Here is a 113390-nt window from a genome sequence, read left to right on the forward strand (position 1 = left end):
CCATCAGATGGCCCGCCGCCTGACGCGCGAACTGGCAGGCCAGCCGCCCAGCAGTCGCTGGGGCAGCCCGCCGCCGCTGCCGGATTTGTTCAGCCCCGACCGGCGCGGCAAGGTCCTGCAACTCCTGACCGCTCAGCCATGGCGAGCTTGGAAAGGAGCCGAACTGGCCGCCATCCTCGGCATCGAGAACGTCAACAGCTTCCGCGTCCAACTGTCGCAATGGTCCCACCAGGGCTACATCAACAAGATCGGGCCCGCCCTCTACGGCCCGATGCCCACCAGCACTTAAGTCTTTGTCAGCAGGCTCTAAGAGAGTTCATAGGAAGATGTGGGCGGAATTGTTTGGAGTGGCAAAGCAGGCTGCCAAACAATGATCGGTGCGTTACATGTGACTGGGCGGGGAGCCGAGTTGGCCCACCTCGCCGGGCCAGCGGAGGCACGCCATCGTCGGACTACTGCGACACCATCCAGCATGCAGGTCGTCGTCTTCACCCGCGTCCTGCAATCGTCAAGGAGCAACCCAACGTGTTCGTCTAGAGATGGGGACTCGACTTCGATCCAGCGGAAGGGAATTCGTCCATGACATTTAGCAGGGAACTAGCAAGGCGAGTTGCAATCGCCGCTTTTGCGGCCACCGCAGCACTCACCGCCGTACCGACCGCCGCACACGCGGTTGCTCAGTCGTCCGGAACCGCTGCTTCGGGCTCATCGGCCTTATCCATTCTGTCCCAACACGGATACGTCCACGACGGGTACAACATCTGGGGAGGGGTTTACCCTGAATTCTCTGGTCACCGGGGCTGGACGGGGGAAAACGGCGGCGTAATTGTGCCGTCAGAAGGGATCCTCGCCACCTGCAAGCGGTGGGGGGCCGATGGTAACTGGTGGTACTGGGTGAAGTTCGACTATGACGGCCTGACGGGCCACGTGCCGGGCTACGCCACCAATATCACACACTCCTTGTTGCCCAAGTGCAGCAGCAGCTGATCCCCCGTATCAGCGACCTGGTCGGTGAGCAGGGCTGAAGCGTTTTCGGCTACCGAGACCCGGGCGGGTATGACAAGACGAGCGGCTGAGAGCGCGGCGGCCGGAGCGTGGACCAGACTGCCTGCGACGTAGGACCCCGGGTACCCGGGGCCCTACGTTTGTTTCCGCCCCCCGCCGCCCAAGGGCCCGCTCGTCGAACACGCGCAGACGGCCAGTCCCGAAAATGGTCAGTATCGGGACGGTGGGCATCAACGACCGACCAGCCGTTTTACCTGGCCAGACTGGCAGGAGGCGGATTGTCCTGCCGGAACCGCTGGAGGCTGATGGCGCGCCAGGCCCGACCCACTGGTCCAGGTCGGCCTCGCAGGCGGCGACGATCGCACGGACGGCGCGCAGGGGCGGCATCCGGGCGGCCGGCGGCGCTGGTCGAAGGAGCGCTTGGCGGCGTTGCTGACGGCGTCCTTGCACCGCCGGGAGCAGTGTGCGCGCGGGCGGCCGGTGGCGGCCTGCTCCAGCGGCCGGGGCCGGCCGTCCGGGGTCTCCCACAGCCAGACCATCACGGGAAGCCGCGTTCCGCCGGCGTCGCGCGGCATGGTGACGTTGAGGAAAAGGCAGTCCTCGCCGGTCGGAGGCACGCCAGGGAGCGCGGCCTGAGGACACGCGGCGCCCGGCTTCGTGGCGTCGGCCACGCCACCCCACGGCCGCGCGGCCACGGTGGGCGCCCAGCGCAGGCGGCCGACCGGGGCTCGGCGTAACGGATCCCGGAGAACGTCCGGACCGCGCCCTTGTCGAGGCCGCAAATCTGCCCGGAGTCCAGGCGCACGACGGGCCGGCCGGTCACCTGCGCCGATGACTACGGGCTGGGTTGCGGCGCGGACGTGGGTGAGCCGGTCGGCTGCGTGGGTGCCGCCGCGCCGAGCGTGAGCAGGACGACGGCGGAGTACACCAGCCGGTGCACGATCTGCATGAGGAATGTCTTTCGTCGATGGTGCGGGGATGCCCGCCCGGCAGGTCAGCGGCCGGCGAGCTCGGCGAAGATGTCCACCAGTTCCGGACGGTCGAACGGGCCGACGTGAGGTGCCGCGACGCTGCGGACATCGGTCGGGTTGCCGGGAGTGAGGCGGTCGGCCTCGGCGATGAACCGGTCCTGCAGCGCCGGCGGAATCAGCCGGTCGAGGGTGAGGCGCACGTACGTTCTGGGGATCCGGCCCCAGGTGTCCGCCTGGCCTCGCGCTTCGGCCAGCGGGATGCTCGCGCTCTCGTCCGGTTCGAGCAGGTTGAGCAGCCGGCTCACCCCTTCGTCGGTGAAGTCGGCGGCGAGGGCCTCCTTGACGCCCTGGAACACGGCGGGGTCGGCCGAGCGCCAGTTGAGCCGGCTCACGCCCAGGACCGCCGGGTCGGCGACCATCGCGGCGGTCACCCTGGGGAGCAGGCTGTCGGCGTTCTCCGGGGTTTGGAGGTAGGCGGTCATGTTCGGCAGGTCCACGCAGCAGTAAGCCGCGACGTAGACGACCCGATCGAGCAGCTCGGGTATGGCGTTGCCGACCCTGCTCAGGGTGACGCCGCCCTGGCTCATGCCGACCAGGATCACGGGGCCGTGGCGGCGGGCGCGGCGTACCACGTCCACGACGCGCTCGACGTAGTCGTCGATGGTGATCTTGGCGAGCGGCGACGGCTCGGTCGCCAGCGACTGGAGGTCCTGAGGTGCCTGGTACGAGCGGGGGTAGAACGCCTCGCGGCCGTGTCCCGGCAGGTCGACCGCCACGCTCCGGTGGCCGCGCAGCGTGAGTTCGGCGAGCAGGCCCGTGATCCAGGTGGAGGAGGAGTTGGTGCCGTGGATGAACACCAGGGTCGGCGGCCGCCTGTCGGTGCCTCGGGCCTCGGATGCGTGGTTCGTCGTCATGGATGTTTCCTTCCTTGGAGAACGGGTCAGCGGTGGGCGGGGCGCCACATCGGCCAGAGCGGCGGGCTGTCCGCCACGCGCACGGGTTCGCCGAGATCTGTGAAGCCGTGCCTCTGGTAGAAGGCGCGGCTGCGGGGCGTGCTCGCCTCCAGGTACGCGGGCAGACCGTCGGCGTCGGCCCGCGCGAGCCGATGCCGCAACATCGCCGAGCCGAGCCCGGTGCCCTGCCGCCCGCCGGCCACTCCCATGCAGGGGAGATAGAGGTGCGATTCGCCGAGGGGGTGCCGCGCGGCCAGTGCCGTCCCGAGAGCCGACAGCCGCGCGGAGCTGCCGCCGAAGACCGACGCCGAACCGTCCGGCGGCTCCTCCTCGTACGGTGTCCGGCCCGAGGGCAGCGCGACCCAGATCGCGGCGCCCTCGTCGCCGCCGGCCAGGTACGCCTCGGCCGCGGGGCGGGTGAGCACGGGGCGGTAGAAGTGCCGCTGGAGCAGCCCTCGTACGCCGGGGTCGGGGAAGAGCCAGCAAACGACCGGGTCGTTCATGAACGCATCGGTCAGGACGTCCAGCACCACCTGGAGGTCCGCTCGCGGGTCCGCCTGCCGCACGGATGCGTGAGGTGTATCAACGGTCATGAGTACACCGTACAGACGGAGGCGGTATATGGCGCTTTACGACGGCATATATCGGTACATACTGTACTAGGACGCTGGATATTGAACTAGTACACTTCGCTGCCGGATCACTGAGGACGGGCCGTCACGACCCTTGTCAGCAGGACCGCGAACCCTTCGAGATGGCGCGCCAGGATGTAGTCGAACATGCCGTCCAGGTCCGACACCGTCTCCTTGGGAACCATGGCCAGGAGCGGAAACCGTCCGCTGTTGAGGAGATTGTCTGCCTGCTTGTGCTGGAGCAGCCACCATCCGTCGAGCGTCACACCGGTCTCCCGCTCGGCCTCGGCCTCCTCCGCCAGCGAGAGCGCCACGGCGTGGACCATCGCGGGCAGTGTGAGAGCCTCGCGGATCCGGATGTCCATGGGGAGGCCGAGCCCGTCGAGCGCGCGTAGGGTCCACTCGGTGTGGGCCATCATGTTGGGCACCATCAGGGGACGGGTGAACGAGATGGCTCTGGGGAGCCAGGGGTGCCGCCGGCACAGCTCCCACTGTCGGCGGGAGATCAGTTCAAGCTTGGCCCGCCACCCCTCCGGCCCCGGGACGGGCAACTCCGTTTCGCCGAAGACCTCGTCGGCCATCTGCGTCACGAGCTCGTCCTTGCCCCTCACGTGCCGGTAGAGCGACATCGGGCCCGAGCCGAGTTCGACCGCGAGCCGCCGCATCGACACGGCGTCGAGCCCTTCGGAATCGGCGATCGCGATGGCGGTGCGCAGGACGTGCTCGCGGTTCAGTGAACCCTTGGGCACGCCGGCCTGGCGCCGTTTCGGCAGCGGGGGCGGATCGGCGGGCCGCTCCGCCCGGCTCGCCCCCGCGCTGACCACCGTGCCGGCGCCGACCCTCGCCTCGACCAGTCCCTCGTCGCGCAGGGCCGCCACCACCTTGGTCGCGGTCGCGACCGCGACGCCCGATCGCTGGGCGATCTGCCGGATGGACGGCACACGATCGCCCGGCCGCAGGTCGCCGGTCAGGATACGGTCGCGGAACTCCGCGAGGATGCGTCGGTAGGGCGGTTCCGGGCGTTGCGGTGCCGAGGTCATGGGTGCCTTCCGATGCTCTTGAGTACCCATCAGTGTGCTAGGACAATACATCGTACGCACCCGCGTGGCGGGCGGAGGCCGTCAGGCCGGGCCGGGCCCGCCGTCGGGGAGCACGGCGAACAGCAGGCGAGCCGGATGCTCGATGACGCGGGTGATATGAGGTCCGCCGCCAGGCCGACGTCTCCGGGCCGCAGCCGGACTGTCTCCCCGGTCGTGGCCTCGGCCTTGATGACTCCGCGCAGGACCATGAGTAACTGGCGGCCGGCACAGCGCCAGGCCGTGGAGATGGTGGCCGCCACGAGAAGGCCGGCCAGCCCAAGACCGGTCAAAAGGATCATCGCGCCTAAGGATGCGAAACCAAGCCAAGTCGGAAGCTGCTGCGAGCCTGGGCGGTCGCTGACCCGGCAGGGCAAACGTCCAGCGGCTCCGGACCTGGTGCGGCGGAAGTTCACCGCGCCCGCTGCGGACGTGCTGCGGTGCGGCGATGTGACGCAGATCGACACCGACGAGGGCAAGCTCTACCTGGCCACGGTCGAGGACCTGTTCTCCCGCCGACTGCTCGGCTACGCCCATGTCCGGACATCACGACGCCGCGCTGACCTGCGCCTCACGGCAGATGGCGGCGGCCACCCGGGGAGGTGACATGGACGGAGTGATCTTCCCCTCGGACCGCGGCTCGGAATACACGGCCGCCCGCTATCAGGAGCTGTGCCGGCGTTTGGGCGTGGTGCAGTCGATGGGCCGGGTCGGCTGCGCGCTCGACAACGCAGCGGCCGAGGCGTTCAACAGCACCCTCAAGGTCGAGTACGTCCACCGTCACCGGTTCCGCACCCGGGCCGAGGCCCGTCTGAAGATCGCGACCTGGATCGCGGACTTCTACAACACCGTCCGGCGTCATAGCGCCAACGACGGGCTGCCGCCCATCACATTCGAGCTTCACATGAACGAGAAGAGGAAAGCCTCATCGGCCCTGCTGAGGACCGCTGTGGCATAGAACCGTCTCCACGCTTCCAGGGGATTGACAATCCCTCGCCAGGCTCTGGACGCGGCCATCGCCACGCGCGGATGCCGGGAGCGTCGCGTACGCAAACTCCCCACGCATGTGGTCATCTACCTACTGATCGCGTTGTGCCTCTGCCCGGACGACGACTACGAGGAGGTCGCCGAGAAACTGACGGGCATGCTGGCCTTGGTGCCAGGGGCGCGCTGGCAGGCGCCGACCCGCGGGGCGATCGCCCAGCCCGCCAGCGCCTGGGAAGTGAGCCGGTCAAGGACGTGTTCCAGCAGGTCGCCCGGCCTGCAGCGACCGAGTCGACGCCAGGCGCGTGGCTGCACTGCCGGCGGATGATGGCGATCGATGGGTTCGTCGTGGACGTGCCCGATACCGAGGCCAACGTCGCCGAGTTCGGCCGCGACAGCGCGGGCGGGTACGAGACCGCGTTCCCGCAGGCCCGGATGGTCGCCATCAGCGAGTGCGCGAGCCACACCATCGTGGCCGCCGATGCGGCGGGCTGCTGGGCCGGCGAGCAGACGCTCGCGTTCTCCCTGTATCGGCGGTTGACCGAGGAGATGCTGCTCACCGCCGACCGCGGCTTTTACAGCTTCCCCGCTTGGAACGAGGCCCGTGACAGTGGCGCGCACCTCTCGTGTGGCGGGTCCAGGCTGGATTGCGCCCGTACTGGCTGCGTGACCTGGAGGACGGGTCCCGGCTCGCCGTCATCACCAAACCCGCTGGTCTGCGGCGGTCGCAGAAGGACCGACTGCGCAAGGCCGCCCGCCAGGGCCGAGACCTCGATCCCGACGATGCGGTGATCGTCCGGGCGGTCGACTACACCGTGCCCGACCGCAAGGGCGAGCACATTCGGCTGATCACCAGCATTCTTGACCCGGCCGACGCCACCGCCGAGGAACTGGCCCGTTGCTACCATGATCGCTGGGAGGCCGAAACCGGCATCGATCAGCTGAAGACGCACCTGCGCGGGCCGGGCCGGATCCTGCGCTCCCCCACCCCCGAACTGGCCTATCAGGAGATCTGGGCCTACCTGCTGACGCACTGGGCCTTATGCACGCTGATTTGCACCGCCGCCACCACGGCCGGGCTCGACCCCGACCGGATCAAGTTCCTGGGCACCGTCCGCATCGTGCGCCGCTCGGTCACCGACCGCGCGGCCCTTTCCCCCTGAGCCACCCCACGCGTCCTGGACGCGCGCTCTCCACCAAGTCGCGCACCGACGGAACGTCAACCCGTGCCGTCGGCACCGCTCCTATCCGCGAGCCGTCAAACGCTCGCGCCGTAGCAGCTACCGTGAACGCCGCCCTTCGGACAAGGGGATCCGGTACGCGGGGCCACCGACCGTCGCACTCTTGCCCACGCCCCTGGCCACCCAAGAACCATGATCACACTTATCTAAACGGCATTGGGCCCGGAACGCCATCAGCGGCGTCCAAGAAGTCCCAATCGTCCGAACTATTTCGCTGAGATCACCTCAGTAGTAATTGATTTTCGGACCGTTAGGTCTGCTTAAAACTAGCTTCAGAAACTGCCGCTCCAACGATACTCGGCAGCTCTCGACCCGCAGCACCGGCAGGCCGAGCTTTTTCTCTTCGTCACCGCCATTACACTCGCCTCCTTCATCAGAGCCACATTGGTCTCACGAACCAGCCTTCGCTCAACAACCGGCCATGCCGCGCCTCAGGCGGCGGAAGCCTTGCTCAACCGCAGGTCCGTCCTCGGCATGGTCGCGGAGCCGAGCTATACGGAACGTCGATAAAAGCGGCGCCGGCCTCCGGAAATGCGAGGCCTACCGTAGGCGCAGGCCCCGCTCCTTGGCTATGCCCGTTCTCCTGGGCCAAGCGCCGTATTCCAGCTCCCGTTGGTCGACGAACCGCCCAGCGGGCGAGGTCATAGGTCGAATCCGGTTTTCAGGTGGGCGACGGTGTCTTCCAATATGGCGGGCAGGTCGAATTCGCCGCCGCTACCGGCAGTGAGCCATGCCACCGTCATGGATCCGCAGAGCATTCTAGTGAGGCAAAGGATTTCCGGGTCGGTCGAGTCGCGTCCTGCCCGTTCGGCGAAAAGTTCGGACATCACCCGCATGATGGTGGTCATACCGCCCATGTTCGCGGCCCACACCTCGGGAATGGACACCACCAGCCGGGCCCTGTTCTGCATGTCCACATGCTCCTGCCGACCGGCACCGGTGTCAGCGAAAGCGGTGCGGACGGCGTTGTGCAGCGCGTCGACGACGCCCAACTCTGCCGGCTGGTCCCGAAACGGCGCAATGAACGGCCTGATCAGCGTGAGGTGATCCTCGATCACCACCAGATCATGCTTGGTGGGGAAATACCGGAAGACCGTGCTCGGCGCGAGATCCGCGGCGGCCGCGACCTGCTCCACCGTGGTCGCGTGATAACCCTGCTCACCGAACAGGCGCAGCGCGTGCTGCTGAATCGCCTGCTTGGTCCTGGCCCGCTTACGTTCCCACGGCCCACTGGACGATCCGTTCTCGGACAGTTCACTTCTCCCCACGTCTCAATCCACTCCTCAGCGGACGGGCCACAACCGCAGCGACATCGTACGTCAGCATCCCTCGACCACCGCTGACCTGGGACGACCTACCTGGGTGTCTCATCTCACCATCGATGCATACTCTCAATATGAGATAGTGCTCCTATATTGCGTCTAGACTCGCACCTCGAACGACGACACGACCAGCGAACAGAGAACAGGAGCACCTGATGGTGACCGAGATCGAAACCGACTACCTCGTCATCGGCGCGGGCGCCACGGCGATGGCCTTCGTGGACACGCTGCTGACCGAATCGGACGCGACCGTGGTGCTGGTCGACCGCTATCACCAGCCAGGCGGACACTGGACGGTCGCCTATCCCTACGTGCGACTACATCAGCCCTCGGCCATGTACGGCGTGAACTCCCGCCCACTCGGCAACGACACGATCGACCAGACCGGCGGGAACGCTGGATTCTACGAACTGGCCAGCGCAAGCGAGATCTGCAGCTATTTCGACCAGGTCATGCGGCAGACGTTCCTGCCGTCCGGGCGGGTGTCGTACTTTCCCATGGCCGAATATGACGGTGGCGGCCGATTCCACCTGACAACCTCTGGTGACGAGTACCAGGTGACCGTGCGACGGAAGATCGTGGACACCACCTATCAAGGCGTGACCGTGCCGGCCATGCAACCACCGGAGTTCCCGATCGCCGCCGGCGTTCGCGTGGTACCCCCTAACGAACTGCCGGCCATTCGCGAACCCTATGGTCAGTACGTCATCATCGGCGCCGGAAAAACCGGGATCGATGCCTGCCTCTGGCTGCTGGAACGGGGTGTCGCCCCCGCAAACCTGACGTGGATCATGCCCCGTGCACCGTGGCTCATCGACCGGGCCACCGTGCAACCACGCCCCCTCTATCGCGTCGAAGACATCGTGAAAGACTACGTCGCCAAACACGAAGCCATCATGCGAGCCGAATCCGTATCCGACCTCCTTGACCGGCTCAACGCCGCCGGTGTCTTGCTGAGAATCTCCACGGACGAGCGACCGACGGCGTTTCGCTGCGCGACCGTCTCACAGGCCGAGCTGGAACAGCTACGCAAGATCGAAAATGTCGTCCGCTTCGGCCGGGTAAAACGAATCACCGAAACAGACATCGAACTCGACGGTGGCACGATACCGGCCAGCCACCGCGCGTTGTATGTGGACTGCACCGCCGACGCCGCCAAACAACTCCCCATCGTCCCGATATTCCAAGACGGACTGATCACCCTGCAATCGGTTCGAGTATGCCAGCCGGTGTTCAGCGCGGCCCTCATCGCGCACGTGGAGGCGACCTATCCGGATGATTTCGTGAAAAACGAGCTCTGCCCCGTCACGCCGAACCCGAAAACCGACGCGGACTGGCTACGGTTCGCCCTGTCCATCAACTCAGAACAGCTGCGCTGGTCGGGCAACGACGATATCGGCACATGGATGCAGACCTCCCGGCTGCAGCCCAACATCGCCCCACCGATGCCGGACGATCCGGCAGAACGAGCCACCCTCGAACAGCAGGCATTGGCCATGGCCAGAGAACAGAACGAAAGACTCGGACAACTCCTGGCCGCGCACGACGCCCTGTAGACCCCACTCCTCGTTGATGCAGGCAGAAGGCCGGCCAACGCCGAGGAATCGTCGCCACGATCGATCTTGGCGAAAGATTGTCCCGGCTCTGTGTACCTCGACAGAACCCGGAGCAACACCCGCCGGTTAACAACCTGCGCAGGTATATATCGCTCTGCCCGGCTCCGGCCGCCGCGCCGGGCAGAGCGCTTGATGAATTCGTGCTTCGGCCATGACTGGCGACCGGAACGGCCTCACCGAACCGCAAGCGGCCTCCCTGTGGGGTGCGGAAACTCAGCCGTTGAGGTCGACCTGGGGGTTCGTGGCTCGAGCATGATGAGGTCTCGGGCGTCCTGCTGACGGTGTTGTGGTCTTCCCTCTACCTCATCCTCGGGCGTGCCTTTCAGCTCCTGGTCCTGCTGGGTCGCAGTGATCGGGCCAAGACGGCGGAGATCGTGGTGCTTCGCCACCAGGTTGCCGCCGTATTGCGCCGTCAGGTGAAGCGGCTTGATCTCCATCCGGGGGATCGGGTTGTGCTCGCGGCCTTGTCGCGGCTGCTTCCTCGCTCGTCGTGGGATGTCTTCTTCGTTACCCCTGCGCGGACATCCGGGAGGCGGTTGCGCCTGGCCCGGGAGAATCCCTCGTGGGGCTGTCAGCGCATCAGCGGTGAACTGGCCGGAGTCGGCCTTCGGATACCGCCCAGCACCGTGCGAGACATCCTCAAAAGAGCCGGGCTCGATTCCGCGCCACGTCGCACTGGACCGAGCTGGAGTCAATTCCTCCAAGCGCAGGCCAAGGGCATCTGGGCATGCGATCTGTTCCATGTCGACACGGTGTCTCTGAACCGGCTCTACGTTTTGTTCTTTATCGAGCACGCCACCCGCGTAGTTCACGTCGCGGGCGTAACGGCGCATCCGACCGGCGCCTGGGTCGCTCAGCAGGCCCGCAACCTGGTCCTGAACCTGAGAGAGCGGGCCGAGGGGATCACATGCCTCATTCGCGACCGAGACGCGAAAATCACCGTGGTCTTTGACGAGGTGTCCACCTCACTCGGCGCCCGCGTCATCATGACGCCCGTTCGTGCGCCGCGGGCCAACGCGATAGCCGAGCGTTGGGTCGGTACCGTTCGAAGGGAATGCACCGATCGGCTGCTGATCTACGGTGAAAACCATCTCCGCCGAGTCCTGCGGACATACGAGCGGCATTACAACCGGTACCGTCCTCATCGCTCACGAGACCGTCGACCGCCACAACCATCACACGCCCCGGCTGCACCCAGCGATCTCGATCAAGTTCGCCGGCAACGTCGACAGACACTCGACGGCCTGATCAACCAGTATCGGCGGGCTGCATAGACGGGGCGGATAACCGCAGGCCAGAGGTCGCATCCGGGTTTCGCACCCCACAGGCAGGGAAGTGACGATTCCTTACTGTTATTTGCCGCTGAAGATCCTTCCCTCATTCTCGTCAACGGTACCGCAAGGCGGTCAGCCCGAGCGCCCGGAGCGTAAGAGCCAGGGACTCGTCCTGTTGTGCCGCGTAGAGCTCGAAGGGATCGTGCACGGGTCGCTCGATGGTCTCGGTGAGCCATCGCGCGTCATAGTGGGCTCCGCTCACGGTGGCGTTCCAGGTGCCTTCGCCTGTGAGGTTGGATTGGAAGATCCCAGCGGCCGAGCGAGGCAAGAAGTCCTCGTAGACGATGGGGTGGGCGGTGATCCAACCGTCTGCGAAGAGTCCGGCGACGTCTGCGGGTGGTTGCCGCCGATCGCCGGGAGGTCGGGCGGCCGGCTGGTAGGTGAAGTACGCCAGGCGCTCGGTGAGCAGCCGGCGCTCGTTCCCGGGGAAGCGGGCCTGCCAGATGCTCCGGGCCAGATCCTGCCTGGTGACATGGGGATGGTCGGCGCTCCGCAGGTCGGTCTCGGTGACGAGTTCGTCGTACAGGGCGCGGCCGGCCGGGGTGAGGGCGATGCCCCGGGCCTCGACCTCACCGAAGCGGACACGCAGCGACCCGGTGGTGACGCTGCCATCGGGTTCGCGGAACTTCCTCGGTTCGGCAAGTGCGCGAAAGGAGGTCTGGCGCAGCAGGACGTCGGGGCCATCCCAGCTCGGTGGGCCCTGGACAGCATCGATCATGGCGATGCCGCGGGCCGCCATGCGCTGGTAGAGCAGGTCGATGTCGAGCACGCGCGGCGTGAGGTGGTTGATGTGCGTGCTGGAGACGCCGCCTATGTCGGCGGCGACGGCGGAGACGCGCTCCAGCTCCGCGTACCACGTACGGTCCACCGGCTCGGCGGACAGCTTGAAGGCGACCACGGCGAGGGCGAGGAAGCGTTCGGCCTGCTCGTGCGGCAGCCCCGCGTCACGTTCGGCGCGGCGGGCCAGGTCGAGGAGTTCCGCCGGGAAGAGTTCGCGGCGGGAGAGGAACCTCTCCAAGCGGTCCTGCAGGTCGGCGTCGAAGAAGCGCCGGTCGGCGGTGGTGAGCAGGGAGGTGAAGACCCGGAACGGGTTGCGGGCCAGTTCGAGGGCGTCGATGGGACGGAAAGCGGTGGAGATCACCGGTACCGCGCTGAAGGTCGCATCGCGCAGGTCGTAGAAGCCCACGGGGTACATGCCGAAGGCGGCGAAGATCTGGGCCGCCTGGCGCATCTCCAGCGGGGTGCCGACACGAATGGCACCGTGGCGTTCTGCCGTGATCCGGTCGATGCCTCCCAGGCGTTCGGCATCGGCGTTGTCACGCATCACCTCGTGGGTGACCTCGCCGGCGACGTCGAGGAGCGTGGTGTATGCGGGCACTTCGGTCCCGTACATGTCCGACAGGCGGCGGGCGAATGCGGCGCGCAGCCGCCAGGTGGGAACCATGCGAGTCTCCTGGGTGTCGTTCCACGGGCGCGGCTCGGTGGGGCCGCAGTTTCCAGCCTGGGAGCGGGGGCGGCGATTAGCCAAGACCCAGCAGGGCGGGAGCTGGTGACCGCCAGACCAAGCTACGCTTGCCCTGCGATCATTCCTCTGATACGGCGAGCCACGGGTCGTCCGTGGCGACAGCCGCTTTGATCGCCTTCAGTGCGGGTTGCAGGAGCGGGTTGACGTTGGCTGCGCGATGGGCCACGAGGACGCGGCGATGAGCCAGATGAGAGGCGATCGGCTCGGCATGGACGCGTTCGTCGGGCACATGTCCCAACGCGGGCACGACAGCCACGCCCAACCCTGCCCCGACGAGTTGGCGCACGACGTCGTAGTTGTCGCTGCGCCGCGTTATGGCGGGCGCGAAGCCGGCGGCCGCGCACAGGCGCTCCAGCGAGATCGCGCCCGCCGTGCCCTCCCGGCTGGTGATCCACTGCGCCGCCCGGAGTGCCGGCAGTCGCGCCGTCGCCTCACCGGTGTTCGCGCGCTGACGCTGCGTCAGGAGCAGCAGCGCCTCGCGCAGCAGTGGCACCGTCACCAGCTCCGTCGGCCACCGCTGAGGCACGTGCCCGTACTCGTACAGCAGGGCAGCGTCCAGCTCGCCGTTGACCAGCATCTGGGCCAGTTCGTCCGGCTCGCCCTCCTCCAGCAGGATCTCCGCCGCGGGATGGCCGGCCACCAGGTCCGTCAGCGCGTCGGGCACCAGGCGCACGCTGGCCGTGGGGAAGCTGCCCAGCCGCAGGCGGCCTACTCGCCCGGCGGCCAGGTCACGTATCTCGTCCTCGAACTCCCCGAGCATCGCCAGCACGCGGCCGGCCCGCTCCACGAGCTGGTCGGCCGCCGCGGTCGGCCGGATGCCATGGGCTTGCCGTTCGAACAGCAGGAGGCCGCATGCCCGCTCCAGGCCCGCCATCTGCTGTGACACGCCCGAGGAGGTGTAGCCGAGCTCGCGCGCCGCGATGGCGAACGAACCGGTGCGGCAGACCACCTCAAGTGTGCGGAGATGAGTCGGATTCATCATGAACCGAGCCTAGGCCAAGGAATGCTTGCTCTCACCGCTAGAAGCTACCGGGCTTCTGGCTCTTGGCTTGCCGCGCCCCCTCCCCTCACGCTGGAGGGGAACTCCTCCGTATGACTACGCCCCGGGGGCCACCATGGCATCATCGGCCGGCGAGCCGATCCTGACCGCACTGCGTCGCGTCGTCCGCGGCGAGGTGACCGCCGATCGCGGCCGCCTCGCCCAGTACGCCGCGGACGCCTCCAACTATCGCCGTGTCCCGCTGGGCGTGGTCTTCCCGCTGGACCGCGAGGACGTCATCGCGGCCGTGGCGGCGTGCCGGCGCCACGGCGTGCCGCTGACCTGTCGCGGCGCCGGAACCAGCACCTCCGGCCAGGCCATCGGCTCCGGCATCGTCCTGGACTTCTCCCGGCACTGCAACCGCATCCTGGATCTCGATCCGCGGGCGCGTACCGTCCGGGTCGAGCCGGGGCTGGTCCTGGACGACCTCCAGGCCGCAGCGGCCCCGCATGGCCTGGCCTTCGGTCCGGATCCGTCCACCCACAGCCGGTGCACCATCGGCGGCATGATCGGCAACAACGCCTGCGGGTCGCACTCCCTCGCCTGGGGGCGTACCAGCGACAACGTCATCGAACTGGAAGTCCTCACCTACGGCGGGACGGTCCTCACCGTCGGGCCGATGACAACGAGCCAACTCGAGGACGCCATCGCCGAAGGCGGCGAACGCGGCCGACTCCTGGCCGGCGCACGCGACCTCGCCATGGAGAACCTGAGCACGTTGCGCACCGAGTTCGGCCGCTTTCCTCGGCAGGTTTCCGGGTACGCGCTGGAGCACCTCCTGCCCGAAGCGCGGTTCAACCTGGCCCGCGCCCTGGTCGGCTCCGAAGGCACCTGCGCCGTGGTGCTGTCCGCCAAGCTCAGCCTGGTACGCCGCCCCCGGGCGCGGGCGCTGGCCGTGCTCGGGTACCCCGACGCGCCCGCCGCCGCGGACGCGGTGCCCGCCCTGGTGGAACGGGCGCCGATGACGCTCGAAGGACTGGACCGGGCGCTGACCCGGATGGTCACCCGCCCGGCCGCGCTGGCGGCCGTCGAGCGCCTCCCCGCCGGCGATGCCTGGCTGTTCGCCGAACTGGGGGCGGACACGCCCGACGAGGCCCGGCGCGCTGCGGCCGATCTCGCCACGGCGGCCGAGCGGACCGCCGGGTTCCTGGGCGCGTACGTCGCCACCAGCCCGGACGAGCAGCGGGCCCTGTGGGGGATCCGGGAGGACGGCGCCGGGCTGGCGACCCGGCTCCCCGACGGGTCCGAGGCGTGGCCGGGCTGGGAGGACGCCGCCGTTCCAGCCGAACGTCTCGGTGCCTACCTGCGCGACTTCAACGACCTCATGGCCCGCTACGGCTTGAAGGGGGCGGTATACGGCCACTTCGGGGAGGGCTGCCTGCACGTCCGCCTCGACTTCGACTTCGAGACCCACGAAGGCACGGAGGCGTTTCGTGCCTTCCTGGCCGACGCCGCCCGCCTGGTCGCCGAGCACGGCGGCTCGCCCTCCGGGGAGCACGGCGACGGGCAGGCCCGCTCCGAATTCCTGGACCTGGTCTACAGCAGGCAGGCGGTGGAGTTGTTCGAGCGGTTCAAGCACCTCTGGGATCCCGGCGACAAGCTCAACCCCGGGGTGATCGTCCATCCTCGTCGCTCCGACCACGACCTGCGCGTCAGCCCGCGCCGCAGCACGATCCCGCTGCACACCACGTTCTCCTACCCCGACGACGACGGCGACTTCGGCCGGGCGGTGCGCCGCTGCGTCGGCGTCGGCAAGTGCCTGACCGGAGGCTCCAACGGATCGGTGATGTGTCCCAGCTACCGGGTGACCCGCGACGAACGTGACTCCACCAGGGGCCGTGCCCGGCTGCTGTACGAGATGGCGCAAGGGGAGCTGATCGACGACGGGTGGCGCTCCCGAGAGGTCCGCGACGCGCTGGACCTGTGCCTGTCGTGCAAGGGGTGCAGCTCCGACTGCCCTGTGGGGGTCGACATGGCGACGTACAAGTCGGAGTTCCTGCACCACCACTACCGAGGCCGCCTGCGCCCGCCGTCCCACTACTCCATGGGATGGCTGCCCGTGTGGTCCCGGCTCGCCGCCCTCGCCCCTCGTCTCGCCAATTCGGTCACCCGCTCGCCACTCGCGCCGCTCGTCAAGCGGCTCGGCGGGATCGCCCCGCAGCGTGGCATCCCCGCGTTCGCGAGCGAGAGCTTCCTCCACTGGTTCCGCCGCCGCGACGGCGCGCAGGAGGGCACCCCGGTGCTGCTGTGGGTCGACTCGTTCAACAACCGCTTCAGCCCGAACGTGCTGCGGGCCGCCGTCACTGTCCTGGAGGCCGCCGGCTTCCAGGTGCACGTGCCGCCCGGCACCCAGTGCTGCGGACTGACGTGGATCAGCACCGGCCAACTCGGGGTTGCCCGCAGGGTGGCCACGCGCGCCGTCGCGGCGCTGGAGACCCGGCCCGACGTGCCGATCGTCGGCCTGGAACCGAGTTGCACCGCCGCCCTCCGCGGCGACCTGCCCAGGCTGCTGGACACCTCTGCCGCCCGCCGTACTGCCGGCCGTGTCAAGAGTTTGGCCGAGATTCTGCTCGAACACGCCCCGCACTACACCCCGCCGCGGATCGACGCCCGCTCCATCAGCCAGACACACTGCCACCAGCACGCCGAAGGCGGGTTCGACGCCGACCGCGAGATACTGCGGCGAGCGGGCGTACACAACACCGTCCTGCCATCCGGCTGTTGCGGGCTCGCCGGGAACTTCGGCTTCGAGAGCGGCCACTACGACGTCTCGGTCGCCGCCGCCGAGCAGACGCTGCTTCCCGCCGTGCGCGCCGCCGCTCCGGACATGCTGATCCTCGCCGACGGTTTCAGCTGCCGCACCCAGATCTCCCAGCTCAGCGACCGCTCCGCCATACACCTCGCCGAACTCCTCGCCATCACGACCGCCCGAAGGAAACGCACATCATGACGGACACGCTCGCGCTTATCGACGAATGGGGACCGGAGAAGGTGGTGGTCGTCTCGCACCGCCGGAGTGGGATGAAGGGCGTGCTGGTCATCGACAACACCGCCCGCGGCACCGGCAAGGGCGGCACCAGGATGAGCCCGCACGTCACCGTCGGTGAGGTCGCCCGCCTCGCCAGGGTCATGACCTGGAAGTGGGCCGCCGTTGACATGTTCCACGGCGGCGCGAAGGCGGGGATCGCCGCCGATCCCGCCTCTCCGGACAAGGAGGCGATCTTGCGCGCCTTCGTACGCGCGCTGTCCAACGAGGTCCCCCGCGAGTACGTCCTCGGCCTGGACATGGGCCTGACCGAGAGGGACGCGGCGATCATCCAGGACGAGCTCGGAGACCGAGGCGCCGCCGTCGGCACACCGCAGGAGCTGGGCGGCGTCCCGTACGACGCACTTGGCATCACCGGGTACGGCGTCGCGGAGGCCGCCGACGCGGCGGCCGGGGCGAGCGGGTTCTCCTTGGCCACTGCCAGGGTGTCCATTCAGGGCTTCGGCGCCGTCGGCGCCGCCGCCGCTCGGCGTCTGGCGGAGCTCGGCGCGACCGTCGTGGCCGTCTCCACTGCCCGCGGTGCCCTGCACGACCCAGCCGGCCTGGACGTCGAGCGTATGGTCAAACTGCGCGGGACTTACGGGGATGCCCTGGTCGACGAGTACGGCTCGGTCCCCGTCTGCGCCCCGGGTACCGAACTGCTCGTGCCGTGTGACATCCTCGTGCCCGCCGCTCTGCAGGACGTCATCGATGCCGATCTCGCCACCCGCCTGCGGGCACGGCTCGTCGTCGAGGCGGCCAACCTGCCCACGTCCCCCCAGGCGCAGCGGGTCCTGGCGGAGCGAGGCGTCGGCATCGTGCCCGACTTCATCGCGAACGCCGGCGGCGTGGTGGCCGCGGGATTCGCCATGGAAGCCCGCTACTCGCCGTTCCGGCCTGACCCGGCACGGATCTTCCCGCTCGTCTCGGCCAAGCTGCGCGACAACACCGAAGCGGTTCTGGCGACGGCCCGTACCGGCGGCATGCGGCCCCACGAGGCGGCGCGCACGCTCGCCCAGGACAGGGTCCGTGCCGCCATGCGGCTCAAGGGCCGCGTTCCCCTCGCGGAGCGGGCATGACAGCGGCGCACCACGTGGCCGGGCAGGGCTCCACATCCGAAAGCGCCGCGGTCGGAAGCAGCGCATCGCGCTGCCACTGCGGCCGGATCATGAATCACTGCGTGGGCTGCGGGAACCTACGCTGCTTTGGCTGCGACCCCTACCGTTCCGATGACTGCGACCTCCTTTCCTGAGCCCGTCTACGTCGTCATCGGCGGCGAGGCGGCCCGCGGAGTCTGCGGCTCACTGCTGGCGGCCGGCCACACCGTGCGCCACCTCGTCCAGCCCACCGACAAGGACCTGCACGAGGCGCTGGGCCAGCACGTCGCCCGCCTTCCTGGCGGCCTGCGTGGCACCCGACCTGCTTGCGGTGACGCGGACGCCCTCCGGGCACGTCGCGGTCCGCTGGGACGGGAACGCCGTCCGCCAGGAGCCCTACCGGCTGCCGCGCCCGCTGCGGCGGCGAGCGCGGATGGGAAGGATCAAGGGCCAGTTGCGGCCGCACGACGGCAGCTCTCGCATCATGCTCGCGGGCCTGGCGGGGCTGCTCGCGGTGCTCTTCGCGGACTGGGCGTGGTCCGTGGCGGTGCACCGCAGGGCACCGATCGAGGCGCTGTTCGACGCGGTGCGCACCGTGTCGACCGTCGGACCGGCGTCCGCGCACGGCTCGGACGGCTACCTGCTGTTCGCCAGCGTGGCAATGATCACCACCATGGTCTTCACCGCCGGCATGGTGGACCGGCTGTCGTGCACAGGGCATGGCTCCAGCCGATCATCTCCCGCAACGTCTGCCGGCGTGGCAGCGCGGTCCGCGAGCCGGTGGTCAGCAGTCCGAACCTGTCATCCAGCCGCTCCAGCACCTGCGCCGACGAAAGCACCCTCACCGGTCCGCCGGCTCGGCGCACTCTGAGACCAAGTGCTCGCAGTTGTCCAGGAGCAGCAGCGCCTGCTTGCCGCGCAGATTCTCGACGAGCACCTGCAGCGCGGGCCGTGCGGAACGGTCCTGGATCTCCAGTGCCTCGCCCACCGCGTGCACGAGCAGTTCCGGAGCCTCCACCGCGGTCAGGTCGACCAGCCACACGCCAGCGGGGAAGGCCCGCCGGACCTCGTCGGCGAGCCGCATGGCCAGCCGGGTCTTGCCGACACCGCCCACGCCGGTGAGCGTCACCACCCGCGCGGCCGACAGCAGCCGCCTGGCCTCGTCGTGTCGGTGTAGGGCGGTGCCCGGTGCGCTGCGCCGAATTCATCTCCTACACGATACGCAAGAAGGCATCCAAAGCCCTAGCACGACTTTAGTGATCTCGCGAGCCATGCCCTGCTCGCAAAGTTTGTCACATTAGTTCTGTTCATGTGAGCCGCAAATTTTTCGGTTGAGTGGAATCGCTGCGTCTCCCAGAATCAAATGCACCGAGACCTCGATGGAACGCAGGGAGATCTACATGACCGGGACGGCGAGTAGGGCCGCCTTCGAGATCGTCAAAGGAGTTCGTGAGATTCTCACGCTCACCGAGGCCGAGGTCGAGGAGAACCTCGATCCCCAGGAGTTGCTGGACGGCCTGGAGGACGGATTTCGGGGGCTCGAACTGGGCGAGGTCCAGTCGCCCTTTCGGCCGGAGCTGACCGTTCCGGGCAAGGGTTTCTCCTTGGCCATGTCGGCCTGGCAGCCAGGTTGGCAGATGTGCGTGAAAGTGGTGAACGTCTTCGACGGAAACCTCGATCTCGGGCTGCCCAACCACCTCGCCGTGATCAACCTTTTCGACCCGGAGACCGGGGCGACGACCTGCGTCATGGACGGGACCTACATCACCGGGATTCGCACCGCGGCCTCCGCGGTGCTGTCCGCGCGGCTGCTGGCCCGGCGCGACGCGCGGGTCGCCACCATCGTCGGCGCGGGTGTCCAGGCCCGCGAGCACCTGCGGTTGCTGTCCCTGATCCGGGAATTCGACCGCATCAACGTGTGCTCGCTCCACGTCGACGAGGCGCAGCGGCTGGCCGCTCGCGACGACATCGCTCACGCCTCGGCGGACCTGGAGGCTGCCGTGCGCGAATCGGACGTGGTCTGCCTGGCCACGCACGCGGCCACGCCGGTGATCGATCCGGACTGGCTCAAGCCCGGCGCGCATGTGTCCTCCGTCGGGTACTTCCCGCCGGAGGGCGAGCTGCCCCGCGAACTGGCGCAGCGGCATCGCCTGTTCGTGGAGTCACTCGACGCCTTCGAACCGGCGCCGATCGGGTGCTCCGAACTCTCCACCACCGATCCCGGCAACGCCACGACGCTGGGTGCGGTCGTCCTCGACCCACGAGCGGGCAGGCGGGACGACCGTGAGATCACCGTGTACAAGGCCATGGGGATCGGCATGGAGGACATGGTCGCGGCCAACCTCGTCTACCGTCGCGCGCTGCGCGACGGTGCCGGCGGGGTCATGGCGTGGTAGCGAGCGGAACCGGAGTCTGGCCGTGACATCATCATCCCCGACGTCCCTCCACTCGCGCTCCAGCGAGGACCTGCGCCATCTGGCCCGGGCATGCCTGCAGCGGTGCGGCGTCGCCATCGAAACCTTCGCTCGCAGCACTGTCACGGCCCGCACGCCGGTGACGGGGGACGAGCTGTTCGACATCCCGGCCGCGGACGCAGCGGCCGTCGGAGCCGCCGTTCAGGCCGCCCACGAAGCCTTCCTGCGGTGGCGGACCGTGCCCGCCCCAGAGCGGGGACGGCTGGTCAAGCGGTTCGGCGAGTTGGTCGAGCGGCACAGGCACGACCTAGCCGAGCTGATCATGATCGAGGTCGGCAAGATCCGCTCCGAGGCGCTCGGCGAAGTCCAGGAGATGATCGACGTTTGCGACTTCGCCGTCGGCCTCTCGCGTCGCTTGGAGGGGCGCACCATGCCCTCCGAGCGACCGGGACACCGGCTCATGGAGACCTGGCATCCGTTGGGCGTCGTCGCGGTCATCTCCGCGTTCAACTTTCCGGCCGCCGTCTGGGCGTGGAACGCCGCGATCGCGCTCGTCTGCGGTGACACGGTCGTGTGGAAGCCGTCACCGATGACGAGCCTGACCGCGCTCGCCTGCTCGGCCCTGCTGGAGCGTGCCGCCGCCGAGTGCGATATGCCCGCCGAGATCAACCGGCTGGTCATCTGTGACGTGCCGGCGGCCGGAATCCTGCTCGACAGCCCGCTGGTCCCCCTGGTGAGCGCGACCGGATCCGAGCGCATGGGCGCCGAGATCGCCCCGCGCATCGCCCGGCGCTTCGGACGCTCGATACTCGAACTCGGCGGCAACAACGCCGCGGTGGTGGCGCCGTCGGCCGATCTGGACCTCGCCGTCCGGGGTATCGCGTTCGCGGCGGCCGGGACCGCGGGCCAGCGCTGTACCACCATGCGACGGGTGATCGCCCATGAGTCGGTGGTGGACGAGCTCGTCGAGCGACTCGACGCGGCTTACGCGAAGCTGGTGGTCGGCGATCCGTTCGACCAGGCCACGCTGGTGGGGCCGCTCATCGACGGCACCGCGTTCGGCGCGATGCGCCGAGCGGTGGACCGCGCCGACCGGGACGGCGGCACCGTCGTCACGGGCGGCACCAGGGTTGACCGGGAAGGGGCTCCGCAGGCGTACTACGCCCGGCCGGCCATCGTCCGCATGCCCGGCCAGAGCGACATCGTGCGCCAGGAGACCTTCGCCCCCCTCCTGTACGTCATGACGTACGACTCCTTCGAGGAGGCCATAGGGCTGCACAACGCGGTACCCCAGGGCCTGTCGTCGTCGATCTTCACTCGGGACCAGCGCGAGGCCGAGAGCTTCCTCGCCGCCGACGGCTCCGACTGCGGCATCGTCAACGTGAACATCGGCACCTCCGGCGCGGAGATCGGCGGCGCGTTCGGCGGTGAGAAGAGCACGGGAGGCGGCAGGGAGTCCGGCTCCGATGCCTGGCGCGGCTACATGCGCCGTGCGACCAACACCATCAACTACTCCTCCGCACTGCCACTGGCACAAGGCGTCGAATTCGCCTAACAGAAGAAAGGAGGAATCGCATGCGTGCCATTCCTCTGAAGTCCATCACGACGGTCGTCGCCCTCGGCCTCCTGGCCTCCGGTTGCGGTCAGGGCCTGCTCGGCCAGGAATCCGGGGGCGAGCAGCACGGCCCCATCGTCCTGGGCATGCTCGTTCCGCAGTCGGGCAGCGAAGCCTCGATCGGGCCGTACATGAGCAACGCGGCCCGACTGGCGGTTGACGAGATCAACGCCAAGGGCGGCGTGCTGGGCCGCAAGCTGGAGCTCAAGACCGCCGACGACGCCTGCGACGCCCAGTCGGCCACGGCCGCCGCCAGCAAGCTCGTCACCGAGGGTGTGCACGTGTCAGTGGGCGGCTACTGCTCAGGGGCGACGCTGCCCACGCTGCCCATCTTCGGCAGGGCGAACATTCCAATGATCATTCCGGCGGCGAACTCGCAGGAACTGGTCGACCAGAAGCTCGAGCACGTCTTCATGATCAACGGCACCGGCTCGCAGCAGGCCGAGGCCGCGCAGAAGTGGATCGCCAAGCGAGGCGGTCAGCGTGTCGCGCTGATGCACGACAACACCAGCTACTCCAAGGACATCGCGCTGCGCACTCAGTCGAGTCTCGGCGCGGCGGCGGTCACCGTCGAGGCGGTGACGCCGAAGGAGAGCGACTACAGCGCCAACATCACGAACGTGCTGGCCAAGAAGCCCGACTTCGTCTACTGGACCGGCTACTTCCAGGAGGGCGGCTTGATCGTCCGCCAGCTGCGGCAGGCCGGCTACAAGGGTTCGATCATGGTCGGTGACGGATCGGTGTCGCCGAAGCTGGTCGAGATCGCCGGCGGCGAGGCGGCCGAGGGCGTTTACGCCACCATGACCCAGACGCCCGACACCCTGGAGGGTGCGAAGGACTGGATCGAGGCGTACAAGAAGAAGTTCAACGCCGAGCCCGGACCGTACTCCAATCAGGCCTACGACGCGGTCCGGCTGGCGGCCGAGGCGGTGGGCAGGGCGGGCGGCACCGACGGCGCGAAAGTGATCGCCGCGCTGGAGGCGATCGACGGGTTCCCCATGTTCTCCGGGCCGCTGAAGTTCACGCCGGAGCACACGCTGGCCGGCGGCGGATTCCAGATCCTCGTGGTGAAGGACGGCGCCTTCACCCTGCAGGATTCGCTGTCATGACGCAGCTCGTCTGGAACGGTCTGTTCGTCGGCTCGTTCTACGCCCTGGTGGCGTTGGGCTACAGCATGGTGTACGGGATCATCAAGCTGCTCAACTTCGCCCACGGCGACCTGTACATGCTGGGCGCGTTCACCGGTTTCGCGGTCCTCGGCGCGGTCGGGGGCGTACCCGCCTCGGGGGGGCTGGTGGCGCTGCTGGCCGTGCTGCTGGTGACCATGGTCGCCTCCGGCCTGGCCGGGGTGGCGCTGGAACGCATCGCCTACCGGCCGCTGCGCCGGGCGCCCCGGCTGTCCCTGCTGATCACCGCGGTCGGCGCGTCCTTCGCGTTGGAGTATGGGATGCGCGCGGTGGCCGGAGCCGAGCCGCAGGTGTACCCGGTGCGGCTGGGCGGCACGGCGATCGAGGTGTTCGGCGCCCGGCTCACCCTGCAGCAGCTGGTGCTGGTGGGGGCGGCCGTAGCGCTGATGGCCGGGCTGAACCTGCTGGTCACCCGCACCCGCGAGGGCCGGGCCATGCGGGCCATCGCGCTGGATCCGCGGACCAGCTCGCTGATGGGCATCGACGTGGACGCGGTGATCTCCCGCACCTTCTTCCTCGGCTCGGCGCTGGCCGGAGCGGCGGGCGTGATGGCCGGTGCCTACTACGGGAAGATCGACTTTCTGATGGGGTTTCTGATCGGGTTGAAGGCATTCACCGCCGCGGTGATCGGCGGAATCGGCAACATCCCCGGCACCATGCTGGGCGGTCTGCTGCTGGGCCTGCTGGAGTCGTTCGGCACCTTCTGGCTCGGAGGCGAGTGGCGGGACGTGTTCACGTTCGGGGTGCTGATCCTTTTTCTGACGGTGCGGCCGACCGGGCTGCTCGGTGAACGCGTCACGGAGCGAGTATGACGACGGCCGACCAGAGCAAAACCGGGACCGAGCCGCGCCTCCTGGGGGCGGGCAAGACCCCCAGCCGTGCCTCGAAGCTGCTGGGCAACAATCGGGTCGGGCTGGCCGGCCTGCTGATCGCGCTGGCGGCGCCGTTCGTGAACGCCAGCCCGTACGGGCTGGCCTTGATGACCAGCGCGGCGATCTTCGTGATGCTGGCGGCCGGGCTGAACATCGTGGTCGGCTCCTGCGGGCTGCTGGATCTGGGTTATGTCGCCTTCTTCGCCGTCGGCGCCTACACCAGCGGCGTGCTGGCCACCCGACTCGATCTGCCGCTGGTGGCCAGCGTGCCGGTGGTGTTGGTGGTCACCGTGATCGCCGGCATCGTCGTCGGCGCCCCGACACTGCGGCTGCGCAGCGACTACCTGGCCATCGTGACGCTGGGCTTCGGCGAGATCATCCGCATTTCTGCCAACAACCTCGATATCACCGGCGGCCCGTCCGGCATCTACGGTATCCCGCCGCTGACCACCAGCCCGGTGGTCTTCTACTACCTGACTGTGGCCGTGGTCGCCCTGGCCGTGCTCGGCGCGGCCCGGCTCAGCCGCTCCCGCCTGGGGCGCGCCTGGCGGTTCGTCCGCGAGGACGAGGACGCCGCCGAGGCCATGGGCGTGCACACCTACCGCGTCAAGCTGGCCGCCTACATCGTCGGCGCAGTCTGGGGCGGCCTTGCCGGCGTACTGTTCGCCTCCCAGATGTCGGCCATCTCCCCCAGCAGCTTCACCTTCCTGCAATCAGCGCTGGTGCTCATGGCCGTGGTCCTGGGCGGCATGGGCTCGATCCCAGGCGTCGTCGTCGGTGCCATCGTGATCAGCCTGCTCCCGGAGATCCTGCGCGACCTGGCCGACTACCGCTTCTTCCTGTTCGGCGTCCTGCTCATCGTCTTCATGCTGGCACGCCCCCAGGGCTTGTGGCCGGCCCGATCCAAGGAGACGCTCAAATGACCCTGCTGCGCATCGAGGATCTCCGCCTGTCCTTCGGCGGGCTGCTGGCCATCGACGGGCTGTGCTTCTCCGTCGGCCAGGCCGAGATCGTCTCGGTCATCGGCCCCAACGGAGCCGGCAAGACCTCTGCCTTCAACTGCGTCACCGGCTTCTACCGGCCTGCCAGCGGCCAGATCACGTTGCGCGGCAAGAGCCTGAGCGGTCTTCGCCCCTCGGCCATCGCCAGCCTGGGCATCGCGCGCACCTTCCAGAACCTGCGGCTGTTCGGCGAACTGTCGGTGCTGGACAACGTGCGCGCCGGCACCCACCTGTGGCTGCGGCAGAACATCTTCGACGCCCTGCTGCACACCCCCCGCTACCGCCGCTCCGAGCGCGAATGCACCCAAGCCGCCCACCACTGGCTCGACTTCGTCGGCCTGCGCGGTGACCGCTACGGCGCCGCCCGCAACCTGCCCTACGGCGAGCAGCGGCGCGCCGAGATCGCCCGAGCGCTGGCCCGCCGCCCCGACCTGCTCCTGCTGGACGAGCCCGCCGCCGGGCTCAACCACGGAGAGAAGGCCGAGATGCTCGACCTCATCCGCCGCATCCAGGCCCTGGGCGTCGCCATCATGCTCATCGAACACGACATGGGCCTGGTCATGGAGGTCTCTGAGCGCGTCGTCGTGCTCAACTTCGGCCGCGAGATCGCCGACGGCCGCCCCGAGGACATCCGGCGCGACCCAGCTGTCATCGAGGCCTACCTGGGGAGCGACGCCCATGCTTGACATCCACGGCCTCGACGTCCACTACGACGGCGTGCACGCCCTGCGGGGCCTGTCCGTGACCGTCGAGCAGGGCGAGATCGTTGCCCTGCTCGGCAACAACGGAGCGGGCAAGACCACCACCCTGTCCGCGATCTCCGGACTCGTGCGTCCCAGCGACGGCACCGTCGTCTTCGACGGCCAAGAGATCACCCGTGACAAACCCCACACCATCACCGCACGCGGGCTGGTGCACGTCCCCGAAGGCCGCCGCGTCTTCTCCACTCTCACCATCCACGAGAACCTGCAACTCGGCGGCTACCTGGTGCGCGACCAGGCCGAGATCCGCAAACGCATCGCCCACGTCTACGAGTTGCTGCCCCGTCTCGCCGAACGCCGCAACCAGCAAGGAGGCACCCTCTCAGGCGGCGAACAGCAGATGCTCGCCATCGGCCGCGCCCTCGTCACCGGCCCTCGACTACTCCTTCTCGACGAGCCCTCCATGGGACTGGCTCCACTCGCGGTCACCTCCGTCATGCGGCTCATCGCACAGATCAACGCTGGCGGCACTTCCGTCCTCCTCGTCGAGCAGAACGCCACCGCCGCCCTCGAGATCGCGCATCGCGGGTATGTCATCGAGAACGGCGTCCGCATTCTCGAGGGCCACTCCGGCGAATTGCGCGCAGACCCCAGAGTTGCCGACGCCTACCTGGGCGGCATGACACATGAGCCCAACTAACGTAGCGTTAGCCCATGGAGCTGGATTCAGGGACACTGACAAAGCTTCGAGCCTTCGAGGCGGTCGGGCGTCATCTTAGTTTCGCTAAGGCAGCTCAGGAGCTTTACGTAACCCCGGCCGCGCTCAGCCACCATGTGCGTCATCTGGAGGAGGAGCTCGGAGTTCCGCTCATCACGCGCCTGCACCGGCGCATCGAGCTCTCCCCCAGCGGGATGAAGCTCCTCCCCGAGTGCTCGCAGGCGCTCCAGATCCTCAGCCGCGCGGTTCGAGAGGTCAAACGGACCGACCAGCAGGAGACTCTCACGGTCAGCGTCGCCCCGTACTTCTCGGCGAGGTGGCTGACCCCACGGCTGGGCCGATTCTGGGCACATCACCCGGACATCGACCTGCGGCTGCACCACGCCTACCAGCCGGCCGACTTCTTCACCGACAACCTGGACGCGGGGATCAACTGGTGTCCGGGCGACTGGCCCAACGCCGAGAGCACGCTGGTGCTGCACGGCCGGCTCACGATCGTGTGCAGCCGCGCCTTCCTCAAGCAGTTGCCTCCCGACCCCTCCCCCCACGATCTGCTCGGCCACAGGCTCATGTTCGAGTTCAGCATCGAGCATCTGATCCGCTGGTTCGAAGCCTCCGGCGTAAAGCTTCCCGAACCGCCCAAAGCCGACCAGGTAGACGACTCCCACACGCTGCGCAGGCTCGCCCTGGACGGCCACGGCGCCGCCCTGTTCTTCTCTGGTCTGATTCAGGAGGACCTCCGGACCGGCCAACTCGTCCGCCCGTTCGACGTCGAGATCGATCCGGGCAGCGCGTACTACCTGACCAGGCCGAAGGACCGGCCGGTCGGGCGACGACTGAAGCTCTTCACCACATGGCTGATGAGCGAGATCGCCACGAGCCCCTACGTGTGATCGCGGCCGCGATCGCTGCTCTACAGTGTGGCAACCATGGAGGCACCTCACGTTCTTCCCCTTCGCCTGGCGCTCGCCTAGCACGCTGTAGGCAGGAGCGCGAACGCGTACGGGACTTCCGCCGTCTGCTCGCGCTGGACTGGATTCCCCATGCTCGGCCCGAGTGGGCCGTTCGCTGCCCGCAATCCCGCAGAGACTCTGGAACGGTAGGCCCGGCGGGTCCTTCACTTGCTTACCTGACGCCTACCCGGGCAGCTATGAATCGAGCCTTGCGGTGATGGCCGGCCAATGCCCACGAGAAGTCCAAACCCCAGCCCCGGTAGTCAGCCCACGCGCGCTGATCGTCACAGATCCGGGCGGTGTCCTCCACGAGTACTCACATGCCGCTTGACCTGCACGGATGGAATTTTCGGCAGGCGCAGTGCCGCAGGTGACGTTCGTTCCAGAGCAGACATCGATCCAGAGGCTCACGGCGGCACCACCGCACCCGGGGTCTGCGCCACAAACGGGCCGAGAGGATCACCGCGAGAAGCAGCGGATCCTTTATCTGCTGGTCACGGACGACCTGGCGGGCAAGGCGAGTGGACTTGGGCGAGGCTTGACCGCGCATCAGGCAACCCCTGGCCAGCGATGCCGCCCAGGCCTTCTGGCTTGATCTTCGGATGGTCATCTCCGGGGTCTGAACTGACGGCGGCCGTCTAAACGATCTACCGCGATACACAGTCCGTACACAAGAGCAATCGCCGAGCAACCGATCATGATCAACAACGAGCCCAGAGGTCGGCGAGGACCGAGAAAGCCCAGGTCGGGCGCGGTGTTGGAGAGTAGGGCGGGTGGGACTTGAACCCACGACCCACGGATTATGAGTGGGTTCGATCAATGTCACCCAGTGCCGCGGAGTGCTGTTTCCTGTCGCCTTAGCATCGATTCTTCCCACCGTCATGCCGGGAAGTGGCGATAGCTGCCGTGCCGTGTCGCGGGCACAGGAGCAACCACCGAGCAACCATGCGTGCTTGACCATCGCCACTATGTGCTATTTGTCCCCTACCTTGGCACGGCTTTACAGGGCCAGGATGTCGCGACAAAGGCCCCAGCCCCAGCGCAGACCGAATGCGTACGAGCAGCCACCGAGCAGTCATCGGCCGGCGATGTACGTCCCGAGCGATCCCCACCGGTGACCATTTCACGCCTCGGCAGCCCCTGGCGGGTGTGCCCTTCGAGGGCCTCTTGCCGGGGACTGCCACACCGATACCGGGTCGAGAGTGTTGAGCCTTTCTGAAGGTCACGCTCGAACGACCTGGCGATTTACGCAAACCCCGGTATTGTCGATGAGGGGTTTCCGGCAGGCACCGGATTGTTCGATTGTCCGGAGACCTTGAGGCATCGCTTGCGGACAAACACCAAGGTCGGTCAGGGTGAGCTCGGATAGGCCACCACAAAGTTTGGGTGGTTGATATCTCAGCCCATTCCACAGGACGGACACGTCGATCGACAGGAGAAATCGTTGAAACGTAAGCTCGCACTGACATTGGCGGCCGCCGCCGGCATGATTCTCATGTCCACGCCCTCCGCATTCGCTGAGAACAACCAATCCTCCGAGCCTCCGTCAGTAAAGGCGTCTTATGACTGCTACGGATTCCACGAGGTCAACGGCGGCCACGGATGGGAGGGTGGATGCTCGGTCGGTTCCGGAGAAATCCGTACGGTCACGTACTGCACTGATGGATCCAATCGCCTTGGCGGATGGATCTACGCGCGACCGAATCCCTGGTTCGTGCACGGCGACTGCGGCTCGGGCGCCTTCGTGAGGTGGCCTATTCACATCGAGACGAGAGGCTGACGTAACCAGAATGTGCGCACGGGCATAAGCGCACGATGATCTGCCGCACGAGGAGAGGACTGGTTCCGCCAAACGGATCAGCCTCCCTCGTGCGGCCTCCGTAAGAGGATTGCCGCCGTCAGTGAACGCCGGCAGCGCCGCAGGGCAGCCGGACGGCTACGCCGGGAAAATGTTGGCGCCACTGCTCTCGGCTGAGCGGGGGACTAGCTGTCTGGCACACCCGTCGAGCGACCTCTTGCGGATCGACCGCCCACACCAACGCGCTGCCGTCCTGGCTGCCGCTGATCAGAGTGCGGCCGTGGGGCATGAAGGAGAGGGTGTCCACCGCGTTGCGATGCCCGGTCAACGTCGCGTAGTGCTTCGGCGCCGACGGTTCGCGGAGATCCCACAGTCGCACGGTGTGATCGGCTCCGGCAGAGGCCAAGAGTTGCCCGTCCATACTGAATGCGACGGCGTAGACAGTGTTCACGTGTCCGGTCAAGGTTGCCATGCGCCTGGGTCGTACTGGATTGCTGATGTCCCACACCCACACGGTGCGGTCCGCGGAGGCTGTGGCCAACCGGCGCCCATCGAGGCTGAGAGCGACCGACTTGACGGCATCGGCGTGCCCTCCAAGGACCGCAATGAGGTGAGGCCGGCGGGGATCGGCGACATTCCAGAGCCGGGCGGTTCGATCGGCGGAAGCGGTGACGGTCAGACCCCGGTGGACAAGAGCCGCGTTGATGGCATCGGTGTGGCCGGTCAATGTAGACAGAGGGGTGGGACGGTGGATGTCGCTCGCGTCCCACAGACGAGCCACCCGATCGGTGCCGGCTGTGACAAGGAGGTCGCGTCCTCCGTCATGTTCGAACGAAGCAGCGTTGACCGCGTCGTTGTGCCGACGCAGGATCGCGCCAGGCCTGGGATGGAGCGGATCGGTGACGTCCCAAAGGCGTACCGTGCGATCGGCAGAGGCTGATGCGAGGATGGTGCCGCTGTGGTTGAAGGCCACACTGTTGACGGCATCGCTGTGCCCGGCCAGGGCCGCGATGGCGCGGTATCCGCTGGAGCGCGCCAGAGACCACAGTCGTATGGTGCGGTCATAGCTGGCCGTGGCGGCCACGCGACCATCCGGCTGCAGTGCGATCCCGTAGACGGAGTCCGAGTGCCCGCGCAGCCCGAAACCGGACAGATCCCACAGCCGTGCGGTGCTGTCGTCGCTGGAGGTGGCGACGAACCGGCCATCCGGGCTGAAGTCAACGGAAACGACCGCGTTGGTATGGCCTGTCATGACGGTGGATTCCCCGAGACGTCTCCCGTTGTCAATCGGCCACAACCGCAGGCTGCCATCCGCCCCCGCGGTGGCCAGCCGTGCTCCGTCGGGGCTGAACCGCATGGCCCGGATGGTGTCGGTGTGGCCTCGCTGAAGCGCGGCGCGGCGCGGGCGACGCGGATCGGTGACATCCCACAATCGCACCACGCGGTCCTGACCGCCGGTCGCCAGCAGATTCCCAGAGGGTGCGAAGGCCGCCGTGACCGGACCACCCGCTCGCGGCAAAACGGCGAGCGCGCGAGGCCGCGAGCGATAGCCGACGTCCCAGAGGCGCACCGTCCCTGTCCAGTCGGCCGTCACGAGATTCTGGCCGCGGGGGTCAAACACGACGGAGACGACCGTGTCACGGTGACCCCGCAGCGTCGCAATCGGCTTGGGGCGACCGATCCGGGACGGATCCCACAAGCGGATGGTGCGGTCGGTGCTGCCGGTCGCCAGAAGCCGGCCATCGGCAGAGAAGGCCGCCGTGTTGACGTCGCTGCCATGCCCTGTGAGCGTTGCCATGGAGCGAGGCGCCGTTGGTCGCGTGATGTCCCACAGCACGACCTGGTCATCCCAGCCTGTCGTGGCCAGCGTGCGACCGTTGGGTGAGAAGGCGACCGAAGCCACATTGCCGGTATGTCCCCGCAGGGTGCTCACCATACGCGGACGATGGGGGTCTGCCGTATCCCACAGCTTGGCGGTCCCGTCCCGGGACGCCGTCGCTGCCAGCGCACCACCAGGACCGAACGCGATCGTATTGACGTGATCGTGATGGTCCGTCAGTCGCACGGCGTACGGCTGCGCGAACGTACTTAGGAGACCGCTGCGGGCCTCGACTGTGGGCGCCAGGTGATACGCCGCCAGGCTCATCTGGGCGGAAAGTGCCGGGTCGGTCTCCCGCAGGGCGACCGCCTGGGCCGCGACGTTCTGCGATAGGGCCAGGTCACGCTGACGGATCACTTCTTGCTGACCGCGCACGGCGAGCACCGCGCCGATCGTCGCCAGCACGGCAAGAGCGGTCACGACCCCGACCAGGGATCGGGCCATCCATCGGCGTCGCCGATGGGCCGCCACACCTGCGGCGAGGAAGGCCATCTCCCGTTCGTTGAGGTCTTCCGGATGGCTCCGCGCCCAGGCGCGGGCCGCAGCCAACTGCCCACCGCGGTAGAGCGCGCTGCGGTCGTGGCCCGATTCGCGCCAGATTTCGACGGCCTGTGTGATACGACGGTGTGCGCGCAGACTTGCCCGATCATCAATCAACCAGCGGCGCAGCCGAGGCCAGGCGAGGATGACCGCCTCGTGCGCGATGTCGACCGTCTGCTCGTCGAGCACTACCAGGCGGGCACTGGCCAATTCTTCCAGGAGCCGGTCAATGTCACCTGTCGGCGCCAGGCCGCGCAGCTCGCTACGCCCAATGCGGCGCCGAGTGTCGTCCGTGCCTTCGCCCAGAGCGGTCAGCCGTAGAAACACCCCGCGCAGAATGCGCTGCTCGGTAGACGTGCTGTGCGCATACACCCGTTCGGCACTCTGGGCCACGGCTCCGCGCACACCTCCGATGGCGTGGTAGTCGGTCAGACGCAGTTCGTCACCGATATGCCGTAGCCACGTCTGACGCAAGGCGTGGGCCAGCAACGCCAGGCCGCCGGGCTGTTCGGCCGTATCCTGCTGCAGGGCGCCGATCAGCTCCGGTTCGACCGTGAGCCCGGCGACCTCGGGCGGACCGACGATTACGGAGCGCAGCTCGTCGTCGTCCAAGGCACCGAGGGGAATCTGGACCCCCTCACGCAACGCGGCGGCCAGGTGCGGATGCCGGGAGCAGTGACTGTAGAAGTCCGCACGGACCACGATGAGCAGCCGGACTCGGTCATCGCCCATCCTCGCGGCATCGGCGAGCAGGGTTAGGAAGGCGCCACGTACCGCCGGTGGGGCATCCATGGTGAAGACCTCTTCGAACTGGTCGATCACCAACAGCGCGCGGGTCTGCGGCGGCTGGCGAACTACCCACCTGGACAGGGCCAGGTGCAGTGCCTCCTGATCAGCCGCGAACTCATCTCTGAACGCGTCAGCGTCGGCGCCCGTCAGCGCGGCGACTGCGGCCACGAGTTCGTCCAGTGGACAGGCGCCGGGTGTGATGACCACGTGGTGCCACGCAGCGTCGAGGCGAGGCAGCAATCCCGCGTGGACGAGGGAGGACTTGCCGGTGCCAGAGGCGCCGAACAACGCGATCAGGCCGCTCGCTCCGATCCCCGTCACCAGACGCGTCAATTGCTTCACGGACTCGTCGCGGCCGAAGAAGTACGCGGCATCCTCCGTCCCGAAGGGGGTCAACCCAGGGTAGGGGCATTTGTTCGGATCCGGATGTGCCAAGGGAGCCTCTGGGTTCGCGGCTGACGTGTCCGGCTGGACGAGCTCCGCCACCGCACGCCACCGCGTTGTCCACTCTTCTCTGTCGCCTCCACACGCCCTGGCCAGTGCAACGGCGACTTCAAGGGTCGGCAGCCGGTTCCCCTTTGCCGCCTCGGCCAGGGTGCTCGGCGCGTAGTGGGCTCGTCTGGCCAAGACTCGGTAGCTGGGTGAACCCGCCTCCGCACGTAACTGCCGTAATTCCCAGGCGAATTGCGCCACTGGCCCCGAACCCGGGTCCAAAGGGCCTTCCGGTCTCCCTGCCCTGCGTTCGCGTGCGCTCCTTGCTCTCCCCGTCACGCCAAGCCTCGCCTCCCCCGCCCCAAGCAGAGTCCGGTCGAATCTCGTCTATCAGGATGCCGAACCATCGAATGTGCGCCGTCCGCCCTTCGGCGATCCTATGTCGCTGGTGTCAGCTTGCAGGAGGACTGCACGAATTGATCGATTGTCCGGAGTTCGCTTCCGAGCTTCAGGACAAACCCTGGCGCGCCCAGGCTGGAGGGGCTGCCTGCCGAGACAGAGGAGAAGACCACCACTATGCGAACGAGTGTCTCTAGAGTGCTTCTTGCCCTGGCCGCCGCACTCACCGTGCTGGGCGTGACGCTTGGAGGGCCGACTGCTGCCGCCCAGCCCTTGTCACCTGATATCTCACAGGTCTGTACCCCGGAGGCTTCGGTCTGCTATGGAATCCGGGGCGACGCCACGCAGGGCTACCGGTTCTGGTTCACCATTCAGCCACCACCGGTGGACAGAAGATTCACCTTCACGGTCAACGGCGTGCGGACTGACGGGAGCCTCCGCCTCATCTCGCAGCCAACCAGGTTGGGGGGTGAGTTCACTCCGGCCGTCGCCCTCATCGTCGGCGACAGGGTCTGCATGTACATCGGCACGGCCCAGGAGGGCTATTGCGGCACCGTCATCTGACGAATGCCGCAAATCCGCCACCGGACCATGGGGCGGGGCCTGGCTCCTCGCCCCCTGCACGATTTCCAGCGCCTCCTCACCAACTGGTCTGCCGGCCCTGCCCGGCGCGGACCGCATGCACCTCGGCAACTTCCCCGCCGTGTGGCCCGGCTGGGCCTCACCTCCGGGTCGGGTAGGACCGCCACATTGCTGCGGCGGTCCCCCTGAGAACCGTGCGTGCGATTCGTCACCGCACACGGCTCAGGCAAGCCGCGAGGGCAAGCCGGCGGATTGAAGCGAACTGAGGCTCTGGCCGTCGGGTCGAGTTCGGTCCGGCCGGCGGTGAGCGTGTATGAGACGGACTTGATGATCCAGCGTGTCGCCTTCGGCGGTTGCGATCGCGTGTTTCGTGATCGCTTTGCGGGTGGCGGCCAGCCATCGTTCCCATTCGATGGGGATGTCGGCTGGTGATCGGCGTGGAGAAGGTAGTCCCCGCAGAGTGGGCAGCGGCCCTGCTGGGCTTGAAGCAGCCGGAGCGTGGACCGCCCCATCGGGGACTGACTGGACACACCTGCTGTTTTTTCGCCGCAGACCCCCGCCAACGAGATCGATGGCGAGGGCCTCGGCTGTCGCGTCGCCTCATTCGCGCTAGTTCAGAGAAGATGGTGCCGGCGTTGACGAATCCGGTGTCGTAGGCGATGCCTTGGGCTCGTCGCCGTCGAGGCGCATCCCCGTCGTCGCCGACGTGCGCCGTGACCGCTGTGTCGTACGTGATTCAGTCGGGGATGACGACGTTGCCGTTGAGGGTCATCCCGCCGTCGACGACGAGTTCGTGACCGGTGACGTACGCGGCCTCGTCGGAGGCGAGGAAGACGGCGGCCGCGACGATGTCCTCGGGCACGCCGACCCGGCCGACGGGGATGCGCCTCTCGTAGGCACGCCGTACCGGCGGGGTGTACGCGGCGGCGCTCAGTGGTGTCTCGATGGCGCCGGGGGCGATCGCGTTGACGGTTATGCCCTCGCCTGCGACCTCGACCGCGAGGGATTTGGTGAGGGCCACCACCCCGCCCTTGGCGGTGACGTAGGCGGTCATCGTGCTGGCGGGCTGGATGTCGGTGATGGAGGAGATGTTGATGATGCGTCCGCCGCCCTGCCGCCGCATGCGTGCCACCGCGGCTCGGCAGCCGTGGTAGTAGCCGTGCAGGTTGGATTCGAGGAGCGCGCGCCAGTCGTGCACCGGCACGTCGAGGAAGGGGCCCATGATCAATCGGGCGGCGTTGTTCACCCAGATGTCGATCCCGCCCCACGCCTCCTCGACTCGGGCGGCGAACTCCTCCACCTGGCCGGGATCGGCGACGTCACCCGACAGGAACAGCGCGCGGCGGCCCGCGGCTTCGACGTCGGCCGCGCCCTCGGGCGCCGTCAGGGAGAGACCGGCGACGTCGGCGCCCGCCCGCGCCAGGCCCGCGGCGATGGCCCGGCCAATGCCGCTGGAGGCGCCGGTGACGACGGCGCGTTTGCCACTCAGGTCGAACATGCTCAGGAGACTCCTCGGATGTGCTTGACATTGACCTGGACGCCGCGGGAGGTGTCGGGTGCTTCGCCGGCCACGACGACCTTGAGCTCGTGGCGGCCTGGTGGGAGCCCGTTTGCGCGCCAGAGAAACGCCGGCAGTTCGGACCCGGCGAGCTGGGTGACCCGTTCGACGAAGCTCCCGTCGATGAACACGTCGGCGAAACCGGCGATCGGCGACCGGTAGCCGGCCCACAGCACGCCGGTGCCCTCGAATTCTGCCCGGAAGTACGCGCCGGGCGCTTCGGACGCCGCGTACGTGCGCCGCCGGGTCAGCGTGAACACCTGAGCGTCGACCTGCTCCCAGGGCCCGTCATATTCAAGATCTTGGTACGGCACGCGACCCCGCTCGTCATCGAAATGCATCGCGTAGGGAACGTCCGGCTCGACCGCGAAATAGGGCACCAACCCGACAGCGCGGCCATCCGCCGTGGTACCGGTGAACGAGAGCCCCGTCGTACGACTGAGCGAGCTCGCGACCGCGGCCACGTCCCCCAGTCCCAGCCTCGGTGAGTCCCCCGGTCGAGGCTCGACCAGCACGACCGGGCCGTAGCGCAGCGCCACCGGCCCCGCGTCGTAATCAGGCTCGACGGGCAGCACGTCAAGACACATCGGGAGGGTGAGCATGACCAGGTCACCGTCGTGCCACACACGATCGAGTACGGCCCAGCCGTCCCGAAACAGCGGCTGAACGGGATTGCCGTTGACGGTCAGGACGGCGGGTCCGGCCAGCCAGCCGGGAATCCGGAAGGCGAGGGCACCGCCGGCAGGCTTGTCGAGCGCGACGTCGAACTCCACGTTCTCGCCAGCCGGGAACGCGGTGCGCTGAGTCAACCGCAGCTCCGCGTCGCCCATCCGGCACGTCACCCGCGACGGCAGGTAGAGGCAGACGTACAATCCGTCCGGACTGGTGTAATAGATCTGGTTGACGTACTCCGCCATGTTGATCGGGTTGGTGGCCGAGCAACACGACCATTCCAGCCCCCAGGTCTTGCGCGCGCCGTCGAGACCGTAGTCGGCGAAGTACTGGTTCGCCCGGCCGTCGGCACGGGTCGGCGGAGCGGCGCCGATGCCGTTGTAGATGTTGAGCTCCATCCAGTCGCCGTACCTGGCTTCACCGGTCAGCTCGATGAGGTGTCGGACCAGGCGCATCATGGCCCATGACGGGCAGGAGACCTCGGCGTGCCCGCACTCCGAGTGCACGACCTCGGCGAGTTGCCCCGGTTTGACGAAGGATTCGAGCGGCCCGAACATTCCGGTCGCGTACGTCTGGGTGCCGCGCACGAAGTCGTACCCAGCCACGACGACGTCGAGGAATTTGCGCTCCCCCGTCACCTCGTACCGCGCCGCCGCGCTGTTGAGCGTGTTGAGGTGGCTGTGCGCCTGGTAGAACCGGTGCACCTGGTCCGCGCGGCTCATCAGGTTGTCGGCGTCGAGCAGCGCGTCGTAGAACTCGTCGTAGAAGTACACGTCGGCGAGTTCCCGATACAGCGGATCCCCCGTGACGGTGTACGCGCGCAAAAGATATTCGGGCAGCGTGTACCACTCAAGCGGGCCCATTCCGTTCCACGCGTAGCGGCGGCTGCGGTCGCCGTAGCGCCACATCCACTCGCTGATCCGCCGAAGGATCGGCAGGGCGTCGCCGTGGCCGACGTACTCGTGCAGGTCGAGCAGGCCACAGACGAGTTTGTCGTAGCTGTACTCCTTCGCCCCGGCCCAGGTGGCGTTGAAGAAGTAGCCGTTCTCGTCGATCGTCTCGGCCCAGCCGTCGAGGAGTTCCCGCGCCTTGGTCGCGAAGCGTTCGTCGCCGGTGGCGGCGTAGATTCGGGCGTACAAGGTGAAGAACTGGCCGAGATTGTTGAACAATCCCTCGCCGTACCAGCCGCGCAGGGGGGTTCCCGGCGCGGGGAAGTCGCGCCGGATCCGGAACGGGTAGAGCAGGGCATCGTTGGAGAGCGCGGCGAAGGTGTCGCGCACCTCGTCGAGTTGCGCCCGGTGCGGACTGTCGGCCAGTTCGACGCCACGGAAGTTCAGGGAGTTGAGTACTCTCACCGTCAGGCCCAGTTCAGGATGATCTTGCCCGACTCCTTGGAGACGAACTGCCGGTAGGCGTCCGCGATCCGGTCGGCGTCGAACTCGTGCGTTGTCATCAGGCCGACCGGCAAGCCGTCCTCATAGGCCTGGAACATCGCCGGGTAGTCGTCGTCGGTGTAGTACCAGGTGCCGGTGTAGGTGACCTCCCGGCTGAGCACGGTCGCCCCCGGGTTGATCTGGACCGCGGTGCACCACCCCGACTGCAGCACGGTGCCGGCCGCGTCGACCAGGTCGAAAGCCTGCTGGATGCAGGCGGGGATGCCGGTGCACTCGATGACCGTGCCGGGCGGGGTCCCGATGTCCTCACCTGGCGCGACGACCATGGTCGCGCCGAGCGCGCGCGCCAGCTCGCGGCGGTGCTCCGACGGCTCGATCGCGATCACCTCGGCCCCGGCGCGGGCGCGCACCAGGACGTGGGCCAAGCCGACCGGCCCCAACCCGAGTACCACGACGCGTTCGCCCGGCCGGTGCGGCACCTTGCGCAGCGCGCGGATCGGCACGCCCAGGCCATCCCCGGTGAGCAGCACGGCCTCACCGGCCGAAATGCCGGCGGGCAGCTTGCGCAGGGCCCGGGCCGGGACGACGACGTAGTCGGCGTGCATGCTCTCGTGCACCCTGACGTCGGCGCAGAAGATTTGTTCGCCGCGCCGGCAGAACCGGCAGTCGCCACAACCGGTGACCGCGGAGATCCCGACCCGCTCGCCGATCGCGAACCCGCAGCCGTCCGGCGCGGACTCGACGATGCCGGCGGCCTCGTGGCCCGGGTTCGCCCCGTCGGCCGCGTGCAGTTCGCTGCCGCAGATCCCGCTGGCCTCGATACGGACGAGCGCCTGGCCGGGGCCGGGTTCGGGCGTCGGGACGGTCACCAGTTCGACCGCGTCAGGACTGTGGAATACCAGTGTTCGCATGGTCATATTTTCTGTTCGAGGCGGGACATGCCCTCGGGCGCGTCGGCGATCGCCTCGACGTACCTCATCGCGGCGACGCCGTCGGCGATCGACGGCGAGACGGGGCGGCCGGTCTGCACGGCTTCGACGAAGTCGACGACCTCGCCAGCGTAGCCTTGCAGCCAGAGCGAGTCGGCCTGCTGGTAGGGGATGGCGTACTCCGGATGCCACAGCGTCACGGCGGCCGGATTGACCGGTAGCGTCTGCGCGACCTCGGCGCCCTCGGCCCACCGCCGGTACTCGGTGAGGTTGCGCACGGAGATCAGCTGGTTCGCTCCAGAAAGCTCAATCCATTCTTGTACGTGCGGGTCGTTGGCCGACATGTTCACGATCGCGCTGGCCCCGTCCTCGTACAGGAGGGTGAGCACGCAGGTGTTGCGGCCCTGCGGGTCGCTCCGTTTCAGCACGTACGCCTCGGCCGGGTCGCCGAGCAGGAAGCGGATCAGGTCGATCGCGTGCACGCTCATGATGTGGAGATGGTGGTTCCAGTCGCGTACCCGCCAGTGCGAGTAGTTGACCTTCGCCAGCCGTACACCGCCGAAGTCCGGCTTTCCCGCCTCCTCGCGCGCGAGCCGGTAGGCGGTGGCGAACCGCTTCTGGAAGCCCACCTGCACCTGCCGGTCATGCAGGTCGGCGGCGCGCTGAATCTCCAGCGCCTGCTCAAGTGAGGGTGCCGGTGGCTTCTCGACGAAAACGTGTTTGCCCGCCGCCAGCGCCCGCAGCGTGACCTCGTGCTGCATCGCCGCCGGGCCGACGACGAACACCGCGCGGACGGTGTCGTCGGCGAACACCTCGTCGAGCGAGTCGGTGGCGTTCTCCGCGCCGAAACGGCGGGCGACCGCGCGTGCCTTGTCCAGGCCGCGCGAGTAGGCGTACCCGATCTCGACGGGAGCGTAGCGCAGGCTCGGCCAGATGGCCTGGGTGGCGAACGCGCCGCAGCCGATGAACCCGATTCGCACCGAATCCGTCATGGTCAGCCCCGCGCCAGGCGGCGCGCCGCCTCGATGATGGTCCCCGCGTGGGGAAGCACGGCCGCCTGCAACGCCGGCGAGGCCGGCATCGGCACGTCCCGCGCGCCGACGCGCACCACTGGCGCGGTCAGCAGCCCGGCGTGCCGTTCGGCGATGCGCGCGGCGATCTCGGCGCCGAAGCCGCCGGTCACGGGAGCCTCGTGGGCCACCACCACGCGGCCGCCGGCGGTGGCGACCGCCTCGGCGATCGCCTCCTCGTCGAGCGGGTTGAGCCACCTCAGGTCGAGTACGGTCGCCTCGACGCCCTCCCTCGCGAGTTCGGCGGCGGCGTCCTCGGCCGTCCTGGACATGGCGCCCCAGCTGATGATCGCCACGTCTCCCCCGCGGCAACGCCAGGCCGCGCCCCCGATCGGCGGAGCTTGGTCGAGCGGACGCACCTCGCCTTTGGTGTTGTAGAGGCCGCGCGCCTCGATGATGACCGTGGGGTCGGGATCGTTGATGGCGGCGCGCAACATGCTGTAGGCGTCGTCGGCGTGCGCGGGCAGGCCGACCCGGAGACCGGGGATGTGCGCCAGCAGCGCCTCGACGCACTGCGAATGCTGGGCGCACGAGCCGGGCGTCGCGCCCTGCTGGGTACGCACGACGATGGGCACCGAGCGGGTCCCGCGCGAAATGTAGCGAATGTTGGCGGCCTGGTTCACGAGCTGGTCGAGGGCGACGAACAGGAAGTCGGCCCACATGATCTCAACCACCGGGCGAATTCCCTCGATTGCCGCGCCGACGGCCGAACCGAGGATCGCGCTCTCGGAGATGGGGGTGTCGAAGACCCGGTGCGCCCCGAACTCCTTCTGCAGCTGACGCGTGGCGCCGAATATCCCACCGGCGTGGCCGACGTCCTCGCCGTAGAGCAGCGTCTCCGGCCGAGCGGCGAGCTCGGCGCGCAGCGCCTCGTTGACCCCGCGCCAGTAGGGCATCGTGCGCGTCTCAGCGCCTTCTCGCGCGGGGGTGGCGCGCCCCGGCAGCGCCATCACGTGGTCCCGCGCGGTCGCCGGGTCCGGTTCCGGCATGGCCAGCACGCGCGCGATGACATGGTCCAGCTCGGCTTCGGCCGCGCCTTCGAGCGCGGTGATCTCGGCTTCCCCGACGCCCTCGGCCAGCAGCCGGGCGCGGAGTTTGGGCAGCGGGTCGAGCGCTCGGGACAGCTCCTTGTCACCCTCCGTGCGGTAGTGCTCGATGTCCCGGTTGTAGTGCGCCATGAGCCGTACCGTCTTGGCCTCGATGAGCGTCGGGCCACCGCCGGCGCGAGCCCGCTCGGCCGCCTCGGTGACGGCCGCGGCGACGGCGAACGGGTCGTTTCCGTCGATGGTGACGCCAGGGATGCCGTACCCGGCGGCTCGCTCGGCGAGGTTCTCCACCCGGGCCGTCAACGCGATTGGGGTCATCTCCGACCAGGCGTTGTTCTCCACCACGAAGATCACCGGAAGGTCGCGCACGGCCGCGAAGTTGATTCCTTCGTGGGTCGCGCCCTGGTTCATCGCCCCGTCGCCGACGCTCACCACGCAGACCCGCTCGTTGCCGGCAGCCTGCGCGGCCATCGCGACACCCGCCCCGATGGGGATGCCGGCGCCGACGATCGAGTTCTCGCCGATGAAGCCGCGCTCCGGATCCATCAGGTACGGACTCCCGGCCCGCCCTCCGTTGACGCCTCCGGCACGGTGCGCGACCTCGCCGAGCAGTTCCTCCAGCGGGATGCCCCACTCGATCGCCCAGCCGTGCCCCCGGTAGGTCGCGACCACGCGGTCGTCCTCGCGCAACGCGGCCCGGGCGCCGACCGGAATCGCCTCCTGCCCGCCGCAGAAGTGCATGGAACCGGCGATCGTGTCGGCGCCAAGGGCCAGACAACGCTGCTCGAACGATCGAATGACGTACATCCGGCGATAGGCGTCAAGGGTCGTGATCGCCGACAGCGGCGAGACCGATGTATCCGTCATGTGAAAGCTCCCGTCAGCGGTGATCGATAGAGACGCCTTGACACGCTCTGCACTATCCCTATCATACTTTCACATTACAAGTACAACTATCTTATTATGAAAGTAAACGATGATCAGCGAAGATCGTTCCTTCTCCCGACGCGCAGCCCTGGCCGGCACGCTCGCCACCGTCGCGATGCAGGGCGCGGTGCCCAAAGCCGCACAGGCCGCGCGTCGGCGCCCCAACCCCACGGGCCTGCGCGGGCTCGGCATCGTCTACGACACCGGCATCTTCAGCGCCGGCCGATCGGTGCGCAGCACCCACGAGCCGTTCGACGCGAAGGTCGTCAAGCGCGACATGAAGGCCATCGCCGACGATCTGCACTGCACCGCCGTCAGGATCGTCGGCGGGGACCCCGGCCGGATCGACACGGCCGCCCGGCTGGCGGCCCACCAGGGCCTCGAGGTCTGGGTCTCCCCGTTCACCGTCGATCTGACCCAGGCGGAGCAGATCGAGCTGCTCGGCGACTGCGCCGTGCGAGCGGAACGGCTGCGCCGCGACGGGGCCGACGCCGTCTTCGTCGCCGGCGCGGAGATCAGCCTGTTTACCAAGGGTTTCCTCCCCGGCGAGACGATCTTCGATCGGCTCGCGTTCATCACAACGCCTGGACCGGACTTCATCGAGGCGATCCGCGCCCTCCCCGGCAAGATCAACGCGTTCTTCGCGCAGGCCGTCCCCTCGGTACGGCGACGATTCCTCGGCCCGGTCACGTACGCGGCGATCGACAGTCTGGAGCGCGTCGACTGGGCGCCCTTCGACATGATCACCAACGACACCTACCGGGACGCCCAGTCCGCGGCCACGTTCCCCGACCAGATCCGGGCGTTCGTGGCCCGCGGCACGGCCCTCGGCAAACCGGCGGTGATCACCGAGTCCGGCTGCGTCAGCTACGACGGCGGGTCCGACCTCGGCGGGCGGGGCGACACCATCGTCGAGTACGACAACGCGGCCAACACCGCGCTGCGCCTGACGCAGACCGTGACCCGCGACGAAGCCGAACAGGCCCAGACCATCGAGGAACTGGTCAAAACTTACGACCAGACCGGCGTGCACACCGCGTTCGTCCAGACCTTCGCGATGCGGCACCTGCCGTACCGCGAGCACGCCGAGCCGACCCAGGACCTCGACCGCGCCAGCTTCGGCATCGTCCGGCCGCTGGAGCACGGGCACGGCTGGCGCGGCCACACCTGGGAACCCAAGGAGGCGTACTTCCGGCTCGGCGCGCTCTACCAGCGGCTGCGGCGGAGCTGAGCGCCTCAGAAGACGAAGGCCGGACGGCCGCTCACTCCCACGTCAACGGCGAAGACGGCCCCGGCGTGCTGGGCGTGGCGCTCCCAGAACGTGATTCCGGCGCTGGCCGAAGTGATGTACAGGGTGCCAAGGTCCGGGCCGCCGAAACAGCAGGAGGTCACCAAGTTCGCCGGGACGGTCACCACGCCGGTGAGGTCACCGTTGGGTGCGTAACGGTGCACGGCGCCGGCGTGGAACACCGCGACCCAGATCGACCCCTCCGCGTCCACGCAGAGTCCGTCCGGAAGCCCCTCCGGCACGTCGATCAGCGGACGGCGGTTGGTCGCGGTTCCGGCCTCGGGGTCGAAGTCGAACGCGTCGATGGCGTGGGTGGCGGAGTCGGTGTAGTACATCATGCGGTCGTCGGGCGACCAGCCCACGCCGTTCGAGGTGGTGACCGTGTCGATGAAGGTGGTCACCGTTCCGTCGGGGGCCAGCCGGTAGGCGCCGCCTCTGCCCGGTTCGCTGATCCGGTGCATCGATCCGCCCCAGAACGCGCCGTCCGGGCCGACTTGGCAGTCGTTCATGCGTACGCCTTCGGGCAGTTCCAGGTCCGAGAAGGCCCGTGGCCGAGCGCTTCCCGCGTCGAGCAGGCCGAAGCCGCCGGACGTGCCGAGCACATAACCGGATTCGCCGCGCAGCCCCACCGCGCCGATCATCTGGCCGAGGCCGCGTACGGTGGTGCGTCCGGCCTGATCCGCCGCGTACAACTCACCGGCGTGGATGTCGAGGAACAGCAGCTCCTGGCTACGGTAATCCCACACCGGACCCTCACCGAGTTCGAGCTGCAGGTCGAGCCAGGGCTCGGCCGCCCACCGCGCGACGCTCATCTCGCCGCCGCCAGCAGTTCCATCGAACGCCGGTCGGGAAAGTCCATGAACCAGCAGATCACCTCGTCGATGCCGAGCTCGGCGTAGGAGGCCAGCTTCCCGGCGACCTCGTCGGGAGTGCCGATGACGAACTCCTCGCGTAGCTGGTCGAACGACTTGGCCTCGCCCAGGTGCGGGTTGCCCTCCTTGACGAACTCGATGACGTCGGCCATGGCGCTGCCACTCGGATGCCGTTTGGCCAAGTCGTCGAAGCGGGCGAAGAGCGCGTCGCTCTCCGCGCGGTCCTCGTAGATCAGCACCTGCGTCTCCAGGGTCTTGCGCAGGGTCTTCGGGTCCCGCCCGCGGTCGAGGCAGGCCCGATCCACCCGCGCGATCTTTTCTCGCAGTACGTCGAGTCCCGCCGGCATCGAGTTCCAGACGTCGGCGCGGCGGGCGATCAGGTCGAGGGTGGCGTCGTCGAACGCCTCGCCGATCCAGATGCGCGGGCCCGCGGGGTCGGTCGGCTTGGGCGCGCAGATGGCGTCGTCGATCTCGAAGAACCGGTTGTGCACGGCCGGGCTGTCGCTGGTCCACATCTCCCGCATGACGTCGAGCGTGGCGTCCAGCCGGGCGACCCGCTCGGCCCGATCGGGTTCCCAGTCGAACCCGTACGCGGTGTGCTCTCGCTCACGCCAGCCCGGGTCGATGAACAGCTCGAAGCGCCCGCCGGAGAGGAAGTCGAGCGTCGCGATCATCTTGGCGGCGAGCGGGGCGTGCCGGAAGCCGTCACCGAGATGGATGGGCCCGAGCCGGATGGTCGAGGTGGCCCCGGCCAGGAAGGCCAGCGTCGTCCACCCTTCCAGGATCGCGCCGTCCCGCCCGAGGAACATGTGGTCGGCCACCCAGAGCGAGTCGTACCCGAGCCGTTCCGCCTCGCGCACGGCATCGAGCACCGGCTCCCGCGTGAGGGCCTCGAAGTTGGGGGTGCGGAAGTCGGTCACTCCAGGGTTGGCGAAGATCGGGACCGCGAAACCGAGGCGCATGGTGGTCATAGCATGAAGCTCCCGCCGTTGACGTTGATGGTCTGTCCGGTGACGTAGCTGGATCGCGGCGTCGCGAGGAACGCGACCACCGCCGCGATCTCCTCCGGCCGCGCGAAGCGTCCGAGCGGAATCGTGTCGAGCATCCGCCGCCGCTGTTCGGGCGTGTAGACCGACAACATCGGCGTCTCCGCGAGCCCGGGAGCCACGCAGTTGACGCGGATGCCGTCCTTGGCGTTCTGGTTGGCCAGCACCATGGTGAGGCCGATCACCCCGGCCTTGGAGGCGACGTAGTCGGGAGCGCTGTAGTACGACTTGGTCCGTCCCGACTGCGACGTCAGGTTGACGATCGCGCCACCCCCGCCACGGGCGAGCACGGGGATGGCGGCCTGGCAGGCGAGGAAGGTGCCTTTCAGGTTGATGTCGACGAGCTGGTCCCATTGCTGCTCGGTGATGTCGCCGATGCCGCCGAGGTGCAGGATCCCGGCGGTGTTGACCAGGACGCGGAAGTCGCCCCAGGCCTCGACGTCGGCCACGACGCGCCGCAGGCTCTCGGAGTCGGTCACGTCGGCGACACTCGTCCTGACGGCCGCGCCCCGCTCGGTCAGCTGACGACCGGCCTCGGCGAGGGCCGCCTCCTCGCGGTCGGCGAGCCAGATCCGGTAGCCCTCGTCCGCGAGGGCGTACGCGCTGGCCAGGCCGATGCCGCTGGCTCCTCCGATGATCAGAGCGGTCTCGGTCATTGGTGATCATCCTCCAGGGGGTGCCGGGCGAGCGCGCCGACCCGCACGCTCATCCAAGGGAACAACGGCAGCGACGAGATCAGGTCGTGCAGCTCGGTGGCCGACTCCGCCACCCAGACGCCGACGTTGGCGGTCTGGCCGGGTCGCCGCCAGATGCGCTGGATGCTGCCCGCCGCCCGCAGCTCGCGGGCCCGCGCCGACTCGGCGGCGACGAGCTCGGCCCGGCGTTCGGGCGGCAGGTCGGACGGCAGCGCGATGACGATGTCCACGAGGAATTCCTGGCGGCTCACGACAGCTCCAGCCCGAGTCGTGCCGCGCGCTCGGAGCTGAACTGCAGCAGTTCGATGGTGCAGCCGTCCGGATCGTGGAGGTAACAGGCCCAGCCCCCCTTGTTCGCACCGGCGGTGATCTCGACCGGAGGGTTCCGGAAGGCCACACCGGCGGCGCGCATCCGTTCGTGACGTTCGTGGATGTCGGTGACCACCAGCGCGAGATGGGCCACGCCGACCTGGTTGGTGGGCAACGACTCAGGGCTCCCGCCCCGGGCCTGGACGTACTCGATCAGTTCGAGCATGTGGGTGGAGTACGCGGGTGCCGCGCCCGGGATCTTGAGCTGGGCGACTTCGAGCACCGCGCCCTCGATGCCGACCAACATCCGCGTGTACGCGTTGTCCTGCCGCTGGCGGTGCACGAGCTCCAGCCCGAGCACCTCGGTGTACCACCGGACCGAACGCTCGATATCGCTCACGGTGAAGGAGAAATGCAGCACGTCGGCGATCATCGGTAGTCCTGTCGGTATTCGGCGGCGATCATGTCGAACTGGGCGAGGTCGCGTACCTCGACGACGACCCCGCCATCGGGGTCCTTCTCGAAGTCGAGTGGGTCACCACCCGGAAGGCGTACGACCCGATCGAAGCGATGGCCGTCGGGCACGGCGATCCGCAGCCTGATCAGCGGCATCGGCAGGTAGGGGCCGCCGGGCTGGTGGTTGAGCAGGTTCACCCGGACGCGCCGGTGCTCCGGCTCGGCGAAGGGAATCACCCAGACGTGCGGCGGAGCTTCGGCCGTGCAACTCGGCGGGCCGTCGAGCAGGCGGCGGATCAGCCCGGCGAACAGTGGCTCGGCCCCGGCCTCTAGGTCGCACGACGCGTACACGGCTCGGCCGGCGCCGAACTCGTGCTCGACCACGGTGGGGCGGCCGGTGTCCTCCCAGGGCGGGGAGGTCAGAATCGAGGACCACTGCCGGTCCTCGCGCGTACCACGGCCGAGGCCGTAGGGAAGGGTCAGCGTGGCGAGCACGGTCGCGTCCGCGGCGGCGGTCACCAGCAGGGAGGTCAGCCCGGTGTCGCTCCCGGCCGGAATGGGCCGGGTCGCGCCGTGCGGCACCAGGGCGGCCGGGGCGATGAGCCGCGCGATGGCGTCGCGCGCCGGGCGCAGGTAGGAGACGATCGCTGGTTCCACCCCGGCGAAGGAACAGCCGAACACGTCGGCGAGCGCGAAGTCGTCGAACCGCGCGCCCGCTGTGCCGACCAGCGAAGTGTGGCCGCTGGCGTACAACCGGCCGCCGCGCGCGACATACCCGCGGAACGCGGCCACTTCCTCGTCGCTCATACGCAGCACGTTGGGCAGCACGATCACCCGGAACGCGTCCAGCATGTCGAGGTCGGCGCTGGTGATCACGCCGGTCGGCAGGTGCGCCCGCTGGAGCGCCCCGACTGCCCCGGCCACGGCCCGCCCATGTGGCAGGGGCTGCAGGAATCCACACCGCTGCGGCAGGGCGGGCACGGGCGTGCCGTTGTCACGCAGGTCCACGTCGGCGTCGGGGCTGTAGTACACCGCGACGTCGGCCATCGGCGTGCCACCGAGGTAGGGCTCGTAGGGTTTTATCGCCGCGAAGACCTCGGCGAAAGTGTCGTAGGTGGGGGCGTGCACCGTGCCGTCCGACTGCACGGCGTCGATCGTCATGAACTGGCCGCCGAGCGCGGTCGCCAGCAGCGCGTGGCCGCGCTGCTCGTCCAGGCCGATCGACCGCACCGCGCCGCTCAGGTATCCCGACGGCGAGTGCATGTACTGCCAGGGCCCGGCCGACAACCGTCCGGCGAGCAGGCCGAAGGCGAGCAGCTCGTCCGGTCCGGCCTGGACGTCCCCGCCGATCAGGTCGTTGCCCAGCAGCAACCGCATCCCCGTGCCCGCGCGCCAGCCGGCCGGGATCACCGAGCTGTTGTTGAAGACCGGGATCGCGCGATGCCGTTTCACGCCCTCGGCCAGGATCTCGTACTGTTCCGCGAGCCAGCGCCGGCGAGCCTCGGCGAACCTGGGCCAGGCGGGTGTCGTCCAGTCGGCAATCTCCGGGATGGCCGCGCTGGTCTCGGTCCGGCACCGCTCCTGGCAGTTCTCACACGTGCAGATGCCCGTCCAGAACATCATGTCGAGGAAGAACGCGTCGAATTCGTAGCCGCTCGCCAGTTCCTCGATCTCGGCCCGTGCGAACTCCCGGAAGCCGGGACTGTTCGGGCAGCACAGGCCGAACCGCGACTCCTCGTCGTACGGGCCGAACGCGACGCCTAGTCGCATCCCCCGGCCGGGGTCGGAGTGGTAGGCGAGGTCGTTGAAGTTGACGCTGTAGTACGCGCAGGCGGCGATGCCCTTCGCGTGCAGCAGCCGTACCGTCTCGGCGACGATGTCGCGGCCGCGCAGGTTCGGATGCATACGCCCGGCTTTGCTCGGCCAGTAGCCCAGGCCGAGCATCGAGTTGCAGTACACCATCACGGCGTCCGCGCCCGCCCGCTCGTAGAGCTCGACCTGGGCGACCGGGTCGAACGACCGGAGAAACTTCTCGTCCCAGTCGGGCACGTGCATGTCGAGCAGGATGTGGCGCTGCCGGGTCCGGTAGTCGAAGACCGGGGCCTTGGCGTTCGTCATGGTCACGCCTGGAAGTCGAAGGAGGCGAGCAGGCCGCCGTCGACCGTCACCGCGGCGCCGTTCATGCCGCTGGACGCGTCGGAGAGCAGGAAACAGATCGTGTTCGCGACCTCCTCCGACTGGAGGATGCGGCCGGAGGGGTGGCGACCGGACTTCTCCGCCAGGAACGCGGCCGGATCCGGGGCGGCGTCCACGTGCTGCCGGAAGAACGGGGTGTCGATGGCCGTCGGGCAGACGCAGTTGGCGCGGATGCCCTGCCGCCCGTGGTCGACCGCCACACAGCGGGTGAGCTGCAACAACGCGCCCTTGGACGCGCAGTAGGCGGCGAGCCCCTGTTCGGCGACGAGGGCGTCGATGCTGGCGACGGTCACCACGCTGCCCCCGCCGTTTTCGATCATCACGGGCAGACAGGCGTGCAGGGCTTGGTACGCGCCGAGCACGTTCACCTCGAACACCGAACGCAGGTCCTCCTCGCTGACCTCGAGCACGGTGCCGACCACCAGCTTCGCCGCGTTCAGGACGAGCTTCGTCGGCGCGCCGCCGAGCTCCCTGCTTGCTTCGAGTACGGCGGCCCAGGTGGCGGGGGCGGCCACATCGCCGACGACGACCCGGTCACCGGCCTCCGCCGGCACCAGATCGACGGTGACCACGCCGACGCCGCTCGCTCGCAGAGCGGCGACGGTGGCGGAGCCCACTCCGGAGGCGGCGCCGGTGACAACGGCGATATCAGGGGTACGCATCGGCGAAAGCCCTTCATTTCGGCAAAGCTTTCATAATCAGAAAGCAGCACTTTATATGTGAAAGTATGCTAGGGACCTCGACGCCCCACGGTCAAGTCGGCCGGAAGACGTTGGCGCGCCGGCCGCGACAGCCCACATCGGCGACGAACAGCGCGCCGGCGTGCTCCCGATGCCGTACGGCCGGGGGCAGGCCCGCGCTCCCCGAGGTCATGTACAAGAGACCGAGGTCGTCGCCGCCGAAGCAGCACGAGGTCACCATGTGGGCGGGCACCCGGACCACGCCGATCAGCTCGCCGTCCGGCGAGAAACGCTGGACCTGACCCGCACCCCACGCCGCCACCCAGATGTTCCCCTCCGCATCCAGGCAGAGGCCGTCAGGGACACCCTCGTCAAGGCGCACGAAGACGCGGCGGTTCCGGATGACGCCCGCGTCGAAGTCGAAGGCGTCAATGGTGCGCCTGGCGGAATCGACGTAGTACATGACCGTCTGATCCAGGGACCACCCGATCCCGTTGGAGATGATCACATCCTGGATGACGGTGTGGACGCTGCCGTCGGCCGCCAGACGATAAACCGACCCCGGCCCAGTCCCGTCGCCCACCTCCCAGGGCATCGTCCCGCCCCAGAACGCCCCGTCGGGTCCGACCTGACAGTCATTCATGCGGAGACCGGCGGCCAGCCCGAGGTCCGCGATCTCCCGGATCGACCCATCGTCATCGATCACGGAGAATCCCCGTGAGGTGCCCAGGACATATCCGGACTCGCCGTGCAGTCCAATGGCACCCAAACCCTGCCCTATGCCGTGTACGGTCGCCCTTCCCCCCTCCATCGAATAGATCTCACCCGCGTGCAGGTCGGCGAAGAGCAACGTGTTCGTCCGGTGGTCCCACAGCGGCCCGTCACCGAGGTCGGTCTGGATGTCGAGCGCGATGTCGGCGTCCCACGACGTGCGGGTCACGTGGTCACCGCTTCGTTCGCCACGAGACCCCGGGCCTCGCGGAACGCCCGGGGCATGTTGACGCCGACGACTCCGGCGACGTGCCCATGCTCCTGGAAGCTCATCACGAACCGCCGGTCGCGAAGGTCTCCGGCGACGACGGCCGTGTCGGCGTCAACCGGGAACTCGCCGTACGCCTGGATCTTGACGTCGTACTGGTCGGACCAGAAGTAGGGCACCGGCGCGAAGGGCTCGTCGGCGCCGAGCAGATTCCGCGCGACGGCTCTGCCCTGCTCGGTGGCGTTCATGCGATGCTCCACCCGCGTCGTTCTGCCGAGACGCGGGTTGTGCCACCGCGCGACGTCGCCCGCCGCGTAGATCCCCGGCGCCGCGGCGAGGGTCTGGTCGCAGACGACGCCGTCGGCGACGGTAAGTCCGGACCCGTCGAGCCAGGTGGTCGCCGGTGTCGAGCCGATGGCGACCACGAGCACGTCGCACGGGATGATCTCCCCGTCGAGGAGTTCGACGGCACGCACTCGTTCTTCGCCGAGTACGCCCCGGACGCCGGACGAAAGCCGCATCCGCACACCGTGATCGCGGTGCAGGTCCGCCGCCCACGCGCCCAGCCGCGCTCCCAGCGAGGTCCCCATCGGCGCCCGCGCGGCGTCGATCACGGTCACCGCGCGACCGCTCGTCCGAGCCGTCGCGGCGACCTCACATCCCAGCACTCCCGCGCCGATCACCACGACCGACTCCGCCCACTCCAGATCGGCCCGCAGCGCGACCGCGTGGTCCCGGGTACGGAGCACGTGCACCCCGCCCAGCCGGTCGGCGAGTGTCCGAGGCGTGAGTCCGGTCGCGATGACCAGGCCGTCGAACCCGACCGGCTGACCACCGTCGATGAGCACGGCGCGGGACGCCAGGTCCAGCCCCGACGCGCGATGCCCCAGGCGAAGGTCGATACCGAGTTCTTCGTACCGTTCCGGCCGTCGCAACGACGTCTGCTCGGGCCCCCAGGACCCGAGTAGCACCTGCTTGGACAGTGGCGGACGGTCATAGGGCAGGTACGGCTCGTCGCCGATCAGCACCAGTTCGCCGTCGAACCCCAGCTGCCGGAGCGACTCCGCCGTGGTGACCCCCGCCGCGGACGCGCCGACGATCGCGATCCGGGCTGTCACGGCTCGCCGTCCTCGCGGATCGCGAGCGCGGAGGCCGGGCAGACCATGACCGCGTCGCGCGCGCCGACGGCGTCCTCCCCCACCGGCCGGGCGTTCAGCACGATGACGGTGCCGTCGTCCTCGTCCTGGTCGAAGACCTGGGGCGCGGACACCACGCACATGCCGGCGCCGATGCAGCGGTCGTAGTCGGCTTCGATTTCCATTTTCCTCACCACGTCACAGGTAGTTCTTGCATCCCGTAGGTCTGTCGATCGCCACGGTGGAACCGGATCTCGTCTTCCCCTGCCGCCAGCCGCAGCTCGGGGAACCGCCGCATCAGGGCGGTGACCGCAGCGGTGAGCTCCAGCCGCGCCAGGTGCTGACCCAGGCACTGGTGGATGCCGTAGCCGAAACTCAGGTGCCCGGTGGCCGCGCGGCTGAGATCCAGCGTCTCCGGATCGTCGAAGGCCAGCGGGTCGCGGTTGGCCGCCGCGAGCGACACGGTGACGGAGGTTCCCGCGCGTACGGCCACGCCGCCGATCTCGACGTCCTCCAGGGCTGTCCGGCTGAAGGTGCCGACTTGGATGAGCGTCACGTAGCGCAGGATCTCCTCGAGGGCGCGCGGCACGAGGGAATCGTCGGCGCGGAGCCGTACCCAGCGAGCACGATCGTGCAGCAGCGTGAAGACCGCGAGGCTGAGCATGTTGGCGGTCGTGTCGAAACCGGCGCTGAACAGCTGGGTGACGACGTTGACGAGTTCGTCGTCGTCGAGGTCGGTGTCGCGGATCAGATCACTCAGGAGGTCGGGGCCGGGCTGCTTCCGCCTGCGGAGAACCAGTTCGAGAGCGAACTGCCGGAAGGCGCGCATCGTCTCGACGATCGCGTCGCTGCCCGATTCGAGGTCCTGGCGCGTCTCGACCGCGGGCGCGAAGCTCGGGATGTCCGCCGGCTCGGCGCCGAGCAGCGAGGTGATCACTGACATGGTCAGCGGCATGGCAAACGCTTCCACCAGGTCGGCCGGCGGGCCGGCCTCCTCCACGATGCCGAGCTGCCGGGCGATGAGCATCTCGACGAGGGGCCGGTGCCGGGCGACGCGCTTGGGACTGAAAAGCGCCGCGAGCGCCCGCCGCTGCCGGGAGTGATGAGGCGGATCGAGCCCGATGAGACCCCCGGTTCCCGGCGGCGGCGCATTCCGCATGACATCGACGACGACGGGATCGACCGTCGCGTGCGCCACGGGACACCCCTGGGCCTTGACGCGCTCGAAGACCTGGTGCACCTCGTCCGGAAAGCCGAGTTCCACCCTGGTCTGATCGAACACCTCGGCGAGCCGTTCGGGCTCCCCCACCGGCGAGCGCATGGGCTGCATGGAGAACCGGCGGTCGCCGAGGACGGCGCGCGCCAGCTCATGGCTGGTCACCAGCCAGCCAACGTGCCCGTCGGGATACCACAAGGGCGTGATCGGCAACGTCGCCCGGATCTCCCGCAGCTCCGCGGGCGGGTCGGTCGGAGACCGCAAGACCGGCATCGTCAGCGGTTCGTCCATGGATCCTCCTGTGATCACTTGATTGAGCCGGCCATGATGCCCCGCTCGAAGAAGCGCGAGAACGCGATGTAGCAGATGACCGTGGGGAGCGCGATGAGCACGGTCGCCGCGAAAACCTTGGGCTGATCGGCCTGGAACTGCCCGACGAAGTACGACGGCAGCAGCGTGACGGTCTGCTGATCGACCTCCTGCAGGAAGAGCAGAGGGAGCAGATACTCGTTCCACGCCGAGACGAATGTCCAAACGATGACGACCGCGGCGACCGGGCGGCTGAGCGGGAGCACGATGTACCAGAACACCCGGAAGCTGTTGGCTCCGTCAACCCGCGCCGCGTCGATCGTCTCGTCCGGGATTCCGGCCATGAAACCGCGGGCCAGGAAGACGCCGAACGCGGTCTGCAACGCGGCGATCGGCAGGATGACCGCCCACGGCGTGTCGTAGAGGCCGAGGTTGCGCACGTTGATGAACAGCGGCACGGTCAGCGCCGCCGACGGCAGCGTCAACGCGGCCACGATCAGGTAAAACGCCACCTCGCGTCCGCGCAGGGGCAACTTCGCCAGCGCGTACGAGGCGAGCATGGTGCAGACGAAGGTGACCGCCACCGTGCCCGCGGCGATGACGACGCTGTTGCGCAGGAAGGTCAGCATCTCGGGCCGGTTGAGGACGGCGCCGTAGTTGCGGAGGAACCCCTCGCCGCCCACCGAGCGTCCCACCATGACCGCCAGCGGGATCACGAAGGGCGCCACGGCGAGCGTCACCAGGAGCTGGTTCCAGCCGGTGCGGATGGTGCGCATCAGAACCCGTTCCGTTCGGCGCGCGTGCCCAGCCGGAGCTGCGCGACGGCGAGGATCAGGCAGATCACGACCATGACCACCGTCATCGCCGCACCGTATCCGGCGTTGAAGTTGACCACCCCGGCCCGGTAGATGTACGTGGCGGGGAACTGGGTCGAGTTCGCGGGACCACCCCCGGTGATGATCTGCGGAATGTCGAAGAGCTTGATCGTCGCGATCGTGCCCAGCACCAGGTAGGTCAGGTGCGTTCTGGACATCAGGGGGATCGTGATGCTCCACAGGGTACGCAACCGCCCGGCCCCATCGACCCGCGCGGCCTCGAAGACCCGTGGATCGACCTGGGTCAAGGCCGCGTAGTACAGGATGAAGCTGAATCCGGTGCCGCTCCAGATCGCGATCACGGCGATCGCGAAGATCGCCGTGTCCGGATCGGCCAGCCAGGCGTGCCGTAGCGCGCCGAGGCCGACGGCCTCCAGGGCCTGGTTGAACTGACCGTCCGGAGAGAAGATCTCCCGGAACGCCGGCGCCATGACCGCGGGCGCGAGCACGACCGGGACGAAGAGCGCGATCCGATAGACGACGCCGAGCACCACACGACCATGCAACGCGACCGCCATGAGCAGGCCGTACGCCATCTGGAGCAGGATGAGGAGCAGGAACCCGGCGACGTTGAGCACGCTCTTCCAGTAGACGGCGTCGCCGAAGACCTTCGCGTAGTTGTCGGCGCCGACGAAAAGCGGGTTGGGCCCGAAGCCATCCCACTCATGCGTGCTCAGCCACATCGTGTAGAACACGCTGAAGTAAACGAGAGCGCCGAGCAGCACAAGCGCGGGAACAAGGTAAAAACTGTTGCGGAGTGGCGGGCGCCGCATGAAGCCGCGGCCCTGCCTAGTCAATTGCCATGTCATCGGGCGATGGACCTTGACGCATTCTCCAGTTCTTCGGTGACCTGCTGGGAACCGGTTCCCGACGCGGACTGCTGGAAGGCGGTCTCCAGAGCGGTGAGCAGCTCGGGATACTCCACACCTCGCGGGTCGGTCGCGTTGGCGAATTCCTCTTCAAGGAACTCGATCGACGGCCGCCCCAGCTCGGGATAGGCGATCCCCTGCGGCTCGATCTTCACGCCCTTGAGCGCCGGGATGCCGATGAGGTCGTTCCCCGCCTCCTTCTGGCGGCCTTCCGGGTCCAGCGAGTACCAGTTGGCCCAGGCCGCCGCGGCCGCCTTGTTCTTGCTCGCGACGTTGATGGCGGTGCCGCCGTATCCGGTCGCGAAGACGTGCACGGGGTTCCCGCCGATGGCGGGGAACGGCAGGAGTTGGGCGCGCAGGGGCTTGGGGTCCTTGACTCCCGCGCTCTTCTGGAACCGGACGGAGTTCGGCTCCAGGAGGTTCATCGCCGACCAGTTGCCCACGGCCATCGCCACGATCTCGCCGCGCTGCCAGGCGTAGTCGACGTCGGTGTACATCGGCATCCCCAGCGCCCCCTCCTGAACGACGCCCCTGGTGAACAGCGCCTGGAAGAGATCGAAGGCTTTGACCAGCACCGGGTCCGTCCACGGCGTCTTGCCCTGGACGGCGCTGGTGAACACGCCCGGCCGGATCGAGTTCGCGATCGCCTGGTACACGTCCTGCAGCACCCACTCGTCCTGCCCGACGCCGATGCAGCTCTTTCCCTTCGCCTTGACCTGCCCGCAGAATTCGGCGAGCTCGTCGATCGACTTGACATCGCCGGGCCAGCTCAGGCCGAGTTGGTCGAGCAGCCCCTGATTCAGCAGCACGGTTCCCGCGCCGTTCGCCTGGTTCGGCAGGCCGACGATCCGGCCGTCCTTGACCTTCAGCTCGTCCACCTGCGACATGACGAGCCTGTTCTGCCACTCCTTGCCCAGCACGCTCTGGAGGAGCGGCGTGACGTCCTCGCTGAGTGGCGCGAACCGGACGATCGACCTCGGCTCGACGATGAAGACGTCGGGCCCCTTCCCGGACGCCAGCCCGGCGCTGAGCGCGTTCGTGTAGTCCTTGTACGGGATGGCCTTGAAGGTGACCTGAATCTTGGGATACCGCTGCATGAATCGGGACGCGATCGCGTCGACGGTGGCCTGATCGTCACTCCAGGCCCAGACCGTAACTTTCCCCGACGCGTTCTGGGGCGCGACCGCCGCCCAGTCGGGGCTATCGGTCGTGCTCGCGCCGCCGGCGCATCCGCTCAGCGCGCCGGCACCTGCCAGCACGACGGTAAGAATGAGCGAACCTCGTCGTTTGCCATGCATTCTGGCCTCCTTCTAGCGGGCCAACTTTCACATTGATAGAGTAGATTAATTGTTGTGAAAGGCATGCTGGCATGCGGTAACCGGGGTGTCAAGACACATGTGAGGTCTCGCCGGCCGAACCACATCGCCCGTGACCTGGGATGTCGCAGCCCGATGGACAAGAGGAGCTCCGATGGCCACCGTTGAGACGGTTGAGGCTTTTTCCGTCACTCTGCCGCTGCCGCGGCCACTGAGGCTGGGCGCGCAGACGGTGTCCCACCGCGCGTACTGCGTGGTGCGGCTGGGTACGTCCGACGGCATCGTCGGCAACGCGTACGCGCTGAGCAGAGACCTCCCCGTCGCGGAAATGATCAACGGGATGCTCGGCACTCTGCTCGTGGGGCAGCAAGCCGACGACATCTCGGCGATCTGGGACCGCCTCTACCGCGGCACGCTGTTCGGCGGCCGGACCGGGGGCCTCATGCGCGCCCTGTCGCTCATCGACATCGCCCTGTGGGACATCAAAGGCAAACGCGCGGGCCTTCCCGTATGGCGGCTGCTCGGCGGGGGCGGCCCCGACGTGCCGTGCATGTACATCGCCGCCTACCCGACCGGGGAGAGCCCCGTCGTGCTCGGCGAACGGGTCGCCGCCGCCTCCCAGGACGGCCATTCCCTGCTCAAGGTCGCACGGCTGCCGAATCCCTCGGACCTGGCCACCCTGCTGCGAACGGCCACGTCATCGCTGGCCGGCACCAGCCAGATCGTCGTCGATGCCGCGTGGTGCTGGCGGGGAGCCCGGGAGGCAGCGGACGAGATTCAGATGTGGGGCGGCGAGGCGCCGCTCGCATGGGTGGAGGATCCGCTGATCCCCGAGGACACCGAGGGGTACGCCCGCCTCGTCCGCAGTGGTGTCGCGCGTATCGGCGTCGGCGACGACTTCACCGATCGGTTCGGCGCCAAGGCGTTGATGCTGCACGCCGGGGTGGACGTGCTCCGCATCGACGCTTGCGCCGTGGGCGGGATCACCGCGGCGTGGGCGCTGAGCCACGTGGCCGACGCCCTAGGCGTCCGGGTTTCGTACCACGTCTATCCGGAGACGCACGTTCACCTCGCCGCCGCCAGTTCGGCGGACAGCCTGGTGGAGACCTTCGGAGCCGCCGATAATCCGTACGATCCGTCGGCCACGCTGTACACGGGTGGCCCGGCGTTCCGTCCGGGCTGGGCCCGCGCGAACGAACGCCCCGGGCTCGGCTTCGACATCAACGCCGGGATTCTCGCTGCGCGGCCGCCTCGACGGCTTCAGTGAGGACTCGGCGCCCCTTCCGGAACCGGTCGAGGGGCGCGGAGATGGTCAGGCAGCCGTAGCACGTGTCCCCCTCGAGAATCGGCGCCGCCACGCAGCCGACGCCCTCGATGAACTCCGCCTCGTCGAACGAATGGCCGACGCGGCGGATGTCCGCGAGCTGCGCCCGCAGGGTGTCCTTGTCGGTGATCGTGGTCGGCGTGAGCGCTTCCAGCTCGTGGGTGTCCAGGTAGGAGCTCAGTGCACTGTCGTCCAGGTGCGCCAGCATGAGCTTGCCGGAGGCTCGGGCGTGCTCGAATCCGCGGAGTTCGGCGTGGATCCGGCCGACCCGAACCGCGCTCGATCCCTCGATGATGGCCAGGGCGACGACCTGCCCGTTGCGCCACCCGGACAGATAGGCCGTCTCTCCAGTGGCTTCCGCCAGGTTGCGCACGGCGTTCAACAGCTGCTCCGACGGCCCGCTCCGCGCGTAGGCCACCGACAACGACGCGATCTTCGGGCCCAGACCGTAGCGGCGCGCCGAATCGCGGGTCAGCATACCTTCGGCGAGCAGGGTGTTCAGCAGGTGGTACGCGGTGGTCAGCGGGATGCCCACCTCCCGCGCGGCGTCCGCCGCGGTCATCCCGCTGCTGTCGGCGATCCGCAGCAACAGATGGGTCGCCTTGACCACGGAGCGCACGGTCTGGTGGCGGGGCACCCCCTCCACCAGTTTCGCTTCAGTCATCGACTACTCTCATATCGAGAAAGTTTACCTCAGATTCTGAAAATCAGAGTACAGCGCACCCCCCGTGCCGGGGACGACATCAGCATCTAACCGCATCCCCTGAACCCCCGTCCTGCTGTCACGAGGACTCAGGCTTGCGGGCCAAAGCGCGCCAGATAGTGCCAGACCCTTTTGAGCGCCTGCGGGTCATAGCGGCCCGTGGCGGCCGCGTCCCCGATGATTCGCGGGTCGAGATGATCGTCCACGGCGATCTTCGCTTTCACCTTCACCTCGCCTTCACCGCGCGACAGATCGAAGTGGCCGACCTCGCGCGGCAGCCGCGGGTTCGACACGTCGTAGACTCGCAGCCCCGCGTTGAAGTGGGCCAGGTAGAACAGGTTCGCCAGCTTCTCCACGTCCGGATGTCCACGATCGAGGCGTGGTGCACCGGGCCCTAGACGCTCAAAAGCTCAGTCGGTGCCTGCTCTTCGGGGCGTGCTCGGGGGTTGCGCCTCCGGGCAGCGGACCCCGTTGGCCGGGACCGACTGCGAGATCAGGTAGCGGTCGATCGCGCCGATGGTGCACTCGCTGCGGCCGTACACGCTGTGCCCCGAGCCCTCGTAGGTGAGCACGCGGGCCTCGTCACCGATCTGCTCGGCCGTGCTGAGCGTCCACAGGTAGCCGGTGGCGGGGTCGTTCAGCGAGGAGGCCAGCAGGATGGGCGGGGTGGCGTCCACGCGCAGCCGGTGCTGCGGGTTGGGAATGGGCGTGGGCTGCCCCAGGCAACCAGCGATCCGGCCCAGCGCGGGCGGGCTGTATCTCATGTCCCTGGCCAGCGGCGCCTGCCGGCGTAGGAGCGAGGCGTACTTCGTGTAGTCGGCGACCGGCAGGTGGAAATCCTGGCAGAACACCGGCGTGCTGACCCTCACCTCCTCGTTCTTCTCGGCGCTCGCCACCGGGTATGGGCCGCCGGTGTCGATGGCCACCAGCAGCTCGGCGAGCTGCGCCCAGTTGGGGTTGTAAAGTCCGGCGAACGCCGTGTCCACCAGCTCGTAGGCGCCCAGGGGCACATCCGGCAGACCCGGCTCGTGTAGTTCCCCGCGGTCGGCCCGCTCAAGAAGCCTCTTCCAGAACGCTCGGACGTCCTTGCCGTTCAGCGCGCACGACGCTGTTGCCTCACACCAGGTGACGAACTGGTCGAACGCCCCCGCCGTCTGGCTGGCCGTGGTGCTCAGGTAGCTCGCAGTGTTCACGCTGTGGTCGAAGTTCGAGTCCAGCGCGAGCGCCCTGACCTTGTCGGGGAAGCGCTCGGCGTATGCCTGGCCGATCAGGGTGCCGTGCGAGACGCCGTAGTAGGTGAGCTTGCCGTCGCCCAGCGCCGCCCGAAGAGCCTCCACGTCACGCGCGACGTCGAGCGAGCTCACGCGGTCGTACAACGGTCCGGTACGCGCCCGGCAGTCCTCCCGCAGCCGCTGGTTGAACGACACCCAGGCGTCCATGTCCGTCTGGTTCTTGATGAGCGGGTGTGGACGTTCGCGCACCAGCGCTGCCGAGCAGACCACCGGATGGCTGCGTCCCACCCCGCGTGGATCGAACCCGACGAGGTCGAAGCGGCCGCGAAGCTCGGCGCTGAAGTAGCTGCTGCCGTGCACCACGAAGTCGACACCGGATCCGCCAGGCCCGCCGGGGTTGACGACCAGGGAGCCGACCCGGGCGGCCGGCATGGCGGCCTTGCGCCGCGCCACCGCCAGGTCGACGGTGGCGCCGCCGGGGGTGTCCCAGTCGATGGGCACCTTCAGCGTGCCGCATTCGGCGGTCGTGTCTTCGGGGCACGGTGCCCAACTGATCGTCCGTGGGGAAGCGGCGGCGCTGGCGACTCCTCCTGGGATCAGGCTGATGACCAGGGACGAGACGGCTGCGAGCAAGATGTGACTCTTCATAGATCCTTCGTGGTCAACGACGAGACGGGCTGGTGACCCCACAAGATCATGCGACCACCCACATAACCCCGCCATAACCACCGGCCTGTCCACCAGCCATCGCATCATCGCCATCAACTGCGGCGGACTCGGGCTCGAGGCGTCGGACCAGCCGACACCGCGCGAGTTGACCAGCAGGGTCTTGCAGGCGATCAAAACGGTGTTGGCGATCGAGGAGCAGCGGGCGGCTGCTCGGGCTTAATGCGCCGGTGAAACAGGAGCTCGGCGGCGATGTGCCGGTGACGTACAGCTTCGAGGGCGTCAACTTGGACGAGTTGCGCTGAGCGGGCCGCCATTGAAGCCCAAGCATGCGGCCTGCCTGTCTTCTACCAGCTCGTTCCCGGTCTCGTCGACACCCTGGCCGACACAGCCCTGCCCCTCGACTTCACCGCCCCTGCCGCTCTCACCACGACCCTGAACCAACTACGCCACGACCATTCCCTGTCGGCCGATCTACGATCCGCCGGATACACCAACGCCCGCCGCTACCCCATCAGCACCACCGCCACAGCACTCACCGACCTGGGCAACCAGATCATCTGACCCTTCACACCGCGCCGCTCGCCATCCACAACCATCGTCCTCACTACGCTGACCATCGCAACACACCGGCAGAAAGGCATCCCATGACGCCCGAGCGGGACCGCATCGAACACCTCCTCCGCGAAGGCGTCCGCAACAGGGTCTACCCCGGCACCGTCTGGGCTGTAGGCGACGCCGACGGCACTTACATCAGCGGAACCTGCGGCCTGCTCGACCCCACCGATCCCGACCACCCGATGCGGCCGGACACCGTTTTCGACGTAGCCAGCCTCACCAAGATCCTCGCTGTCTGGACGGTCATCGGCGCCCTCTGGGAAGAACACCGCCTGAACTTCCACGACAGGCTCTCCGCCCTCATGCCCCACCTGGACGGCCACCGCCCACCCGGCCAAGCCGTCGAATACACCGACCGCGCCGCCCTCATCCTCGGCTTCCTCGCCGAACACCTCACCGGCACCCACTCGACCAACTCGCCCAGACCCGCGTCTGGCAACCCCTCGGTATGGCCACCACCCGCTTCGGGCCACTACCCGCACACCTCGTCGCACGCTGCGCCCCCACCGAACACGATGAGGAAACCGGACACCACCTCAAGGGCACCGTGCACGACTTCTCCGCACGCCTACTCAACGGCGTCTGCGGCATCGCAGGAGCCTTCTCCACCCTGGGCGACCTCGCGACCTTTCTCCGGTACCTGCTCAAACCCAGCCCAGTCGCCGATCAACCCGGACTCGGCAGCGCCTGGACACAAGCCGGCCGTCCGGGCACGCGCGGCGGCCTGTCGCCGCCGATCGTCAGTAGCCTGGCGCTCATCAGCGCCCACGAAATGATGATGTGCCAGACCGCCGGCCTTGTGCCTGCCGATAACTACGTCCGTCCAGGTCATGCCCCTATGAGGGCTTCGCGTGGCGTACGCGAGTCCTTGCCCGGTGCCATCAGATCACCGTTCTTGAACGGCGGCCCGGCGCTGACACCCAAGTGAGACTCACTCCAGAGGTCAGGGCCTTCCTCGCCGCCCTCCTGGCATCGTTGCCGTGCGAGGTTCTGTGCCGGCTGCGGCTTCTCGTTCAGCCGGATACCGTCCTGCGCCGGCATCGCGATCGGAGAAGACGGCGTCATGTGCGCCGCGGGGAGCCACCGGCAACCTGGGCGGCGGCCCGAGACTGCCTCCTCATAAACCCGCTGGCGACGCGCGTGCCGGGATATCCTGACCAGAATGCCGTTGCGGTGCCATCCCTCTCAGGAAGGGTGACGTGAGGTATTCACGACGTAAGAAGTCGCCCCCTCGCAGGCCGCAGAAAGGCCGGGCAACCGTGCGGGGAAAGGGATTCTGGGCTGCGGTGATAACGGCGGTAACCACCATCGCCGTCGGTGTGGCCACAGGTCTGGGCACCTCTGCCGGTCAGAAATTCCTCGGCCTGGGTGAGAACAAACCGCCCGCCCCCATCGGCCCGCCGATCAAAATCACCAAGGTCACCCTGGTGCCGCGGGACACCGACCAGACCTGGGTCTTTCCCGACCCGCTGAGCGAGCAGGCGCTCGACAAGATCAATGGCGAGTACGCGGCGTTCAAGGATCACGACGAGATCCTGCGTTCAAGCGGAGCCGTCGAGACCGGTGTGTCCACGGTGGAGGTGGAGGTGGAGGGAAACCGCGCCAAGGACGTACGGATCACTGACATCGCCGTCGTCCCGCGATGCCAGGCGCCATTACGCGGCGCGCTCTTCTACTTCCCGCCGCAAGGAGAGACCGAGACCGTTCAGATCGGCTACAACCTCGACAGAAGCCCCTCGATCGGGCAATATCCGAAAAAGGCCGAGACCGATCCGCATCCGCAACTCACGGGCAACTACTTCGCCGACCAGAAATACATCCTCAAGCTGGCCGAGCAGGCGACGTTCCGGCTCTCCGCGGTGACCCGCGGCCAGTACTGCGAGTACCACTTCGACCTGAAATACATCGCGGACGGGAAACCCAACTCCCTGCTCATCAACAACAACGGCAAGGATTTCCGCGTGTCGGCGCTGATCGAGAAAGACCGCACACTCGACTGTTCCGCCTACGGGCAGCGATACTCGCCTGGAGATCCGGGATGGAAAAGCATGGACACCTCGTCATGCGCCGGCTGATCGCCGCGGTGCTCGCTGTCACGACGATCGCCTCGTGCGCGGCGGACAAGCCTGCCGCCAAATCCACGGCCGCGCCTCCTCGGGACTTCCGGGTGACACTTCTGCGCGACGCGGTCTACCACGGTGTGGCGCTGAGTGCGGGCGCCGAACGCGCCGTCATCAGTTCCGTGAACCTAGAGGCCAGGCCGCCGCGCGGTTCCGTGGCAGTCTGGGATCTGAGTGACCCGATGCGTCCGCGTTCCTCCCCGCTGATCCCCGACCGGGGAGGCACGGACGTCGAGGTGGCTCTGAGCGGGGACGGCAAGCACGCCGCCACCTTCACCATCCTGGGGCAGTTGACCCTCTGGGATCTCACCGACCTCGCGAAGCCCTCCTCACGAACACTCACCGACAAAGGATTACGGGACTTCGCACTCAATCATGACGGCCGTTACGCCGTGTCCAGTGGCGACGCGGGCGTTCACTTCTGGGATCTCACCGACCCTGACAGACCACGGAAGCGCCGGCTTCTGGCTCGCGGCAAATACGATGACAGCTCCTACGCGGTGGCGCTGAGCGGCGATGCCAGGCGCGCCTTGGTCAGCCCCGTCCTGAAGTACAACGGGGGTGAAGTGACCCTCTGGAATCTGTCCGACCCCACGCACCCGGAGGCGTACGTGTTGCTACGCAACGTCGACGATTACGCCGCCAACTCCGTCGCGCTCAGCGGTGACGGCAATCATGCGCTGATCGGTTTCCACCGCTGGACGACGTACGAAGACCTCATCACCTATTGGGACCTGCGTACGTGGGACAAGACCGAGCTGAGACCGATGACCGGCTGGAAGATCATCCCAGAGGCCATGGAAAGCGCCTGGCATTGGCAGGTCTCGCTGGACCAGTACGGGAAACGCGCGCTCATCGCCAAGACCTCCTACGTGCCGGGGCCCGAAGGACCCCCCTACACCTACAAGAGCGATGTGCGGTTCTGGGCACTCGACAGCCTGGGTGGCTTCGGCAGGTTCAAGCTCACTCCTTGAGCGTGTTCCTCGCGGTTCAGGACATCGGTAGCCTCACATCCGGCTTCATCCTCCATCGTTGGAGGGCCGAGCTCGTCCGGCAGGGCACGATCGGCGAGGTACGCGCGATCTGGTGCCGCCACTTCGTCGGCCACGGCGGCGACTACTACGTCAAGGACTGGCACGCCGACCGCCGCCGCACCACCGGGCTGCTGCCGCAGAAGGGCGCGCACGACATCGACGTCATCCACTGGGCTCAGCGGCGCGCGCACCGAACTCGTCACCGCCATGGGCGGTCTGTCGGTCTACAACCGCGTCACCGACCGGCGCACCGACGGCCAGGAGAAGGACGAGCGCTGGTTCGACCCGGCACGCAACTGGCCTCCGCTCACCCAGAGCGGGCTCAACCCGGTCGTGGACGTGGAAGACCTGTCGATGATGCTGATGCACCTGGACAACGGCGTCCAGGCCAGCTACCAGCAGCGCAACTACACGGTGATCGGCACCGAGGGCCGGATGGAGAACTTCGGCGACCATCGGGGCGAGAGCGTCATCCGGGTGTGGAGCCGCGGACGCCGCGACTACGACGCCGACGGCGACCTCGTGCTGCCGGTACGTGAGCGGGCCGGCGGCCACGGAGGAGCCGACCGCGCGCTGATGAGCGAGTTCCTGCGCTTCACCTGGCACGGCGGAGCCACGGAGACCTCCCCCGCCGGGACGCCCGCGCGACCGCCGCACACCGGCGGGCGGTACGGGTAGGTCGGTCACAGAGTCCCCAACGGCAACAACAGAGTCATTTGTACGAAATGAGTAGTTCCGAGAATGGAGGGCGGAAGACGGCTACGGGAGGGAATCGCCTTGGAGATCAACCACTCGATCATGCGGAGCAGCGGCGAGGACCTCCATGCCGAAGGCGGCGAGTTCAGCCGCGGTGTCAGCGGGCTGCTCACCAGCCTGGACGCCCTCCTCCCCTATTTCGGCAACGTGGCGACCGACGAAGCCGCCCAGACCTTCCGCAGAGGCGCCGACGGCTATCCCGGTTTCGACGCCGCGTACGACGACCTGAGCACCGCCCTGCACAACCTCGCCAGGGCGTACCAGGACATCGGAGCCGGCGTGGTGGCGATGAGCGACAACGTCAAGGCGGCCGACTGGGCCTCCACGGTCGATACGTACGCCTCCGTCGGAGAACTCGTCGAGTTCGCCAGGCGCGGGGACGACGAGATCGCCGTTCCCACCTCCCCGGTGGAACTGAGCTGAGCAGGCGAACATGCCCGTTGGACTCGCGACCAAGGTCGCGCTGGGCGGCATGGCCGGCGCCGGCATGGCAGGCGCGCTGGCGCCTGAGTTCCTGTTCGGCGTCTCCTACCTCGAAGGCGACCCCGAGAAGATCCGTGCGGCGGCGGACGTCCTCGACGAGATCGCCGACGCGATCGACCGACACTTCCATGACGCGAACGACGCCGCCGAACGCGTCTGGAGGAACTGTTCCGGCCCGGCGGTCGACGAGTTCGGACGTTTCTGGGCCGAGGACTTCGGCCTCGCCGTTCTCGCGGTCTCGGTCAAGCACCGCAGAGCAGCGGCCGCCTGCCGCGCCTACGCGGACGTGGTCGAGGACGTCAACCACGCGATCAGGATTCTGTGCTGGATCATGACGGTGGACATGATGTTCACCATCGGATATCAGGTACTCACCTGGAAGCTCCTACAGGCGATCATGAGGAAGAAGGCGATCCTGTTCAAGCTGTCCGCGCGTCGCTCGGTCGCCCTGGTGCTGCCCACCTTGGCCTACTACCTCGCCGACAGCACGGCCTACGCCTTGGGCCAGGTGGCGATTCCCCTGGGGTTCAACCTCGCGGGCGGCATCGAAACCGACCTGTCCGGCAACGAGGTCAGGGCGGTCGACCACAACCTCATCGTGTTTCTCCAGCACTTCGTCGCCAACATGGCCTTCGACGGCGTCGCCGACGGCGGCACGGCCCTGATGTCCAAGGTGCCCGGCCTGCGCGCCCTCGGCACCACCTACCATCTCCCGAACGGCATGGCCCTCAACACCGGCAGCTTCGTTCCGCGCGTGGCGGCCTCGACCACGTACTCGATGGCCATCGACGCGCAGCGTGGCGACAATCCCTGGTTCGGCGCCGAGAACGGTCTCACCAAGGAGGAGATGTACCAGAAGTTCCTGATCCACGGCACCCGGAGCTTCATTCCCCGGCTCAAATGATTGCCTGTCCCGGCCGCCTACCGTCCGTTTTCGAGGTAGGGCCGCGTCACCTCCATGAGCCGGCGCGCCGCATCCTCGGTGGCCGTCTGTGACAACTCCACGATCACCTCGGACAATTCCTGCGACCCGATCTTCATTGCCCTCGGATCGATGTGTAATCCGACCAACTGCCCCGACGACGAAACCCGCACCCTGATGTTGCCGTCCTTGCTCTCCGCCTCTCCGACGACGTCCTCCACCCGGCGGATCACATCAGAGAATTCCGCGGAGTTGGCCTGAAACTCCGAGATCAGTCGATCGAGCTCGAGATCGCCGGTTTTGTCGTCACGTTCCATCATAGAACATCATTTACCCCATACAGCACATAAGTAGCAATAGCACCCATACAAGTATTCAGCGTCCCAGAATTTCAAGACACGCGCCGGGACTTACAGATCCTGAAGGCGGTGCAACCGCGCCGTGGTGCTGGAGAGCGCCTGCGATATCTCCGCTGAAATCACTCCCTCACGCCCGGTGCATGCGCGAGCATGGCACTGGTAAAGGCGGCGTCCTGCGCGAGGGAGACGCGATGGGCTCTGAAGCGGCATCCGAACCATGGCAGGACGGGTTGGCGCTCGTCTGCGAGCAGGGCGATCGGATCCGGGCCGACCTGGGCGCGTCCGGCGGGCTGGTCGACCGGGTGGTGGCGAGTGCCAGGGCCGGGCACGACGTGAAGGACCCGCTCGACGCGCTGCACCAGGCGATCATGGCGACCGGTGACGTGCTCGGAGTGTACGGGCACGCGGCGCGGCACCACGGCCCGGCCGTGGCGGGCATCCACCGAGCTGCCGATACCCGACCCGATCCCGGCGTCCTGCGCGGAGCTGGCACAACCGGTGGCCACCAGGCTGCTGGCACGCGCGCGGGCGTCGGATGACCAGGCTCTCACGGCCATGTTGCCGGACATCGCCCGGCGGATCGTGCACGCGCCGCGGCCCGGCCACGCGGGCCGGCATCAGGCGGTCCTCCTGCTGGCGCTGGCGCAGTGGGCGAACTACGAGCACACCGTCTCGATCGCCCCGCTGAGCGCCGCGATCGAGACGCTGGAGGGTCTGGTGGCGACCCTCTCCCCCGACGATCCCCGGCGGGCGGACCGGCTCCACCTGCTCAGCACCTTCTACGCGACGCGGTACGAGCAGACCGGTGGGCGTCGCGGACCTCACCCCAGCCGTGGCGACGGCCCGGTCCGCCGTCGACGCCACCGACGCCACCAACGTCACTCCGGACGACCGCGTGAAGCGGGCCCGCTACCTGGAAACGCTCGCCACGGCGCTGACCCATCGCTGCGAGGGCACCGGCACGGCCGCCGACCTCGACGAGGGCATCCGCCTCGGCCACGACGTGCTCGCTCTCGCTTCGGCGGGCGGCCCGGAGCACCGGAAGTCCCTGCAGACACTGGCCCGCAGGTTCCATCACCGGTTCGAACTGCGCGGGGCGCCGGCCGACCTCGACCAGGCCGTCGAGCTGGCCCGGCGTGCGGTGGACGGGTGCCCCGAGGGGCCCGAGCAGGCGGAGCACCTGACCGTGCTGTCGGGCGCGCTGGCCGCCCGGTCCGTGGCCACCGGCTCGCCGACGGACGTCGACGCCGCCGTCGAGCACCAGCGGACGGCCCTGCGGCTGGCCGGCGACGAGAGGACCCGCACGGCCTTCCGGTCCGAGTTGGGCGCGCGGCTACGCCTGCGCTTCGAGCGGACCGGTGCCGTGACCGACCTCGACGACGCCGTCGTGGCGTGCCGGGCCGCGGTGGACGCGACCCCCGGGGACCATGCCGATCGTGGCGACAGACTGCACCAGCTCGCTCTCGCGCTGCGCCTGCGGTTCGAGCAGGCGGGCGCGCTGGCCGACGTGAACGAGGCGGTCAAGCTCGCCGAGACCGCCGTGCAGGCCACCCCGTCAGGGCACAAGAGCCGTCCTGGACGCCTGGCCGGCCTGGGCGCGGCGTTGCTGGCCCGACACGCGCGGACGCGGGCCGCCAAGGACCTGGACGCCGCGATAGGCCATCTGCGGGCCGCCCTCGACACCACGCCCTCGGACGACCCCCATCGCGGCCGAGTCCTGCACGACCTGGCGCGGCTGCTGCGGGCGCGCGCCGCCCACGCGCCTGACCCGGCCGACCGGGCAGCGGCGGTCGCGGCGTACGAGGCGGCGGCCGGATCCACCTCTGCCGCTCCTTCCGCACGGGTCAGCGCCGCGGTCGAGGCGGCGGCGTTGGCGGGTCGGTCCGAACCGGGCCGTGCCGCGGCGATCCTGGAGGGGGCGGTGCGGCTCCTGCCGGACGTGGCCCCGCGCCACCTACGGCCGAGCGACCAGCACTACGCGCTGAGGGGCACCGCCGGGCTCGCCGCCGACGCCGCCGCCCTGGCTCTGACCAACCAAGCCATCCGAGCCACCCGCAACAGATACCCCGCCCTACCTTCACTCTGGGCGGCCTATCTACACGCCGGCGCCTGACCAGGCCCGCTCAGCATGCACCGGCGCCGCTTTCTTCTTGGTCAAAATCCTGATGGCCGAAATCCTGATGCTTGTCGGCGCTTGAGTCGGACGTCGGGTTTCGAGTGCCGGTGAGGGCTGCGCGCTTGCGCCGTGGGCGAAGACGTTCCGCTGTGGGCGATGAGAGGGTGCCACGCGCGGGGCCCAGGGGCGATCGTGGAGGGGCGGGGCGGTCGAGCGGAAAGGGGTGCTCGCGCGATGGCGGTGGTCGAGGTGCTGGAGCCGGGCGAGTCGCGGTTACGCCTGGCCGCCGGCCTGCGTGTCGACGCTGGTCGGGCGCGTGCGCCGAGCCAGGGAAGGCAGAGGGCCGACCTCGCGCGACCCGTACCCGGAGAAAGCGGAGGGCTGACCTCGTGCGACCCGTACCCGGAGAAAGCGGAGGGCTGACCTCGTGCGGCTCGTACCGGGGAAAGGCGAAGGGCTGACCTCGTGCGGCTCGTGCCGTTCCGCGTCAATGTGACGGCGCTGCGAGACCCCGCCTTCCGGCTGATCGCGTTGGCGCAGATCGCGTTCGTGATGGGCGAGCAGGTCCTCGCGGTCGCCGTCACCGTCTCGGTGCTCAGCGCCGGGGGTGATGCGGGCGCGGTCGGTGTCGTGCTCGCGGCCAAGGGCATCGCTTCGTTGTGCCTGCTCCTGGTCGGAGGAGTCTGGTCCGATCGCCTGCCGCGACGGCGGATCCTGACCGTCATGCTCGCCGTGGACGCCGTCGCGGCGGGCGTCCCCATCGTCGTGGCCGGCCGCAGCCCTGTGGTGTGGCTGCTGGCCGTCGTCCTGTTCGCAGTCGGCGCGGCGGAGGCGTTCATCCGGCCCGCCCTGAACGCCATCCTGGCCGGGACGCTCGACGAAGGCCGGCGGGTGTCCGGCCGCGCCCTGGTCAACATCTGCACCCGGACCGGGGTGATCGCCGGCCCGGTGACCGGCACGCTGCTCGCGGGCGGCAGCGTGGCCCTCGCCTTCGTGCTGGCAGCGCTGTTGTTCGCGGCCGGCGCACTCGCCTTCCGGCGGGTCGCGGAGCCGTCGTGGACGCCGGTCGCCCGCCGTTCCCTGCTCAAGGAGGCGATGGCGGGAGTCTCCGACGCCGCCCGCCGGCCGTGGCTGGCGGGCCTGCTCCTGTTCTCCCCGGTCAGCCTCATGTTCGTGATCGCGCCCAGCCAGGTGCTGCTGCCCGTGCTGAGCCGGGACGCGTTCGGGTCCGACGCGGCGTACGGTACGGCCCTGGCGTGCTACGGCGCCGGTGGGCTGGTCAGCAGCGTCACGATGATGGCGTGGCAGCCGCGCCGCCCGGGGATCGTGGCCATGTGCTCGATGGCGTCGTATGCCCTCGTGCCTCTCGGCCTGCTGTACGCCCCTTCGGTCTGGGTGCTCTTCTGCTGCTACCTCGTGGCCGGCTTCGGCGTGGAGACCTATGCCCTCTGCTGGGACGTCGCGATGTATCGGGAAGTGCCCGACCAGTTGATCGGACGGGTCACCTCGCTGGCCTGGCTCGCCACGTTCGGCCTCATGCCGTTCGGTCAGGCGGTCACCGGGCCGCTGGCGGCCCTGGCCGGGAACCACGCCGTCCTCATGGGCGCGGCGGCACTCGTGCTGGTGATCCCGCCGTGCTTGCTCCTCGTCCTCGGGATGACCCGGCTGCGTGGGACGCGCCCGCCGAGGTGAGCCCGCGGGCGACCGCCAGAAGGGCAGGCCGGGTGGCCGCCGGCGGCCTTTGGCCGATCAGGAGTGCAGGGCCCAGAAGGCGACCAGTTCGGCCGTACCGTGCTCCACGGCCTTCCAGGACCCGGTGAAGGTCAGGACCGCGATCGCGGCGGTGGGGAAGCCGTACCGGTTCATCCTGGCCGGCAGGTCGCCCTCCGCCTCGCCGGCCAGGGCGTCGGCCGATGCCGGGGTTGCCGCCGAGCACGACGAGGTCGCCGACGTCGTCGGGGGTCTCGTTGATCAGGGCGATCAGCTCGCCCAGGTCGGCCTCGTACAGCCGTTCGTCGTAGACGGTCCTGGGACGCCGCGGCAGTTCGGCCGCCACCAGCTTCCAGGTCTCCCGCCCGCGTGCGGCGGTGGTGACGAGTGCGAGGTCCAGGTTGATGCCCGATCCGGCCAGCCATCGTCCCGCGGTGGGCGCGTCCTTGCGGCCGCGGTCGGCCAGGGGCCGCTCGTGGTCGGCCCCGTCGTTCCAGTCGGCCTTGGCATGACGCATCAGGACGATCCGTCGGGGCGTGTCCATCGCCATCGCTTCCTACCCTCGGTAGCTATATGACCACATAGAGATACTTCGGGGAGGTGATGCCCGCGCGAGCCGTTCATGAACCTGTACGGAGTGTCCGTACACCGCTCAGCCGGACCCGACCCGAGGGAGCGGGACCAGCGCCACGACCGTCACGAAGAAGAGGGCGACAGGAACGACGACCACGAACACCGTGGTCAGGGCCGCTCTGAGCCACCTCGCCCGGCGAGCCATCCAGAACCCGGCGCCGGCGGCGACCAGGAACATGACGAAGACCAGCGCCATGGCGGCGAAGACGCTGACGTGGTGGTGCAGGCTCGGGTCGATGATCCAGTCTTCCGCCGGATCCCCCGTCCCGGGGAAACCCGAGCGCTCGTACAGGAGAGGTGTCGCCAGCCACGACGACACCGCCAGTTCGGTCGCCCCCAGCCCCGCACCGGCGAGCAGCGCCGTGGCGAGATCGGCTCGGCGCGCCCTGCGCACGCTCCACCGCGCGACCAGCAGGCCGGCGAGCAGCGCGCACACATGTCCGACGGCGCTACCGGAGGTGTAGCCGAGAACGGCCCCGCGACGCCACTCCGCGACATATTGCCCCGTCCATTGCGGGTCGGTCACGGTGGACTCCCCCAGAGAGATGTTGGGGGCGACCAGTACGGCGGCCGCGATGGCGGTCACCACCATTAAAGTCCCGTAGCTGGCGATACGGCGGCGCTTGGCCTGCCTGATCGCGGAATTGGGTGGCATGTCGCCATCATGCATGATTACTGGGATCCCATGAGGCCAGATCACACGAAGCCACAGCAGACAAGGACCTCAATATCGTGATTAGTGAGATCTGGCGATTCCTCAGAGATGTGCACATACCTGGAATTAGGCTCATGAATCAGCAATAGAAGCCAGATAACGGCCACGGGCCTGCCAGCGGGTTTGGCAGGATGTTCGATATGGAGATTGCGGGTGTGACGATCGAGCTCCCGGTAAGCGATCTGGCGCGTGCGATGGAGTGGTACGGGCAGGTTTTCGACCTGGGCGGCCCGGATCTTGAGCCGGCTGAGGGCGCGGTGGACTACTTCGAGTTCGGCGATCCGGACGGCAATCGGCTCAGCGTCTCCTCGGAGCTGTAGCGAACCGGTCACTTCGGCAATCGGCCACCGTCGCCCTGCCCGCCTGCGTGTCAGCCCTGAACTCCGGCTTCTCCTACTCGGCTGACGGGCGGCGCCGCCTCACGCCGATTCCGGCGTCCACGCGGGGTCGCGTCCGGCGAGGCCGAGCGCGCGGTCGAACGCCGGGGCGCTCTCGGGCACCTCGACCACCGGCCCGAAGAGCCCTTCCCTCCCTGCGGCCTGCTCCGGACGCGCCGCCGCGGTGGTGAACGCGAGGACGGCCTCCGTGTCGGCCGGGCTGCACGCGAACGACTGGCCGGTCGCGCGGGCCAGGTCCCAGCCGTGCAGGACGAGTTCGTCCAGCGCCACCACGGCCATCTGCTCGGCCGGCAACCTCACGCCGCCGGCCTCGGTCGTCCCCTCCCAGGCGGCCGGGTCGCGCCAGGCCGCCACCAGGTCGTCGAGCCGCCGCGGGAGCAGCGCGCGCCAGTGCGGGTCGAGCCGCGCGGTCCCGATCCCCGGCCGCGGGCCGTCCCCGTCCGGTACGGACTTCCTGGCCGCCCAGGTGAACGCCAGTGTCAGACCCATCACATGGTCGAGCAACCCGGCGACCGAGGTGCCGGCGCACGGCGTCGGGTCGTCCATCCGGTCCTCGGTCACGCCGTCCAGCAGGCGTACCACTTCACGGGCGGCGGACTCCAGATCGATCGCGGGCATGACGGTTCCTCTCCTCAGGACGTTTCTCGTGTCTCCACCGTGTCGACTCCCCGGGATCGAAGAAGTCATCGGTCCCCGCCCGAGCCGTGATCGGCGCGGGCACGTTGCATGATGCGGGGGCGGCTGCGCGGGGGCGTTGCATGATGCTGCAACCGGGTCTGCAACTCCTCCACCTGCCTGGCACCGTTGCGGGCCGCCATGCTGTGGCGCATGGATCGTTTGGACGTCATCGACACCTGCACGCGCCTGGCCTGGCACGCCGACCAGCGCGAATGGGACCGTCTCGGCTCGGTGTTCGCCGACGAGGTGACCCTCGACTACACCAGCCTCAACGGCGGCGAGCCCGCCACCCTCACCCCGGCGCAGATCGTGGCCGCCTGGCAGAGCGTGCTCGGCGGCTTCGCGGCCACCCAGCACCTGCTGGGCAACCATCTGGTCGCCATCGACGGCGACACCGCGGTGTGCACCGCGTCCTTCCAGGCCACGCACCGCAAGGCCGAGCCGTACGGCGGCTCGTTGTGGACGCTGGGCGGCACCTACCGCTTCGACCTCGTACGCACCGGCGACGGCTGGCGGATCACCGGCGTGGTGATGACCGCGACCTGGGGCGACGGCAACCGGGGACTCATGCCGTGAGAACGCGGACGATCATCGGCGCGGCGGCCGCCAGGAACGCCGGCGCGGTCGCCGACGCCTTCGCACCCGATGGCCTGGTCGTCGACGTCGGCAGGGAGATCCGCGGCCGGGACGCGATCCGCCGCTGGGCGGAGAACGAGGTCATCGGCGGCGTCTACACGCTGATCGAGCACACCCCGCGGGCGGGCGGCACCACGATGCTGGTCCGCTTCCAGCCCGGCGGCGTGGGCGGTTTCCGCGCCAACTACAGCTTCGACGTCACCGACGGTTTGATCACCAAGGCAACTCTGGAGTACGCATGAACAAGGTCACCTTCGACAGCGACGGCGTGACCCTCACCGGCGACCTGTACCTGCCCGAGGGGCGGGAGCGGGCCCCGGGTGTGGTGGTGGCGGGCACCTGGACCAGCGTCAAGGAGCTGATGGCCGACCGCTACGCCAGGCGCCTGGCCCAGCGCGGCTACGCGGCCCTGTCGTTCGACTTCACCGGGTTCGGCGAGTCCGGGGGCGCGCCGCGGGACGTGGAGTCGCCGGTGCGGAAGGTGCGCGACATCCACAACGCGCTGACCTTCCTGGCCGATCATCCCGCGGTCGACGGCGACCGGCTGGGCGCGCTGGGCATCTGCGCGGCGGCGATGTACATGGCCGACAACACCGCCCACGACCCCCGCGTCAAGTCGCTGGCCCTGGTCGCCCCGTGGCTGCACGACCCCGCCATCTGCGAGGACGCCTACGGCGGCGCCGAGGCGGTCGCCGAGAAGATCAAGATCGGGCGGGAGGCTCGGTCGCGCTACGATGAGACGGGCGAGATCGACTACGTGCCGGTCGTCTCCGGCAGCGACCCGCGCGCGGCCATGCCGTACGACATCGACTTCTACCTCAACCCGGCCCGCGGCGGCATCCCCGCCTGGCCCAACAGGTACGCCGTCATGGCCTGGCCCGACTGGCTCACCTACGACTCCATCGCCCTGGCTCCGCAGATCACCCAGCCCACCCTGATCGTGCACAGCGAGGACGCCGCCATCCCGGACGGCGCCCGCCGCTTCCACGCCGGGCTCGCCGGCCCCAACGACATCTACTGGACGCAGGGCACCCAGTTCGACTTCTACGACACCGAGCCCCAGGTCACCATCGCCGTCGACACCGCGGCAGCGCACTTCGGCAGGACGCTGCGATGATCCTCGTCACCGGAGCCACCGGCAACGCCGGCGGCGAGGTCGTCCAGGCGCTCGTCCGCGCAGGGGAGAAGGCGCGCGCGCTGGTGCGCCGGCCCGCCGACCTGCCGGTGGAGCAGGTCGTCGGCGACCTCGACCGGCCGGAGTCGCTCGACGCCGCCCTCCACGGCGTACGCGGGGTGTTCCTGCTGCCCGGCTACCGGGACATGCCGGGGCTGCTCGCCCGGATGCGGCAGGCCGGGGTGGAACGGGTGGTGCTGCTGTCCAGCCTGGCCACGGTCGCCACCGACACCCGCAACGCGGTCTCGGAGTACATGATCGACTCGGAGACGGCCGTCCGCGAGTCCGGGCTGGCCTGGACGTTCCTGCGGCCCAACGCGCTCATGTCCAACGCGTTGCGCTGGCTGCCGCAACTGCGCGCGGGCGACGTCGTGCGCGACGCCTTCGGTGACGTGCCGATCGCCTCCGTCGATCCGTACGACATCGCGGCCGTGGCCGTACGCGCCCTGCTGGATCCCGGCCACGAGGGACGCGTGCACCCGCTGAGCGGCCCCGAACGGCTGCTGCCCGCGCAGCGGCTGGCCGTGCTGGCCGAGGTGCTCGGGCGTGACCTGCGCTTCCACGCGCTCTCCGACGAGGAGGCCCGGGCCGACATGGCCGGCCAGCACATGCCGGAGAAGTACATCCACGCGTTCCTCAGCTTCTACGGCGCGGGAACCCTCGACGAGTCCCAGATCTATCCGACCGTGGAGGAGGTGACCGGGACCCCGCCGCGGACCTTCCACCAGTGGGCCGTCGCCCACCGCGCCGCCTTCTCCCGGTGACGGCCCTGAGGTAGCACGACCGCCGTCCGAGGATTCGTGGGCGTCCGGTTCCGTCGGGGGCGGGACCGGACGGAACAACGCGGCGGGGCACGCGGTCCCGGCGACGGACGCCAGTAACGGACGACGCTAGTAACGGACGCAGTCCTGCTTGGCCAGGACCAGGCTCATCCCGTCGACCTTGTTCTTGGACGACACGTAGAAGAGGTAGAACGCCTTCTTGTTGCCCGGCACGGTGGCGGCGGGGTAGCCACCCGGGCCGCGCCGCAGGTTGGGGTAGGCGGCCTTCAGTTGGGCGTTGGTGGACCCGAGGCTGATGCCCTGAGGCGTCTTGAGTCCGGGAGGTGCGACGATCATGGCCACACCGTGCTTCTTGGAGATGTACATCCCCACCCGGTACTCGTCGTACGGGTTCTCCTTGAGGTCCCACCCCGTGCACCGGGCGGAGTCGCCGTCAGGTTTGTGGACGATTCTCCCGGTCGCCTTGGCTTTCGTGGCGGTCATGCCGAGCTTCAGGTTCCCGTAGCCGTACGGCCCGAGCGTCGCCTTCCCCTCGGCGAGCGCGGCGGGTGCGAGGGCGACCGGCACGGCACCTCCCACCAGCGCCAGCACAAGCGCCGAGCCGCCGGCTCGTAACGCGGTCGTCTGCTTCATGGTGCTCTCTCCTTGATCTTGACCGGATCACTTTAGAGGGAGTTCGGATGGCGTGTGGGGGGTTGCCGCCGATCGGCGGGCGGACCTGACGTGTGTTCACCGCGGCGGGGCGGGAGAGTTGACCATGCTCCGTTAAACGTATTATGGTGCCAGGCGTGCCCGTTCAGGCTGTGTCGTCGGCCGGGCGTCACAGCCCGCAGCCGGGCCTCGGTGTCGAAAGCGTACACGGGGAGAACGCATGAGATTACGCAATGGTGTCCTCGCCGCCGCGATGGCGGTCTCAATGGGCGCGGGCGCCCTCACCGGCGCCGCGCCGGCCGCCGGGGCGGCGGTCGAGGCCGATGCGCCCGCTTCGGGGACGGTGACCCTGCTGACCGGTGACCGGGTCACCCTCACCGGCGGCGGCTACCACGTCGAGCCGGGCACCCGGCGCGAGGTGTCGTTCAACGTGTCCAGGCGTGACGGGGATCTGCACGTCGTGCCGTCCGACGCCCTGCCGCTGCTGGCGCAGGGGCTGCTCGACGAGCGGCTGTTCAACGTCACCCAGCTCCTGAAGTGGAGCTACGGGGACGCGCGACAGCCCGCGATCCCGCTGATCGTCCAGTCCGCCTCAGGGGAGGCGGCCACGCTCAGCGGCGCGCAGCAGGTCAGGCCACTGGCCGGGCTGGGCCTGGCCACCATGACGGTCCCGAAGGCCGACGCCGCGGCGACCTGGAAGAACGTGGTCGGCGGCGCCAAGACCCTCGCGTCGGGCAAGTCGAAGATCTGGCTCGACGGGAAACGCTCGTTCACCCTCGACCAGAGCGTCCGGCAGATCGGCGCACCGCAGGCGTGGGAGCAGGGCCTCACCGGCGCGGGCGTCACCGTGGCGGTGCTCGACTCGGGCTACGACGCCGACCACCCCGACCTCCAGGGCGTGGTCACCCAGGCACAAAACTTCTCCGACGAACCGGATACGACCGACAATCGTGGCCACGGCACCCACGTGGCCGCCACCATCGCGGGAGCCGACGAGCGGTACCGAGGCGTGGCGCCCGGCGCCAAGCTGGCCGTCGGCAAGCTCGGCACCCAGGGATTCACCGAATCCGCGCTGCTGGCGGGCATGCAGTGGGCGGCGGCCGAGGTCAAGGCGAAGATCATCAATATGAGCCTGGGCGGACCCGACACCCCTGGCGTCGACCCGGTCGAACAGGCCGTCAACACGCTGTCGGAGCAGACCGGCGCCCTGTTCGTCGTCGCGGCGGGCAACAACGGGAAGGCGGGCATCACCAGTCCGGGCACCGCCGACGCGGCGCTGACGGTCGGCGCGGTCGACAAGACCGACAAGATGGCCGACTTCTCCAGCCGGGGCCCGCGGGCCTACGACTACGCGATCAAGCCGGACGTGACCGCACCCGGAGTGGACATCACGGCGGCGGCCGCCAAGGGCACGGCCGACGGCCCGCACGTCGCTTACTCCGGCACTTCCATGGCGGCACCGCACGTGGCCGGGGCGGCGGCGATCCTCGCCCAGCAGCACCCGGACTGGACCGGCCGGCAGCTCAAGGCCGCCCTCACCGGCAGCGCCGCCCCCCAGCCCGACGCCACGGTCTTCGACCAGGGCGCCGGACGCGTCGACCTCGTTCGCGCCGTGGCCCAGCAGGTCGTGGCCGACCCGGCCAACCTCCACGCCGCCTTCCCGTACGGCGGACCGGCCGAAAGCGAGGTGACCCGCGAGGTCACCTACACCAACTCCGGGGACGCCCCGGTCGCCCTCGACCTCACCGTCGAAGGCGAGGTGCTGCGCCTCTCCACCCAGCGCGTCGAGATCCCCGCCAAGGGCAGCACCACGGTCACCGTCACGATCGACGCCGACGGCAGGGCACCCGGCGACCACCCCGGCGTCATCACCGCCAAGGCCGGCGACCAGACCGTCCGCACCGTCGCCACCGCCTACGTCGAGCCCGAGTCGTACGACGTGCCCATCAAGGTCGTCGGCAGAAGCGGCGCTCCCACCGGAGCTCTCGGCTATGTTTACAACGCCTCGGGCGACGAGCGCATGGCGTTCGTCGAGGGAGGTTCGGGCGGCGTCCGGCTCCCGGCAGGCGAGTGGTACCTGCACCTGACCGTCTACGAGTCGCCCTACTTGACCACCGCCCACCAGCCGGTGAAGGTCGCCCAGGGCGTGGAGGTGAACGTCGACGCCCGGCTCGGCAACCAGGTCAAGGTCTCGGTCGACGAGCCCACGGCGGCCCCCGCGAACGAGTTCGAGCTCATCCTGTCCCACGGCTCGTGGATCGGCGGCTGGCTCGCCTTCGGGCGGACGCCGGACAAGTTCTACCTCATCCCGACGAAGCAACCAGGGCTGACCCTGCAGACCAGGTCCCTCTGGCACAAGCGGGACGCGACACCGAGCCCCTACCGCTACGACCTCGTCGACCGGCGGACCGGGGGGATCCCCGAGGACCCCACCTACGCGGCCAGAACCAAGGACCTTGCCAAGGTGACCACCACCTACAAGGGCTCCGGTACGGCCACGACCGGCAATCAGTACCTGGCCTACCGGCTGCCGGGCGACTGGTGGTCGCTGGGCACCCTGACGGAGGACCTCCCGATGCCGGGCACGCTGATCCAGTACCGGACGCCCGGATTCACCTGGCGGACCACCGTCGAGTCCGGCAGCACCGGCCTGGAGGACACGGGCAGGCGCATCGACCCCGGTCACACGCGCGAGACGTGGAACGCCGCGGTGAGCGGCCCGTCGTTCGCCACCACCGGCGGCCGGCGCGAGGGCGACGTGCTGACCTTCAACGCCACCAGGCTGTTCTCCGACGGGAGCAGGAACCGGATCGGCACGGACGCCGACGCTGCCGTCGCCATCACGCTCGCCAAGGGCGACCAGGTGCTCGCCAGGAAGGACTACACGGGGTGCGACCTGCTGGATCCGGACCGGTGCACGTTGGGGGCCACGCTCCCTGCCGAGGCGGCCACGTACACGCTGACCGCGACCGGCACCCGCGCCTCCGTCTTGTCCACCTCCGTCGAGGCGACCTGGAAGTTCCGCTCCGAGCGCACCGCCAAGGCGCAGGCGCTCCCCCTCACCGCGGTCCGCTTCGCCCCCGAAGGGCTCGACGACCTCAACCGCGCCAAGCCAGGATCCACCACCACGCTCCCGATCTGGACCGAACGCAACCCCGGCGCCGCCGACGCCACCGTGCGGGACCTCCGCCTGGAGACCTCCACCGATGACGGCGTCACCTGGACCGCCGTCCCCGTGAAGGCCAACCGCGCAGGCTGGACGGCACGCGTCGCCAACCCGAACGCCGCCGGGCACGTGTCGCTGCGCGCGACCGCCACCGACGGCAACGGCGACACCGTGACCCAGACCATCCGCCGCGCCTACGCGATCGGATAACCCCCTCCGCTGGTGGGACGGCACCCAGCCGTCCCACCAGCCGTCAGGGTGTCAGGCCAGGACCGGTCCTTCGCGTGCGCGCCCAGACGACGGCGGTGATCACCGCCATCAGGACGCAGGGAAGGAGCATCACGGCCGTCCCCGCGCCCGCCGAGCGGTCGGCGCCCGCGAGGGGGTCGGCGTGGGTGACGATCATCAGCAGGTACGCGAGCGTGTTGTTGGCCGCGTGGATGACGATCGCCGTCTCCAGGCCGCCCGTGCGCCACGTGATGAGGCCGAAGGTGACGCCGAGGGTGAGGTAGTAGCCGTTCAGCCACGGGTCGGTGGACAGGTGGATGGCCGCGAACAGCACGCTCGACACGGCCAGGCCGAGGACGAGCGCCGTACGCGGCCCGCGACCCCAGCTCGCGGCCACCCGGAACGCCAGGCCACGGTAGCCGTACTCCTCCCCCGCCGCCTGCAGGGGCGACAGCAGGAGCGTGATGACGAACACGGCGACCAGGTCGGCGAACCGCCACGATCCTTGCGTGTAGGGCGAGAGGAGGAAGAAGCCGGTCATGTAGAGCGCCCAGATCGGCACGAGCGTCAGCGCCGCCCGGCCGAACACGGCGGGCCGGAAGGCGGACCGCACGGAGTGCAGCGACGCACCCCTCACCCCGTACAGCCAGCGCTGGACGCACATGCTCCATGGGATCATCAACGCGATCGAGATGAGGTTCGCGGCGTGGTAGATCGGCGTGAACTCCGTACCGCCCGCGATCGGGTTGGTCCTGCCGAGCGCCTGGTCGATGGCGGAGCCGAGGGCGCTGAGGACACCGCCGATGCCGAACAGCCCGACGAGGAGCAGCACGAGCGCCAGGACGCCGCGTCCGACCCGGCGTTTCTCACCGGCCAGTACGCGATGGTAGGGAACACCCGGCGGGACCGGCCGCGGTCCACGGCGGCGCCGTGACGCGTCGTGGAGCATGGTCGGTGCGGGGGCGGTCGTTGCGGGGGCGGGGTGATGGGCGTGCGGGTCGAAGGCCGGGGAGTCGGGACCGTTGTGTCGCATGCGTCCACCCTCCTGCGGGACTCGGCGCGGCAGCAGTGCCGTCGGCCATGAGCTCCTGTGGGATCTGCCCGGCACGGGCATGACATTTGCCATGGCCCCAGTCCGGCCGGGCGAGGTCGATCGGCTCCGACTCGGCGTCGGGCTCGGGGAGCCCGGTCAGCGCGGCGATGGTCGAGTAGCCGATGCAGCGAAGGGAGTGCGGCACCAGCAGGTCGGCGCTGGTCAATTGGGGGAAGACGGGCTGGGGCGCGGTGCGGCCCCCTCGGGGGTGGTGCGGGACAGGCCCGTGGTCGCGGGGTGGGCGGTCGCGGCGGCGTGTGCGGCGCCTCGTCCGTTGGCTCGGGCGACCAGCGTGCCCTGCTGGACGCGTACCGCGTGTTCGGTGGCGTCGTCGGCGTCCGGCACGCCGACGGCCGACGCCAGCAGGCCGTGGTCGTCGAGGACGAGACGCAGGCGCGGCCAGGCGTCCGGTGCGAACACGCGCCGCAGGCACTGGGTGAAGTCGCCGATCCTCAGCCGTACGAGACGGCCGAGCTCGGCCGGGTCGGTCGTCGCCACGGCCACGGTGATGCGGTCGCCCTCCCGCGCGGCGCGGACGGCCTCCTCGGCGGCGTCGAGACGGTTGACGCCGAGCACCGCGATCACACCGTCCTCGTCGAACCCGACCGGGCGACCGGTGACCAGGTCCCGCAGCTCCGGCGGCGGGTCCCACCGGTCCTGGCAGGCGCGGGCCGGACGGACGTAGGGCAGGTGCGGCGGGTCCCAGGTGTCGGCGAGGGCGAGCCCGTACAGATGCGCGCAGCCCTGCGCGACGTCGAAGGGGTCGCCGAAGCCGAGCGCCGGATCCACCGAGGCGCCGGGACCGTCCAGCAGTCTCAGTGCCAGCGCGGCCCGCCGCACCTGCCGCGCGGGCGGCGCACCGGCGGGCGCGTACGACTCCAGCGCGAGCGCCAGCAGCAGCGCCTCCAGCCGGTTCACCTGACCGAACACGGTGCGGATCGCGTCGTCGTCGAGCACCCCGGCCAGCGAGCGGACGTGCACCTGACCGGCCGCGGGTGTGTCTCCGGTCAGAGGCAGCCGTTCGAGCCAGGTACGGGCGAACGCCCCCAGCGCCTCGGCGGCCGAGGACGGGGCGGGCGGTGGCGATGAGCAGAACGACGGCGGGGCGTCGCCGGTCACGCCGCCCTCGACCAGGTCGACCAGCACCGCCAGGTAGAGGGCCCGCTTGCTCGGGAAGTTGGAGTAGACCGCGCCACGGGTCAGCTCGGCCCGCTCGGCGATCACGTCGACCTTCGCCGCGGCGTATCCGCGCTCGGCGAACTCCTCCCTCGCCGCGGCCAGCACGGCCGCGCGCGTGCGCTCCTGCTGCTGAGCCCTGGTCAGCCGGACCATCCGCGCCCCTCCCTGCCCGCACCCCGGTAAACCTGCCTTGACCCAAGAGAGAATACAGAGGCATCCCGATGGCAGGAACATCTCAACTCACCGCACGCCTGCGCTCAGACGCAACGGGCCGGGTTCGGTTCGCCGCGCTCAGGGCCGGACGCCGGGCGTCCAGCGCGTGCCGTACCAGCGACGCCGACGAGACTCGACCGCTGCTACGGCCGCCTGCGGCGGGCGGTGCCGAAGATGGACCTGGTGATCTCCCGGCCCAGGGCGGACGCCGCCGACCTGGCCATGGAGCGGAACTCCTTCGACTCCAGCACGCTCTCCAGCATCGACGGCCTCGGCTCCGGTTCCCGCTCCCTGGGCCTGTCCGGCTCGCGCGGGGCTTCGGAGGTCTCGGCGGGCTGCTGGGCGGACAGCTTCTCGGACAGGATCTCGTAGGCCGACTCGCGGTCGACCGCCGTGCCGTACTTCTGCCGCAGCGGAGAGGCGGCGATGACGCCCTCGACCACGTCCGGGGCGGACGGCGCCATGAGCGTCTCGGGAGCGCGCAGGCGGGTCCAGGCCACCGGGGTCGGCGCGCCCGTCTCCGACAGGACCGTGACGACGGCCTCGCCGATGCCCAGCTCGGTGAGCAGCCGTTCCAGGTCGTAGGAGGACGCGGGGAAGGTCGACACGGTGGCCTTGAGCGCCTTGGCGTCCTGGGGGGTGAAGGCGCGCAGGGCGTGCTGCACGCGCGCGCCGAGCTGGGCCAGCACGTCCGCCGGTACGTCCTTCGGCGTCTGGGTGACGAAGAACACGCCCACGCCCTTCGACCGGATCAGCCGTACGGTCTGGGTGATCGACTGCAGGAACGCCTTGGACGCGCCGTCGAACAGCAGATGCGCCTCGTCGAAGAAGAACACGAGCTTCGGCTTGTCGGGATCGCCCACCTCGGGCAGCGCCTGGAAGAGGTCGGCGAGCAGCCACATCAGGAAGGTGGAGAAGAGCTGCGGCCGGTCCTGCACGGCGGGAAGTTCGAGGGTGGAGACCATCCCGCGGCCGTCCTCCGTCACCCGGAGCAGGTCGCGCACGTCGAACTCCGGCTCGCCGAAGAACGCCTCCGCCCCCTGCGCCTCGAAGTTGGTCAGCGTGCGGAGGATGACCCCCGCCGTCGCCGCCGACAGCCCGCCGATCCCGCTCAGCGCCTCGGGGGTGGCGGTCAGGTACCGGATGACCGCGATCAGGTCCTTGAGGTCCAGCAGGGGCAGTCCGTTCTTGTCGGCGAAGTAGAAGATCAGTCCGAGCGAGGACTCCTGCGTCTCGTTGAGCCCGAGGACCTTGGCGAGCAGGGTCGGGCCGAAGGCGGTCATGGTGGCGCGGATCGGGATGCCCGACCCCAGACCGCCCAGCGAGAGGAACTCCACGGGGCAGGCGAGGGGCTGCCAGGTCTGTCCCACCTCGGCGGCGCGCTGGGAGACGCGTTGGGCGGGTGTGCCAGGTGAGGCCAGGCCCGACAGGTCGCCCTTGACGTCCGCGAGGAAGACCGGAACGCCCTGCGCGGCGAGCTGCTCCGCCATGAGCTGGAGGGTCTTGGTCTTTCCCGTCCCGGTGGCTCCGGCCACGAGGCCGTGGCGGTTGAGCATGCCCAACGGGATCCGGATGCGCTCTGCGGGGTCGGCGGTGCCGTCCTCGGACACCAGGGCCCCGAGCTCCAGCGCCGGTCCTTCGAAGTCGTACCCCTTCATCGCTCTCCCCCGCTTGCCGGTGCCTCGCCTACGGCAGGAACGCCTTTCTCCCGCTTGAGGTACTACCTGCCCAAGGAGGGGCCCCGAACAGCTCGGACACCGGCAGCGCAGTGAAGATCTCCGCCAAGTCTTGTCAAAGTGCGGCCCCTGCCCGGCTCGCCCGGGTAGGGGCGGTGACTGTGCGAATCGGGAACTGGGACGTCAGGCCGTTGGGCGGCGGGATGGGCTGCCTGGCGATGATCGCCGCGTCGATACTGCTGTCCATCGTGCTCACGGTCGTCATCAATCTCCTGCTCCAGACGCGCTGACCCGCGCCACCACGCAGGCCGCCCGCACGCCGCCACCCTCAAGCCAGGCCGATGACGGCCTCACGTGGCGATGTCATCGCAGGCCCAGGTTGTCGTGCGCGTAGACGGCGGCCTCCGTGCGGTTGCGGACGCCGATCTTGGCGAAGGCGTTGTTGATGTGCGTCTTGACGGTCGTCTCCGCGATGAACAGGGTCGCGCCGATCTCGGTGTTGCTGAGACCGCCGGCGATGAGCCGCAGCACCTCGACCTCCCGGGCGGTCAGCCCGTCCGGGCAGGTCGTGACCGGCGGCGGGGCGGCGCGGGACAACGCGTCGACCAGACGGCGGGACACCGACGCCGTGAAGGTCGACTGCCCCGCGGCGGCGGAACGGAGGGCGGCGGCGATCTCGGCGCGCCCGGCGTCCTTGGTGAGGTAGCCGCGGGCGCCGGCCAGCAGGGCGGAGTCGACGGACCCGTCGTCGTCGTAGGTGGTGAGCACCACGACGGCCACCTCCGGATACTGCCGGACGATGTGACGGGTGGCCTCCACGCCGTCCATGACGGGCATGCGCAGGTCCATGAGCACGACGTCGGGACGCAGCTCGGCGACGAGGCCCATCGCCTCCTCACCATTCGCGGCGTCACCCGCGACCTCGACGCCGTCGACCAGGTTCAGCAGCGCGACCAGGCCCTCACGCATGAGCTGCTGGTCGTCCACGACCACGACCCTCACTCCGGCACCTCCGCTCTGACCTCCCAGATGTCGCCGTCCGGCCCGGCGCGCAGGATGCCACCCGCCAGGGCCAGGCGTTCCGCCATTCCCTGCAGTCCGTGCCCGTACGAGATCGGCCGGGCGGCCGGGCAGGGGTTGCGCACCACCAACCGCACCGCGCCCTCACCGTAGCCGAGCTCGACCGTGACCGGCTGATTCGAGGCGTGTTTCGCGGCGTTGGTGAGGGCCTCGCGGGCCGTTCTGAGCAGGCAGACCTCGGCGGCCGGGCTGATGGGCCGGCGGGTGCCGGTCGTACGCAGCTCAGCGGGCACGTCGTGGTCTCTGCGGAGTTCGGCGACGAGCAGGCCGAGGGCGTCGGCCAGCGGCGGGACGTCCTCGCGGAGGGCGGCCACGGCTGAGCGGGCCTCGACGAGACCCTCCCTCGCGAGCGCCCGTGACCTGCGGATACGGCTCACTGCTCCGTCGACGTCGCCGCGTTCGGTGAGCAGGGCTTCCGCCACCTCCAGTTGGACACCGAGTGCGCCCAGAGAGTGGGCCAGGACGTCGTGGAGCTCCCTGGCGATGCGGGCGCGTTCGTCGAGCGCCATGGCTCTGGCCCGGTCCTGCTGGGCGCGGCGGTGGTGCCGGCGGTGCAGCGCGAACAGGACGGTGCACAGAATCACCGCGCCTCGGACGACGATCGCCTCGCGTGGCTGGTGCCACCAGATCAGGCTGGCGGCGGTGAGGGCGAGGTCGACGGTGGTGACCGCGACGATGGCGGTCATGGTGGGAGTGACGTGGGCGGCGAACAGGAGCAACGCCGCGAACAGGAAGACCGTGGGAGCCGCCTGCTCCGACCCCGACACCGACGCGGCCACCGCCGAACCTCCCGCCAGCAGCGCCGCGACCGTTCTCGGGGCATGGCGGTCGAGGAGGACGAAGGCCAGCCAGCAGGCCATGGACGCCGCCAGCGCCGACCACACGAGGGCCGGGGCCCGGGCGGGTGACGTGGTGGCGAGCGACCAGGCCAGGACGAGCGTCATCAACAGCCTGGCCAGGCGACCGGTTTCCGGGTCGTCGGCCGCCAGCAGCCGTACGACCCGGGCTCGTACCTCGCGCATGGCCTAGCGGGAGTCCTTCAGGGTCAGAATCATGTCGACCAAGATAAGCCGGAAGACGACGAAGCCGACGATGACGAGTGCCGCGACGACGACGATCGCGAGCAGGAGCTTGCCGTTCAACTTTCCCCCGTTGGCGTCCAGGAGCCGGTGCAGGAGATCGAGCCAGAGGCCCGACCGGCCGTTGCGTTTGTCCATGGACGAGACGGTAGGAACGGGACGGGGTGGAGCGGCACCTCCGAAGGGTGGAGCGCGGGGTGGAGTTCGGCCCCGTCGAACGGCCCGCCGCCGGCAGACCCTCCGCATGAAACGGCGGCGCAGGTCTTGCCCACCTTTACCCGGCGGTCCGCAAGGCCGTTCTTTCGCCATTTGGAACGCCCTTCTCCCTGCTCGGTGGTTTGACGAGATCCTTTTGCCCGCTCATAGTGGTTGTGGTCCATCAACCGATTGCGCAACGACGCGCCGATGCTCAAACCTCGGGAGTTGATCAAGGCGTGGCGGTGAACCTCGGATCGATGGGGCGTCCAGACCATACCGAGTGGCCGAGAACCTTGGATCCCGGCATCCTCAGAGCCCAGGGGTGGGTGCCCAGTCCATTTCGCGAATTCGTATTGAAGGTCAATAGCAGGTGCGACCTTTCGTGCGCGTACTGCTACGTCTATGAAATGGCGGACCAGAGCTGGCGGGACCAGCCGATCCGCATGTCCGCCGCCACCGCCACGCGCATCGCCGCGCGCATCGCCGAGCATGTCCGGGCCCACGACCTGCCCTCCGTCGAGTTGATACTCCACGGCGGCGAGCCCCTTCTCGCCGGTCCCGACCTCATCGCCCACATCGTCACCGCAACCCGCGAGGCGGTCGGCCGGTCCGCCCGGGTGGGCGCCCGCGTGCAAACGAACGGCATCCGGCTCGACGTCGGCCACCTTCGCCTGTTCGCGGAACTCGATATCGCCGTGGCGGTAAGTCTCGACGGCGACAGGAACGCCCATGACCGGCACCGGAAATTCGCGAACGGCAAGGGCAGTTACGACGCGGTCACACGGTCGCTGCGCCTGCTCCGCGACTCGTTTCCGCATCTGTTCAGTGGTTTGCTGTGCACGATAGATCTGCGCAACGACCCATTGGCCAGTTATGAAGCGTTACTCGAGCACCGGCCGCCGAGGATCGACTTCCTGCTCCCGCTGGGCAACTGGTCGTTTCCGCCACCGGGGCGCCTACCCGGTTCCGCGGCGACGCCGTATGCCGACTGGTTGATCGCCGTCTTCGACCGCTGGTACGCCGCGCCCCACATGGAGACCGACGTCCGCCTTTTCAGCGAGATCATCCAACTGCTGCTCGGCGGCCGGTCCAACAGCGAAGCGGTGGGACTGTCCCCGGTGACGGTCCTCGTGATCGACACTGACGGCACGATAGAACTGTCCGACACAGTGCGATCGTCCTCCCCTGGTGCCGCCTCCACCGGGCTGCGCGTGGACGTGAACACGTTCGACGACGCCCTGCTCCTGCCCGAGGCCGCGGCCCGCCAGCTTGGCGAGCCCGCGCTCGCCCAGGAATGCCGGGCGTGCGACATGCGGAGCGTCTGCGGCGGCGGCCAGTTCGCCCACCGTTACCGCTCGGGGAGCGGCTTCGCCAATCCGTCGGTGTACTGCCCCGACCTGCTGCAGCTCGTCCGACACATCAGAAGCGTCGTGGCTGCCGATCTCGCCGCCCAGCTCGAAAGGCTTCGATGAACCTCCGCAGGCACCGCATATCTGACGAGGTGTTCGCCACTCTTGCGGCCGGAGGGGGTGGCGCCGAAGCCGTGCGCCAGCTCGCCACCGTCGAACGCAGCAAACATCTGCTGCTGCTGCGCGGGGTCGTGCAGAGCGCCAGGACGACGAGGCATCCGGGCGCGGGCCGGGCCGCGGACGCCTACGACCGGCTCGCCGCGCTGCAGGACGAGGCACCCGGGGCGGTCGAGGACGTGCTGTGCTATCCGGCCGTGGGAGCCTGGTTGCGTACCACCCTGCTCGCCCTCGACCACGATCCGACGCGGGCTCGGCCCGACCACCTCGCCGCGGTCACGGCGGCCGCCGCCATCAGGGCGCGGGCCCCGCTCTCCATCGACGTGCGCACCTTCGGGGGATCGCTGCCCCTGCCGTCGCTGGGGGAGGCGCTCCTACCGGAGGGTACGGCCACGGTGCGGTCCACGCCCCGGGGCGCGGAGGTCTTCGGCCAAGGCGTCCGCGTGCCGATCCCCGCGGACCACACCCGCGACGCCCCGGGCTGGCGCGGTGTGCGGCGGCTGACCACCTCCGCCAATGGCCGCACCCTCGATCTCGTCCTCGACGACGTCGACCCGCACCGCATGCCGGCGGACGTAGCCGACCGGCTGCCCGAAGGAGAGCTGCGGCGCTGGCGTTCCGCCCTCGATGAGGCGTGGGACATCCTCACCATCCATCACCCGGCCACGGCCGCAGAGATCGCGGTGGCGCATCGTGTACTCACCCCGCTTCGCCCGCCCGCCGACGGGCAGGTGAGCGGGACGGCCTCGGAGACCTTCGGCACGGTCGGTCTGTCGGCGCCCTCGGACGGCCTCACGCTCGCCGCGGTGCTCGCGCACGAGGTACAGCACGCCAAGCTGGGAGCCCTGCTCGACATCGTGCGTCTGATCGAGCCCGATGACAGTCGCCGGTTCTACGCGCCCTGGCGGGAGGATCCACGACCGGCCGGCGGCCTGTTGCAAGGGGCGTACGCCTACCTGGGCGTCAGCGGGTTCTGGCGGCGCCAGCGCACCCGCGAGCGCGGTGACAGGGCCCTGCTCGCGCACAGTGAGTTCGCGCGCTGGCGTACCGGCGCCCACAGAGCCGTGGACACCCTCCTGGCTTCCGGCCTGCTGACGCCTGCGGGAAAACACTTCGCCGCGCACATGTGCCGGGTGCTGGCCGACTGGCAGAGCGAGCAGGTGCCAAGTGCCGCCGCGGCGCGGGCGCGCGCGGCGAACGAGCGCCACCTGGTCCGCTGGCGACGGGCGAACGCGGGCCTGCAGGCGTGACGACGGCCGTCAGATGGGCGGTGGGTCGAAGTCGAAGTCGAGCTGCCTGCCCTCCGTCGCGACCACCGTGTCGGGGTGGTCGTGGCCGCGCACGCGTTCGTACTGGGCGATGGTCCGTGACTGCAGCTCTTGGGCCTGCTCTTCGGCGCCCCGGCGCCGAAGCACCACAGACAGGTTGGCGGCGCACCCGAGCGCCAACGGGTGGAGCTCACCGAGCACCCGCCGGGTCCGCTCGAGCGCGTCCTCGCTGAGGCTCAGCGCGGCGTCCAGCTCGCCGAGCGCCGTCAGGTCGCTGGCGAGATTGATCGCCACGGTGACGGAGTAGTGGTGGTCAGGGCCGAGCCTGGACTGCAGGGCACGCAGGCACTGGTCGTTGAGCTTGCGCGCGCTCTCGGCGTCTCCCCGCACCCGGTGCAGCAACGCGAGGTTGCCCGCGCATCCGTGGTTGTACGGATGGTCCTGGCCGTACGCTTGCGGATAGCGGTTCATCGTGTCCTGGGCCAGCTCGAACGCGGAGTTGATCCGGCCCGTGCTCCGCATGGTGTTGGCGAGGTTCATGGCGGCGGCCAGCGTGTCGGGGTGGCTCGCACCGTACAGCCGCTTGTATCGCTCGTAGACGTCCTGTGCCAACTCGAGCGCATCATCCACCCGGCCCGTACGGCGCAGTGCGATCGAACGGTCTTTGGCGGTGCGCAGGGTCACCCAGTGCTCGACGTCGAGCTCCTGAACGCCGAAGGCGTGGGCGTCCTCGCCGAGATCGCTGGCCTCCTCATAGTCGCCGCACAACCGCACCACCCGGGCGAGGTTGCCCCAGAACGCGAGGTGGGACACCTTGCTGACGTCGAGTTTCCGGCTGGAGAGGGTGAAGACCTCTTCGTGCACGGTTCGCGCGCGCTCGTAGCGGCTGATCAGGGCGTAGTCGAGGGCCAGGTTGTTCTTGGCGGACAACAGCTCGAGGTGGTCGGGCGGGAACGTGGCCTCGTGTCCACGCAGGACGTCCTCATCGTGCTCTCGTGCCCGGTCGAAGTCACCGAGGGCGCGCAGGTCCGCCCCGAACCCCTGCGAGATGAACAATGACCTTTCGTGGTCCGGCCCGAAAACCTGGCGCGAACGCTCCAGCGCCGACCTGTCGGTCTCGTAGGCCTTCGAGTAGTCGCCCAGCTCACGCAGCACGAGGCCGAGCTGCGACTGTGCCACGATCACGTGCTCGTCGTGCGGACCGGAGTCCTTGATCCACTCGTCGAGGAAGCTCTCCACGAAGGCACGGCTCGTCTGGTGCTGACCGGACATGTAGAGGTAACGCACCATCTTGAGCGCGAACTCGCGCACCTTCGGATCGCGAGTGGTCGCCACCTCGGCCGGCACGATGTGCTGGACCAGCTCCGCGTAGCGTGGCCAGTTGGCCTCGTCGTCCGGATCGCCCAGCACGGCGCTGGCGAGCAGGAGGTGGACCACCTTCCGGTAACGGTGATGCTCTTCTTCGCTGAGGTCGGCACGCAGCAGCGCCTGGATGAGCCGGTGCACCTGCAGGGTGCGCGTCTCGGGATCGAGCTTGGCCAGGGCGTAGCGACCGATCACGCGGATGGCCTTGCTGCGCAGCAGCGGCCGATCGAGGAGCTGCTGCAGGCCAGGGCCCACCGCATCGGACACGCCCCAGCGGAAGACGTCGACCGGAATGGGCTCGGGGCCGAAGAACGCGCAGCACCGGAGAAGCTCGACGGCTTCGGCCAGTTGTTGCTCCAACTGGCTCACCGACAGCCGCCAGGCCGCCGTCATCGACCGTGGGTAGTCCAGCGGCTTGGGCATCTGCAACGTGTCAGGCATGTGCTTGGCGAGCTGCTGGAGGTATTCGTCCACCGAGATGCCCGCCTCGGCCTGCAGCGCGCCGGCCTGCTCCAGCGCGAGCGGCAGGTGCCCCAGCTCGTCGGCGAGCCGCTGAGCGTCCGCCTCACGCAGGTTGCTGGACACGCGCTTGTGCAGGAACTGAACGCTCTCGCCCTGCGTGAACACGTCCACCGGGACGGTCTCGACGACGCTGCGCCACTCCTGGTTGCGCGAGGTGATGAGGACATGGCCGGGACCGCGCGGAATGAGCTGGTTGATGTCCTCGGGGCGGTCGGCGTTGTCGAAGATGAGCAGCCACCGCTCGTACGGCTCGCCGCGGCGCAGCGCATGCAGAACGGCAGCCGCGGTGTCGTCGATGCCGACCGCCTTGGCGGGCGGGAGCCCGAGCCGGGGAGACAGCGCGGCCAGCGCCGCGGGCACCAGCAGCGCCTGGTCTGCGGATATCCACCAGACGAGGTCATATTCGGACTGATAACGCCAGGCATACTCCACGGCGACCTGGGTCTTGCCGACGCCCCCCATACCGTGAAGGGCATGCGGCACCACCGCGGTCACATCAGATGCGATTCCACCGCGAAGCCGTTCGAGAAGCCCTTCCCGACCAGTGAAATTCTTATTGCGTGGAGGTATCTTTTCGCCCCACACTTCCGGCAATCCGCCGCGTCCCACCGTCCGAGAAGCCGTCACGGACCGATCGTAGCAACACTGACGCGGGCCTCCTAGCTTGACACCTCAGGCGTGGTCAGCGCGCCAAATAATTCACATTCCATCCTAATATTCCACCAATATCCTCACATCATCATCTACTACACCAATCAGGATATAAAGGGACAGACCTCCGATCCGATGATCTTCGGCTCGAAGGTTCCACCTGGTCACAAACTTTGCGGCGTCCACGCCCCTCCCCCTAGGCAAGGTCCGTCATATGGGCGATGCTGTGGCAGGCATGCCTTCACGAAGCGGGCTCGCGCGGCCCGACTGTGCGAGCGACCGCACTGAAGTCTGGAGTGACAGTGGAGAGGCAGGAGGATGGTTTGCACGAGCGTGTCGACGAGGACGACGGTGGCCTGCTTGATCTCTCTGGAGCCTCGCTCCGCGACATAGCGGCCCTCTCCGCGGAAGACCCCTCCGTGTTCGGCCAGGCGGTGAAGAGGGCGCTGGCCCAGAACGGATCGCTCCTCGGGTTCAATCAGAGCATATGACGCCACTTCTCGACACGGATCGCAGCCAGCTCCCCGCGAGGCAAGGGAGGAGAACGGAATGCGGGCGCACGCGGGCTCTGCGGTGGGTCGCGGCGTGAGTGCGCCGCCCACCGGCATAAACTCACGTCGTACGTCGAACCGGGCTCCGCCGGGCGACGGCGCTTACCGTGAGAGGAGTCGACAGCATTTCTGAGCAGTCGCCGTCTTCTCCATGGCAATCGCGCACCCGGCCGACACGCCTCCTTCTCGCCATCGCCGCATGGCTGTTCCTTCAGCCCGGCGGTCAGCGAACGAACGCGGTCGGACTCTCGTATCCGAAGCCGATCCTGCTTGCAGGACCCCCATTTCGAATGGGATCGCTGCGATGACTGTCAGCGTGATGGCCCACTATGTCGATCGGCAGCCATATGTCGGCGTACGCCCTTTTCGTGCGCAAGAAGCCGAGCAATTCTTCGGGCGCTCGGAAGCGGTGGCCGAGCTCGCCGACCGCTGGCGGCGGCATCGGCTGAGCGTGCTCACCGGGCCGCCCGGCTCAGGCAAGACCTCGCTGCTCCACGCGCGGCTCGTCTCCGACACCACCTTCCGCACCGCCGGCGTCCTGCCCGTCGGCCGGCCCTTCGGACCGCCACCGGCGGCGCTCGCCGCACTGCCCGAGCACAACCCGTACACGCTGGCCCTGCTCTGCTCCTGGGTGCCCGCGACGCCGCCGAGTCATCTCGCCGGGCTGTCCTTGTACGAGTTCCTCCGCCGCGCCGGCCATCCAGGCCGTCCGAGTCCCTTCTTCGTGGCGATCGACCAGGTCGAGAAGGTCTTCGAACGACACGCCCGGCTCGATCCCCACCGAGCCGACTTCCTGGCCCAGTTGCGCGAGGCCATCGGCGAGCTGCCGGATCTGCACCTCCTGCTGTCGGTCAGGCAGGAGCATCTCGCCGACCTCGAAGCCGCCCTGGGGCCCCTGGAGCCGTACGTGCTGGCCCCGCTGACGGCGGCCGACGCCGTGGAGGCCGTGGAGCGGCCGGTCCAGGGCAGCGGTAGATGGTACGCCGACGGCGCGGCCGAGGACATCGTCTCCGCGGTCGCCACGGGACGCGACGCGGTCGATCCGGTTCTCCTGCAGGCGGTCTGCTCCCGGTTGTGGGCGTCGCTGCCCGCCGACATCACGGCCATCACCGTCCAGGACGTGCACGCGCATCCCGGTGTCGAGCGATCGCTCCGGGAGTTCTGCGGGCAGGCGATCGCGGACGTGGCCGCCGAGCACAACGTCTCGACGCTGCGCCTCGCGTCGTGGCTGCAACGGACGTTCGCCACGGGGCCCGGCGCCGACGCGGCAGAGGCCGCCGCCCGCGAGGGCCTGCCCGCCGCCGTGCTCGCGGCCTTCCAGGACAGGTACGTGCTCGAGGCACGCCCGCCGTACCGGCTACGCCACGAGCTCCTGACCGGCCCGCTCATGAACCTGGACATCGACGATCTGCACCCGGGCGACACCGGTCCGGAGCGGCACCTGTCGGCGACCGCGTCCGCGCTGTTCAGAGGAGATCTGGCGGCCGCGGAACACAACGCCGGCGCCGCCCTCGCCGCTGCGGGCGAGGCGGACCTGACGCTGCTGGCGCGTGCCCAGTCGCGCATGGGAGACATCGCCCATCTGCGACGCGACCCTCAGCGGGCCGTGACCTGCTACCGCACCGCCGCCGCCCTGTTCGAAGCCCTCCAGGACAACGTGGCCGTGGCCTACCTGCTGGCCGCCATCGGCCACTCGCTCCTGGCGCAGGGCCTCGACGTCGAAGCGGTCGAGACCCTGCGCTCCGCCGTCGACCGGCTGCCTGCCGACCTCACCCTGCAGACCGAGTTGGGCCGGACTCTGTGGCAGGTCGGGCACAGCCGCGCCGGGGTGACCGTGCTCACCGAGGTGCTCGACGCCGATTCCCACACGCCAGAGGCGCTGCGAACCCGTGGGGAGATGTTGGCCGACCTGGGCCAGGCGGAAAGTGCCCTGCGCGACCTCGACCAGGTCCGGCCGCATCTACGCCCAGAAGGCCGCGCCGCCCGCGCCCTCGCCCTCATCGGCACAGGGGATTCCCGCGGCGCTGAGGAGGAGATGGCGGCCGTGCTCGAGGCCGGTTCCGGCAACGGACCCGCGCTCCTCTACGCGGCCCGGGTGCGGGCGCTGGGCGGCGACCGCACCGCGGCCGCGGACCTGGCCCGCCTCTCGCTGGCCGCCACCGCTCCCGCTCTCACCCGCCATCAGTACGCCGAGGCCGCTCAGCTCTTGGGGGACACCCCGGGCGGCTCCTGAGCGTCTTCCGGCTCGACGGCCACCCTGCAGAAGTCATCGACGCATCGATCCAGCCGCTGGAACGACGGCGGCTCCAGCATCTGCCCGCTCACGAACTGGCCGCCGTCGTCAAAGCTCATACGGGTGTGCCGGGTGGCCTGGCTCGCCAGACCGTACGCGGCTGTCGCCAGCGCCCGCGCCGTTCCGGCCACCTCGCCGGGGCACAGTACGGCCGCCCGTGAGGCCAGGTCGCCGACCGACGCCGCCTGCGCCTCGATGGCGGCGAGCCGCTCGTTCATGTCCTCCCAGGGATGGTGAGCCGCGACCTCCACCTGCAGCCGCAGCTTGAGAACACCGCCCAGGAGATCCCCGTACGCCTGCTCGCGCGCCTGTGTCTGCTGTTCTTCCCGCCGCCGCCGCGCCTCCCGCTCTTCCTTCCTGGCGGCGGCCCGGTTGGTCAGGGCGACGCCCCCGAGGGCACTGAGCGCGCCGACCATTCCACCGGCCGCCGAGATGATGGCCGTCACGACAGAGGCATCTGCCATATCAGGAGTCTGGCATCGGATCCTCATTTCTGTAAGGCGTTCTTCCGCCAAAATCCTCATATCGGCGTCTCGGGGTAGTCGTGATGTCAGGGCCGTACTCCAACTGGAGATCAGCGAGGAGTACAGACCTTCGCGGCGCAGCAGCGCGCCCTTGCCGGCCTTGTCGAGCCGGTCGTACTCCTCCAGGATCCGGGCCTTGTACGCGGCGGTGTAGCGGCGTGCCGTGGCTCGCTCGCGCACCTGGGGTCAGGGATCGGTGGATCCTGTTCGTTTGCTCCCACGAAGGACGTCTCCTTCCCCACCCTCAGTACGGAGTTTTGTGCCTGTTTGCTACCTCTGTCTATTTTGGCAGAGAGGGACACCGTCATCACCAGCGACCGAGACCAGACATGGATGAAATCCGCACGGTGCGGACGTTGCACCCCTCGTACGAGAGTTGGCCGACCTAGGGGACGGATGACATGCCTCTTGAGGGTGAGTACGAACCCAGCACTGAGCAGTGGGTACGTGAGCAAGTCGAGCTGTACGAGAACTCCGGCGGCACCAAGGGCACGACCTTGAGGGACACGGGATTGCCCGTCATCGTGATGACCAATCTCGGCGCCAAAAGCGGCAAGATCCGCAAGACGCCGCTGATGCGTGTGGAACACGAAGGCCGATACGCCGTGGTCGCCTCGCAGGGCGGCGCTCCCAAGCACCCCGTCTGGTACTTCAACCTCAAGTCCGAGCCCCGTGTGGAGCTTCAGGACGGCCCGGCGAAGCAGGACATGAGGGCTCGTGAAGTGACTGGCGCGGAGAAGGCCGAGTGGTGGCAGCGTGCGGTGGCGGCATATCCGCCGTATGCCGACTACCAGACAAAGACGGATCGGGAAATCCCGGTGTTCGTACTGGAGCCGTTCGAAGCCTGATCGCGGGGAAAGCCTGCCCCGCTGGACGCGTGCCACCGCCACCGCCGGCACCGACACGACGACGCCCGGAGCCGTGTCGGTGAGGCCGTCGAGGTTTCGACGCACGGTGGTGTCGGATGGCCGCCGCCGCACGCAGTACCGCGACGCGGCCGGGCGGTCCAGATGTTGTTGACCATGAGGGCGATCCTGCGGTCGAGTGCGGGCCCCGCCTGATCGGGATGGCAAGATGCGCGAACACGACGCCAACAGCGCCGTGATCGACACAGAGTAGCGTCCCGGCATCAGCACCGGCCCGCACCCGGCTCAACATGATCGTGATCTTGAGAACGCCGATCATGCAAAAGTGGGCCAGACTCACTTTTACATGGACACGGACACTATGGGTTCTTGGCCTCGCCTGACGGCACCTCGGATGGAGTCCTGCGCATCTCCTCTTCGAGAGTCGCGAGAACCGCCCGTGCCACCGCTCGCACCCGAGTGCGATGCCCGGTCAACTCCCTGGCGAAGCCTTGAGCGGTCCGACCGACCCAGATGGCCTGGCCACCGAACTGGTCACAGGCGGGATCGAGCGCCGTCTCCAACCGGTCCACATGCGCCCTGGCCTGGGCGATGAGGTGTTGTAATTCCGCATGGCGCGGATTGGGTACCGGAGCCATCGGCTTCCTATAAGAATTCGTTGAATGGCTTGCAGTGACCTACCGAACATTATGAAACTTGTCCGGATGCTGGCCCGCCTGCGGAGGAGAATCAATGACGAATCCGGCACGGCGCATGCTTTCGGCGCTCCTAATCACGCTTTTTGTGCTGGCCGGCTGCGGGGGGACGGATCATCCCGCCGTGCCCACGGCCGCCGAAGCGGGCTTGACACTCAAAGAGCACATCACGCGGACGCTGGACGGAGCTCAAGGCAAAGACATCAAGGTCACGGACCCAGGCGGCAAGGATGTTCCCTGCACTGAAGGCAAAGTCAAGCGCACCTACGCGGCCACGGCAAGGGACGCCTTCTACTCGGGAGATTCGAATTTGACCCTCCTGGCAATGATCGGCTCTCTAGACAAGGTCGCCGAATACGACTTCACCAGCTCGAATTCCAGCGACACCTACCAGGAAGTCGCGAACAAGGATCTCCACCTCCGTATCGTCCTGAGCGCACCGGCCAAAGGCTCGATGGTGGTGAGAGGCGAAACAGAGTGCCTTCCATCCAAGTAGTGATCGATCAATCGAGCTCTGTGGCCTCGGACATCGCCTTGTCACGTGCTCCGCGGAACTCCACGTCCAATCTCTGCATCGCCTCTCCGATGCGGCTCTCGTCGGTGAGACCGGATCCGTTGGCGATCAGCCAGTTGTTGAGGTTCCGGAGTGCTTCCTGGCTCTGAGTGATCTTCTCGAAAGGTAACAGCCGCCCGTTCTCATCGACGATCGGCGGAGAGTTGAACCGCTCGTCCGCCGCCGACACCTGCGGTCTGAACCCTCCGGCCATCAACATGTCCACCAACCACCTCCCTCTCGCCAGCGCAGCCAGCCTGGTCTTGTCGTCGAGAGCGTCCAGTCGCGTCTTGTCGACCTCGGACAACTCGTTGAGCGCGTTCCCCGCCACGGTGCTCATCACGATCCAGAGCGGCTGCCCCTGCAACGCCACGGGCGCCCCCGCCACATTGATGAAGAACCCGAGCCTGGCGGCCTGCAACTCGCGGAACGCCTGGTCCTCCTTGTCGAGCCGGCCTTGCACCGCTCGTTCGGCGGCGAACTGCATCCCCGCCGTGTATCCGAGCGCCCTCATCGCCCGTTGAAGGTTGTCGATGCCCCGGCCACCATCGGCTTTGGCCGCCGCGGTCATGAGCCGATCGGTCAGTCTGCCCATGCCCTCTTCGAACGGTGCGATGGTGGCCGGGGAGTTCGCGAACAGCTTGACGAACGCGTACGTCTCCTCGGGCGACAGCCGGAAGGCGGGCCTCAGCCCCGGCACGACCGTCTCCACCGGGCCGAAAGCGCTGCCTTGTGTACGGTTCGCATCACCGACGTTCGCACCCTCGGTGATCTCCGTGGCGTACGCGCCGGCGATCTCGGCCAGGTGCTTCCTGGTCGCGTCGTCGAGGTCCAGGGACCTGATCCCGCGCTGCTGCTCGGCCGGGGTGGTGTTGTCGAGCTCAGGCAGCGCCCGCATGAGATCGAAGGCGAATTTCGCCGATTCGGGAGCGTGCGCCCCGTCCTTCTCGTCGTAGGCCCCCGCCGCGGCCGCGAGCATCCGCCCGAAGGCGTCCGCCGCCTCAGGGCCGGAGGACACCTCTCTCCGGGTCCTCCAGTTGAGGTCTCGCAGCAGCGTCGACAGCGGCACGCCGTCCTTCCGCACCGCGGCCAGGGCCAGCCGGGCGGCGGCGGGATTGTTGCCCAGCGCGTCGAGATATCCCGCCATCTCCTTCCCCTGGAGCCGGCTGTCCGGCGTCAGCGCATGCGCTTTCACCACCTTGGCGAGCCACTCGGGCGGAAAGTCCCCCGCCCGGAGCAGCCAGCCCAGCGAGCGATCACCGGGGTTGCCCGGCCCTTGCGCGAGCTCGTTCTTGAGCTTGGCGAAACCAGGCACATCCGTACCCGTGAACACACCGGACCGATCACCGTGCCCACGCGAGACGACGTCCCCGCCACGCACCGCGGTACCGAAAGCGCGGCTCACCACATCGACCGCCTTCTCAGGGTCGCGCATGCCCGCCCGCACCTTCCCGACAATGCCGAGCGTGCCCTCAGCGCCGAGCCCGGCGAAGAACGCCGCGGTGAAATCCGGGTCGTCGCGGTGAGCGTCCAGCTCAGCGATGAGAATGCCCAGTGCGTCATCGTAGGGCCGCTCCATGAACGATCCGGGACCCGACTTCGCGTCCCTGAACCGCTCGGCCAGCTCCGAGCCCTTCTTCCTGGCCTCGCTCTGTGACATGAGCCGGCTCTCGTCGAACGGCAGCAGACCGGTCCGCCAAGGAGCCACGGCGTTCGCCGCCCTGGCCGCCTGGGCACGGCGGCGCAGCTCCGGCAGCTTCACATCCACCCACAACAAGGTGGCGGCGAGCGGTTGCAGATCCGCCGTGGTCAGCCTCGCCTGCTCCAGCAGCCGGCGCAGCGCCCCGGCCGCCTCGCCGACCCGGTCGCCACCGCTCTTGAACGTGGTGATGAACGTGTCCATGAGCTCGGGATCGAGCCCACTGTAGTCAGGGGACAGCGGGCCGGTGCCCGGCGGCGTCATTCCCACGATCGCCTCCCGCCTGTTGGCAGCCGCCCTCAGGGTATGGGCAGGATTGGCCACGTCGGCATCAATCGACCGGTTCGGCATATTCTGACGCGCATGTCCAACCGCCGCCCCAGACACGAGTGATCGGGTACTTCCTCACCCACGCGGGCACGGTACGCATAGTCGCGTAGGACCACCTGTCGTACCGGGGGCAGGCGATCACCCCCGCTGCCCGCGCGGACGTGCCGCACCTCTACAAGCACGTCGAAGCCGCAGCCTCCTCACTCCGAGGCGGAGGTGCGCAGCCGGCGCTCGGCGGGCGGGATCAGCAGCACCTCCAGCGCGCGTGCGCAGGCCCGCGCGTGCGTGACGAACCAGTCGATCCGCGCGTCGCTCATGACCAGCGGCGTGGAGCGCACGGCCAGCGCGTAACGCACGTGGCCCTGCCGGTCGAGCACCGGCACCGCGACCGTGCGGACTCCGTCGCCCGACTCCCCGTCGTTGAGCGCGTACCCGGCCTCGCGTACGCGGTCCAGTTCGGCGCGGAGTTCGCCGTGGTTCACGATCGTGCGGCCGGTCAGCGCCCGCAGGGGCCCGAGCGATTCCAGGTCCGCCCTGCCCTCCGGGTCCCAGGCCAGCAGGACCTTGCCCAGCGCCGTGGAGTGCAGCGGGCGGCGCAGGCCGATGCCGCTGTCGGGGTTGAGCGAGCCGCCGCTCAGGATGACCGCGTGCCTGTCGCCGCGGACGGCCAGGTCCACGGTGGCGGAGGTGATCCGGGCCAGCTCGGCCAGTTCGGGCGCGATGCGGTGCAGGCCGCGCCGGTGGAAGGAGAGCTGCCCCAGCTCGGTGATCGACGGCCCGAGGCGGTAGCGGCCCGTGCGCGTCTCTTGTTCCAGGAAGCCGGCGATGGCCAGCGTCCTGGCCAGGCGGTGTGTGGTCGAGGTGGACAGCCCCGTCCTGCGCGAGAGGTCGGACAGGCTGAGCGAGGCGTCCCCGCCGCCGAAGCAGTCGAGCATGCCGATCGCCCTGCGTACGGACTGCACGCCGTCTTCTGCTGCCATACGGGAAACTCCGCCATTCGAGTAGGGAGGGCTGGGGCCAGCTCAGAGCCGGTTCTGCCGAGAGTGTTTCCCGCATCGCGGGACATTCTTTGCATTTCCTACCAATTTACTAGCAAACTGCGTGCATGACCACAGCCGCGCTCGACACCGTCTGGTTCACCCGCTGTCCCGTACCCACCGCGACGGGCATCGCGGCCGACCTGGGCTGGCTGGCCGGAGAGTTCGCCGCCGACGGAATCGAGGTCAGATCCCTGCAGGACGGCGGCCCCGGCGTCCGCCGCGAGACGCACTACACCCACGCCCTGACCGGTCTGTTCCGCGAAGGCGGCAACGTACCCGCGCTCTGGGCGCGCTCGCGCGGCGAGGCCACCCGCCTGATCGGGCTGACCTGGATCGAGGAGCGGCAGGCCATCCTGGTCCGCGCCGACACCGCCCTGGAGCACCCCGAGCAGCTCAAAGGCCTGCGCCTGGCCGTGCCCCGGCACCGCATCGCCATCGACTTCTGGCGGGCCATGGCCCTGCGCGGCTTCCACGGGGCGCTGGGGCTGGCCGGGCTCGGCCTCGGCGACGCCGTGCCGGTGGAGGTCGAGGCCGCGCCGGGCGGCGGCCAATGGGAGACGGAGCTGGCCGCGCTGGCCGCCGGCAAGGTGGACGCGGTCTACGTCAAGGGCGCGCTCGCCGTCGAGGCCGCCCTGCGCCATGGCGCGGAGGTCGGCATCGACCTCGACGCCGTGCCGGATCGGCGGGCGCGGGTGAACAACGGCACCCCACGGCCGATCACCGTGCACCAGGGCCTGCTCGACGAGCACCCTGACGTGGTCATCCGCTTCCTCGGCGTCCTGCTGCGGGCGGCCGACTGGGCCGCCGACCATCCGGCGGAGGTCGTCAGGATCCTCGGCGCCGAGACCGGCGCGGGCGCGGCCGCCGTGGCCGCCGCCTACGTCCCCGGCGCCTCGCTCCACCTGGACCTGTCACCCGAACGCCTCGACCTGCTGGCCGAGCAGGAGCACTTCCTGCGCGGCCACCGATTCCTCGAATCGCCCGTGGACATCGCGGCCTGGGCCGATCACACCCCGCTCCAAGGAGTCACCCATGCGTAAGCTGCTGCTCGCCGTCCCTCTCGTCCTCCTGGCCGCGGCCTGCGGTGGCGGCACCAGCGCCACCGCCGCCCAGGAGCAGGTGGTCGTCCGGATCTCGGACCCGGGCAACAGCGGCTTCCTCGCCGTCGCCAAGAAGGACGGCAGCCTGGACGCCGCCCTGGCCAAGGTCAACGCCAAGGTCAAGTGGGTGGGCGACTTCTCCGTCTTCGCCCCCGCCGCCCAGGCCATCAACGCCGGCTCGCTCGACGTCGCGACCGGCTCGATCACCGCCGGCGTCACCGCGCTGGCCGTCAAGCCCAGCTTCAAGATCTTCGCCACGGTGCCGCCCGACCTCCCCGGCGAGGGGATCGTGGTCAAGAACGGCTCGCCGATCAAGTCGGTGGCCGACCTGGCCGGGCGCAGCGTGGCGGTCGGGCACGGCGGCACCAGTGAGTACCTGCTGCTCAAGGCGCTGCAGACGTTCAAGGTACCGGTGGACGCGGTCAAGCGCGTCTACCTGAACCCGCCGCAGACCGCGCCGGTCTTCGGCTCGGGCAAGGTGGACGCCTGGTCGACGTTCTCCACCTACCTCATCCCCGCCGTCACCGACCTGGACGCCCGGATCCTGGCCGACGGCGAAGCCATCAAGTCGGACAACTACGTGATCTACGTGGCCGCCAACAAGCTGCTCGACGAGCATCCCGAGGTGGTCAAGACGCTGTTCGAGTACATCAAGGAGGGCAGCACGAAGGAGATCGCCGACCCGGAGGCGTACCTGAACGTCTTCACCCAGGCGGGCCCGCAGGCCGTGCAGGGCGCGCAGAAGGACCTGGTGGTCGACCTCCAGAAGCAGGGCAAGCCCGCCCAAGCGGTCACCGCCACAGAGATCGCGAAATATCAGGATGTCGCGAAGTTCTTCCTCGACCAGAAGGTGCTCACCGCGCCGCTGGACGTCGCTCCGCACGTCGTGGACGTGACGACCCTCGGGAACGCGAAGCAATGAGCGTGGCAGTGCAGGGGCTCGTCGCCCCGGACCCGCCCCGTGCCGCCGGACGCGCGCCCGCGCTGACGTTCGCGCTGCGGGCCGTCGGCCCCGTCCTGCTGCTGGCGGCCTGGTACGCGGCCACCGCCTCCGGTGTCCTCACCGAGGACGTCCTCGCCGGTCCCCAAGACGTCGTCACGACCTTCGGCGAGCTGTGGGCCGACGGGCAACTCCCTGAGGCGCTGCGCGTCTCCATCACCCGGGCCGGCCTCGGCCTGGTGCTGGGCGCCTCCACCGGCCTGCTGCTCGGCGTCGTCTCCGGTTTCACCCAGCTCGGCGAGGAACTCGTGGACTCCTCGATGCAGGCGCTGCGCGCCATCCCCTTCCTGGCGCTGACCTCGTTGTTCGTCGTCTGGTTCGGGATCGAGGAGGCCTCCAAGATCCTGCTGATCGGCGTGGCCTGCACCTTCCCCATGTACGTCAACGTCTCCAGCGGCGTGCGCAACGTGGACCGCAAGGTCGTCGAGGCGGCGCGCTCGTTCGGACTCGGCCGGCTCGCCATCGCGCGCGAGGTCGTGCTGCCGGGGGCGCTGCCGTCGGTCTTCGCCGGGCTGCGCCTGGCCACCACGCTCAGCGTGATCGCGCTCATCGCGGCCGAGGAGATCAACGTGACGGCCGGGCTCGGCTACCTGATGGCCCGCGCCACCGACTACCTGCGTACCGACATCCTGGCGCTGTGCGTGCTGCTGTACGCGGTGATCGGGCTGATGGCCGACCTGACGCTGCGGCTGATCGAACGGGTGACGATGCCCTGGCGCAGGGCGGTGAGCATCCGATGAGGCCGGAGTCGGCGGGCCTCGCCGTACGGACGAGAGGGCTGCGCAAGGTCTTCGGCGAGCGCGCCGTGCTCGACGGGGTGGACCTGGACGTGCGCCGTGGCGAGTTCCTCGCGCTGCTCGGCGCGAGCGGCACGGGCAAGACCACGCTGCTGCGCATCCTCGCCGGCCTGGACGCCGCCACCGGCGGAACCGTGCTCGTGCCGCCGGTGCGCACGGTCGTCTTCCAGGAGCCGCGGCTCGTCCCCTCCAAGCGCGCGCTCGCGAACGTGATCATCGGGCAAGGCCGCTCGGCCCGCGCCAAGGGGCTCGCGGCCCTGGCGGAGGTGGGACTGAGCCGGCACGCCGACGCCTGGCCCGCGACGCTGTCCGGTGGCGAGGCCCAGCGGGTGGCCCTGGCCAGGGCCCTGGTACGCGAGCCGGAGCTGCTCCTGCTGGACGAGCCGTTCGCCGCGCTCGACGCGCTCACCCGGCTGCACATGCAGGACCTGATCGCCGAGTTGTGCGCCCGGCACCGCCCGGCCGTGGTGCTGGTCACGCACGACGTGGAGGAGGCGATCCTGCTCGCGGACCGGATCGCGGTGCTGCGCGAGGGCAGGTTCGTCACGGACCTTCAGGTCGGTCTCGACCGGCCGCGCGACAGGACGGACGCCGGTTTCGTCGAGCTGCGCCGCCGGCTCCTCGCCGACCTCGGCGTCGACACCCACGCGGGCTCGACTCGCGAGGAGGTGCCGCGATGACCGCGCCGCCCCCGCGCCGACCCCGCGCTGCCCGCGACGGCGCGGCCGCCGTACCACGTGCCGCCGCCCTGGTTCCTCGAAGAGACGGGGCAGTCAGCCCGCCCGTTTCCGCCGAACTTCTAGGAAAGATCTGACATGACCGTCCTGTTCATCTCCGGCAGTCCTTCGGCCGGCTCCCGTACCGGCCGCCTGGTCGACCATCTGGCCGGGCGGCTGGACCGGCCGGCCACGGTCCTGCGCCTGCGAGATCTGCCCGCCGAACCCCTGTTGCACGGCGACGTCACGCATCCGGAGCTGGCGCGGGCCGCGCGCCTGGTGCGGGCGGCCGAGGTGATCGTCGTGGCCACGCCCATCTACAAGGCCGCCTACACGGGCCTGCTGAAGTCGTTCCTGGACGTGCTGCCGCAGGGCGCCTTCACCGGCAAGTCGGTGGTGCCCATCGCCACCGGCGGCACTGTGGCGCACCTGCTGGCCGTGGACTACGCGCTGCGGCCGGTGCTGAGCGTGCTCGGCGCGCGGCATGTCACGCGTGGCCTGTTCGTCCTGGACACCCAGATCGAGCCGCTGGCCGAGGAACTGCTTCCGCGCATCGACGCCCTGCTCGAAGAGGTGCCCCTGGCGGAGGTGGCATGATGACCCACCCCGAGACGCCCCCGCGCGGCGGCGGCCCCGCGACCTCCCGTTTCCACGTCGTCCTCCCCACCAGGAGCACCGCCGCGCCGGAACTGCCCGCGTTCGTCGCCGACGTGCGGCCCGCCCTGACCGATCCCGCCGGACGGACCGCCGTGGCCGCGGACCTGGCGGGGCTGGCGGGGGCGCTGGTGCCGTTCGACCCCGGCGGGCAGGAGTCCCTGACCGTGGCCGCGAACGCCCTGCGCCGGACCCGGCACCTGCGCGTGGTCGCCGGGTTCCACGCCGCGGCCGCCACCCCCGTCTACGTGGCCAAGCTCTCGGCCTCGCTGCAGCGCTTCGCCGCCGGCCGGCTGGGCTGGCGGCTCGCGGTGGACCTCGACGCGGACGCGGCCAGGGCGCAGGGCGACTTCCTGACCGGCCCCGACCGCTACGCCCGCGCCGACGAGTTCCTGACCGTCGCCAAGGGCGTCTGGCACGGCGGCCCGTTCGACTTCCGCGGTGAGTTCTACGAGGTCGCCGCGGGCGGCTTCGGCCCGCCGCTGTCGGCGCCGCCCTTCCCCGAGGTGCAGCTCTCCGGCACCTCTCCCGAGGCCCTCGCCCTGTCGCGGCGGCACGCGGACGTGCACGTCTTCGCCGAGGACGACGACCTGGACGCCCTCGTCCCCGAGCTGCCCGGCCTGCGCTACGGCGTTCACCTGGCCTCGCTCGACCGCGTGGCGGAGTACGCGGGGCGGAGCGTCACCGAGTTCTTCCTCCAGACCGAGGACGTCTACCACCTCGGCGAACACGTGAAGGAGCGCACCGTTGCCGGTTGACATCTACTGGCGCATCCACATGGAGGGCGACCAGCCGTCGCTGCGCCGCCGGGTCCGCAGCCGGGGCGGATTCGCTCCCCACGGCACCGCCCCCGGCATTCGGGACGGCCGGGACGACGGCTACACGCACGCCGACTACATGGCCGAGGTCGCGCGGGCGGCCGAGGAGTCCGGCTTCGTCGGCGGGCTGCTGCCGAACTTCCCGCACACCGACGACCCGTGGGCCGCCGCCGCGACGCTGGCCCGCGAGACCACGTCATACCGCTTCATGGTGGCCTTCCAGCCCGGGTTCCTGCACCCGGTGCAGGCGGCCCGGATGACGGCCACACTGCAACGGGCGACCGGCGGCCGGATCGTCTACAACGTCATCTCCGGCGGCGGCGGTCCCGCGCAGCTCTGGTGGGGCGACAAGGTGGACCACGACGACCGCTACGCGCGCACTTCGGAGTTCCTGGACGTGCTCAAGGGCGTCTGGCAGGGCGGGCACACCCATCATGGCCGCTTCTACCAGGTGGAGAACGCGGGGCTGCCGGCGGAACTGGCCGGGCAGCCGTTCCCGGAGATCTTCTTCTCCGGCTCCTCCCCCGCCGCCATCGACGCCGCCGGCCGTCACGCCGACTACTACCTGTCATGGCTGGAGCCGTTCGACGCGCTGGCGGCGAAGTTCGACGCCGTACGCGCGCACAGCGCCACGCCGCCCCGATTCGCCGTGCGCGTGGACGTGCTGGCCCGGGAAACCGAGGAGGAGGCGTGGGAGGAGATCCGGCAGGGCTGGCAGGCCAGGCCGCGCGACGACGACTCGGGCGGCGGTTCGGGCGGCGACTCCGTCGGCGTGCGGCGCAGCCGCTCCTTCCTCGCCGAGTCCGGTGACGACCCCCGCACCCTGGAGGTCGCCCCCAACGTGTGGGGCGGGTTCAGCCAGTTGCGCGACGGCCCCGCCTTCGGCCTGGTCGGCGACTACCACCAGGTCGCCGAACGCCTTGACCAACTCCTGGACCTCGGCGTGGACGCCTTCATCCTGGCCGGGATCCCCCATCTCGAAGAGGCCCGCCGCGTGGGCCGCCATGTACTGCCGCTACTGAAAGGACGCACCTCATGACCACCCGAGTCGGCTACTTCCCGCAGAACAACACCCTGTGGGTGGCCCGCCACCGCGACCTGCTGCCCGGCGTCGAGTGGGTGGACCTGAACGCGCTGGGCCGGGGCGCACCGGTCGATCCCACCAGGGCGCTCCCGTCCGCCCACAGCGACCACCTGTTCGACGGCGGGTACGACTTCATCGGCACCGGCTCCACTCCCCCGGTCACCGCCCAGGCCAAGGGGCACGACATCGTGTACGTGGCGATCTCGGAGCCACGGGTCGAGAACGGCCGCCTGGTGGTGCGGGACGACTCGCCGATCGGCACCGTGGCGGAGCTGAAGGGCAAGCGGGTGGCTCTCGGGCACGGCTCGTGGCAGACGACGCTCCTGCTTCTGGCCCTCGATCGCGCCGGGCTCGGGTGGGGCGACATCGTCCCCGTGGACGCCTACGGCAACGCCGCCGAACTGCTGGTGAACGGTGACGTGGACGCCTGGGTGGGCTCCTACCCGTACCTGACGCCGGTCGAGTCTCGTACCCGGACGCTCGTGGAGACCGACGGCCTGTTCAGCCACCGCTCGCTCTGGTTCACCCGCCGCGACTTCGCGGTGGAGCACCCCGACGAGCTGGCCAGAATCGTCACCGCGCTCCAGGAGGCCGACCGCTGGACCGCGGAGCACCCGCGCGAGGCGGCGGCCCTGTTCGACGGCGACCTCGACGCCTGGGAGCACGCGCTGCGCACCCGCCCCTGGGGGCTGCACCCGGTCAGCGAGGAGTTCGTCGCCGAGCAGCAGCACGCCGCCGACCTCTTCCACGCCAACGGGCTGATCGAGAAGGTCTCGGTCGCGGACGCCGTACTTCCCGAGATCGGCGAGCTGGTGCTGCGGACCCGCTGAACCGAGCAACGAGCGGCGGGCGGTTCAAGAGGTCGTCACTTCACGTGACAGGACCACGGCGATCATCGGTTCTGCTGTGCTTCGGAGCGTCGGTGCGGGAGTACCGCGGCTGTCAGGAACCGCCCGTCCTTCTGTTCGACCGTCAGTTCGCCGCCGTCGGCGGTGACGCGTTGTCCGAGCGCGGCCAAGCCCCGGAGCTCGGGCAGCGGTGCCTGCTGGGCGCCGTCGTTGACGATGGTGATGCTCGACTCCGACAGGGTGACCTGCACCCGCGTCGCTTGGGCGTGGCGCAGGATGTTGGTCGTGGTCTCGCGCAGCACCTGGCCGAGCAGTTCGCTCGCGCCCGGGTCGACGTCCGCTTCGCGGTCGATGCGCACGTCGATGCCCGCGGCCTCGAAGAGGTTCCTGGCGTTCTCCAGCTCGGCGGAGAGGTTGAGCCGCCGCTGTGCGTAGGCGAGCGCCTTGGTCTGCGTGATGGTGTCGCTGACCAGGGCATGGATCTCCCTCAGCTCCTGTTTGGCGCGTTCGGTGTCGCTGTCGACCAGTTTTTGGGCGAGCGCCGTTTTCAGCTTCACCACGTGCAGGGTGTGGCCCTGGATGTCGTGCAGGTCGCTGGCGAACCGGACGCGTTCGCGGATCACGGCCAGCTCCGCTTCCCGCTCCCGTGCCGCCTCCAGCTCGGTGACGACGTCGTAGAAGCGCTTGTTGGGGAATCTGAGCCCGATGATCGCCGCGGTGATGCCCGTGGGGATGAGGACGTACCGGAACAGGACGCCGGAAACGTCCTCGTGCGCCACCAGCAGCCTCGACGCGCCCACCGCGGCGACATAGACGGTCAGCGCGACGGCCCACATGACCCGGCGCCGCGACAGCTGGGGGATGACGAAAGCGCCTGCGGAGGCGACGGCGAAGAACACCGCACTGCCACCGGCCACCAGCACGGAGTAGGGCCACACGGCTGCGGTGACGATCAGGCAGGGCAGCGCGACGCGCAGGACGTCTCCCGCCGCCCACCGCACGAAGGACACCAGGGCCGCCACCACGCCCGCGCCCAGGACGAGGGCGTCCCACCAGGACCGGGCGTCCGTCGCCACCACCACCGCCCCGGCGACGACGAGCAGCGGGAGGAACATGGTGAGGTTGAGCTTGCGCAGCTGTCCCTGCGCCGGCTCGTTGTCCTCGGACACCGGGTGTGTCGGGCTCACGGGTCCTCACCTGGTTGCCGGACGGTCGGTTCGCGCCGTGGGACCGCGGCCATCCACACCGGGCGCACTGGTCTGGCATGGGTGGCTCTCCGGGATCGAACAGCAGCGCCTGCCCAGTATTCTGCCTGCTCCGTGGTGCCGCCAGTGACACCGCGTCATGCCTTCACTGCGGAGATGTCATGACGCGGTCGCACTGGCAGGTCGCATCGGGCGCGACGACGCCGTTCGGCATCGCGTGGAACTCAGGTGACCGCCGTGATCACGGCGACGCTGACGGCAGTGCTCGACGCGGCGATCGCCGCGGCGGTGCGCGCCACTGCGGCGTTCACGGCCGCGGCGCCCCAGCTGCCGTCCTCGAGCTCCTTCGCACGCTCGTGGACCTTGGCCGACCACGCGAGCGGCGGCCGGAGAGCCGGCAGGGTGCCACTTGACGAGAGCAGCGCGATCACCGCCGCGGTGCGGGCGTCGGGACTCTCGCCGTCTTCCAGTACGGCACGCACTTTCCGCCGGAGTTCCGCCTCGTGGCCGGTGTCCTCGGCCGGCAACCTGGTCGTACGGAACACGCCCAGCACCCGCCTGCTCTCACGACGGATGAGGCCACGCTCGACAAGCCGGTCGATCACCGGTTTCCACAGCCCACCGCCGATGGCGAGCAGGAGCGGCTGTACCCTCTGGGGTCGCTCGGCGACCTTCTCGTAGGCGGACTGAAGCAGGGGGTCCGAAAGTGGGCCGTCCCCGACCGCGATGACCTTGGGACCGTTCAACCCCGGGCGGCCTTCGTCCGTCTCGACCCTGCCGCGAAGGGCGAGTTCGACGAGTACGGCGCCGCCGAGGGTGTAGTGCAGGGTGCCGGCTCCGGCTATGGCCCCCGTCTCGTCGTCGAGCATCAGCAGCATCAGATCCTCGACGATCAGCATGTCGCTCTGCATGTTTCTCCCTACCTTCTCTCGGTGGTCAGGCCGGACACGCCACGTCCTGCCGTGGGCGCTCTCCCGTGACCAGGAACTCCGTCGCGATGTCGTTGGCGCACCGGTTCTGCATGAACAGGTACGCCAGGTGCCCGCCCTGGTCGGCGGTCACCATCCGGGCCCGGTCGCCGAAGGCCTTCCGCAGTTGCCGGGCACCGGCCAGCGGCGTCGCCGGGTCACGGAGGTTCTGCAGGATGAGTACGTTCGACGGCCCCCGATCGGTGATCTGCACCGGTGGCTCGGACGGCTCGGACGGCCAGAACGCGCACGGCGTGATGTTGGCCCCGGCCGCGCCGAACATCGGGAAGCGGACCCGGTCGATCGCGACGTTGCGCTGGTAGGTCCGGACCGACTCCGGCCAGTCGGAGTCGTTGCAGATCACGTGCAGTTGGCTGGCCAGCATGTTCTCCACGTTCGGAGGACCGGGCGGCGGCGCCGGCAACGGGCCGCCGGTGTCGAGCGCCCGCCAGAACTCGGCCAGCCACGGCATTCTCCTGTCGTAGTAGAGCTCGGCGAACGTGATCTCGCGGAACAGCACGCCGTTGAAGCCCTCCGGGCTCGGTTTCGCGTCCAGCCGCGCGGCGATGTCGAAGTACTTCGCCCGCACCTGTTTCGGCGTCCGGCCCAGGCCGTACTCAGGATGTGCGGCGGCGAACTTCGCGAAGTCCGGGAACCGGTCCTCGACGCCCCGGCTCAACATCCTCGTGAAGGAGGCGTCCCAGCCGCCGGGGCCCGTCGCGCTGTCGAGCAGAACCCGGTCGCTGCGCTGCGGGAACAGCGTGGTGTAAACCGAACCGAGGTAGGTGCCGTAGGAGATGCCGAAGTAGGAGACCTTCGACTCGCCCAGCGCCTCCCGGATCCGGTCCATGTCGCGGGCGGTGTTCGCCGTGGTGATGTACGGCAGCATCGACGCCGTCGCCGACGAGCCGCACCGCTGGGCGATGCCGGCCACGTACTCGGCCTGCGCTGCGACGTCGGCCGCGTTACGCGCGAACTTGGGGATGTTGCTCGCCAGTTGCTCCGGCTTCAGGCCACAGGTCACCGGGGTGCTGTGGCCGACACCCCGCGGGTCCATCCCGATCACGTCATAGCTGTCCAGCACGCTGCGCGGCAGCCCCAGATCCCGCAGGATGGCCGGGAAGGCCAGCCCCGCCCCGCCTGGCCCGCCGCTGTTCGTCAGCAGCACGCCGCGGCGCTTGTCCGGGCTGGGGACGGCCAGGCGCGAGACCGCGATCTCGATCGTCTTCCCGCCGGGGTCGCGGTAGTCCAGCGGAACGTCGAGCGTCGCGCACTCCAGGCCGGCCCCGGTGACATCCTCCGGGCACCTGCCCCAGCTCAAGGTGTCCGATGCCGTCGCCGCCGGCACTCCCGTCGGGGGCAGCGCCGCCATCACCGCGGCAGCGAGAACGATTATGATGGATTTCCGCATCCTGATTTCTCCTCAGAACATGACGAACGGCGCTGTTGGACGACGGACCCGGACGTCATCGGCGCGGCTCCCAGCGGAAGATCCGGGAAGCCACCGCGACGGCGACGACCACCCAGCTCAGCGTGGGTGCCAGCAGAATCAGCGAGTCACCGATCGGTACGCCGCCGTTCCAGGCGTTGACGACCAGTTCGGCGGCCGAGCCGCCGGGAAGCAGCCGCTTGAGCAGCGTGAGGTCCTCGGTGCCGGCGATCCCCACCCAACTGGCCACGACGATGGTGCCGATGGCGATGGGCAGCGTGGTCACCTGGGCGTGCTCCGGGGAGTTGGTCACTCCCGCGGTGGCCAGTGCCAGCCCCAGCATCATGATCATCGTCGCGACGACGGCCGCTGCCAGGAGAATTACGTTGTCCGGCGCACCCGTGACCACGGCCAGCGCGGTCATGATCACGGCGACCTGTACCAGCGAGATGACGGTGACCGGGAGCAGCAGCCCCGAGAGGATGCCGGTGTCGCCCGCCGCGGTGGAGCGCAGCCGCTTGAGGAAGAGGTTCTGCCGGCGCGAGGCCAGCGTGGTCACCGTGGTGGTGTAGAGCGTGAACGCCGCCACCGTGAACAGCACCACCGCCGCGATGTATCCGAGACTGCCCAGAGCCGCGAACACCTCGTGCTGATAGATGAAGGACGCGCTGACCACCGCGGGCATGACGAGGCAGGTGACCAGAACCAGCCGGTTCCGGAAGATCTGGACCAGCTCACTGAGAGCGATCGAGAGCATGGCGAAGGTCCTTTTCTTGGAAATTCAGGGAGTGAGCTAGTCACTGCCGAGCGCACGGAAGACATCGTCGAGCCGGGTCGGTCCGGCTTGGAGGTCCCGCAGTTCCACCGCGTGGTCCTGGGCCCAGTGGAGCAGGGTGTGCAGGTCCTTCTGCAGGCCGAAGGTCTCGATGAGGTACTTCCCGTCACCCTCGCGCCTGGCCTGCAGCGGTAGCGCGGGTGCGGGGGCCGGCAGGGCGAAGCGGATGGCGGCGGGCAGGGTGCGCGTCAGTTCGGAGACAGTTCCTTCCCGGTGGAAGGTGCCTTTGTGCATGAGCCCGATGCGGTCGGCGCGCTGCTGAGCCTCTTCCAGGTAGTGCGTGGTGAGAACAATGGTGGATCCGTCTTCACGCAGCCGGTCCACCGCGTCCCACAGATCGTCCCGGGACTGGATGTCCAGGCCGGTGGTGGGCTCGTCCAGGAAGATCAGCTCAGGCGCTCCGTACACGGCGGTGGCGAAGTCCAGACGCCGCTTCTCGCCGCCGGAGAGCTGGGACACCTTGGTGCCGGCCTTGCGGGTGAGGTCGACGATGCCGAGCACGCGTTCGACCGTGTCGATGCGCTGGGTGAGGTTTCCGATCAGCCGGAGCGATTCGCGCACCGTCAGATCCGGCGAGAATCCGCTCTCCTGCAGCATGATGCCCATCCGGGGCCGCACCGCCCGCCGGTCGCGCGGGCTCTGCCCGAAAACCCGCACGGTGCCCGAGGTGGGTGTGCGGTGGCCTTCGACGGTCTCCAGGGTCGAGGTCTTCCCCGCCCCGTTCGTGCCGAGCAGAGCGTAGAACTCCCCGCGCCGCACCTGGAAGGACAGGTCCTGCACGGCGTGGAAGTCGCCGTAGGTGAGATTCAGACGGTCGACGTCGATGACTGGTGTCGAGGACATACCGTCGATCTCAGCCGTCGCCGCGCGGATCTGCCAGTGCGACCATGTCATGACCCCGCCATGACGTCCTTGGCGTGAACGCATGACGTGGTGTCACTGGTGCCGCCACGGGACGGGAAGAATACTGGCGGACTCTGCCGTTCGTTCGGTGGTGCGCATTCTGCCGGCGGCCGACGAGCAATGGTCAAGACCTGTGGATCATGAATTCCTGGGCGGCTGTGGGGACGGGTGATTCAGCGGGGCGTTCGACGAGCTTGCCGTCGATGAAGAGGGCCCCGGCGCGGTCGAGGGCGACCAGGTGGGCGCCGTTGACCGCTCGCCAACGCCTCTGCACGAACTCGATCAGTTTGAAGGCCATGGCCAGGCCGGCGGCACGGGAGCCGGGGAGGAGATGGGAGGGATGATCTGCCCGCGCCGGGGTAAGTGGGGTGGTGGTCGCCAGTGCCGCCGACATGCCGCCCGCGGCCACTCGGCGGGTCGAGGTCGGTCACCCGGCTGGTCGACGGCAAGGGAGATCCATCGTTGACTCCGGCCGCGAGTTTCGACAGGACAGGACGGTCCTCGAGTTTCGAGGGGGTTCGTGGCCATGTTCGATCGATTCGAAGAGTTCGACATCTCGACCGCGGGTGCGTCGATCCACGGACGCCGGGGCGGCAGCGGACCGCCTCTGCTGCTCCTGCACGGCATCCCGGAAACGCATCTGATGTGGCATCGGGTAGCGCCCCGCCTCGCCGAGCGCTACACCGTCGTCGCCACCGATCTGCGCGGGTACGGCGACAGCGGAAAGCCACCCAGTACCGCCGACCATGAGCCCTACAGCATGCGCGCGATCGGCCGTGACCAGCTCGAGGTCATGCAGCAGCTAGGCTACGACCGGTTCAGCGTCGTGGGACACGATCGCGGGGCACGCTGCGGTTACCGCCTCGCGTTGGATCACCCGGATGCCGTTCTCCGCCTCGCGGTCATGGACGTCGTCCCCGTCGGCGACGCTTACAACCGCGCCGACGGGAACTTCAGCCTCCTCTACTGGCAATGGTCCTTCCTCGCCGCGCCGGAACCGGTACCGGAACAGTTCATCAACGCGGCGCCGGCCAACCTGGTCGACTTCATGCTCAACTCGTGGTCCGAGGTGAAGGACGCTTTCCCGGCCGAAGTACGCGGCGAGTACGTCAAGAAGTTCAGCAGCCCCGATACCGTGCACGCCATCTGCGAGGAGTTCCGCGCATCCCCGACGCTGGACTACCAGCACGACGAGGCGGATCGCGGGAAACGCAAGATCTCCTGCCCCGTGCTCTTCCTCTGGAGCCGCCGCGGCGCGGTCGCGAAACTCTATGACGACCCGCTCGCGATATGGCAGGAGTGGGCCGACGACGTTCGCGGCGGCCCGGTGCCGGTGGGTCACTTCATCCCGGAAGAGGCGCCCGAGGAGACCACCCGCCAGTTGCTGAGTTTCCTGCAGTAGCGCGGCGACGTCCCGGGGACTCACCGGCCGCCTCAGATCGATCTGCAGGTCAAGCGCCCTGCGACGGCTTCTGAAGCGGTACATCTGTCACGCGCCGACGCAACACCGCGAGCTGATGACGCAGGACCAGGACCTGCGCGTCCTTCGACCGCTACGAGCAAGCCAACAGCACCGGCCAAACCCGGGAGCCGGATGAAGATCAGATAAAGCAGACGCAGCGCCAGCTTCTGCGCCTTGGGTCAGGCCCGCCGTAGCGGAGGCCGACTGCTGTGGCGGGTGCAGGCAGGGCTCCGTCCGTACTGGCTGCGCGACCTGGACGACGGATCCTGGCTCGCGGTGAACCCCGTGGTCGGCCTGCACAAGTTACGTAAGGCCCGGCTGCGCGAAGACGCCCGCCAGGGCCGGCCCCTCGACCCCGACCCGGGTCAAGCTCCTGGCCACCCTGCGCATCGTGCGCCGCTCGGTCACCGACCAGCCAGCCTTTCCGCCTTCGCCCCACGCCACCTTCTGGACGCGCACCGTCCACCAGGCCGGCCAGCCTCCCAATCGCAACCCGCCCGCCGACGCCGCAGCCACCCCCGAGCCGTC

At 69.0% G+C, this 113390-nt stretch carries 106 protein-coding genes and 4 pseudogenes (1 of these 110 running past the window's edge); 57 read left to right on the forward strand and 53 right to left on the reverse strand.

Features of this window, described 5'->3' with window-relative positions:
* Both ABD844_RS39475 and ABD844_RS39480 read left to right on the forward strand, forming a co-directional pair.
* Window positions 1–289 (forward strand): hypothetical protein (locus ABD844_RS39475; RefSeq protein ID WP_344890064.1); only part of this gene is annotated, 289 nt, incomplete at its 5' end.
* Window positions 290–579: 290 nt separating this feature from the next.
* Window positions 580–987, forward strand: coding sequence for a hypothetical protein (locus ABD844_RS39480; RefSeq protein WP_344890068.1), 408 nt, complete (start codon window positions 580–582; stop codon window positions 985–987).
* 248 nt (window positions 988–1235) lie between these two features.
* Here the strand turns inward: ABD844_RS39480 and ABD844_RS53435 are convergent, their stop codons facing one another.
* From ABD844_RS53435 to ABD844_RS39495, 4 genes are all read right to left on the reverse strand, one after another.
* Window positions 1236–1787, reverse strand: coding sequence for a carboxylesterase family protein (locus ABD844_RS53435; protein WP_425568732.1), 552 nt, complete (start codon window positions 1785–1787; stop codon window positions 1236–1238).
* A 212-nt stretch (window positions 1788–1999) separates the two neighbouring features.
* A complete protein-coding gene (locus tag ABD844_RS39485) occupies window positions 2000–2890 on the reverse strand; it encodes an alpha/beta hydrolase (RefSeq protein ID WP_344890071.1) in 891 nt (296 codons plus the stop codon).
* Window positions 2891–2916: 26 nt separating this feature from the next.
* Window positions 2917–3522 carry a GNAT family N-acetyltransferase gene (locus ABD844_RS39490; protein WP_344890074.1) on the reverse strand — a complete coding sequence of 202 codons (606 nt, stop codon included), beginning with the start codon at window positions 3520–3522 and terminating at the stop codon, window positions 2917–2919.
* A 107-nt stretch (window positions 3523–3629) separates the two neighbouring features.
* Window positions 3630–4601 (reverse strand): GntR family transcriptional regulator, encoded by a 972-nt coding sequence (locus ABD844_RS39495; protein ID WP_344890077.1) that lies wholly within the window; start codon window positions 4599–4601, stop codon window positions 3630–3632.
* A 486-nt stretch (window positions 4602–5087) separates the two neighbouring features.
* On the opposite strand from ABD844_RS39495, the gene ABD844_RS39500 reads away from it, so the two are divergent.
* Genes ABD844_RS39500 through ABD844_RS39515 form a run of 5 tightly spaced genes read left to right on the forward strand, consistent with a single transcriptional unit; the run spans window position 5088 to window position 6784 of the window.
* Window positions 5088–5243: a hypothetical protein gene (locus ABD844_RS39500; RefSeq protein ID WP_344890080.1), complete on the forward strand. Its 156-nt coding sequence runs from the start codon at window positions 5088–5090 to the stop codon at window positions 5241–5243.
* Entirely contained in the window at window positions 5218–5595 is a 378-nt protein-coding gene (locus ABD844_RS39505; protein ID WP_344890083.1) for an integrase core domain-containing protein, read from the forward strand. Before ABD844_RS39500 ends, ABD844_RS39505 begins: the two co-directional genes overlap by 26 nt.
* A 24-nt stretch (window positions 5596–5619) precedes the next feature.
* Window positions 5620–5949, forward strand: a complete 330-nt coding sequence (locus ABD844_RS53440) for a transposase domain-containing protein (protein ID WP_425568733.1) — start codon at window positions 5620–5622, stop codon at window positions 5947–5949.
* Window positions 5946–6413, forward strand: a complete 468-nt coding sequence (locus tag ABD844_RS39510; RefSeq protein WP_344890086.1) for a hypothetical protein — start codon at window positions 5946–5948, stop codon at window positions 6411–6413. Before ABD844_RS53440 ends, ABD844_RS39510 begins: the two co-directional genes overlap by 4 nt.
* Window positions 6410–6784, forward strand: a complete 375-nt coding sequence (locus ABD844_RS39515; RefSeq protein ID WP_344890088.1) for a hypothetical protein — start codon at window positions 6410–6412, stop codon at window positions 6782–6784. Before ABD844_RS39510 ends, ABD844_RS39515 begins: the two co-directional genes overlap by 4 nt.
* Before the next feature lie 719 nt (window positions 6785–7503).
* On the opposite strand, the gene ABD844_RS39520 is transcribed toward ABD844_RS39515, so the two are convergent.
* Entirely contained in the window at window positions 7504–8130 is a 627-nt protein-coding gene (locus tag ABD844_RS39520; protein WP_344890091.1) for a TetR/AcrR family transcriptional regulator, read from the reverse strand.
* Between the two features lie 209 nt (window positions 8131–8339).
* On the opposite strand from ABD844_RS39520, the gene ABD844_RS39525 reads away from it, so the two are divergent.
* Together ABD844_RS39525 and ABD844_RS39530 are read left to right on the forward strand one after the other, a co-directional pair.
* Window positions 8340–9740, forward strand: a complete 1401-nt coding sequence (locus tag ABD844_RS39525) for an NAD(P)/FAD-dependent oxidoreductase (protein ID WP_344890093.1) — start codon at window positions 8340–8342, stop codon at window positions 9738–9740.
* A 341-nt stretch (window positions 9741–10081) separates the two neighbouring features.
* On the forward strand, window positions 10082–11074 hold the full coding sequence (locus ABD844_RS39530; RefSeq protein ID WP_344890096.1) for an integrase core domain-containing protein: 993 nt from the start codon (window positions 10082–10084) through the stop codon (window positions 11072–11074).
* Between the two features lie 112 nt (window positions 11075–11186).
* Here the strand turns inward: ABD844_RS39530 and hglS are convergent, their stop codons facing one another.
* Together hglS and ABD844_RS39540 are read right to left on the reverse strand one after the other, a co-directional pair.
* Complete coding sequence (gene hglS, locus ABD844_RS39535) at window positions 11187–12578, reverse strand: 2-oxoadipate dioxygenase/decarboxylase (RefSeq protein ID WP_344890099.1); 1392 nt, start codon at window positions 12576–12578, stop codon at window positions 11187–11189.
* 139 nt (window positions 12579–12717) lie between these two features.
* Window positions 12718–13641, reverse strand: coding sequence for a LysR family transcriptional regulator (locus tag ABD844_RS39540; RefSeq protein WP_344890102.1), 924 nt, complete (start codon window positions 13639–13641; stop codon window positions 12718–12720).
* A 133-nt stretch (window positions 13642–13774) separates the two neighbouring features.
* On the opposite strand from ABD844_RS39540, the gene ABD844_RS39545 reads away from it, so the two are divergent.
* The 3 genes from ABD844_RS39545 (at window position 13775) to ABD844_RS39555 (ending at window position 18691) form a co-directional block, all read left to right on the forward strand.
* Complete coding sequence (locus ABD844_RS39545) at window positions 13775–16648, forward strand: FAD-binding and (Fe-S)-binding domain-containing protein (RefSeq protein ID WP_344890105.1); 2874 nt, start codon at window positions 13775–13777, stop codon at window positions 16646–16648.
* On the forward strand, window positions 16645–17802 hold the full coding sequence (locus tag ABD844_RS39550) for a Glu/Leu/Phe/Val family dehydrogenase (protein ID WP_344890108.1): 1158 nt from the start codon (window positions 16645–16647) through the stop codon (window positions 17800–17802). The genes ABD844_RS39545 and ABD844_RS39550 overlap by 4 nt, the downstream gene beginning before the upstream one ends.
* A gap of 328 nt (window positions 17803–18130) precedes the next feature.
* Entirely contained in the window at window positions 18131–18691 is a 561-nt protein-coding gene (locus ABD844_RS39555; protein ID WP_344890111.1) for a hypothetical protein, read from the forward strand.
* Here the strand turns inward: ABD844_RS39555 and ABD844_RS39560 are convergent.
* Window positions 18662–18949, reverse strand: coding sequence for an AAA family ATPase (locus ABD844_RS39560; RefSeq protein ID WP_344890114.1), 288 nt, complete (start codon window positions 18947–18949; stop codon window positions 18662–18664). The two genes, ABD844_RS39555 and ABD844_RS39560, sit on opposite strands and share 30 nt — an antisense overlap.
* Before the next feature lie 250 nt (window positions 18950–19199).
* Between ABD844_RS39560 and ABD844_RS39565 the strand changes: the two genes are divergently transcribed.
* The 8 genes from ABD844_RS39565 to ABD844_RS39600 are packed head-to-tail and all read left to right on the forward strand — an operon-like array spanning window position 19200 to window position 27221.
* Complete coding sequence (locus ABD844_RS39565; RefSeq protein WP_344890117.1) at window positions 19200–20216, forward strand: ornithine cyclodeaminase family protein; 1017 nt, start codon at window positions 19200–19202, stop codon at window positions 20214–20216.
* Window positions 20217–20238: 22 nt separating this feature from the next.
* Window positions 20239–21789 carry an L-piperidine-6-carboxylate dehydrogenase gene (gene amaB, locus ABD844_RS39570; protein WP_425568734.1) on the forward strand — a complete coding sequence of 517 codons (1551 nt, stop codon included), beginning with the start codon at window positions 20239–20241 and terminating at the stop codon, window positions 21787–21789.
* Between the two features lie 20 nt (window positions 21790–21809).
* Complete coding sequence (locus tag ABD844_RS39575; protein ID WP_344890120.1) at window positions 21810–22958, forward strand: branched-chain amino acid ABC transporter substrate-binding protein; 1149 nt, start codon at window positions 21810–21812, stop codon at window positions 22956–22958.
* Window positions 22955–23848, forward strand: coding sequence for a branched-chain amino acid ABC transporter permease (locus ABD844_RS39580; protein WP_344890123.1), 894 nt, complete (start codon window positions 22955–22957; stop codon window positions 23846–23848). The genes ABD844_RS39575 and ABD844_RS39580 overlap by 4 nt, the downstream gene beginning before the upstream one ends.
* Window positions 23845–24831, forward strand: a complete 987-nt coding sequence (locus tag ABD844_RS39585; RefSeq protein WP_344890126.1) for a branched-chain amino acid ABC transporter permease — start codon at window positions 23845–23847, stop codon at window positions 24829–24831. The genes ABD844_RS39580 and ABD844_RS39585 overlap by 4 nt, the downstream gene beginning before the upstream one ends.
* Complete coding sequence (locus ABD844_RS39590; protein WP_344890129.1) at window positions 24828–25595, forward strand: ABC transporter ATP-binding protein; 768 nt, start codon at window positions 24828–24830, stop codon at window positions 25593–25595. Before ABD844_RS39585 ends, ABD844_RS39590 begins: the two co-directional genes overlap by 4 nt.
* Entirely contained in the window at window positions 25588–26310 is a 723-nt protein-coding gene (locus ABD844_RS39595; protein WP_344890132.1) for an ABC transporter ATP-binding protein, read from the forward strand. The genes ABD844_RS39590 and ABD844_RS39595 overlap by 8 nt, the downstream gene beginning before the upstream one ends.
* Before the next feature lie 14 nt (window positions 26311–26324).
* The gene (locus ABD844_RS39600) at window positions 26325–27221 is read left to right on the forward strand and encodes a LysR substrate-binding domain-containing protein (RefSeq protein WP_344890135.1); all 897 of its coding nucleotides are present in this window, start codon (window positions 26325–26327) and stop codon (window positions 27219–27221) included.
* Between the two features lie 1958 nt (window positions 27222–29179).
* Here ABD844_RS39600 and ABD844_RS39605 read toward each other — a convergent pair.
* Both ABD844_RS39605 and ABD844_RS53445 read right to left on the reverse strand, forming a co-directional pair.
* A complete protein-coding gene (locus ABD844_RS39605) occupies window positions 29180–32773 on the reverse strand; it encodes an nSTAND1 domain-containing NTPase (protein ID WP_344890138.1) in 3594 nt (1197 codons plus the stop codon).
* 33 nt (window positions 32774–32806) lie between these two features.
* Window positions 32807–33058 (reverse strand): annotated as a pseudogene (locus ABD844_RS53445) (helix-turn-helix domain-containing protein); the annotation flags it as partial.
* A gap of 258 nt (window positions 33059–33316) precedes the next feature.
* On the opposite strand from ABD844_RS53445, the gene ABD844_RS39610 reads away from it, so the two are divergent.
* Window positions 33317–33682: a hypothetical protein gene (locus ABD844_RS39610; RefSeq protein WP_344890140.1), complete on the forward strand. Its 366-nt coding sequence runs from the start codon at window positions 33317–33319 to the stop codon at window positions 33680–33682.
* A gap of 754 nt (window positions 33683–34436) precedes the next feature.
* On the opposite strand, the gene ABD844_RS39615 is transcribed toward ABD844_RS39610, so the two are convergent.
* From ABD844_RS39615 to ABD844_RS39635, 5 genes are read right to left on the reverse strand one after another with little or no spacing between them, the layout of a single operon-like run.
* The gene (locus ABD844_RS39615; RefSeq protein WP_344890143.1) at window positions 34437–35198 is read right to left on the reverse strand and encodes an SDR family NAD(P)-dependent oxidoreductase; all 762 of its coding nucleotides are present in this window, start codon (window positions 35196–35198) and stop codon (window positions 34437–34439) included.
* A gap of 2 nt (window positions 35199–35200) precedes the next feature.
* Window positions 35201–37285, reverse strand: a complete 2085-nt coding sequence (locus ABD844_RS39620; RefSeq protein ID WP_344890146.1) for a beta-L-arabinofuranosidase domain-containing protein — start codon at window positions 37283–37285, stop codon at window positions 35201–35203.
* Window positions 37286–37287: 2 nt separating this feature from the next.
* Complete coding sequence (locus ABD844_RS39625; protein WP_344890149.1) at window positions 37288–38235, reverse strand: zinc-dependent alcohol dehydrogenase; 948 nt, start codon at window positions 38233–38235, stop codon at window positions 37288–37290.
* Window positions 38236–38237: 2 nt separating this feature from the next.
* Window positions 38238–39233, reverse strand: a complete 996-nt coding sequence (locus ABD844_RS39630) for a Gfo/Idh/MocA family protein (RefSeq protein ID WP_344890152.1) — start codon at window positions 39231–39233, stop codon at window positions 38238–38240.
* Between the two features lie 14 nt (window positions 39234–39247).
* Entirely contained in the window at window positions 39248–41236 is a 1989-nt protein-coding gene (locus ABD844_RS39635) for an alpha-ketoacid dehydrogenase subunit alpha/beta (RefSeq protein WP_344890155.1), read from the reverse strand.
* Window positions 41237–41345: 109 nt separating this feature from the next.
* Between ABD844_RS39635 and ABD844_RS39640 the strand changes: the two genes are divergently transcribed.
* Entirely contained in the window at window positions 41346–42527 is a 1182-nt protein-coding gene (locus ABD844_RS39640; protein WP_344890158.1) for a glycoside hydrolase family 113 protein, read from the forward strand.
* Between the two features lie 5 nt (window positions 42528–42532).
* On the opposite strand, the gene ABD844_RS39645 is transcribed toward ABD844_RS39640, so the two are convergent.
* The 14 genes from ABD844_RS39645 to ABD844_RS39710 all read right to left on the reverse strand — a co-directional run bounded on the left by ABD844_RS39645 (window position 42533) and on the right by ABD844_RS39710 (window position 55481).
* Window positions 42533–43396 carry an SMP-30/gluconolactonase/LRE family protein gene (locus ABD844_RS39645; RefSeq protein WP_344890161.1) on the reverse strand — a complete coding sequence of 288 codons (864 nt, stop codon included), beginning with the start codon at window positions 43394–43396 and terminating at the stop codon, window positions 42533–42535.
* Window positions 43393–44427: an LLM class flavin-dependent oxidoreductase gene (locus ABD844_RS39650; RefSeq protein ID WP_344890164.1), complete on the reverse strand. Its 1035-nt coding sequence runs from the start codon at window positions 44425–44427 to the stop codon at window positions 43393–43395. Before ABD844_RS39650 ends, ABD844_RS39645 begins: the two co-directional genes overlap by 4 nt.
* On the reverse strand, window positions 44424–45158 hold the full coding sequence (locus ABD844_RS39655; protein WP_344890167.1) for an SDR family NAD(P)-dependent oxidoreductase: 735 nt from the start codon (window positions 45156–45158) through the stop codon (window positions 44424–44426). The genes ABD844_RS39650 and ABD844_RS39655 overlap by 4 nt, the downstream gene beginning before the upstream one ends.
* Window positions 45155–45448: a muconolactone Delta-isomerase family protein gene (locus tag ABD844_RS39660; protein WP_344890170.1), complete on the reverse strand. Its 294-nt coding sequence runs from the start codon at window positions 45446–45448 to the stop codon at window positions 45155–45157. Before ABD844_RS39660 ends, ABD844_RS39655 begins: the two co-directional genes overlap by 4 nt.
* Window positions 45445–45939: a VOC family protein gene (locus tag ABD844_RS39665; protein WP_344890173.1), complete on the reverse strand. Its 495-nt coding sequence runs from the start codon at window positions 45937–45939 to the stop codon at window positions 45445–45447. The genes ABD844_RS39660 and ABD844_RS39665 overlap by 4 nt, the downstream gene beginning before the upstream one ends.
* The gene (locus ABD844_RS39670; protein ID WP_344890390.1) at window positions 45936–48080 is read right to left on the reverse strand and encodes an alpha-amylase family protein; all 2145 of its coding nucleotides are present in this window, start codon (window positions 48078–48080) and stop codon (window positions 45936–45938) included. Before ABD844_RS39670 ends, ABD844_RS39665 begins: the two co-directional genes overlap by 4 nt.
* A 2-nt stretch (window positions 48081–48082) precedes the next feature.
* Complete coding sequence (locus tag ABD844_RS39675; RefSeq protein ID WP_344890176.1) at window positions 48083–48820, reverse strand: SDR family NAD(P)-dependent oxidoreductase; 738 nt, start codon at window positions 48818–48820, stop codon at window positions 48083–48085.
* A gap of 91 nt (window positions 48821–48911) precedes the next feature.
* Window positions 48912–49778: an SMP-30/gluconolactonase/LRE family protein gene (locus ABD844_RS39680; RefSeq protein ID WP_344890179.1), complete on the reverse strand. Its 867-nt coding sequence runs from the start codon at window positions 49776–49778 to the stop codon at window positions 48912–48914.
* Entirely contained in the window at window positions 49775–50935 is a 1161-nt protein-coding gene (locus ABD844_RS39685) for an NAD(P)/FAD-dependent oxidoreductase (protein ID WP_344890182.1), read from the reverse strand. The genes ABD844_RS39680 and ABD844_RS39685 overlap by 4 nt, the downstream gene beginning before the upstream one ends.
* Window positions 50932–51138, reverse strand: coding sequence for a ferredoxin (locus ABD844_RS39690; protein ID WP_344890185.1), 207 nt, complete (start codon window positions 51136–51138; stop codon window positions 50932–50934). Before ABD844_RS39690 ends, ABD844_RS39685 begins: the two co-directional genes overlap by 4 nt.
* Window positions 51139–51143: 5 nt before the next feature.
* Window positions 51144–52460: a cytochrome P450 gene (locus ABD844_RS39695; protein WP_344890188.1), complete on the reverse strand. Its 1317-nt coding sequence runs from the start codon at window positions 52458–52460 to the stop codon at window positions 51144–51146.
* Between the two features lie 14 nt (window positions 52461–52474).
* Window positions 52475–53254 carry a carbohydrate ABC transporter permease gene (locus ABD844_RS39700; protein ID WP_344890191.1) on the reverse strand — a complete coding sequence of 260 codons (780 nt, stop codon included), beginning with the start codon at window positions 53252–53254 and terminating at the stop codon, window positions 52475–52477.
* Window positions 53254–54162, reverse strand: a complete 909-nt coding sequence (locus tag ABD844_RS39705) for a carbohydrate ABC transporter permease (protein WP_344890195.1) — start codon at window positions 54160–54162, stop codon at window positions 53254–53256. Before ABD844_RS39705 ends, ABD844_RS39700 begins: the two co-directional genes overlap by 1 nt.
* The gene (locus ABD844_RS39710) at window positions 54159–55481 is read right to left on the reverse strand and encodes an ABC transporter substrate-binding protein (protein ID WP_344890198.1); all 1323 of its coding nucleotides are present in this window, start codon (window positions 55479–55481) and stop codon (window positions 54159–54161) included. Before ABD844_RS39710 ends, ABD844_RS39705 begins: the two co-directional genes overlap by 4 nt.
* A gap of 211 nt (window positions 55482–55692) precedes the next feature.
* On the opposite strand from ABD844_RS39710, the gene ABD844_RS39715 reads away from it, so the two are divergent.
* Window positions 55693–56805, forward strand: a complete 1113-nt coding sequence (locus ABD844_RS39715; RefSeq protein ID WP_344890201.1) for a mandelate racemase/muconate lactonizing enzyme family protein — start codon at window positions 55693–55695, stop codon at window positions 56803–56805.
* Here ABD844_RS39715 and ABD844_RS39720 read toward each other — a convergent pair.
* From ABD844_RS39720 to ABD844_RS39730, 3 genes are all read right to left on the reverse strand, one after another.
* Window positions 56759–57472, reverse strand: coding sequence for an IclR family transcriptional regulator (locus ABD844_RS39720; protein ID WP_344890204.1), 714 nt, complete (start codon window positions 57470–57472; stop codon window positions 56759–56761). The genes ABD844_RS39715 and ABD844_RS39720 overlap by 47 nt on opposite strands.
* A 182-nt stretch (window positions 57473–57654) precedes the next feature.
* Window positions 57655–57921 carry a hypothetical protein gene (locus tag ABD844_RS39725; protein WP_344890207.1) on the reverse strand — a complete coding sequence of 89 codons (267 nt, stop codon included), beginning with the start codon at window positions 57919–57921 and terminating at the stop codon, window positions 57655–57657.
* 54 nt (window positions 57922–57975) lie between these two features.
* Window positions 57976–59445: an alpha/beta hydrolase gene (locus ABD844_RS39730; protein WP_344890210.1), complete on the reverse strand. Its 1470-nt coding sequence runs from the start codon at window positions 59443–59445 to the stop codon at window positions 57976–57978.
* A gap of 665 nt (window positions 59446–60110) precedes the next feature.
* Between ABD844_RS39730 and ABD844_RS53450 the strand changes: the two are divergent.
* The 8 genes and pseudogenes from ABD844_RS53450 to ABD844_RS39765 form a co-directional block, all read left to right on the forward strand.
* Window positions 60111–60341 (forward strand): annotated as a pseudogene (locus ABD844_RS53450) (serine hydrolase); the annotation flags it as partial.
* 188 nt (window positions 60342–60529) lie between these two features.
* The gene (locus ABD844_RS39740; protein WP_344890216.1) at window positions 60530–61009 is read left to right on the forward strand and encodes a serine hydrolase domain-containing protein; all 480 of its coding nucleotides are present in this window, start codon (window positions 60530–60532) and stop codon (window positions 61007–61009) included.
* A 358-nt stretch (window positions 61010–61367) separates the two neighbouring features.
* A complete protein-coding gene (locus ABD844_RS39745; RefSeq protein ID WP_344890219.1) occupies window positions 61368–62156 on the forward strand; it encodes a hypothetical protein in 789 nt (262 codons plus the stop codon).
* Window positions 62144–63175 carry an LVIVD repeat-containing protein gene (locus ABD844_RS39750; RefSeq protein ID WP_344890222.1) on the forward strand — a complete coding sequence of 344 codons (1032 nt, stop codon included), beginning with the start codon at window positions 62144–62146 and terminating at the stop codon, window positions 63173–63175. Before ABD844_RS39745 ends, ABD844_RS39750 begins: the two co-directional genes overlap by 13 nt.
* A 2-nt stretch (window positions 63176–63177) precedes the next feature.
* Window positions 63178–63351 (forward strand): annotated as a pseudogene (locus tag ABD844_RS53455) (hypothetical protein); the annotation flags it as partial.
* A 91-nt stretch (window positions 63352–63442) separates the two neighbouring features.
* Window positions 63443–63913: a hypothetical protein gene (locus ABD844_RS39755; protein WP_344890225.1), complete on the forward strand. Its 471-nt coding sequence runs from the start codon at window positions 63443–63445 to the stop codon at window positions 63911–63913.
* Window positions 63914–64012: 99 nt separating this feature from the next.
* A complete protein-coding gene (locus tag ABD844_RS39760) occupies window positions 64013–64414 on the forward strand; it encodes a hypothetical protein (RefSeq protein ID WP_344890228.1) in 402 nt (133 codons plus the stop codon).
* A gap of 10 nt (window positions 64415–64424) precedes the next feature.
* The gene (locus tag ABD844_RS39765) at window positions 64425–65378 is read left to right on the forward strand and encodes a WXG100-like domain-containing protein (RefSeq protein WP_344890231.1); all 954 of its coding nucleotides are present in this window, start codon (window positions 64425–64427) and stop codon (window positions 65376–65378) included.
* A gap of 17 nt (window positions 65379–65395) precedes the next feature.
* Here the strand turns inward: ABD844_RS39765 and ABD844_RS39770 are convergent, their stop codons facing one another.
* Window positions 65396–65716, reverse strand: a complete 321-nt coding sequence (locus ABD844_RS39770; protein WP_344890233.1) for a YbaB/EbfC family nucleoid-associated protein — start codon at window positions 65714–65716, stop codon at window positions 65396–65398.
* A 230-nt stretch (window positions 65717–65946) separates the two neighbouring features.
* Here ABD844_RS39770 and ABD844_RS39775 point away from each other — a divergent pair, with 230 nt between their 5' ends.
* The 3 genes from ABD844_RS39775 (at window position 65947) to ABD844_RS39785 (ending at window position 69563) form a co-directional block, all read left to right on the forward strand.
* Window positions 65947–66294 (forward strand): hypothetical protein, encoded by a 348-nt coding sequence (locus ABD844_RS39775; RefSeq protein WP_344890236.1) that lies wholly within the window; start codon window positions 65947–65949, stop codon window positions 66292–66294.
* Between the two features lie 266 nt (window positions 66295–66560).
* Window positions 66561–67868: a hypothetical protein gene (locus ABD844_RS39780; protein ID WP_344890239.1), complete on the forward strand. Its 1308-nt coding sequence runs from the start codon at window positions 66561–66563 to the stop codon at window positions 67866–67868.
* Between the two features lie 468 nt (window positions 67869–68336).
* A complete protein-coding gene (locus tag ABD844_RS39785) occupies window positions 68337–69563 on the forward strand; it encodes an MFS transporter (RefSeq protein ID WP_344890242.1) in 1227 nt (408 codons plus the stop codon).
* Here ABD844_RS39785 and ABD844_RS39790 read toward each other — a convergent pair.
* Window positions 69469–70125, reverse strand: coding sequence for a SixA phosphatase family protein (locus ABD844_RS39790; RefSeq protein ID WP_344890245.1), 657 nt, complete (start codon window positions 70123–70125; stop codon window positions 69469–69471). The two genes, ABD844_RS39785 and ABD844_RS39790, sit on opposite strands and share 95 nt — an antisense overlap.
* Before the next feature lie 108 nt (window positions 70126–70233).
* Window positions 70234–70869, reverse strand: a complete 636-nt coding sequence (locus ABD844_RS39795; RefSeq protein ID WP_344890248.1) for a hypothetical protein — start codon at window positions 70867–70869, stop codon at window positions 70234–70236.
* Window positions 70870–71084: 215 nt separating this feature from the next.
* Between ABD844_RS39795 and ABD844_RS39800 the strand changes: the two genes are divergently transcribed.
* A complete protein-coding gene (locus ABD844_RS39800; protein WP_344890251.1) occupies window positions 71085–71249 on the forward strand; it encodes a VOC family protein in 165 nt (54 codons plus the stop codon).
* A 99-nt stretch (window positions 71250–71348) separates the two neighbouring features.
* On the opposite strand, the gene ABD844_RS39805 is transcribed toward ABD844_RS39800, so the two are convergent.
* On the reverse strand, window positions 71349–71945 hold the full coding sequence (locus tag ABD844_RS39805; protein ID WP_344890254.1) for a TIGR03086 family metal-binding protein: 597 nt from the start codon (window positions 71943–71945) through the stop codon (window positions 71349–71351).
* 210 nt (window positions 71946–72155) lie between these two features.
* On the opposite strand from ABD844_RS39805, the gene ABD844_RS39810 reads away from it, so the two are divergent.
* The 4 genes from ABD844_RS39810 to ABD844_RS39825 are packed head-to-tail and all read left to right on the forward strand — an operon-like array spanning window position 72156 to window position 74579.
* Window positions 72156–72581 carry a nuclear transport factor 2 family protein gene (locus tag ABD844_RS39810; RefSeq protein WP_344890257.1) on the forward strand — a complete coding sequence of 142 codons (426 nt, stop codon included), beginning with the start codon at window positions 72156–72158 and terminating at the stop codon, window positions 72579–72581.
* Window positions 72578–72883 carry a hypothetical protein gene (locus ABD844_RS39815; protein ID WP_344890260.1) on the forward strand — a complete coding sequence of 102 codons (306 nt, stop codon included), beginning with the start codon at window positions 72578–72580 and terminating at the stop codon, window positions 72881–72883. Before ABD844_RS39810 ends, ABD844_RS39815 begins: the two co-directional genes overlap by 4 nt.
* The gene (locus ABD844_RS39820) at window positions 72880–73758 is read left to right on the forward strand and encodes an alpha/beta hydrolase (protein ID WP_344890263.1); all 879 of its coding nucleotides are present in this window, start codon (window positions 72880–72882) and stop codon (window positions 73756–73758) included. Before ABD844_RS39815 ends, ABD844_RS39820 begins: the two co-directional genes overlap by 4 nt.
* Window positions 73755–74579 (forward strand): NAD(P)H-binding protein, encoded by an 825-nt coding sequence (locus tag ABD844_RS39825; protein WP_344890266.1) that lies wholly within the window; start codon window positions 73755–73757, stop codon window positions 74577–74579. The genes ABD844_RS39820 and ABD844_RS39825 overlap by 4 nt, the downstream gene beginning before the upstream one ends.
* Window positions 74580–74705: 126 nt before the next feature.
* Here the strand turns inward: ABD844_RS39825 and ABD844_RS39830 are convergent, their stop codons facing one another.
* Window positions 74706–75230 (reverse strand): hypothetical protein, encoded by a 525-nt coding sequence (locus tag ABD844_RS39830; protein ID WP_344890269.1) that lies wholly within the window; start codon window positions 75228–75230, stop codon window positions 74706–74708.
* Between the two features lie 238 nt (window positions 75231–75468).
* Between ABD844_RS39830 and ABD844_RS39835 the strand changes: the two genes are divergently transcribed.
* Window positions 75469–78624, forward strand: coding sequence for a S8 family serine peptidase (locus ABD844_RS39835; RefSeq protein ID WP_344890272.1), 3156 nt, complete (start codon window positions 75469–75471; stop codon window positions 78622–78624).
* 43 nt (window positions 78625–78667) lie between these two features.
* On the opposite strand, the gene ABD844_RS39840 is transcribed toward ABD844_RS39835, so the two are convergent.
* From ABD844_RS39840 to ABD844_RS39850, 3 genes are all read right to left on the reverse strand, one after another.
* Window positions 78668–79675, reverse strand: coding sequence for a CPBP family intramembrane glutamic endopeptidase (locus ABD844_RS39840; protein ID WP_344890275.1), 1008 nt, complete (start codon window positions 79673–79675; stop codon window positions 78668–78670).
* Between the two features lie 222 nt (window positions 79676–79897).
* Window positions 79898–81067, reverse strand: coding sequence for a TetR family transcriptional regulator (locus tag ABD844_RS39845; RefSeq protein ID WP_344890278.1), 1170 nt, complete (start codon window positions 81065–81067; stop codon window positions 79898–79900).
* Between the two features lie 203 nt (window positions 81068–81270).
* The gene (locus ABD844_RS39850; protein WP_344890281.1) at window positions 81271–82785 is read right to left on the reverse strand and encodes a helicase HerA-like domain-containing protein; all 1515 of its coding nucleotides are present in this window, start codon (window positions 82783–82785) and stop codon (window positions 81271–81273) included.
* Between the two features lie 173 nt (window positions 82786–82958).
* Here ABD844_RS39850 and ABD844_RS39855 point away from each other — a divergent pair, with 173 nt between their 5' ends.
* Window positions 82959–83093 (forward strand): hypothetical protein, encoded by a 135-nt coding sequence (locus ABD844_RS39855; protein ID WP_344890284.1) that lies wholly within the window; start codon window positions 82959–82961, stop codon window positions 83091–83093.
* Window positions 83094–83166: 73 nt separating this feature from the next.
* Here the strand turns inward: ABD844_RS39855 and ABD844_RS39860 are convergent, their stop codons facing one another.
* Genes ABD844_RS39860 through ABD844_RS39870 form a run of 3 tightly spaced genes read right to left on the reverse strand, consistent with a single transcriptional unit; the run spans window position 83167 to window position 85100 of the window.
* Entirely contained in the window at window positions 83167–83805 is a 639-nt protein-coding gene (locus ABD844_RS39860; protein ID WP_344890287.1) for a response regulator, read from the reverse strand.
* A complete protein-coding gene (locus ABD844_RS39865; protein WP_344890290.1) occupies window positions 83802–84905 on the reverse strand; it encodes a sensor histidine kinase in 1104 nt (367 codons plus the stop codon). The genes ABD844_RS39860 and ABD844_RS39865 overlap by 4 nt, the downstream gene beginning before the upstream one ends.
* Window positions 84906–84908: 3 nt before the next feature.
* Complete coding sequence (locus ABD844_RS39870) at window positions 84909–85100, reverse strand: hypothetical protein (protein ID WP_344890293.1); 192 nt, start codon at window positions 85098–85100, stop codon at window positions 84909–84911.
* A gap of 317 nt (window positions 85101–85417) precedes the next feature.
* Between ABD844_RS39870 and ABD844_RS39875 the strand changes: the two genes are divergently transcribed.
* Together ABD844_RS39875 and ABD844_RS39880 are read left to right on the forward strand one after the other, a co-directional pair.
* Complete coding sequence (locus ABD844_RS39875) at window positions 85418–86632, forward strand: FxsB family cyclophane-forming radical SAM/SPASM peptide maturase (RefSeq protein ID WP_344890393.1); 1215 nt, start codon at window positions 85418–85420, stop codon at window positions 86630–86632.
* Window positions 86629–87936 carry an HEXXH motif domain-containing protein gene (locus tag ABD844_RS39880; protein ID WP_344890296.1) on the forward strand — a complete coding sequence of 436 codons (1308 nt, stop codon included), beginning with the start codon at window positions 86629–86631 and terminating at the stop codon, window positions 87934–87936. The genes ABD844_RS39875 and ABD844_RS39880 overlap by 4 nt, the downstream gene beginning before the upstream one ends.
* Window positions 87937–87945: 9 nt before the next feature.
* On the opposite strand, the gene fxsT is transcribed toward ABD844_RS39880, so the two are convergent.
* A complete protein-coding gene (gene fxsT, locus ABD844_RS39885) occupies window positions 87946–90468 on the reverse strand; it encodes an FxSxx-COOH system tetratricopeptide repeat protein (protein WP_344890299.1) in 2523 nt (840 codons plus the stop codon).
* A 347-nt stretch (window positions 90469–90815) separates the two neighbouring features.
* Between fxsT and ABD844_RS39890 the strand changes: the two genes are divergently transcribed.
* Window positions 90816–90983: a hypothetical protein gene (locus ABD844_RS39890; protein ID WP_344890301.1), complete on the forward strand. Its 168-nt coding sequence runs from the start codon at window positions 90816–90818 to the stop codon at window positions 90981–90983.
* 364 nt (window positions 90984–91347) lie between these two features.
* The gene (locus ABD844_RS39895) at window positions 91348–93276 is read left to right on the forward strand and encodes an nSTAND1 domain-containing NTPase (protein ID WP_344890304.1); all 1929 of its coding nucleotides are present in this window, start codon (window positions 91348–91350) and stop codon (window positions 93274–93276) included.
* On the opposite strand, the gene ABD844_RS39900 is transcribed toward ABD844_RS39895, so the two are convergent.
* On the reverse strand, window positions 93243–93800 hold the full coding sequence (locus ABD844_RS39900; RefSeq protein WP_344890307.1) for a hypothetical protein: 558 nt from the start codon (window positions 93798–93800) through the stop codon (window positions 93243–93245). The genes ABD844_RS39895 and ABD844_RS39900 overlap by 34 nt on opposite strands.
* Before the next feature lie 461 nt (window positions 93801–94261).
* On the opposite strand from ABD844_RS39900, the gene ABD844_RS39905 reads away from it, so the two are divergent.
* Window positions 94262–94708 carry a nitroreductase family deazaflavin-dependent oxidoreductase gene (locus ABD844_RS39905; RefSeq protein WP_344890310.1) on the forward strand — a complete coding sequence of 149 codons (447 nt, stop codon included), beginning with the start codon at window positions 94262–94264 and terminating at the stop codon, window positions 94706–94708.
* Between the two features lie 750 nt (window positions 94709–95458).
* On the forward strand, window positions 95459–95917 hold the full coding sequence (locus ABD844_RS39910) for a hypothetical protein (protein WP_344890313.1): 459 nt from the start codon (window positions 95459–95461) through the stop codon (window positions 95915–95917).
* 7 nt (window positions 95918–95924) lie between these two features.
* Here ABD844_RS39910 and ABD844_RS39915 read toward each other — a convergent pair whose 3' ends face one another.
* Window positions 95925–97937 (reverse strand): DUF6571 family protein, encoded by a 2013-nt coding sequence (locus ABD844_RS39915; RefSeq protein ID WP_344890397.1) that lies wholly within the window; start codon window positions 97935–97937, stop codon window positions 95925–95927.
* A 266-nt stretch (window positions 97938–98203) separates the two neighbouring features.
* A complete protein-coding gene (locus ABD844_RS39920) occupies window positions 98204–98983 on the reverse strand; it encodes an IclR family transcriptional regulator (protein WP_344890316.1) in 780 nt (259 codons plus the stop codon).
* A 125-nt stretch (window positions 98984–99108) separates the two neighbouring features.
* On the opposite strand from ABD844_RS39920, the gene ABD844_RS39925 reads away from it, so the two are divergent.
* The 8 genes from ABD844_RS39925 (at window position 99109) to ABD844_RS39960 (ending at window position 106042) form a co-directional block, all read left to right on the forward strand.
* Complete coding sequence (locus ABD844_RS39925; RefSeq protein ID WP_344890319.1) at window positions 99109–100083, forward strand: ABC transporter substrate-binding protein; 975 nt, start codon at window positions 99109–99111, stop codon at window positions 100081–100083.
* Window positions 100076–101065: an ABC transporter substrate-binding protein gene (locus tag ABD844_RS39930; RefSeq protein WP_344890322.1), complete on the forward strand. Its 990-nt coding sequence runs from the start codon at window positions 100076–100078 to the stop codon at window positions 101063–101065. Before ABD844_RS39925 ends, ABD844_RS39930 begins: the two co-directional genes overlap by 8 nt.
* Window positions 101062–101883 (forward strand): ABC transporter permease, encoded by an 822-nt coding sequence (locus ABD844_RS39935; RefSeq protein ID WP_344890325.1) that lies wholly within the window; start codon window positions 101062–101064, stop codon window positions 101881–101883. The genes ABD844_RS39930 and ABD844_RS39935 overlap by 4 nt, the downstream gene beginning before the upstream one ends.
* Window positions 101880–102620 (forward strand): ABC transporter ATP-binding protein, encoded by a 741-nt coding sequence (locus tag ABD844_RS39940; RefSeq protein ID WP_344890328.1) that lies wholly within the window; start codon window positions 101880–101882, stop codon window positions 102618–102620. Before ABD844_RS39935 ends, ABD844_RS39940 begins: the two co-directional genes overlap by 4 nt.
* A gap of 135 nt (window positions 102621–102755) precedes the next feature.
* Window positions 102756–103253, forward strand: coding sequence for an NADPH-dependent FMN reductase (gene ssuE, locus ABD844_RS39945; RefSeq protein WP_344890331.1), 498 nt, complete (start codon window positions 102756–102758; stop codon window positions 103251–103253).
* Window positions 103250–104068, forward strand: coding sequence for an LLM class flavin-dependent oxidoreductase (locus tag ABD844_RS39950; protein ID WP_344890334.1), 819 nt, complete (start codon window positions 103250–103252; stop codon window positions 104066–104068). The genes ssuE and ABD844_RS39950 overlap by 4 nt, the downstream gene beginning before the upstream one ends.
* A complete protein-coding gene (locus ABD844_RS39955) occupies window positions 104058–105167 on the forward strand; it encodes an LLM class flavin-dependent oxidoreductase (protein ID WP_344890337.1) in 1110 nt (369 codons plus the stop codon). The genes ABD844_RS39950 and ABD844_RS39955 overlap by 11 nt, the downstream gene beginning before the upstream one ends.
* Complete coding sequence (locus ABD844_RS39960; protein WP_344890340.1) at window positions 105164–106042, forward strand: ABC transporter substrate-binding protein; 879 nt, start codon at window positions 105164–105166, stop codon at window positions 106040–106042. Before ABD844_RS39955 ends, ABD844_RS39960 begins: the two co-directional genes overlap by 4 nt.
* Before the next feature lie 62 nt (window positions 106043–106104).
* Here the strand turns inward: ABD844_RS39960 and ABD844_RS39965 are convergent, their stop codons facing one another.
* The 6 genes and pseudogenes from ABD844_RS39965 to ABD844_RS39990 form a co-directional block, all read right to left on the reverse strand.
* Window positions 106105–107247, reverse strand: coding sequence for a sensor histidine kinase (locus tag ABD844_RS39965; protein WP_344890343.1), 1143 nt, complete (start codon window positions 107245–107247; stop codon window positions 106105–106107).
* A 242-nt stretch (window positions 107248–107489) separates the two neighbouring features.
* Window positions 107490–108176, reverse strand: a complete 687-nt coding sequence (locus ABD844_RS39970; RefSeq protein ID WP_344890346.1) for a GOLPH3/VPS74 family protein — start codon at window positions 108174–108176, stop codon at window positions 107490–107492.
* Between the two features lie 25 nt (window positions 108177–108201).
* On the reverse strand, window positions 108202–109644 hold the full coding sequence (locus tag ABD844_RS39975) for an alpha/beta hydrolase (RefSeq protein ID WP_344890349.1): 1443 nt from the start codon (window positions 109642–109644) through the stop codon (window positions 108202–108204).
* Window positions 109645–109699: 55 nt separating this feature from the next.
* Complete coding sequence (locus ABD844_RS39980) at window positions 109700–110419, reverse strand: ABC transporter permease (RefSeq protein ID WP_344890352.1); 720 nt, start codon at window positions 110417–110419, stop codon at window positions 109700–109702.
* Between the two features lie 36 nt (window positions 110420–110455).
* The gene (locus ABD844_RS39985; protein WP_344890355.1) at window positions 110456–111340 is read right to left on the reverse strand and encodes an ABC transporter ATP-binding protein; all 885 of its coding nucleotides are present in this window, start codon (window positions 111338–111340) and stop codon (window positions 110456–110458) included.
* Window positions 111341–111524: 184 nt separating this feature from the next.
* Window positions 111525–111725, reverse strand: a pseudogene (locus tag ABD844_RS39990) (IS256-like element IS6120 family transposase); the annotation flags it as partial.
* A 201-nt stretch (window positions 111726–111926) separates the two neighbouring features.
* Between ABD844_RS39990 and ABD844_RS39995 the strand changes: the two are divergent.
* Together ABD844_RS39995 and ABD844_RS40000 are read left to right on the forward strand one after the other, a co-directional pair.
* Window positions 111927–112802 (forward strand): alpha/beta fold hydrolase, encoded by an 876-nt coding sequence (locus ABD844_RS39995; RefSeq protein WP_344890400.1) that lies wholly within the window; start codon window positions 111927–111929, stop codon window positions 112800–112802.
* A gap of 451 nt (window positions 112803–113253) precedes the next feature.
* Window positions 113254–113390 carry the 5' portion of a hypothetical protein gene (locus tag ABD844_RS40000; RefSeq protein ID WP_344890358.1) on the forward strand. It continues 136 nt past the right edge of the window, so only the first 137 of its 273 coding nucleotides appear in the window; its start codon is at window positions 113254–113256; its stop codon lies off the right edge, out of view.

This window comes from Nonomuraea antimicrobica (assembly GCF_039536965.1).
Classification (GTDB): Bacteria; Actinomycetota; Actinomycetes; order Streptosporangiales; family Streptosporangiaceae; genus Nonomuraea; species Nonomuraea antimicrobica.

Excerpts from the sequence above, each read along its gene's own strand:
- ABD844_RS39510 (WP_344890086.1), top strand. The coding sequence starts at position 5,946 with ATGATGGCGATCGATGGGTTCGTCGTGGACGTGCCCGATACCGAGGCC.
- ABD844_RS39670 (WP_344890390.1), bottom strand. The coding sequence starts at position 48,080 with ATGACGAACGCCAAGGCCCCGGTCTTCGACTACCGGACCCGGCAGCGC.
- ABD844_RS39635 (WP_344890155.1), bottom strand. The coding sequence starts at position 41,236 with ATGACGGATACATCGGTCTCGCCGCTGTCGGCGATCACGACCCTTGAC.
- ABD844_RS39950 (WP_344890334.1), top strand. The coding sequence starts at position 103,250 with ATGATGACCCACCCCGAGACGCCCCCGCGCGGCGGCGGCCCCGCGACC.
- ABD844_RS39595 (WP_344890132.1), top strand. The coding sequence starts at position 25,588 with ATGCTTGACATCCACGGCCTCGACGTCCACTACGACGGCGTGCACGCC.
- ABD844_RS39695 (WP_344890188.1), bottom strand. The coding sequence starts at position 52,460 with ATGGACGAACCGCTGACGATGCCGGTCTTGCGGTCTCCGACCGACCCG.
- ABD844_RS39640 (WP_344890158.1), top strand. The coding sequence starts at position 41,346 with ATGATCAGCGAAGATCGTTCCTTCTCCCGACGCGCAGCCCTGGCCGGC.
- ABD844_RS39740 (WP_344890216.1), top strand. The coding sequence starts at position 60,530 with ATGGCCACCACCCGCTTCGGGCCACTACCCGCACACCTCGTCGCACGC.
- ABD844_RS39730 (WP_344890210.1), bottom strand. The coding sequence starts at position 59,445 with ATGAAGAGTCACATCTTGCTCGCAGCCGTCTCGTCCCTGGTCATCAGC.
- ABD844_RS39925 (WP_344890319.1), top strand. The coding sequence starts at position 99,109 with ATGACCACAGCCGCGCTCGACACCGTCTGGTTCACCCGCTGTCCCGTA.
- ABD844_RS39590 (WP_344890129.1), top strand. The coding sequence starts at position 24,828 with ATGACCCTGCTGCGCATCGAGGATCTCCGCCTGTCCTTCGGCGGGCTG.
- ABD844_RS39750 (WP_344890222.1), top strand. The coding sequence starts at position 62,144 with ATGCGCCGGCTGATCGCCGCGGTGCTCGCTGTCACGACGATCGCCTCG.
- ABD844_RS39915 (WP_344890397.1), bottom strand. The coding sequence starts at position 97,937 with ATGACGCCGCCGGGCACCGGCCCGCTGTCCCCTGACTACAGTGGGCTC.
- ABD844_RS39655 (WP_344890167.1), bottom strand. The coding sequence starts at position 45,158 with ATGACCGAGACCGCTCTGATCATCGGAGGAGCCAGCGGCATCGGCCTG.
- ABD844_RS39490 (WP_344890074.1), bottom strand. The coding sequence starts at position 3,522 with ATGACCGTTGATACACCTCACGCATCCGTGCGGCAGGCGGACCCGCGA.
- ABD844_RS39600 (WP_344890135.1), top strand. The coding sequence starts at position 26,325 with ATGGAGCTGGATTCAGGGACACTGACAAAGCTTCGAGCCTTCGAGGCG.
- ABD844_RS39650 (WP_344890164.1), bottom strand. The coding sequence starts at position 44,427 with ATGACCACCATGCGCCTCGGTTTCGCGGTCCCGATCTTCGCCAACCCT.
- ABD844_RS39495 (WP_344890077.1), bottom strand. The coding sequence starts at position 4,601 with ATGACCTCGGCACCGCAACGCCCGGAACCGCCCTACCGACGCATCCTC.
- ABD844_RS39960 (WP_344890340.1), top strand. The coding sequence starts at position 105,164 with ATGACCACCCGAGTCGGCTACTTCCCGCAGAACAACACCCTGTGGGTG.
- ABD844_RS39795 (WP_344890248.1), bottom strand. The coding sequence starts at position 70,869 with ATGCCACCCAATTCCGCGATCAGGCAGGCCAAGCGCCGCCGTATCGCC.
- ABD844_RS39545 (WP_344890105.1), top strand. The coding sequence starts at position 13,775 with ATGGCATCATCGGCCGGCGAGCCGATCCTGACCGCACTGCGTCGCGTC.
- ABD844_RS39565 (WP_344890117.1), top strand. The coding sequence starts at position 19,200 with ATGGAACGCAGGGAGATCTACATGACCGGGACGGCGAGTAGGGCCGCC.
- ABD844_RS39935 (WP_344890325.1), top strand. The coding sequence starts at position 101,062 with ATGAGCGTGGCAGTGCAGGGGCTCGTCGCCCCGGACCCGCCCCGTGCC.
- ABD844_RS39505 (WP_344890083.1), top strand. The coding sequence starts at position 5,218 with ATGGCGGCGGCCACCCGGGGAGGTGACATGGACGGAGTGATCTTCCCC.
- ABD844_RS39580 (WP_344890123.1), top strand. The coding sequence starts at position 22,955 with ATGACGCAGCTCGTCTGGAACGGTCTGTTCGTCGGCTCGTTCTACGCC.
- ABD844_RS39930 (WP_344890322.1), top strand. The coding sequence starts at position 100,076 with ATGCGTAAGCTGCTGCTCGCCGTCCCTCTCGTCCTCCTGGCCGCGGCC.
- ABD844_RS39575 (WP_344890120.1), top strand. The coding sequence starts at position 21,810 with ATGCGTGCCATTCCTCTGAAGTCCATCACGACGGTCGTCGCCCTCGGC.
- ABD844_RS39810 (WP_344890257.1), top strand. The coding sequence starts at position 72,156 with ATGGATCGTTTGGACGTCATCGACACCTGCACGCGCCTGGCCTGGCAC.
- ABD844_RS39485 (WP_344890071.1), bottom strand. The coding sequence starts at position 2,890 with ATGACGACGAACCACGCATCCGAGGCCCGAGGCACCGACAGGCGGCCG.
- ABD844_RS39805 (WP_344890254.1), bottom strand. The coding sequence starts at position 71,945 with ATGCCCGCGATCGATCTGGAGTCCGCCGCCCGTGAAGTGGTACGCCTG.
- ABD844_RS39585 (WP_344890126.1), top strand. The coding sequence starts at position 23,845 with ATGACGACGGCCGACCAGAGCAAAACCGGGACCGAGCCGCGCCTCCTG.
- ABD844_RS39835 (WP_344890272.1), top strand. The coding sequence starts at position 75,469 with ATGAGATTACGCAATGGTGTCCTCGCCGCCGCGATGGCGGTCTCAATG.
- ABD844_RS39920 (WP_344890316.1), bottom strand. The coding sequence starts at position 98,983 with ATGGCAGCAGAAGACGGCGTGCAGTCCGTACGCAGGGCGATCGGCATG.
- ABD844_RS39540 (WP_344890102.1), bottom strand. The coding sequence starts at position 13,641 with ATGATGAATCCGACTCATCTCCGCACACTTGAGGTGGTCTGCCGCACC.
- ABD844_RS39870 (WP_344890293.1), bottom strand. The coding sequence starts at position 85,100 with ATGGACAAACGCAACGGCCGGTCGGGCCTCTGGCTCGATCTCCTGCAC.
- ABD844_RS39975 (WP_344890349.1), bottom strand. The coding sequence starts at position 109,644 with ATGCGGAAATCCATCATAATCGTTCTCGCTGCCGCGGTGATGGCGGCG.
- ABD844_RS39755 (WP_344890225.1), top strand. The coding sequence starts at position 63,443 with ATGGGCGGTCTGTCGGTCTACAACCGCGTCACCGACCGGCGCACCGAC.
- ABD844_RS39850 (WP_344890281.1), bottom strand. The coding sequence starts at position 82,785 with ATGAAGGGGTACGACTTCGAAGGACCGGCGCTGGAGCTCGGGGCCCTG.
- ABD844_RS39770 (WP_344890233.1), bottom strand. The coding sequence starts at position 65,716 with ATGATGGAACGTGACGACAAAACCGGCGATCTCGAGCTCGATCGACTG.
- ABD844_RS39480 (WP_344890068.1), top strand. The coding sequence starts at position 580 with ATGACATTTAGCAGGGAACTAGCAAGGCGAGTTGCAATCGCCGCTTTT.
- ABD844_RS39825 (WP_344890266.1), top strand. The coding sequence starts at position 73,755 with ATGATCCTCGTCACCGGAGCCACCGGCAACGCCGGCGGCGAGGTCGTC.
- ABD844_RS39905 (WP_344890310.1), top strand. The coding sequence starts at position 94,262 with ATGCCTCTTGAGGGTGAGTACGAACCCAGCACTGAGCAGTGGGTACGT.
- ABD844_RS39910 (WP_344890313.1), top strand. The coding sequence starts at position 95,459 with ATGACGAATCCGGCACGGCGCATGCTTTCGGCGCTCCTAATCACGCTT.
- ABD844_RS39675 (WP_344890176.1), bottom strand. The coding sequence starts at position 48,820 with ATGCGTACCCCTGATATCGCCGTTGTCACCGGCGCCGCCTCCGGAGTG.
- ABD844_RS39980 (WP_344890352.1), bottom strand. The coding sequence starts at position 110,419 with ATGCTCTCGATCGCTCTCAGTGAGCTGGTCCAGATCTTCCGGAACCGG.
- ABD844_RS39820 (WP_344890263.1), top strand. The coding sequence starts at position 72,880 with ATGAACAAGGTCACCTTCGACAGCGACGGCGTGACCCTCACCGGCGAC.
- ABD844_RS39995 (WP_344890400.1), top strand. The coding sequence starts at position 111,927 with ATGTTCGATCGATTCGAAGAGTTCGACATCTCGACCGCGGGTGCGTCG.
- ABD844_RS39645 (WP_344890161.1), bottom strand. The coding sequence starts at position 43,396 with ATGAGCGTCGCGCGGTGGGCGGCCGAGCCCTGGCTCGACCTGCAGCTC.
- ABD844_RS39790 (WP_344890245.1), bottom strand. The coding sequence starts at position 70,125 with ATGGACACGCCCCGACGGATCGTCCTGATGCGTCATGCCAAGGCCGAC.
- ABD844_RS39690 (WP_344890185.1), bottom strand. The coding sequence starts at position 51,138 with ATGGAAATCGAAGCCGACTACGACCGCTGCATCGGCGCCGGCATGTGC.
- ABD844_RS39895 (WP_344890304.1), top strand. The coding sequence starts at position 91,348 with ATGACTGTCAGCGTGATGGCCCACTATGTCGATCGGCAGCCATATGTC.
- ABD844_RS39940 (WP_344890328.1), top strand. The coding sequence starts at position 101,880 with ATGAGGCCGGAGTCGGCGGGCCTCGCCGTACGGACGAGAGGGCTGCGC.
- ABD844_RS39880 (WP_344890296.1), top strand. The coding sequence starts at position 86,629 with ATGAACCTCCGCAGGCACCGCATATCTGACGAGGTGTTCGCCACTCTT.
- ABD844_RS39615 (WP_344890143.1), bottom strand. The coding sequence starts at position 35,198 with ATGTTCGACCTGAGTGGCAAACGCGCCGTCGTCACCGGCGCCTCCAGC.
- ABD844_RS39985 (WP_344890355.1), bottom strand. The coding sequence starts at position 111,340 with ATGTCCTCGACACCAGTCATCGACGTCGACCGTCTGAATCTCACCTAC.
- ABD844_RS39625 (WP_344890149.1), bottom strand. The coding sequence starts at position 38,235 with ATGCGAACACTGGTATTCCACAGTCCTGACGCGGTCGAACTGGTGACC.
- ABD844_RS39525 (WP_344890093.1), top strand. The coding sequence starts at position 8,340 with ATGGTGACCGAGATCGAAACCGACTACCTCGTCATCGGCGCGGGCGCC.
- ABD844_RS39550 (WP_344890108.1), top strand. The coding sequence starts at position 16,645 with ATGACGGACACGCTCGCGCTTATCGACGAATGGGGACCGGAGAAGGTG.
- ABD844_RS39875 (WP_344890393.1), top strand. The coding sequence starts at position 85,418 with ATGGGGCGTCCAGACCATACCGAGTGGCCGAGAACCTTGGATCCCGGC.
- ABD844_RS39970 (WP_344890346.1), bottom strand. The coding sequence starts at position 108,176 with ATGCAGAGCGACATGCTGATCGTCGAGGATCTGATGCTGCTGATGCTC.
- ABD844_RS39765 (WP_344890231.1), top strand. The coding sequence starts at position 64,425 with ATGCCCGTTGGACTCGCGACCAAGGTCGCGCTGGGCGGCATGGCCGGC.
- ABD844_RS39700 (WP_344890191.1), bottom strand. The coding sequence starts at position 53,254 with ATGCGCACCATCCGCACCGGCTGGAACCAGCTCCTGGTGACGCTCGCC.
- ABD844_RS39775 (WP_344890236.1), top strand. The coding sequence starts at position 65,947 with ATGGGCTCTGAAGCGGCATCCGAACCATGGCAGGACGGGTTGGCGCTC.
- ABD844_RS39715 (WP_344890201.1), top strand. The coding sequence starts at position 55,693 with ATGGCCACCGTTGAGACGGTTGAGGCTTTTTCCGTCACTCTGCCGCTG.
- hglS (WP_344890099.1), bottom strand. The coding sequence starts at position 12,578 with ATGGTTCCCACCTGGCGGCTGCGCGCCGCATTCGCCCGCCGCCTGTCG.
- ssuE (WP_344890331.1), top strand. The coding sequence starts at position 102,756 with ATGACCGTCCTGTTCATCTCCGGCAGTCCTTCGGCCGGCTCCCGTACC.
- ABD844_RS39865 (WP_344890290.1), bottom strand. The coding sequence starts at position 84,905 with ATGCGCGAGGTACGAGCCCGGGTCGTACGGCTGCTGGCGGCCGACGAC.
- ABD844_RS39840 (WP_344890275.1), bottom strand. The coding sequence starts at position 79,675 with ATGCGACACAACGGTCCCGACTCCCCGGCCTTCGACCCGCACGCCCAT.
- ABD844_RS39845 (WP_344890278.1), bottom strand. The coding sequence starts at position 81,067 with ATGGTCCGGCTGACCAGGGCTCAGCAGCAGGAGCGCACGCGCGCGGCC.
- ABD844_RS39705 (WP_344890195.1), bottom strand. The coding sequence starts at position 54,162 with ATGACATGGCAATTGACTAGGCAGGGCCGCGGCTTCATGCGGCGCCCG.
- ABD844_RS39665 (WP_344890173.1), bottom strand. The coding sequence starts at position 45,939 with ATGATCGCCGACGTGCTGCATTTCTCCTTCACCGTGAGCGATATCGAG.
- ABD844_RS39900 (WP_344890307.1), bottom strand. The coding sequence starts at position 93,800 with ATGGCAGATGCCTCTGTCGTGACGGCCATCATCTCGGCGGCCGGTGGA.
- ABD844_RS39830 (WP_344890269.1), bottom strand. The coding sequence starts at position 75,230 with ATGAAGCAGACGACCGCGTTACGAGCCGGCGGCTCGGCGCTTGTGCTG.